At 32.3% G+C, this 115,343-nt stretch carries 109 protein-coding genes, 2 tRNA genes and 1 pseudogene (2 of these 112 only partly in view); 47 read left to right on the forward strand and 65 right to left on the reverse strand.

Features of this window, described 5'->3' with window-relative positions; translation table 11 throughout:
- The 7 genes from M9B42_03900 to M9B42_03930 form a co-directional block, all read right to left on the reverse strand.
- On the reverse strand, positions 1-131 hold the start of the coding sequence (locus M9B42_03900; GenBank protein URQ63921.1) for a cytochrome c-type biogenesis protein CcmH. The gene continues 253 nt to the left of window position 1, outside the view; only the first 131 of its 384 coding nucleotides appear in the window; it begins with the start codon at positions 129-131; the stop codon falls past the left edge of the window.
- A complete protein-coding gene (locus M9B42_03905; protein URQ63922.1) occupies positions 115-624 on the reverse strand; it encodes a DsbE family thiol:disulfide interchange protein in 510 nt (169 codons plus the stop codon). Before M9B42_03905 ends, M9B42_03900 begins: the two co-directional genes overlap by 17 nt.
- Entirely contained in the window at positions 617-2,449 is a 1,833-nt protein-coding gene (gene ccsA / locus M9B42_03910; protein URQ63923.1) for a cytochrome c biogenesis protein CcsA, read from the reverse strand. Before ccsA ends, M9B42_03905 begins: the two co-directional genes overlap by 8 nt.
- Positions 2,442-2,855, reverse strand: coding sequence for a cytochrome c maturation protein CcmE (ccmE, locus tag M9B42_03915; protein ID URQ63924.1), 414 nt, complete (start codon positions 2,853-2,855; stop codon positions 2,442-2,444). Before ccmE ends, ccsA begins: the two co-directional genes overlap by 8 nt.
- A 113-nt stretch (positions 2,856-2,968) precedes the next feature.
- The gene (ccmC, locus tag M9B42_03920) at positions 2,969-3,700 is read right to left on the reverse strand and encodes a heme ABC transporter permease CcmC (protein ID URQ63925.1); all 732 of its coding nucleotides are present in this window, start codon (positions 3,698-3,700) and stop codon (positions 2,969-2,971) included.
- Positions 3,700-4,341: a heme exporter protein CcmB gene (locus M9B42_03925; protein ID URQ63926.1), complete on the reverse strand. Its 642-nt coding sequence runs from the start codon at positions 4,339-4,341 to the stop codon at positions 3,700-3,702. Before M9B42_03925 ends, ccmC begins: the two co-directional genes overlap by 1 nt.
- The gene (locus tag M9B42_03930) at positions 4,325-4,897 is read right to left on the reverse strand and encodes an ATP-binding cassette domain-containing protein (GenBank protein ID URQ63927.1); all 573 of its coding nucleotides are present in this window, start codon (positions 4,895-4,897) and stop codon (positions 4,325-4,327) included. Before M9B42_03930 ends, M9B42_03925 begins: the two co-directional genes overlap by 17 nt.
- Positions 4,898-5,051: 154 nt before the next feature.
- Here M9B42_03930 and M9B42_03935 point away from each other — a divergent pair, with 154 nt between their 5' ends.
- Together M9B42_03935 and M9B42_03940 are read left to right on the forward strand one after the other, a co-directional pair.
- Positions 5,052-6,248, forward strand: a complete 1,197-nt coding sequence (locus tag M9B42_03935) for a beta-lactamase family protein (protein ID URQ63928.1) — start codon at positions 5,052-5,054, stop codon at positions 6,246-6,248.
- The gene (locus M9B42_03940; protein URQ63929.1) at positions 6,235-7,401 is read left to right on the forward strand and encodes a beta-lactamase family protein; all 1,167 of its coding nucleotides are present in this window, start codon (positions 6,235-6,237) and stop codon (positions 7,399-7,401) included. Before M9B42_03935 ends, M9B42_03940 begins: the two co-directional genes overlap by 14 nt.
- Here the strand turns inward: M9B42_03940 and tdh are convergent.
- Entirely contained in the window at positions 7,388-8,413 is a 1,026-nt protein-coding gene (gene tdh / locus M9B42_03945) for an L-threonine 3-dehydrogenase (protein ID URQ63930.1), read from the reverse strand. The genes M9B42_03940 and tdh overlap by 14 nt on opposite strands.
- Positions 8,410-9,603, reverse strand: coding sequence for a glycine C-acetyltransferase (locus M9B42_03950; GenBank protein ID URQ63931.1), 1,194 nt, complete (start codon positions 9,601-9,603; stop codon positions 8,410-8,412). The genes tdh and M9B42_03950 overlap by 4 nt, the downstream gene beginning before the upstream one ends.
- A 35-nt stretch (positions 9,604-9,638) precedes the next feature.
- Here M9B42_03950 and pyk point away from each other — a divergent pair, with 35 nt between their 5' ends.
- Together pyk and M9B42_03960 are read left to right on the forward strand one after the other, a co-directional pair.
- On the forward strand, positions 9,639-11,036 hold the full coding sequence (gene pyk / locus M9B42_03955) for a pyruvate kinase (GenBank protein ID URQ63932.1): 1,398 nt from the start codon (positions 9,639-9,641) through the stop codon (positions 11,034-11,036).
- The gene (locus tag M9B42_03960) at positions 11,036-11,638 is read left to right on the forward strand and encodes a pyridoxal 5'-phosphate synthase (GenBank protein ID URQ63933.1); all 603 of its coding nucleotides are present in this window, start codon (positions 11,036-11,038) and stop codon (positions 11,636-11,638) included. The genes pyk and M9B42_03960 overlap by 1 nt, the downstream gene beginning before the upstream one ends.
- 15 nt (positions 11,639-11,653) lie before the next feature.
- On the opposite strand, the gene M9B42_03965 is transcribed toward M9B42_03960, so the two are convergent.
- The 4 genes from M9B42_03965 to M9B42_03980 all read right to left on the reverse strand — a co-directional run bounded on the left by M9B42_03965 (position 11,654) and on the right by M9B42_03980 (position 16,588).
- A tRNA-Ser gene (locus M9B42_03965) sits at positions 11,654-11,742 on the reverse strand.
- Between the two features lie 30 nt (positions 11,743-11,772).
- Complete coding sequence (locus M9B42_03970; protein ID URQ63934.1) at positions 11,773-13,521, reverse strand: carboxylesterase family protein; 1,749 nt, start codon at positions 13,519-13,521, stop codon at positions 11,773-11,775.
- A 6-nt stretch (positions 13,522-13,527) separates the two neighbouring features.
- On the reverse strand, positions 13,528-16,074 hold the full coding sequence (gene alaS / locus M9B42_03975) for an alanine--tRNA ligase (protein ID URQ63935.1): 2,547 nt from the start codon (positions 16,072-16,074) through the stop codon (positions 13,528-13,530).
- Positions 16,064-16,588, reverse strand: coding sequence for a gamma carbonic anhydrase family protein (locus tag M9B42_03980; GenBank protein ID URQ63936.1), 525 nt, complete (start codon positions 16,586-16,588; stop codon positions 16,064-16,066). The genes alaS and M9B42_03980 overlap by 11 nt, the downstream gene beginning before the upstream one ends.
- Positions 16,589-16,617: 29 nt before the next feature.
- Here M9B42_03980 and M9B42_03985 point away from each other — a divergent pair, with 29 nt between their 5' ends.
- Positions 16,618-17,145 (forward strand): NUDIX hydrolase, encoded by a 528-nt coding sequence (locus M9B42_03985; protein URQ63937.1) that lies wholly within the window; start codon positions 16,618-16,620, stop codon positions 17,143-17,145.
- On the opposite strand, the gene purL is transcribed toward M9B42_03985, so the two are convergent.
- The gene (purL, locus tag M9B42_03990) at positions 17,142-20,915 is read right to left on the reverse strand and encodes a phosphoribosylformylglycinamidine synthase (GenBank protein URQ63938.1); all 3,774 of its coding nucleotides are present in this window, start codon (positions 20,913-20,915) and stop codon (positions 17,142-17,144) included. The two genes, M9B42_03985 and purL, sit on opposite strands and share 4 nt — an antisense overlap.
- Position 20,916: 1 nt before the next feature.
- Positions 20,917-22,920, reverse strand: a complete 2,004-nt coding sequence (gene uvrB / locus M9B42_03995; protein ID URQ63939.1) for an excinuclease ABC subunit UvrB — start codon at positions 22,918-22,920, stop codon at positions 20,917-20,919.
- A 42-nt stretch (positions 22,921-22,962) separates the two neighbouring features.
- On the opposite strand from uvrB, the gene M9B42_04000 reads away from it, so the two are divergent.
- The 5 genes from M9B42_04000 (at position 22,963) to umuC (ending at position 27,102) form a co-directional block, all read left to right on the forward strand.
- A tRNA-Asn gene (locus tag M9B42_04000) sits at positions 22,963-23,038 on the forward strand.
- Positions 23,039-23,117: 79 nt separating this feature from the next.
- A complete protein-coding gene (locus M9B42_04005) occupies positions 23,118-24,650 on the forward strand; it encodes a hypothetical protein (GenBank protein ID URQ63940.1) in 1,533 nt (510 codons plus the stop codon).
- A gap of 42 nt (positions 24,651-24,692) precedes the next feature.
- Entirely contained in the window at positions 24,693-25,397 is a 705-nt protein-coding gene (locus tag M9B42_04010; GenBank protein ID URQ63941.1) for a UDP-2,3-diacylglucosamine diphosphatase, read from the forward strand.
- A 41-nt stretch (positions 25,398-25,438) separates the two neighbouring features.
- A complete protein-coding gene (locus M9B42_04015; GenBank protein URQ63942.1) occupies positions 25,439-25,840 on the forward strand; it encodes a DNA polymerase V subunit UmuD in 402 nt (133 codons plus the stop codon).
- Positions 25,840-27,102 carry a translesion error-prone DNA polymerase V subunit UmuC gene (gene umuC / locus M9B42_04020; protein URQ63943.1) on the forward strand — a complete coding sequence of 421 codons (1,263 nt, stop codon included), beginning with the start codon at positions 25,840-25,842 and terminating at the stop codon, positions 27,100-27,102. Before M9B42_04015 ends, umuC begins: the two co-directional genes overlap by 1 nt.
- Position 27,103: 1 nt before the next feature.
- On the opposite strand, the gene M9B42_04025 is transcribed toward umuC, so the two are convergent.
- Positions 27,104-27,550, reverse strand: coding sequence for a DUF1289 domain-containing protein (locus M9B42_04025; GenBank protein ID URQ63944.1), 447 nt, complete (start codon positions 27,548-27,550; stop codon positions 27,104-27,106).
- A gap of 67 nt (positions 27,551-27,617) precedes the next feature.
- On the opposite strand from M9B42_04025, the gene M9B42_04030 reads away from it, so the two are divergent.
- Positions 27,618-30,194, forward strand: coding sequence for a bifunctional aconitate hydratase 2/2-methylisocitrate dehydratase (locus M9B42_04030; protein ID URQ63945.1), 2,577 nt, complete (start codon positions 27,618-27,620; stop codon positions 30,192-30,194).
- On the opposite strand, the gene purF is transcribed toward M9B42_04030, so the two are convergent.
- Genes purF through M9B42_04090 form a run of 12 tightly spaced genes read right to left on the reverse strand, consistent with a single transcriptional unit; the run spans position 30,184 to position 40,567 of the window.
- The gene (gene purF, locus M9B42_04035) at positions 30,184-31,641 is read right to left on the reverse strand and encodes an amidophosphoribosyltransferase (protein URQ63946.1); all 1,458 of its coding nucleotides are present in this window, start codon (positions 31,639-31,641) and stop codon (positions 30,184-30,186) included. The two genes, M9B42_04030 and purF, sit on opposite strands and share 11 nt — an antisense overlap.
- Complete coding sequence (locus tag M9B42_04040) at positions 31,641-32,105, reverse strand: hypothetical protein (GenBank protein ID URQ63947.1); 465 nt, start codon at positions 32,103-32,105, stop codon at positions 31,641-31,643. The genes purF and M9B42_04040 overlap by 1 nt, the downstream gene beginning before the upstream one ends.
- A complete protein-coding gene (locus tag M9B42_04045) occupies positions 32,099-32,551 on the reverse strand; it encodes a hypothetical protein (protein ID URQ63948.1) in 453 nt (150 codons plus the stop codon). Before M9B42_04045 ends, M9B42_04040 begins: the two co-directional genes overlap by 7 nt.
- Positions 32,548-33,414, reverse strand: coding sequence for an acetyl-CoA carboxylase, carboxyltransferase subunit beta (accD, locus tag M9B42_04050; protein ID URQ63949.1), 867 nt, complete (start codon positions 33,412-33,414; stop codon positions 32,548-32,550). The genes M9B42_04045 and accD overlap by 4 nt, the downstream gene beginning before the upstream one ends.
- Positions 33,401-34,186 carry a tRNA pseudouridine(38-40) synthase TruA gene (truA, locus tag M9B42_04055; protein URQ63950.1) on the reverse strand — a complete coding sequence of 262 codons (786 nt, stop codon included), beginning with the start codon at positions 34,184-34,186 and terminating at the stop codon, positions 33,401-33,403. Before truA ends, accD begins: the two co-directional genes overlap by 14 nt.
- A 2-nt stretch (positions 34,187-34,188) precedes the next feature.
- Entirely contained in the window at positions 34,189-34,650 is a 462-nt protein-coding gene (locus tag M9B42_04060; protein ID URQ63951.1) for a hypothetical protein, read from the reverse strand.
- Between the two features lie 10 nt (positions 34,651-34,660).
- The gene (gene aroC / locus M9B42_04065) at positions 34,661-35,734 is read right to left on the reverse strand and encodes a chorismate synthase (protein ID URQ63952.1); all 1,074 of its coding nucleotides are present in this window, start codon (positions 35,732-35,734) and stop codon (positions 34,661-34,663) included.
- A 1-nt stretch (position 35,735) separates the two neighbouring features.
- A complete protein-coding gene (gene prpD / locus M9B42_04070; protein URQ63953.1) occupies positions 35,736-37,124 on the reverse strand; it encodes a 2-methylcitrate dehydratase in 1,389 nt (462 codons plus the stop codon).
- Entirely contained in the window at positions 37,124-38,242 is a 1,119-nt protein-coding gene (locus tag M9B42_04075; GenBank protein ID URQ63954.1) for a 2-methylcitrate synthase, read from the reverse strand. Before M9B42_04075 ends, prpD begins: the two co-directional genes overlap by 1 nt.
- Positions 38,239-38,904 (reverse strand): epoxyqueuosine reductase QueH, encoded by a 666-nt coding sequence (locus tag M9B42_04080; GenBank protein ID URQ63955.1) that lies wholly within the window; start codon positions 38,902-38,904, stop codon positions 38,239-38,241. The genes M9B42_04075 and M9B42_04080 overlap by 4 nt, the downstream gene beginning before the upstream one ends.
- Positions 38,901-39,692, reverse strand: a complete 792-nt coding sequence (gene thrH, locus M9B42_04085) for a bifunctional phosphoserine phosphatase/homoserine phosphotransferase ThrH (protein ID URQ63956.1) — start codon at positions 39,690-39,692, stop codon at positions 38,901-38,903. The genes M9B42_04080 and thrH overlap by 4 nt, the downstream gene beginning before the upstream one ends.
- Complete coding sequence (locus tag M9B42_04090) at positions 39,689-40,567, reverse strand: 5'-nucleotidase (protein URQ63957.1); 879 nt, start codon at positions 40,565-40,567, stop codon at positions 39,689-39,691. Before M9B42_04090 ends, thrH begins: the two co-directional genes overlap by 4 nt.
- 41 nt (positions 40,568-40,608) lie before the next feature.
- Here M9B42_04090 and lexA point away from each other — a divergent pair, with 41 nt between their 5' ends.
- Positions 40,609-41,202: a transcriptional repressor LexA gene (lexA, locus tag M9B42_04095; protein ID URQ63958.1), complete on the forward strand. Its 594-nt coding sequence runs from the start codon at positions 40,609-40,611 to the stop codon at positions 41,200-41,202.
- Positions 41,203-41,205: 3 nt separating this feature from the next.
- Here lexA and M9B42_04100 read toward each other — a convergent pair whose 3' ends face one another.
- From M9B42_04100 to M9B42_04120, 5 genes are read right to left on the reverse strand one after another with little or no spacing between them, the layout of a single operon-like run.
- The gene (locus M9B42_04100; protein ID URQ63959.1) at positions 41,206-41,469 is read right to left on the reverse strand and encodes a hypothetical protein; all 264 of its coding nucleotides are present in this window, start codon (positions 41,467-41,469) and stop codon (positions 41,206-41,208) included.
- Positions 41,470-41,512: 43 nt separating this feature from the next.
- Positions 41,513-43,999 (reverse strand): type I DNA topoisomerase, encoded by a 2,487-nt coding sequence (gene topA, locus M9B42_04105; protein ID URQ63960.1) that lies wholly within the window; start codon positions 43,997-43,999, stop codon positions 41,513-41,515.
- A complete protein-coding gene (locus tag M9B42_04110; protein URQ64793.1) occupies positions 43,989-44,918 on the reverse strand; it encodes a quinone-dependent dihydroorotate dehydrogenase in 930 nt (309 codons plus the stop codon). Before M9B42_04110 ends, topA begins: the two co-directional genes overlap by 11 nt.
- Before the next feature lie 49 nt (positions 44,919-44,967).
- The gene (gene galU / locus M9B42_04115) at positions 44,968-45,837 is read right to left on the reverse strand and encodes a UTP--glucose-1-phosphate uridylyltransferase GalU (protein URQ63961.1); all 870 of its coding nucleotides are present in this window, start codon (positions 45,835-45,837) and stop codon (positions 44,968-44,970) included.
- A gap of 29 nt (positions 45,838-45,866) precedes the next feature.
- Positions 45,867-46,703 (reverse strand): NAD(+)/NADH kinase, encoded by an 837-nt coding sequence (locus M9B42_04120; protein ID URQ63962.1) that lies wholly within the window; start codon positions 46,701-46,703, stop codon positions 45,867-45,869.
- On the opposite strand from M9B42_04120, the gene M9B42_04125 reads away from it, so the two are divergent.
- From M9B42_04125 to xthA, 5 genes are read left to right on the forward strand one after another with little or no spacing between them, the layout of a single operon-like run.
- Complete coding sequence (locus tag M9B42_04125) at positions 46,703-47,446, forward strand: NAD-dependent deacetylase (GenBank protein ID URQ63963.1); 744 nt, start codon at positions 46,703-46,705, stop codon at positions 47,444-47,446. The genes M9B42_04120 and M9B42_04125 overlap by 1 nt on opposite strands.
- A complete protein-coding gene (gene mazG, locus M9B42_04130) occupies positions 47,430-48,209 on the forward strand; it encodes a nucleoside triphosphate pyrophosphohydrolase (protein URQ63964.1) in 780 nt (259 codons plus the stop codon). The genes M9B42_04125 and mazG overlap by 17 nt, the downstream gene beginning before the upstream one ends.
- Complete coding sequence (locus tag M9B42_04135) at positions 48,206-49,102, forward strand: acetyltransferase (protein ID URQ63965.1); 897 nt, start codon at positions 48,206-48,208, stop codon at positions 49,100-49,102. The genes mazG and M9B42_04135 overlap by 4 nt, the downstream gene beginning before the upstream one ends.
- A complete protein-coding gene (locus tag M9B42_04140) occupies positions 49,086-51,032 on the forward strand; it encodes a S41 family peptidase (GenBank protein URQ63966.1) in 1,947 nt (648 codons plus the stop codon). Before M9B42_04135 ends, M9B42_04140 begins: the two co-directional genes overlap by 17 nt.
- The gene (gene xthA / locus M9B42_04145) at positions 51,032-51,832 is read left to right on the forward strand and encodes an exodeoxyribonuclease III (GenBank protein ID URQ63967.1); all 801 of its coding nucleotides are present in this window, start codon (positions 51,032-51,034) and stop codon (positions 51,830-51,832) included. Before M9B42_04140 ends, xthA begins: the two co-directional genes overlap by 1 nt.
- 6 nt (positions 51,833-51,838) lie before the next feature.
- On the opposite strand, the gene M9B42_04150 is transcribed toward xthA, so the two are convergent.
- Positions 51,839-52,147, reverse strand: coding sequence for a DUF962 domain-containing protein (locus M9B42_04150; GenBank protein URQ64794.1), 309 nt, complete (start codon positions 52,145-52,147; stop codon positions 51,839-51,841).
- Positions 52,148-52,210: 63 nt separating this feature from the next.
- On the opposite strand from M9B42_04150, the gene M9B42_04155 reads away from it, so the two are divergent.
- Entirely contained in the window at positions 52,211-54,355 is a 2,145-nt protein-coding gene (locus M9B42_04155; protein URQ63968.1) for a DUF305 domain-containing protein, read from the forward strand.
- A 38-nt stretch (positions 54,356-54,393) separates the two neighbouring features.
- Positions 54,394-54,708: a hypothetical protein gene (locus M9B42_04160; protein ID URQ63969.1), complete on the forward strand. Its 315-nt coding sequence runs from the start codon at positions 54,394-54,396 to the stop codon at positions 54,706-54,708.
- 3 nt (positions 54,709-54,711) lie between these two features.
- Here M9B42_04160 and M9B42_04165 read toward each other — a convergent pair whose 3' ends face one another.
- Positions 54,712-55,581, reverse strand: coding sequence for a hypothetical protein (locus tag M9B42_04165; GenBank protein URQ63970.1), 870 nt, complete (start codon positions 55,579-55,581; stop codon positions 54,712-54,714).
- 96 nt (positions 55,582-55,677) lie between these two features.
- Here M9B42_04165 and M9B42_04170 point away from each other — a divergent pair, with 96 nt between their 5' ends.
- The gene (locus M9B42_04170; GenBank protein URQ63971.1) at positions 55,678-56,127 is read left to right on the forward strand and encodes a hypothetical protein; all 450 of its coding nucleotides are present in this window, start codon (positions 55,678-55,680) and stop codon (positions 56,125-56,127) included.
- An 8-nt stretch (positions 56,128-56,135) separates the two neighbouring features.
- Here M9B42_04170 and guaA read toward each other — a convergent pair whose 3' ends face one another.
- Positions 56,136-57,659 (reverse strand): glutamine-hydrolyzing GMP synthase, encoded by a 1,524-nt coding sequence (guaA, locus tag M9B42_04175; protein ID URQ63972.1) that lies wholly within the window; start codon positions 57,657-57,659, stop codon positions 56,136-56,138.
- Complete coding sequence (guaB, locus tag M9B42_04180) at positions 57,659-59,122, reverse strand: IMP dehydrogenase (protein URQ64795.1); 1,464 nt, start codon at positions 59,120-59,122, stop codon at positions 57,659-57,661. The genes guaA and guaB overlap by 1 nt, the downstream gene beginning before the upstream one ends.
- Before the next feature lie 32 nt (positions 59,123-59,154).
- On the opposite strand from guaB, the gene M9B42_04185 reads away from it, so the two are divergent.
- On the forward strand, positions 59,155-59,892 hold the full coding sequence (locus M9B42_04185; GenBank protein URQ63973.1) for a prepilin peptidase: 738 nt from the start codon (positions 59,155-59,157) through the stop codon (positions 59,890-59,892).
- Here the strand turns inward: M9B42_04185 and queE are convergent.
- Genes queE through M9B42_04205 form a run of 4 tightly spaced genes read right to left on the reverse strand, consistent with a single transcriptional unit; the run spans position 59,843 to position 62,832 of the window.
- Positions 59,843-60,472, reverse strand: coding sequence for a 7-carboxy-7-deazaguanine synthase (queE, locus tag M9B42_04190; protein URQ63974.1), 630 nt, complete (start codon positions 60,470-60,472; stop codon positions 59,843-59,845). The genes M9B42_04185 and queE overlap by 50 nt on opposite strands.
- Complete coding sequence (gene queC / locus M9B42_04195; GenBank protein ID URQ63975.1) at positions 60,469-61,110, reverse strand: 7-cyano-7-deazaguanine synthase QueC; 642 nt, start codon at positions 61,108-61,110, stop codon at positions 60,469-60,471. The genes queE and queC overlap by 4 nt, the downstream gene beginning before the upstream one ends.
- Complete coding sequence (locus M9B42_04200; protein ID URQ63976.1) at positions 61,107-61,433, reverse strand: 4a-hydroxytetrahydrobiopterin dehydratase; 327 nt, start codon at positions 61,431-61,433, stop codon at positions 61,107-61,109. The genes queC and M9B42_04200 overlap by 4 nt, the downstream gene beginning before the upstream one ends.
- 1 nt (position 61,434) lies before the next feature.
- Entirely contained in the window at positions 61,435-62,832 is a 1,398-nt protein-coding gene (locus tag M9B42_04205; GenBank protein URQ63977.1) for a class II fumarate hydratase, read from the reverse strand.
- Positions 62,833-62,867: 35 nt separating this feature from the next.
- On the opposite strand from M9B42_04205, the gene M9B42_04210 reads away from it, so the two are divergent.
- Positions 62,868-63,704, forward strand: a complete 837-nt coding sequence (locus M9B42_04210; GenBank protein ID URQ63978.1) for a class II aldolase/adducin family protein — start codon at positions 62,868-62,870, stop codon at positions 63,702-63,704.
- Here M9B42_04210 and M9B42_04215 read toward each other — a convergent pair.
- From M9B42_04215 to M9B42_04255, 9 genes are all read right to left on the reverse strand, one after another.
- Entirely contained in the window at positions 63,701-65,119 is a 1,419-nt protein-coding gene (locus M9B42_04215) for an aldehyde dehydrogenase family protein (protein ID URQ63979.1), read from the reverse strand. The genes M9B42_04210 and M9B42_04215 overlap by 4 nt on opposite strands.
- A 54-nt stretch (positions 65,120-65,173) precedes the next feature.
- Positions 65,174-66,580, reverse strand: coding sequence for a deoxyribodipyrimidine photo-lyase (locus tag M9B42_04220; GenBank protein ID URQ63980.1), 1,407 nt, complete (start codon positions 66,578-66,580; stop codon positions 65,174-65,176).
- Positions 66,577-67,524 (reverse strand): mitochondrial fission ELM1 family protein, encoded by a 948-nt coding sequence (locus M9B42_04225; protein URQ63981.1) that lies wholly within the window; start codon positions 67,522-67,524, stop codon positions 66,577-66,579. The genes M9B42_04220 and M9B42_04225 overlap by 4 nt, the downstream gene beginning before the upstream one ends.
- A complete protein-coding gene (locus M9B42_04230) occupies positions 67,521-68,246 on the reverse strand; it encodes an inositol monophosphatase (protein ID URQ64796.1) in 726 nt (241 codons plus the stop codon). Before M9B42_04230 ends, M9B42_04225 begins: the two co-directional genes overlap by 4 nt.
- Positions 68,224-69,240, reverse strand: a complete 1,017-nt coding sequence (galE, locus tag M9B42_04235) for a UDP-glucose 4-epimerase GalE (GenBank protein ID URQ63982.1) — start codon at positions 69,238-69,240, stop codon at positions 68,224-68,226. The genes M9B42_04230 and galE overlap by 23 nt, the downstream gene beginning before the upstream one ends.
- The gene (locus M9B42_04240) at positions 69,237-70,274 is read right to left on the reverse strand and encodes an undecaprenyl/decaprenyl-phosphate alpha-N-acetylglucosaminyl 1-phosphate transferase (protein ID URQ63983.1); all 1,038 of its coding nucleotides are present in this window, start codon (positions 70,272-70,274) and stop codon (positions 69,237-69,239) included. Before M9B42_04240 ends, galE begins: the two co-directional genes overlap by 4 nt.
- A 362-nt stretch (positions 70,275-70,636) precedes the next feature.
- A complete protein-coding gene (locus M9B42_04245) occupies positions 70,637-71,275 on the reverse strand; it encodes a hypothetical protein (GenBank protein ID URQ63984.1) in 639 nt (212 codons plus the stop codon).
- A 239-nt stretch (positions 71,276-71,514) separates the two neighbouring features.
- Positions 71,515-73,611: a YjbH domain-containing protein gene (locus M9B42_04250; GenBank protein ID URQ63985.1), complete on the reverse strand. Its 2,097-nt coding sequence runs from the start codon at positions 73,609-73,611 to the stop codon at positions 71,515-71,517.
- Between the two features lie 18 nt (positions 73,612-73,629).
- Positions 73,630-76,242: an SLBB domain-containing protein gene (locus M9B42_04255; GenBank protein ID URQ63986.1), complete on the reverse strand. Its 2,613-nt coding sequence runs from the start codon at positions 76,240-76,242 to the stop codon at positions 73,630-73,632.
- A gap of 150 nt (positions 76,243-76,392) precedes the next feature.
- Here M9B42_04255 and M9B42_04260 point away from each other — a divergent pair, with 150 nt between their 5' ends.
- Genes M9B42_04260 through M9B42_04305 form a run of 10 tightly spaced genes read left to right on the forward strand, consistent with a single transcriptional unit; the run spans position 76,393 to position 85,670 of the window.
- Entirely contained in the window at positions 76,393-77,406 is a 1,014-nt protein-coding gene (locus tag M9B42_04260) for an NAD-dependent epimerase/dehydratase family protein (GenBank protein ID URQ63987.1), read from the forward strand.
- Positions 77,403-78,371 (forward strand): SDR family NAD(P)-dependent oxidoreductase, encoded by a 969-nt coding sequence (locus M9B42_04265; protein ID URQ63988.1) that lies wholly within the window; start codon positions 77,403-77,405, stop codon positions 78,369-78,371. Before M9B42_04260 ends, M9B42_04265 begins: the two co-directional genes overlap by 4 nt.
- Positions 78,364-79,512: a LegC family aminotransferase gene (locus M9B42_04270; protein ID URQ63989.1), complete on the forward strand. Its 1,149-nt coding sequence runs from the start codon at positions 78,364-78,366 to the stop codon at positions 79,510-79,512. The genes M9B42_04265 and M9B42_04270 overlap by 8 nt, the downstream gene beginning before the upstream one ends.
- Positions 79,505-80,122 carry a NeuD/PglB/VioB family sugar acetyltransferase gene (locus tag M9B42_04275; protein ID URQ63990.1) on the forward strand — a complete coding sequence of 206 codons (618 nt, stop codon included), beginning with the start codon at positions 79,505-79,507 and terminating at the stop codon, positions 80,120-80,122. The genes M9B42_04270 and M9B42_04275 overlap by 8 nt, the downstream gene beginning before the upstream one ends.
- Complete coding sequence (neuB, locus tag M9B42_04280) at positions 80,119-81,144, forward strand: N-acetylneuraminate synthase (protein URQ63991.1); 1,026 nt, start codon at positions 80,119-80,121, stop codon at positions 81,142-81,144. The genes M9B42_04275 and neuB overlap by 4 nt, the downstream gene beginning before the upstream one ends.
- The gene (gene neuC, locus M9B42_04285) at positions 81,134-82,276 is read left to right on the forward strand and encodes a UDP-N-acetylglucosamine 2-epimerase (GenBank protein ID URQ63992.1); all 1,143 of its coding nucleotides are present in this window, start codon (positions 81,134-81,136) and stop codon (positions 82,274-82,276) included. The genes neuB and neuC overlap by 11 nt, the downstream gene beginning before the upstream one ends.
- 2 nt (positions 82,277-82,278) lie before the next feature.
- A complete protein-coding gene (locus M9B42_04290) occupies positions 82,279-83,319 on the forward strand; it encodes a nucleotidyltransferase family protein (GenBank protein URQ63993.1) in 1,041 nt (346 codons plus the stop codon).
- Positions 83,316-84,230, forward strand: a complete 915-nt coding sequence (locus tag M9B42_04295; GenBank protein URQ63994.1) for a Gfo/Idh/MocA family oxidoreductase — start codon at positions 83,316-83,318, stop codon at positions 84,228-84,230. The genes M9B42_04290 and M9B42_04295 overlap by 4 nt, the downstream gene beginning before the upstream one ends.
- Positions 84,223-84,909: an acylneuraminate cytidylyltransferase family protein gene (locus M9B42_04300; GenBank protein ID URQ63995.1), complete on the forward strand. Its 687-nt coding sequence runs from the start codon at positions 84,223-84,225 to the stop codon at positions 84,907-84,909. Before M9B42_04295 ends, M9B42_04300 begins: the two co-directional genes overlap by 8 nt.
- Positions 84,909-85,670: an SDR family oxidoreductase gene (locus M9B42_04305; GenBank protein ID URQ63996.1), complete on the forward strand. Its 762-nt coding sequence runs from the start codon at positions 84,909-84,911 to the stop codon at positions 85,668-85,670. Before M9B42_04300 ends, M9B42_04305 begins: the two co-directional genes overlap by 1 nt.
- On the opposite strand, the gene M9B42_04310 is transcribed toward M9B42_04305, so the two are convergent.
- A complete protein-coding gene (locus M9B42_04310) occupies positions 85,667-86,674 on the reverse strand; it encodes a class I SAM-dependent methyltransferase (GenBank protein URQ63997.1) in 1,008 nt (335 codons plus the stop codon). The genes M9B42_04305 and M9B42_04310 overlap by 4 nt on opposite strands.
- Positions 86,675-86,775: 101 nt before the next feature.
- Here M9B42_04310 and M9B42_04315 point away from each other — a divergent pair, with 101 nt between their 5' ends.
- From M9B42_04315 to M9B42_04360, 10 genes are read left to right on the forward strand one after another with little or no spacing between them, the layout of a single operon-like run.
- Positions 86,776-87,885 carry an N-acetyl sugar amidotransferase gene (locus tag M9B42_04315; GenBank protein ID URQ63998.1) on the forward strand — a complete coding sequence of 370 codons (1,110 nt, stop codon included), beginning with the start codon at positions 86,776-86,778 and terminating at the stop codon, positions 87,883-87,885.
- The gene (gene hisH / locus M9B42_04320) at positions 87,882-88,499 is read left to right on the forward strand and encodes an imidazole glycerol phosphate synthase subunit HisH (GenBank protein ID URQ63999.1); all 618 of its coding nucleotides are present in this window, start codon (positions 87,882-87,884) and stop codon (positions 88,497-88,499) included. Before M9B42_04315 ends, hisH begins: the two co-directional genes overlap by 4 nt.
- On the forward strand, positions 88,493-89,263 hold the full coding sequence (locus tag M9B42_04325) for a HisA/HisF-related TIM barrel protein (GenBank protein URQ64000.1): 771 nt from the start codon (positions 88,493-88,495) through the stop codon (positions 89,261-89,263). The genes hisH and M9B42_04325 overlap by 7 nt, the downstream gene beginning before the upstream one ends.
- On the forward strand, positions 89,264-90,613 hold the full coding sequence (locus tag M9B42_04330; GenBank protein ID URQ64001.1) for a hypothetical protein: 1,350 nt from the start codon (positions 89,264-89,266) through the stop codon (positions 90,611-90,613). It abuts the gene before it with no gap.
- Complete coding sequence (locus M9B42_04335; protein ID URQ64002.1) at positions 90,606-91,556, forward strand: hypothetical protein; 951 nt, start codon at positions 90,606-90,608, stop codon at positions 91,554-91,556. The genes M9B42_04330 and M9B42_04335 overlap by 8 nt, the downstream gene beginning before the upstream one ends.
- Complete coding sequence (locus tag M9B42_04340; GenBank protein ID URQ64003.1) at positions 91,537-92,190, forward strand: 6-phosphogluconolactonase; 654 nt, start codon at positions 91,537-91,539, stop codon at positions 92,188-92,190. The genes M9B42_04335 and M9B42_04340 overlap by 20 nt, the downstream gene beginning before the upstream one ends.
- Positions 92,183-93,109 (forward strand): lactate dehydrogenase, encoded by a 927-nt coding sequence (locus M9B42_04345; protein ID URQ64004.1) that lies wholly within the window; start codon positions 92,183-92,185, stop codon positions 93,107-93,109. Before M9B42_04340 ends, M9B42_04345 begins: the two co-directional genes overlap by 8 nt.
- The gene (locus tag M9B42_04350; GenBank protein URQ64005.1) at positions 93,102-93,734 is read left to right on the forward strand and encodes an HAD hydrolase-like protein; all 633 of its coding nucleotides are present in this window, start codon (positions 93,102-93,104) and stop codon (positions 93,732-93,734) included. The genes M9B42_04345 and M9B42_04350 overlap by 8 nt, the downstream gene beginning before the upstream one ends.
- 39 nt (positions 93,735-93,773) lie before the next feature.
- Complete coding sequence (locus M9B42_04355; protein URQ64006.1) at positions 93,774-94,523, forward strand: 3-deoxy-manno-octulosonate cytidylyltransferase; 750 nt, start codon at positions 93,774-93,776, stop codon at positions 94,521-94,523.
- Between the two features lies 1 nt (position 94,524).
- Complete coding sequence (locus tag M9B42_04360; GenBank protein ID URQ64007.1) at positions 94,525-95,403, forward strand: NAD-dependent epimerase/dehydratase family protein; 879 nt, start codon at positions 94,525-94,527, stop codon at positions 95,401-95,403.
- Here the strand turns inward: M9B42_04360 and M9B42_04365 are convergent.
- The 3 genes and pseudogenes from M9B42_04365 to M9B42_04375 all read right to left on the reverse strand — a co-directional run bounded on the left by M9B42_04365 (position 95,393) and on the right by M9B42_04375 (position 97,164).
- Positions 95,393-95,857 carry a hypothetical protein gene (locus tag M9B42_04365; GenBank protein ID URQ64008.1) on the reverse strand — a complete coding sequence of 155 codons (465 nt, stop codon included), beginning with the start codon at positions 95,855-95,857 and terminating at the stop codon, positions 95,393-95,395. The two genes, M9B42_04360 and M9B42_04365, sit on opposite strands and share 11 nt — an antisense overlap.
- On the reverse strand, positions 95,854-96,594 hold the full coding sequence (locus M9B42_04370) for a glycosyltransferase family 2 protein (protein ID URQ64797.1): 741 nt from the start codon (positions 96,592-96,594) through the stop codon (positions 95,854-95,856). Before M9B42_04370 ends, M9B42_04365 begins: the two co-directional genes overlap by 4 nt.
- A 126-nt stretch (positions 96,595-96,720) precedes the next feature.
- A pseudogene (locus tag M9B42_04375) lies at positions 96,721-97,164 on the reverse strand (HAD family phosphatase).
- 134 nt (positions 97,165-97,298) lie between these two features.
- Between M9B42_04375 and M9B42_04380 the strand changes: the two are divergent.
- The 4 genes from M9B42_04380 to M9B42_04395 all read left to right on the forward strand — a co-directional run bounded on the left by M9B42_04380 (position 97,299) and on the right by M9B42_04395 (position 101,990).
- Positions 97,299-98,267, forward strand: coding sequence for a hypothetical protein (locus M9B42_04380; protein ID URQ64009.1), 969 nt, complete (start codon positions 97,299-97,301; stop codon positions 98,265-98,267).
- Positions 98,264-100,009, forward strand: a complete 1,746-nt coding sequence (locus M9B42_04385; GenBank protein ID URQ64010.1) for an ABC transporter ATP-binding protein/permease — start codon at positions 98,264-98,266, stop codon at positions 100,007-100,009. Before M9B42_04380 ends, M9B42_04385 begins: the two co-directional genes overlap by 4 nt.
- Positions 100,009-100,878 carry a glycosyltransferase family 52 gene (locus M9B42_04390; protein URQ64011.1) on the forward strand — a complete coding sequence of 290 codons (870 nt, stop codon included), beginning with the start codon at positions 100,009-100,011 and terminating at the stop codon, positions 100,876-100,878. The genes M9B42_04385 and M9B42_04390 overlap by 1 nt, the downstream gene beginning before the upstream one ends.
- A 233-nt stretch (positions 100,879-101,111) precedes the next feature.
- Positions 101,112-101,990 (forward strand): 2OG-Fe(II) oxygenase, encoded by an 879-nt coding sequence (locus M9B42_04395; protein ID URQ64012.1) that lies wholly within the window; start codon positions 101,112-101,114, stop codon positions 101,988-101,990.
- Here M9B42_04395 and M9B42_04400 read toward each other — a convergent pair.
- Genes M9B42_04400 through M9B42_04420 form a run of 5 tightly spaced genes read right to left on the reverse strand, consistent with a single transcriptional unit; the run spans position 101,977 to position 106,788 of the window.
- Complete coding sequence (locus M9B42_04400) at positions 101,977-102,807, reverse strand: hypothetical protein (protein ID URQ64013.1); 831 nt, start codon at positions 102,805-102,807, stop codon at positions 101,977-101,979. The genes M9B42_04395 and M9B42_04400 overlap by 14 nt on opposite strands.
- 2 nt (positions 102,808-102,809) lie before the next feature.
- A complete protein-coding gene (locus M9B42_04405) occupies positions 102,810-103,685 on the reverse strand; it encodes a 3-deoxy-7-phosphoheptulonate synthase (protein ID URQ64014.1) in 876 nt (291 codons plus the stop codon).
- The gene (locus tag M9B42_04410) at positions 103,678-104,739 is read right to left on the reverse strand and encodes a Gfo/Idh/MocA family oxidoreductase (GenBank protein URQ64015.1); all 1,062 of its coding nucleotides are present in this window, start codon (positions 104,737-104,739) and stop codon (positions 103,678-103,680) included. The genes M9B42_04405 and M9B42_04410 overlap by 8 nt, the downstream gene beginning before the upstream one ends.
- Positions 104,732-106,057 carry a glycosyltransferase gene (locus tag M9B42_04415; protein ID URQ64016.1) on the reverse strand — a complete coding sequence of 442 codons (1,326 nt, stop codon included), beginning with the start codon at positions 106,055-106,057 and terminating at the stop codon, positions 104,732-104,734. The genes M9B42_04410 and M9B42_04415 overlap by 8 nt, the downstream gene beginning before the upstream one ends.
- On the reverse strand, positions 106,054-106,788 hold the full coding sequence (locus tag M9B42_04420; GenBank protein URQ64017.1) for an acylneuraminate cytidylyltransferase family protein: 735 nt from the start codon (positions 106,786-106,788) through the stop codon (positions 106,054-106,056). The genes M9B42_04415 and M9B42_04420 overlap by 4 nt, the downstream gene beginning before the upstream one ends.
- Positions 106,789-106,804: 16 nt before the next feature.
- Here M9B42_04420 and M9B42_04425 point away from each other — a divergent pair, with 16 nt between their 5' ends.
- Positions 106,805-107,971, forward strand: coding sequence for a glycosyltransferase (locus tag M9B42_04425; protein ID URQ64018.1), 1,167 nt, complete (start codon positions 106,805-106,807; stop codon positions 107,969-107,971).
- On the opposite strand, the gene M9B42_04430 is transcribed toward M9B42_04425, so the two are convergent.
- The 6 genes in view from M9B42_04430 to M9B42_04455 are tightly spaced (each overlapping or abutting the next) and all read right to left on the reverse strand, a layout consistent with a single transcriptional unit that may run on beyond the window.
- A complete protein-coding gene (locus tag M9B42_04430) occupies positions 107,964-108,686 on the reverse strand; it encodes an NTP transferase domain-containing protein (GenBank protein URQ64019.1) in 723 nt (240 codons plus the stop codon). The genes M9B42_04425 and M9B42_04430 overlap by 8 nt on opposite strands.
- On the reverse strand, positions 108,683-110,875 hold the full coding sequence (locus M9B42_04435) for a glycosyltransferase (GenBank protein ID URQ64020.1): 2,193 nt from the start codon (positions 110,873-110,875) through the stop codon (positions 108,683-108,685). Before M9B42_04435 ends, M9B42_04430 begins: the two co-directional genes overlap by 4 nt.
- A complete protein-coding gene (locus M9B42_04440; protein ID URQ64021.1) occupies positions 110,872-112,068 on the reverse strand; it encodes a glycosyltransferase in 1,197 nt (398 codons plus the stop codon). Before M9B42_04440 ends, M9B42_04435 begins: the two co-directional genes overlap by 4 nt.
- A complete protein-coding gene (gene asnB / locus M9B42_04445; GenBank protein ID URQ64022.1) occupies positions 112,049-114,007 on the reverse strand; it encodes an asparagine synthase (glutamine-hydrolyzing) in 1,959 nt (652 codons plus the stop codon). Before asnB ends, M9B42_04440 begins: the two co-directional genes overlap by 20 nt.
- Positions 114,007-115,104 carry a glycosyltransferase family 4 protein gene (locus M9B42_04450; GenBank protein ID URQ64023.1) on the reverse strand — a complete coding sequence of 366 codons (1,098 nt, stop codon included), beginning with the start codon at positions 115,102-115,104 and terminating at the stop codon, positions 114,007-114,009. The genes asnB and M9B42_04450 overlap by 1 nt, the downstream gene beginning before the upstream one ends.
- Positions 115,088-115,343, reverse strand: the 3' portion of a protein-coding gene (locus M9B42_04455) for a hypothetical protein (protein ID URQ64024.1). Its footprint extends 914 nt past the window's final position; only the last 256 of its 1,170 coding nucleotides appear in the window; the start codon falls outside the window, past its right edge; its stop codon occupies positions 115,088-115,090. The genes M9B42_04450 and M9B42_04455 overlap by 17 nt, the downstream gene beginning before the upstream one ends.

A 115,343-nucleotide genomic window follows, 5' to 3' on the forward strand; every position in this document is an offset into this window, starting at 1 on the left:
CATTTAGGACATCTTATGTTTTCCGAAATTGTATCAAGACGTAAAATTTCTTCTTCTGTTAAATTGGAATAAAGTTTTTCAGCAAAAATAAGACTTGAACTAAGAAGAATTAAACTAAAAAAAACTTTCAAAGTCCCTCTCCCAAATTTTTCTATTCAGTTCTCCAACCCTATGACTTACAATTTTCCCATCGATTACTAAAAATGTTTCTGGTGCGCCAATTACGCCTAGTTTTAGCGAGTAATCACCACCTAAGTCAAAGATTGAATTATCGTAAGGATCTCCATTATCTTCCAAATATGAAATTGCATCACTGAGTTGGTCTTTGTAGTTAATACCAACAATTTTTAGATTGTTTTCTTCTGAGATTTTTTTTAAAAAAGGATGTTCTACTTTGCATGTAATACACCAACTAGCCCACACATTTAATAAAACTTTCCCTTTAAGCAACTCTTCTTGATCAAAAATTTCTTGATTTAAGTCGACTAGATTTTCAAATTCAGGCAAGTCCTTTCCAGTTTGATTATTAATCCTTGAGATTTCTGGTTTAGACAATGAATAAGAAAATAAATAAATCATGCCAATGATTAAAAAACTTACAAAAACAATAAAAATTCTATTCATTTGATCTTTTAATAATTCCATAAAGCATGGATAACATCAACAGGACAGAGGATAGCCAAATTGTCATAATTCCATACTTTATAGAAAAGGATAGTGTCCAGGAGCCATCAGAATATCTATCGCCTAAGACTATTAAATAATCCTTTAAAAAGCTTGGACTTATACCTGTTTCCGAAGTTATTTGTCCGCCTATCCTGTAAATTCTTCTTTCACTTTGTATCAAAGATTCATTTCCTTGATAATCAACCAAAAAATTAGCTTTAATTGAGTCAAAATTATCCTGATTCTCTAGCTCAATAGATTCAAATGAAACTGTTCTATCAAAAACTTGTATCCTCTCATTTGGTGCCAGTTTAAGATCAACATTTTTCGAATAAAAATGATTACAAAGAACACTAAAGGTTAATAATATTACTGAAAAGTGTCCTAATATTTTATGTGTTTCTCTATTACTCTTATCAAAAACAATTTTGTATCCGCCCCTTAAAATAAAAACTACGAGTATTAATCCTGTGAAGAGAATGCCAATATTTTTTACAAAACCATATATAAAAAATAATAATGGAACAATTAAAAATAATGAGACTAGAATCAAGCCTTTATTTCTCACCCCAAGAAAAATTTCGAATGAGAATATACTAATTAAAGCAATTACAAGAGGTGTAATTAAGTCTGAGAAATATTTGGGACCAACGCTCAGAGGTTGTTGATAAATTGATTCATAAAATAATGGATATAAAGTTCCAATAAATACAATTAAAAGAATTGTCATCATTATTAAATTATTCAAAAGAATTAAATATGTTCTTGAAAAAAGATTAGGCCATTTGCTGCTCAAATTATTTGTTTTAGCAAAGAAAGCTACAAAAGATATAAATGAAAACAATGAAAAGATACTTAATAAATAAATGCCACGTGTTGGATCGGCTGCAAATGTATGAACACTGTTAAGTACGCCTGATCTCACTATGAAAGAGCCCAAAATTGAAAGTAGAAAAGTCAAAATTCCTAAAAAAACCATCCAAGATAATAAAATTTTATTTCTGCTAAATATCAAAGAGTGGCTGAATGCTGTTCCAGCAAGCCATGGCATTAATGCAACGTTCTCAACAGGGTCCCAAAACCAATATCCGCCCCAACCCAGTTCGTAATAAGCCCATATAGAGCCTAGAAGTATGCCCAATGTAAGAGTAAACCATGAAATGCCGCCCCAAACTTTTAAGACATTAAAGAGTTTATTGTCAAATTTGGTAAACATCCCAGAAATAACAAGACTAAAGGTGATTGCGTATAAAACGTAACCAGTAAATAAGATAGGAGGATGAATAATTAGCAATGGATCTTGTAAAAGTGGATTTAAGTCAACCCCATTTGGTGGAGGATTTGCAATCTTGAGGAATGGGTTTGATGTAAAAATCACAAAAAGTAGATATAAAAAAATTATCCCAGCAACAATTTGGTTAGAAATATTAATAAAAGGTTTGCCAATATTTGTTAGGTTATTTATGAACATTGCCAAAGATAAAATCAAAGTCATTAATAAAAATGAACCCTCGTGAGCAGACCAGGAAGCAGAAAACTTATAGAAAGTTGGAAGAAAGATATTTGAATTACTGGCTACATATAAAAATGCAAAATTATCAATTAAAAATTGTGTGATCAAATAGATAAATGATGTAAACAGAGCAAATAAATTAAATGAAATTAAATTATTATTAAAATTAACAATTCTTTTAAAAATAGATGAAAGAAGTACAAGAAAAATAGAAAAACAAGCTAGAGAAAGCAAAATATTTCCCAATAAATCAAAACTTATATTAATCATTATTATTTAGTTCGACTGGAGAATAGTTTTCATCATGTTTGGCTAAAATTTCTTTTGCTACAAATATTTCTTCGTTAGTATCAAAATAACCTAAAGCAACTACTCCACTGTTTTCTTTAAACAAATTTGGAAGAACGCCTCTAAATGTTACTAGTGTCTCATTGTCATAATCAGTTACGTAAAATTTTGTGTTCAAACCCTCTTTTTGAACACTATTCACTTTTACCATTCCACCTAATTTAAATGTATTTAAATTTTCATATCCCTTTTCAATTGCTTGTGTTGGTGTCAGATAGAAATTAATATTTGATTGAAGCGCCTTTAAAACAAAGAATGTAATCATTCCCAAAGCGCTTAATGTTACTAGTATTACCCCAAGCCTATTTAATCTGTTTTGTCTAATCATCTGAACGTTCAATAAAATATTTTTTTTGTTTAGCATATTTGTCATGTGCCAACCAATAACTTAAAAGTATAAAAAATAAAAAAACTAAGTAGGAAATGTAAACCAACATTAAATTATCCATTGATCTCTCCTTGTAACCGCTTTGATTGCCTTGTTCTAAGCAATATTTCAGACTGAATATTTCTTGCAAAAATAGCATACGATAAAAACAATAATGAAATCACCATTAAAATTAGAATTGTAAGAAATTCTCCAGCAATAGTACTGCCTGATGAAGTTATGCTGGGTCCTTGATGTAAAGTATTCCACCAATTAACTGAGAATTTAATTATTGGGATATTAATTGCCCCTATTATTGCAAAGATACTAATCACAGTATCTGAAGTCGATATAGAATTAAAAGATGTTCTAAGGACGTACAATCCTATATATTGAAGCAAAAGTATAAAAGTTGACGTAATTCTTGCGTCCCAAACCCAATAAGTTCCCCATGTTGGCTTTCCCCACAATGAGCCTGTAATTAAAACTAACAATGTTACAGCAATTCCTATAGGCACAGCAGAATTCAGATAGATTGTAGAAATTTTTGTTTTCCAAACAAGAAAAATCAAACCGCAATTTGCCAGAAAAAGATAAATTAGCTCAGAAAGTATTGCAGAAGGAACATGTATATAAATGATCCTATAAACCTCATCTTGCTGTACATCAGCTGAGGCAATAAATAGAGCTTGAAATGCGCCAAAAGCAAATAGCACTAAACCGATTAATAACGATGGAAAAGACGTAACTTCACAAAATTTATACACCTTTTCAAGCATTAAATATTTGGCAACATATTTATACATTATCTTGATTGAATCCTTAGTACTTTCAGAGTAATTAGATTGCAGAATACGTCTGAAAAAATGAAATACGCAATCATTAGATAGATGCTTGAGCCCCAATTATAGTTTGTAAGTAAAACGTCATTAGAGATTATGAAATAAGGTATAAGTAAGGGCATTATCACAAGGGCATTTAGAGCATTATTTCTTTTAAGAGAAACAGCGCTTCCAAGATAAAAAAAGTTTTTAAGTGTTATCAAAAAAAGCAGATATGAAAAAACAAACTTTTCAATACTGATTTCTTCAAATACTTCACTATTTACACCTATGTAAAGCATTGAAATTAAAACCATTGGTAAAAAGACCAATATTATTTGAGTTAAACTTTTTCCTATTAAATAAAATTCAAGATCATTTGTTTCACAAATTTTTTTCTCAATAAAACCACTTTTGTAATCATCAAGATATGTGCTCTCCGACATTAAGAAAACTGTAAAAAGACTTGCTATAAAAACATTTGAAAACCCTAACAAGTAGTTTGAATCTATGATCGTAAAAATTACAAAAATAATACTAAAAATTGAGATTGGCATATAAATATTTTTTGGAATACCCCAAAAAATTAAAAATTCTCTTCTTACGTTTTTAACTAGTCTTTTCATCTAAATTTACTTTTTTAGTATCAGGTATTTCAGTCTGATGATTGGTCAAAAGAATGGTTCCACCACTACGTATATGTTGTTTAAAAGCTTTCACTAAAAAATCATAGGAAACAGCATCTAAGCCAGCAAAAGGTTCATCCAATACCCATATTTTCTTTTTTGCTTGAAGTAATTTAGCAATAGCAAACTTTCTTTTTTCACCAAAGGAAAGATTGGCACACAGCTCGTCATATAGTTCTTTAATCTCAAAATTTTTTGCAATATCGCTATCAAGGGCAAGATCTTCAAGTTCAAAATTTCGTCTGATTGAAAGTTCTTCAACTAAAGAATTTTTATGGCCTAGATAATCTATATGTTCTTTAAAATTATCTCTATATTCACAAGCTTTTGAAGGAATTAATTTACAAAATATCTTTAGTAAAGTAGATTTACCCGAGCCATTTGAACCTCTAATTTCAATGAAATCATTTTTTTCAATTTCCATTGAAAAGTTATTTAGAATTACATTCCCATCTATTGCATAGGACAAGTTTTTAATTGAACAAATTGTTGTCATTTTATAAATATTGATGATGCAGAAATTCTATGCATAAAGCTTGTAATAAGCTTTATGGGGCTTTTATTAATGAAATCAATTACTTTAATAACTTGCCACCAAATTGAATTTAATTTTCATATAATAGTATTTTATCAATGCTTAGGAAAATGTTATGAGATTATTAATAATTTTATTTTGCTCGAATTTTATATTTTCAGACTCGTACTTCCCAAATGAAACTTGGGAAAAGAAAAGCGCATCTGAATTAGGTTTAAGTGAAGAAAAAGTTAACTTACTAATTGAAAAGTCCTTTGAGGATAAGGCCACAATGGGTGCAGTGATTATAAAGGATGGATATATTGTTTCTGAAAAATATGCCAGAGGCTTTAATGAAAATTCATATGGAACTTCTTGGTCTACTGCCAAAAGTTTCTATGCTGCACTGATCGGAATCTCTTTAGATAAAGGAGAGATAAAAAGCCTAGATGAGCCAGTTGCAAATTATGTTGATTCATATAACAGTCAATCAAAAAAAGATATCACAATAAGAGAAATTCTGAATATGACTAGTGGACTTGAATTCCCAAGTCATGAACACGAGATGATGTTTTTTGAAGAGGATCATCTTAAGTATGCATTAGAAGTTGAGGTTGAAAACCCTCCTGGAGAAAAGTTTCAATATAACAATGTTAATTCAATGCTTATTGGAGAAATATTAAAGGGAGCAACTGGGAAAACAGCCAAACAATTAATTGAAGAAAGAATATTTAGCAAAATTGGTATAAAAAATTACACAGCTTGGGAAGATGCTGCGGGAAATACTATGACTTATTGTTGCTTAGATATGTCAGCGAGAGATTATTCTAAGTTTGGCTTGCTTTTTTCTAGAGATGGAAACTGGGATGGAGAGCAAGTTGTCTCAAAAAGTTATGTTGATGAATCTCTGCAATTGTATTGGGGCAAGACACCGAGCATGGGATGGACCCATAGCGATACAAGAGGATATAGTTTGCAATGGTGGATCTCTAAATATGATGATGAAGCACAAATCTACAACACCAGTGGTAAATTTGGTCAATTTGTCTTTATCGATAAAGAAAGAGATATCATTTTCACAAGAATTACGAAGTATTACCCAAGTGGTGGAGAAGTACAAAAATTTGGTCCTTTAACTTATCTTAAGTTTCTTGGCAGTGTAAACGCAGCATTAAATGTATCAAGATTTCTTTATGACATTGGTTTAATAAATTTTGAGGACGGTAATGTTCAAACACCTTACACCCTAGCAGAAGGTGAATCAAAAGAATTCTATGAAAATTATGTAGATATCGTAGATCTCATGGCAGACCTTGAAAATGTTGAAAAATAAATTTCTTTATTTATTAATTTTTTCCACAACCTTATTAGGGCAAGAAATTAATAAAGAAACTTTATCTCAACTAGAAGAGATGATAATGAGTGATCCTGCAACTCAAGCTCTTATTGTTTCTCATAAAGGCGAAATAGTTCTGGAAAGCTATGGAGAAGAAGATTCAAGGGAAGATTTTGTTACCTCCCAATCAATTGCAAAGGCATTCTATGCATCTTTGTTTGGTGTGGCAATTAAAAAGGGGTTAATTGAAAGTCTAGATGAGCCCATTAAAAATTATTTATCTGAATGGGAAAATGATGAAAGAGGCAATATAACTATTAGAAACCTTCTAGAAATGAAATCTGGACTTTACCGAACAGAGTCTTGGAATGAAGAAATGTTTCTTTCCAGGGACAACTTAGCATTTGCATTAGAAGTTGAGCTAGAAGACAAGCCCGGAGATATATACAAATACAATAACGTAAATACTGCTCTTCTTGGGCCTGTTATAGAGGAAATATTTGATGCAGCGCCTCATGATGTTTTAGTAAATGAGATCTTAAATCCCTTAGGTATTAGTGAATACGGCTTGTGGAAAGACCATGCTTTAAGAGACGTTACTTTTCATGGGATTGATATGACTCCAAGAGATTTTATTAAGTTTGGTGAATTAATAGCTCAAGATGGAAGCTGGGACGATAAACAACTTATTGATAAAAATTATGTTATCAATTCGACGCAGCCTATATCTAAGGGGGATGGCGAGTATTATGGTATGCACTGGGCTGTGAGAAAAATTGCTGATGATAAGAAATTATTATGCATGGAAGGATTTAATGGCCAATATCTCTTTGTAATTCCTGAGCATGATTTAGTTGTAGTTAAATTCACTAAATATTCGCACAACAGAGATAATGGATATGTTATTAGCTTTGGCCCCCTAGATTATCTTTTATGGCTTCCCTTTTCATGGTTAAAAGCTATTGGAGAAGCATTTGCTGGCGAAGAAGAAGAAACTTCTACAGAGAGTGATGATGGTGGTATTAATATGCCAGCGACAATGTCACAAAAAGATAAATTCAATTGTCCAAATACTTCAACTGATAAGTGTCCACCAGTTCAAAGAATTCAAAATTTAGTTTTTGGTTTAACTGAGGCTAATCCCAACTAAGAATTACTTTCCCAGCTTTTCCTTCATTTAAGAGATCGAAAGCTTTTTTATAATCTTCAAATTTAAATCTATGAGTAATTATTTCTTCGATTTTTAGACCAGAGTCAATCAAAGCTAAACCCTTATACCAGGTTTCATATATTTCTCTCCCATAGATAGCTTTTAAATTTAAAGCTTTAAATATTATTTTGTTGAGATCAATTTTTATCTCCTTGCTTGGTATGCCAAGAAGAGCAACTTTTCCACCCATAATCATATTGTCTACCATATCTCTTAATGCAAATTCAGATCCTGACATTTCAAGACCTATATCAAAACCCTCCTTTAACCCCATATCCTTCATCTTTTCTGAGATTGATGAGTTTGTTGGATTCAATAACTCAGCTGAGCAAACTTTTTTTGCTAATTCCAATCTATGATCGTTTACGTCAGTAAGCAGAATTCTTCTTGCACCTACATGTTCAGCAATAGCTGCAGACATTATTCCAATTGGGCCTGCACCAGTGATAAGCACATCTTCACCAACAAGATCAAACGATAAAGTAGCATGAACAGCATTTCCAAAAGGATCTAAGATTGCTCCTACTTCATCACTGACAGAATCAGGAAGTGGAACAACATTTGATTCAGGAACTTTGACATACTCAGCAAAAGCACCGTCAGTATCTACTCCTAAATTTACTGTATCTGGATCAAGATGAAGTTTTCCTGCACGAGCATTTCGACTTTTTGTACCAGTTATGTGCGATTCAACAGAAACCCTGTCTCCTATTTTAAAATTTTTTATTTTTTTACCAACTTCCTCAATCACACCCATAAACTCATGGCCAACTGTCATTGGGGGTTTGATTTTTTCTTGAGCCCAACTATCCCAATTCCAAATGTGTAAATCGGTGCCGCATATTGCTGCTTTTTTTACCTTAATTAGGATTTCGTTATCTTTAGGACTTGGTTTTTCTTTCTCTTTAAGAGTGAGTCCAACTGCTGGCTCATTTTTTACTAAACACTTCATAATAAATTAAGCTCCTCGCCCACTTTTTTAAATGTGTCTATTACTTTATCCAATTCTTCTTTTGTGTGCTCACTATTAATTTGAAGTCTTATTCTTGCTTTATTTTTTGGTACTACAGGATAGAAAAATCCGACTGCATAAATGCCATTTTCTAAAAGTTTTTTTGACATGTGTTGAGCAACTTTTGCGTCACCAAGCATTACAGGCACAATTGGATGATCAGTGCCTAGTATTTCAAAACCTAGTTTTTTCATTTCTCCTCTGAAATATTTAGAATTTTCATAGATGCGTTGCCTTCTATCTGGTTCGCCTTCTACAATTTCTAGAGCTTTCATTGTTGCTGAGACAATTGACGGTGATAAGGCATTTGAAAAAAGATAAGGTCTCGATTTCTGTTTTAGCAGTTCAACCACACTTTTATTTGCACAAACAAAACCACCAGAAGCACCACCTAATGCCTTTCCAAGTGTTCCAGTGAGAATATCGACTCCATCTTTTATACCGAAATGTTCGGATGTCCCTCTGCCATTGCTGCCAACAAAACCTGTTGCATGACAGTCATCAATCATGACAAGTGCTTCGTATTCATTTGCCAAAGAACATATTTCATCAAGTTTTGCGTAAGTTCCGTCCATAGAAAAAACACCATCACTCACAATAATTTTATGTCTTGCCCCCTGCTCTTTTGCCTCCTCTAAACACCGCTTCAGATCAGGCATATTACTGTGTTCGTATCTAAAACGTTTTGCTTTGCACAACCTTATCCCATCAATTATTGAAGCATGATTCAAGGCGTCACTAATAATGGCATCATTTTCATCAAAAAGTGGCTCAAATAAACCTCCATTTGCGTCAAAACATGCCACATATAGTATGCAATCCTCATACCCAAGAAAGCTGCTTAGCTTTTCTTCTAGCTGTCTATGTTTATCATTCGTACCGCAAATAAAACGCACAGAAGCCATGCCAAAACCATCTTTTTCTACGGATTCACTTGCAGCTCTCTTTACGTCTAAATTATTAGCTAGTCCCAGGTAGTCATTGGCACAAAAGTTAAGAACACTACTTCCATTTGCAAGTTCGACTCTTGTTTTTTGGGGAGAGGCAATAAATCTTTCCTCTTTGAAAAGACCTTCTTCTCTAATCTTTTCTAATTCATTTTCTAATGAAGCATAAAAACTTTTTTTCACAAAGAGATTATAATAAAAAAACTAAAAATCTGTTTATGGAAAGAAGAACAAAAATAATCTCAACAGTTGGACCAAAAACAAATACAGAATCCTTTATTTCAAAATTATGTGTGGCGGGAACTAATGTCATCAGAATTAACATGTCTCATGCCAGTCATGCCGAATTAGAAAAAATTATTACAATTGTAAAAAGAATCAATAAATCCAAAATCTGCTCTGTTGGCATAATGATTGATACCCAAGGTCCTGAAATAAGAACAGCTCCTATTACGAAGAGCATTCAACTTATAAAGGGTGAAGTTGTTCACTTGACTCCAAAAGCACTTAAAGGGGCTAAGTACATTATTGTTGATAACTTGAAACAAGTTAAAGGGCTGAAAAAAGGAGGTAAAGTCTCCTTAGATAACGGAGCTATTGATCTAAAAATTAGAAATATAGATAAAGATAAAAATGTGAAATGTGAAGTTTTAGATTCTGGTGAAATAGGAAGCAGAAAGCACGTAAATTTTCCTGGAGCGAAAGTAACTCTTCCATCTCTTACAGATAAAGATAAAAAAGATATTAAATATGCAATTTCTAAAGGGGTTGATTTTATTGCCTTATCTTTTTGTAGATCAAAGAAAGATTTAAATGAATTAAAGAAATTTTTGGGGAAGAAAGTTTCTGATGTAGAAATTTTTGTCAAAATAGAGGACCAAGAAGGCCTTTCAAATCTTGAAGAAGTGATTGAAAACTCAGATGGTGTCATGGTGGCAAGGGGAGATTTAGGCATTGAAACAGACATTACAAACTTGCCTTATATCCAAAGAAATATTATTAAAATTGCCTCTTCGAAAGGTAAAAAATCAATTGTTGCAACTCAATTACTAGAATCAATGATTGATAGCCCTCATCCTTCAAGAGCAGAGGTCTCAGATGTGGCAAATGCTGTTTATGAGGGCACAGATGCATTAATGCTTTCAGGAGAAACAAGTATTGGCAAATATCCAGTAGAGTGTGTGAAATACATTGATCAGGTTGCAAGGAATGCTGAACGTTCAGAAACATTGCACTTTGAAAATAATTTCAAACAACAAACCGATTGGCATAAACTGGCGGCAACCTCTGTAAAATTAGCAAGTAAAATTGATGCGGATGCAATTGTTGTTTTAACAAGAAGTGGCTTTACAGCAAATTTAATCTCTCGAGCCAAACCAACTGTACCTGTTTTTGCCTTTAGTAATCGTCTTGAAACTCAATCAAAACTTTCAATATCATCTTCTACTCAAAATTTGTTTCTAAAATTTACTAAAGACCATGAAAAAACTATCAATTCAGCTTTTGAAGTCCTAAAAAAACATTACAAAATGAGGGGAAGAAAAAAGTTTGTGGTAATTTCAGGTGTATTTTCTGATATATATGCTGATGCTATACAAATACGTTCATTTGGATAATGTTATTTAAAAATTTAAACGCTGCTCCACCGTTTCAGTTATTTGAAAGCTATTACGTCAAAGCTGAAGAAAATGGGCAACCACATGTTGAGGCAGGATGTGTGAGTTCCGTTGATGCTAATGGGCAACCACATGCGCGATACGTAAATTTTAAATATTTTTTTGAAGATCATTTAATTTTCTTTTCAAACTATAAAAGTGATAAAGCCAAGCAATTTGAAAATAATGCTTTGGTGGCAATCAATTTCTGGTGGCCTAATACTGATACTCAAATAAGAATTGAAGGCGAAATATCAAAATGCTCAGAAAAATTTTCAGATCAACATTTTCAAGAAAGAGAAATAGGTAAAAATATTTCGGCAATCGCCTCAAACCAATCTGAAGAGATTGAATCCTATGAAATTCTGAGGGAAAAATATGATGCAATAAAAGCTAAAGTTGATGCTGGAGAGATTCAAGAAAATAGACCTTCAGACTGGGGTGGTTTCCAGGTCAAAATAAATTACTTTGAATTCTGGGAAGCATTTGAAGATAGATTAAATTACAGAGAATGTTATAAAAAAGAATCTGATTCTTGGCGAAAATTTTTCTTGCAATCTTAGGCTGCTGTAAAAGACTGGCGGAGAGAGAGGGATTCGAACCCTCGATACGGAAACCGTATAACACCTTAGCAGGGTGCCGCTTTCGACCACTCAGCCACCTCTCCGGACCTCTAATAATACAAATTATTTGGTATTTAGTCTCTGCCTTCGGTTAGCCTTCTTAATTTAAGAAGATCTACGCTTGTGTACTCACTGCAAAAATCGAAGGGAGGATCTCCTCTCATCTCCTCCACAAAGTTCATTTCTGCAATCCAACCGATTAAGCATCTTTCTTTTAACTCAAGTGTTGAATCAGACTCTAAGGTTTTGAGCATTACATCTGCATCGACTGGATCGTAAACCATTTGTATGTATTCAGGACTATCAAGCCTCAAATAATTTTGGTTTTGTATTCTAAATTTATTCCACCTATGGTCCTGCACAAATGTATTAGGATCACCATACTTAGCAATATTTGCCCAATACTGCATCATTAAGTTGCTTAAATACTCTCGACCCTCTTTAGATTCATTTGGGAAAACTAAAGGTCTTGCGTAAGCTGGCACTAAAGAATAGTCACCAGAAATAAATGGTATCTCCAAGCCATGTGCTGCGCCTAAAAAGAGTGGGTAATCACCTAATATAGTCGAAGCCTCTTCATCCCAATCAAATCTGAAAGAATATAAGTTCTGATTTGATTTAGACATTCTTCTTAGAGGTTCTTCTGCTCCTGTGAAACGCCAAATATTACTTCGATACTTAATCCAACTTTTAAGGTTTTCTTCACTTCTCTTAAGATTACGTCCTAAATTTAGGGCTGTTTGATAAAAATATTTCGATCTCAAATACCAAAGATTTAATTCATCTTTATTTGTACCTGCAACAACTACTACTGAAGGATCGACATCCTCAAGTGCTTTATAAATCCCCTCTTTTGGTATAACAATATCATCTCTTATACTGATTGGAGATATCGAATAAAGATGACTTTCATCTGCTTGCTTGTATCTTTGAAAAACCTCTTTGATTGGCATATCTCTAAGATAATCGGCAATTTGCTGGTCTTCAGTTAAAAATCTTATATCGTCCTGGAAAACCTTTGCTGATGAAAGTTCAGATTCTTCCGAGGCAAACTGTTCAGAAAAAGATGATACATAGCCAGACTGCGAAATTGCTTTATGAAATAAGCCCCTAGCTTTTTTAGCTGCCAATAAGACTAATACATTATGTCCACCGGCAGACTCTCCAAAAATAGTAACGTTTGTAGGGTCACCACCAAAACTATTACCATTTTCTTGCACCCATTCTAGTGCTGCAATAATATCCAGATGGCCAAAATTTGATGACTGGTCATCTCCCTCTGAGGTGTTTCTTAAATGACTTGAAGAAAACCAGCCCATTGGACCTAGTCGATAGTTAATTGTAATGACAACAACTTTCTGACTCTCGGCTAGTTTGGAAAAGTCATAAGAGTTTCCTGTTCCCCAAATATTTGAGCCTCCATGAATCCAAAACATTATTGGATAATTATTTTTCGAAATATCAACATTGCCTTTAGGAACAAAGATATTTAAATATAGACAATCCTCACCACCCTCTGTTACTCCTCGATCTAAAATAAATTCATTTTCTTTAGGTTGAGTGCACTTTGATTTATGGCTAAATGCTTTAATGGTCTCAGAAACTGGAGCTAGCTTCCGTGGCGCTTTCCATCTAAGCTCACCAACAGGAGGTTGAGCAAAAGGGATCCCTTTAAATAAATACACATCTTCTTCGATCAGTCCCTCTATCTCTCCTATAGCTGCGTTTACCTTAACGGTTTTAATTTCTTCTTTTTTTGTAGGTGCTGAAGAACATGCAATTAGTATGAAAATAGTAATTGTGCTTAAAAAAAGTTTTCTCATGTTTTGTTAACCTTTAAAAAGTCCCTTTAGTTTTGTGACCATTTCATCAACACTTTCTTTTTGTGAGCTTCCGCCTTGAGCAAAATCTGCTCGGCCACCACCACTGCCATCAAAAGCATCGTTCACTGATTTAATAATTTCAGATGCTGGTGCTTCATCAGAATTATTAGAAGAGACTATATAAATTAATTTATCCTCAGTAGTGCTTAGACAAATAGCAAAAACGATTTTTTTATCAGATTTTAATTTGTCTGACTCTTTCCTAAGAATTTCAAGAGAGGCATTTTCAAAAATTTTAATTACTCCAGAAGAACCTGAAAAATTACACTGCTCATCTCTTAATTCTTTTGCTTGAATGACTGGATTATTTTTTTTTGAATTTTTTAAGCTCTCTAACAACTCATCAACTCTATCTGCAATTTTTTCTTGAGGAACATTCAACTTAACACTCAATAGCTCAAGAGTTTTCAAAGCATTTTGTGATTCTTTGTAATATTTTTCTCCGCTTATTGCCTCTATCCTCCTGACCCCAGACGAAACCGATGTTTCATTTGTAACAGCAAAGCCACCAATTTCCGAGGTATTTTTAACATGTGTTCCTCCACAAAATTCTACAGAAAAATCTCCATTTATGTATACAACTCTTACTTTTTCACCATATTTATCTCCAAAAAAGGCTAAAGCTCCAGTTTTAAGGGCATCTTCGTATGGCAATACTTCTGTTTTGGTATCAATAGCTTCCTCAATTTTTAAATTTACAATATCTTCAATTTCCATTATTTGATCATCTGTAACTTTATTAGAGTGTGAAAAATCAAATCGAAGTTTTTCTTCATTGACTAATGAACCTCTTTGCTCAACATTTTCTCCCAAAACTTTTCTAAGAGCAGAATGCAAAAGATGAGTTGCCGAATGATTTGAAACAATTTTTTCTCTTCGCTCAGAATCAATTATTAGTTCAACATCAGCATTTAATTCCAGTGATCCTTCTGCAATTGTTACTTCATGAAGATGGAAATCTCCTACTTTCTTACAGTTTAGAATCTCTCCTTTGAGGTTTGTGCTCTTAAAAATACCAGTATCTGCAACCTGCCCTCCTGATTCGGCATAAAACGGCGTTTTAGAAAAGATTGCAAAACCCTCTCCTGATAAAGAAGTGACTGAATTTCCCTCCTCATCGAATAAAGCAACGCAACTTCCTTCGGCAGTTTGTTCTTGATAGCCAACAAACTCACTGTTAATTTTTGGATCAATAGTAATATCTAAAACTTTAAACATTGAAGAAGACTTTGAGCCCTCTCTTTGTTTTTTCATAAGTTTATCAAAGCCCTTTTGATCAACTTTTAAGCCTCTTTCTTGAGCCATTGCCATAGTCAAGTCGACTGGAAATCCATAAGTATCATGCAGTTTAAATGCAATTGCTCCGTCTAATTGCTTGCCATCTGTGTCATTGATACTTGCTTCAAAAATTTCAATGCCTGTTTTTAGAGTCTTAAAAAATAATTGCTCTTCAGTTAGTAAATCTTTTTGTATTTTTTCAAACTTTAAAAAATCATCTCCGAAATCTTCTTTAAAGTCATTTTTAAGATGAGTTAGAAACTGAGATAAAAATGGATCTCTTGAACCCATCTTATAACCATGTCTGACAGCTCTCCTTATTAGCCTTCTTAATACATATCCCCTTCCCTCATTTGAAGGAATTATATTTTCTGCCATTAAGAAAAAAATTGCTCTCAGATGATCGGCTAAAACATTTAAAGATTGATCGTTAGGTTCTGTGAAATGTTTAGACATTAAATTTTTTAGGGATTTAAAAATATCTATGTCGAAATTAGATCCAACTTCCTGCATGACTGAACACATTCTCTCCAGTCCCATGCCGGTATCAACACATTTAACAGGTAATGAAGAAAGCTTGCCGTTTGAATCTCTATTGAATTCCATAAAAACTAAATTCCAGATTTCGATGTATCTTTCTCCTGTATCTCCTTCTCCTGGTGCTTTTCCATCAAAGTTTTTTCCGTTGTCAAAAAATATTTCAGAACATGGTCCACACGGACCTGTATCTCCCATTGACCAGAAATTGTCATCATCACCAAGTTTTGCAAGTCTTGTTGAAGACACCCCAATTTTTTTAAGCCAGATTTCTTCAGACTCTTTATCATCCTTATGGACAGTAACCCAAAGTCGATCCTCAGGTAGTTTTAGTTCTTCAGTTAAGAATTCCCATGCATATTCAATAGCCTTCTCCTTAAAATATTCTCCAAAACTAAAGTTTCCAAGCATTTCAAAGAAAGTTTGATGTCTCGTTGTGAAGCCGACATTTTCAAGATCATTATGTTTACCACCAACTCGTAAACATTTTTGTGAGGTAGTGGCAGAATAATCTCTATTATCTAAACCAAGAAAAGTATCTTTAAACTGAACCATTCCAGCATTTGTGAACAATAAGCTATCGTCACCTTTTGGAACTAAACCACTGGACGGCAAAATTTTATGGTTCTTATTCTTAAAATAATTTAAAAATGATTGCCTAACTTGATTAAGTTTCAACTTTTAATTCCTTAGCAAAGTGTTTTGATTTTTCAATGTAATGCTTTGAGCTGTAAGCAAGTAATTTTACTTCATCATCACTTAATTCTCTAACCACTTTTGCTGGAGAACCCATTATAAGTGAATTATCAGGAAATGATTTATTTTCTGTGACTAGTGAATTGGCCCCCAAAATAGAGTTTTTTCCTATTTTTGCGTGGTTCATAACAATGCTGCCCATGCCGACAATAGAATTTTCACCTATCTGAGCTCCATGAATGATTACTTTATGGCCTACAGTTACATTTTTTCCAATTTCAACCACTATCCCCTCATCTGTATGAATAACCGTATTATCTTGAATATTAGTTCCCTCTTTAATGATTATTGTTTCATTATCGCCACGAATTGTTACGTTAAACCAAACTGATACATCTGGCTCTAAAATTACATCTCCAATTAAATCTGCAGATTCAGCAATCCAAACCTTCGCAGGATTGAAGTTTGGTTTTTTTGTTCCTAGGTTATAAATCATTACTCTATTATAATTGGAAGATTGAATTTATGAATTTTTGTTCCAAATGTTCTTCCGCACAAATTGAGAAGAAAGTCCCAGATGGTGATACTCATGAAAGACTAGTGTGTACACAATGTAATGAAATCTTTTATTCAAACCCGAATATAGTTACTGGCGTACTACCATTTAATTCGAATAATGAAATTCTTTTATGTAAAAGAAATATTGAGCCAAGGTCTGGGTTTTGGACATTACCAGCAGGTTTTCTTGAAAATGGTGAGAGTATTGAGGAAGGTGCAGTTAGAGAAACTTATGAGGAAGCGCTATTGAAAGTAGAAAATGTAAATTTGTTTACAATCTTAAGTGTTCCTCATATTAATCAAATATATACTTTTTTTACTGGTGAAATTAATGGCTCTAGTTTTGGGCCAACTCCTGAAAGTAGTGAAGTAAAATTATTCAAAATAGATGAAATTCCTTGGGATGAGTTGGCTTTTCCAACTGTTAAGAGAACTCTACAATTATTTCTTGAAGAAGACAGAAATAATGTTTTCAATGAAGTTCTTAAATATTAATTCTTAGAAAATTTATAGGCATTATCAAACATCTTGAACCAAGGTGAATGCTCGTCCCAGTCATTAGGTGCCCATGAAAACTGTTTTGTCATAAAAGTTCTTTCTGGATGAGGCATCATAATGGTAATTCTTCCATCTTCATTACAAACACCAGCTATTCCATTTTTAGATCCATTTGGATTCAAAGGATACTTTTCTGCTATGTTGTGAGACGAATCTACATAGTTTCCAATTACATTTTCATTTACATTCACGCCAACACGACCCTCGCCATGTGAAACCATTATTGGAATCACACTGTTTTGCATATCTTTAAAGAATATTGATCTGCTCTCAGCAATTTTTATCTGCACAAGCCTACATTCGTATTGATTGGAAAGATTTTTTTCAAATTTTGGCCAATTACTTGCGCCAGGAATAATATCTTTTAAGCCAGATAAAAACTGACATCCATTGCATACTCCTAAGACAAATTTATTTTCATTTTCAAAAAAATTCTTAAAAATTTTCTTCAATTTTGCATTGTGCATAATTGTATTGGACATTCCTGAACCTGCCCCAAGAACATCGCCATATGAAAAACCTCCAGGAACCACTAAACCTGAACAGTCATCAAAGTTTTTCACTTTGGTCCCTAACTCACTCATATGAACATCACGCACCTCAAAGCCTGAAGCCATTAAAGCTGCAGCCATATCATAATGGCCATTAATTCCTTGTTCTCTAAGCAGTGCAACTTTAGGTCTTGAAGAAAAAATTCTGGAACTTACTTTAGGGACGTCGAAATTTATTTGTGGATTTAAAAAGATGTCTTCTTTCTTATAAGTTGCTATTTGCTCACTTGTAGTAACTGGGTTATCTCTTATTGCTTTAATTGAGTTACTCATTTCACTCCACAGCTCAAATAGGTTTTCAATCTTATCTGAAAAAATCTCATCGTTGAAATTAGTGATATTTATTTCTTTTTTCTCATTCTTCTTTGCAACTTCATTAAAGTAGAGATCTTTTTTTGCTAAATATTCTTTTACATCTTTTAGGTCTTCGCTTTTAACTTCTATTACGACACCAACTTCCTCAGCAAAAAGCCTCGGTACTAATAAATCTTTATCAGATTCATTTAGCGATATATCTAGGCCCTTATTACTACAAAATGCCATCTCCAATAAGGTGACAATCAAACCGCCATCGGAAACATCATGAGTGGCTAGAATTTGTTTTTTTCCAAGTAGCTTTTGAATAGAATTAAATAGTCTTTCTAATCTTTTGGTGTTATCCACATCAGGGGTTACGCCACCATACAGACCATAAGACTGATAAAGTGCACTACCACCCATTCTATTTGAAGTTTCGTTTATCCATACATGCAAAAGGTGTGAATCTTCTTCTGAAAGCTCAGGGGTTACACTTTCTCTGACATCAGGAACGTTAGAAAATGCGCTTAAATTTAATGTCATGGGAGAAGTAATACTTTTTTCTTCACCATTCTCCTGCCAGTTTACATTCATTGAGAGTGAATCTTTTCCCACCGGAATCGATACTCCTAATTCATTTGCCAAATTTGAAATAGCCTGGACTCCTCTTAAAAGATCTCCTCTTTCATCAGAAGTTTTTGAAGAGCTCATCCAGTTAGCTGAAAAAACTATATTTTTAAGAGAGTCGTGTTTTACTCCAATAATATTTGTCAGAGCTTCTGCCATACACATTCTCACCGATGCTTCAGGATTTTCTATGGAAATATTTGGTTTCTCTCCAATTGCAAAAACTTGGCCCGAGTAAGCATGATAATCATCTAAAGTAATAGCATAATCACTTACAGGAACTTGTCTGTTACCAATTAATTGATCTCTATATACCAAGCCATTTACTGTTCTATCACCAATCGTGATTAAGAAGTCTTTAGATGCAACCGCAGGGTACTTAAGCACATTTGCAATGAGCTTTCCGATATTATTTTCAGGTAGTTCTTCTTGTTCTGTTGTTCTGTCATAATCTTGTGCAATTAGCTTAGGTAGTGGTATCTCTCCAAATAAATCATCTATATCTAACAAAACAACTTGTTCATTTTCCCATTTCACATCTATTGTTTTTTGTTCTGTCATTTTGCCTGCAACAGAATAAGGACATCTCTCTCTTTTGCATATATCTTCTAAAACTTTTAGTTTCTTTTCTGGAATTGAAAAGACGTATCTTTCTTGGGACTCGTTACTCCAAATCTCCATCGGAGATAGAGTGTCATCCTCAGAAAAAATGTTCTTTAGTTGAATTGCCACTCCTAGATTAGTGTCTTTTGCAAGTTCTGGAATTGCATTAGAAATTCCACCAGCTCCTACATCATGTATAAAGCTAATAGGATTTTTGGCATTTCTTGCATTGAATCTATCTAAAACTTGTTGAGCTCTTCTTTGCATTTCAGGATTAGATCTCTGTACTGATGCAAAGTCTAAATCACTGCTCGAGGATCCACCTTTTACAGAACTTGCTGAGCCACCACCAAGACCAATAAGCATACTAGGGCCCCCTAAAACAATAACTAAATCATCTGGCTCAGGCTGGCCTTTTTCTATGTGTATTTCTTTTATAGAGCCCACTCCACCAGCTAACATAATCGGTTTATGGAAACCAAGTTTTTCATGCTCAAGAGTTCTAAAATAGCCATATATAGCAGGTCTCCCGAACTCATTGTTATAAGCTGCAGCTCCAATTGGGGCATCAAGAATGATATCTTTTGGAGAACTTAAATAAGATGGCTTATCCAGTGGGCTTTCCCATTCTTCAAGTTCATTCCCTAACCTAAGATGAGATAAAGTTAACCCAATAAATCCTGCCTTTGGTCTTGCCACTCGCCCTGTTGCACTACAATCTCTTATCTCACCACCTGAGCCTGTAGCAGAACCTTCAAAAGGAGAAATACCAGTAGGGTGATTATGAGTTTCAACTTTAATTGTAGTATGTACATCTTGTTTGAAAAATTTGTACTTTAGGTCTCCTCCAACTTCTAAAAAAGATTTTGAATTTGATTTGATTACTGCAGAATTATCATGATACGCAGACAACACATGTTCCATAGAGTCTTTAGTAGTTGATTTAATCCCATCGAATAATGAATCATAGGAAAAGGGCAAATCTGTTTGCCAGGTTGATCTGAAAATTTTATGTCGGCAATGTTCTGAATTTATTTGAGAAAACATCATGAGTTCCGCATCTGTGATGCCTCTATCTAATTTCTTAAATAAGCCCATGAGATAATCTATCTCAAAAGAATTTAATGCTAAGGATAATTCGTTATTAAGATTTTCGAGAAGCTGAGGATCTGTATGAATATTGAAAATTTGAAGTTTTTTTCTTGGTGTTATCGAAAAAATCTCTTTTACAGATTCAAAATCTTCAAAAGCAGATTCTGTCATTCTATCGAAGATATTTTCTTTTGCAGATTTTAAATCATTTTCATTTCCTGCAAATACCTTGAGTCTTTCGATTCTATCAATACTTTTTAAACCAATATTTCTAAAAATATCCTCACATTTGCTTGACCATGAACTTTTTGTTCCTAATCGAGGAGAGAAGATTAGTGAGGGTGAAATATTAAGATCAGTTGCGTTAAGAATATTTTTTATCTGTTCTAGTTGATTCTCTGTATACTGCTCATTAACTTTGAGAATAAAAGCATATTGAGTATGCACAGAGGAGGAACTTGTTTCGAAATATCTTTTTTTATCAAGCTCATTAAAAATTTCTTGTCCTGATAAAAAAAGTATTTTTGGTTTGGGCATTCTAAGCTCTCTTTATTAAAACTTTCTCCTTTAACTCTTTGATCAAATCTCGATAAAAAGCTGCTTTTTCGAAATCTAAATCTGTAGCTGAACTTCTCATTAGTTTTTCGAGTTTTTTAATCTCTTTGCCAATGTTATGGTAGTCTACTTTTGAAGTATCATAAAATTCAGCATCTTTTTTATCATCCTTCTTTTGCTTTTGCTTGATCCTTGCTCCTTCCATGACATCTTTAATCTTTGAGCTGACTGTTCTTGGGATAATTTTATTCTTATCATTATATTTTTTTTGAATATCTCTTCTTCTTGCTGTTTCCTCTATTGCTCTTTGAATGGAGCCTGTCTCTTTATCGGCATACAGAATTGCCTTCCCCTCTATATTTCTAGCAGCTCTACCTATTGTTTGAATTAAAGATCCCTCTGACCTTAGAAAGCCTTCTTTATCAGCATCTAAAACAGCTACCAAGCCAACTTCAGGTAAATCTAAGCCTTCTCTAAGAAGATTTATACCAATTAACACATCAAAAGCACCTAATCTTAAATCTCTTAAAATCTCGACTCTTTCAACTGAATCTATATCTGAATGCATATAGCGAACCCTAATATTTTTTTCATACATGAAATCAGTTAAGTCTTCAGCCATTTTTTTGGTTAATGTTGTAATGAGTGTTCTGAAACCTTTCTTTGTAGTTTTATTCACTTCCTCTAATACATCTTCTACCTGAAACTTTGCTGGCTTTACTTCAATTTCTGGATCAACCAAACCAGTTGGCCTTACCAATAATTCAACTTTTGCATCTAAATGCTCATTTTCCCATTTCCCTGGAGTAGCGGAAATAAAGACTCTTTGTGGTGCCAAGTTATCCCATTCTTCAAATCTTAATGGACGATTATCTAATGCACTAGGCAATCTAAAGCCATACTCAACAAGTGTTTCTTTTCTTGAACGGTCGCCACGAAACATTCCTCCTATTTGAGGAACAGATACATGAGATTCATCAACAAAAACAATTGCATTCTCTGGTATGTAATCAAAAAGACAGGGTGGAGCTTCGCCAGCCTTCCTTCCAGAGAGATATCTTGAATAGTTTTCAACACCATTACAAAAGCCTAATTCTGCCATCATTTCTAAATCATAATTTGTTCTTTCTTCAAGCCTTTGAGCCTCAAGAAGTTTATTGTTTTTCTTGAGCTCCTCGAGCCTGCCGCCTAGCTCAACACGAATGTCTTTAATAGCTAAATCTATTTTTTCTTGTGGCGTTACATAATGAGTCTTTGGAAAAATAGTTACTCTTGGAACTTCGGAAATTATTGCGCCTGTCAAAGGATCAAAAATGGATATTTCTGAAATTTTGTCGAATTCAAGCTCTACTCTAATTGCATCTTTTTCTGCTTCTGCAGGGAAGATGTCAATTACGTTTCCTCTGACCCTAAAGTTTGCACGCTGGAAATCTAGATCATTTCTAGAGTACTGCATGGTTGAAAGCTGTCTAAGAATATCTCTTTGATTAACAATTTCTCCTCGACTTATATTCATTACCATTTTTAGATAAGATTTTGGATCCCCAAGACCATATATTGCTGAAACAGAAGCAACTACTATTGTGTCATTAGATTCTATAAGAGCCTTTGTAGCAGAAAGTCGCATCTGCTCAATATGTTCATTTATATTGGCGTCCTTTGCTATATAAGTATCAGACGAGGGAACATATGCTTCAGGTTGATAGTAATCGTAATAGGATATGAAATACTCAACTCTATTATCAGGAAAAAAATCTTTAAATTCTCCATATAATTGAGCAGCTAAAGTTTTATTTGGAGCCATTATTATTGCTGGTCTTTGTGTCTCTTCAATAACCTTAGCAACCGTATAAGTTTTTCCAGAACCTGTAACTCCTAGCAATACTTGATTTAGTAATCCACTCTTAAGATTGTCAGAAATTGTTTTAATTGCTTTGGGTTGATCGCCTGCTGGATTAAAATCTGCAGATACTTTAAAGATAGACATAGTTTTTTATTTAAAAATAGTTGTATATAATCTCAAGTTCGTTCCCCGATAGCTCAGTTGGTAGAGCAACTGACTGTTAATCAGTGGGTCACTGGTTCGAGCCCAGTTCGGGGAGCCACTCTCAAGTTATTACAGTGTAATAATAGTATTTCCTGCAGTCGTCATAAAGTGTCATTAGCATAATTATCATTTAATTTATGCAAACAAAAGCACACAAAACTTTTTTGGTAAATTTTAAAAAATATCTAAGGATAGATGATAGTTTTGAAAACTTTGAAAAGATTTTAGAGCTAGAAAATTATTTCAGAGAAAACATTATTGAAGTTGCCACAAAACAAAGCAAAGATCAGATACTTAAATTGTTTAAAGCTGATAATGATCCCAGTCCTCTAAATAGATATTATTTTTCAAGTGATTATAAAGAGCCTTGTCTTGATAAATTCATCTTGGCATATTTAGTTCTTGCAAATAATATTAAAGTAAGTAAAAAAGATACCTCACATCTTATAAGTTGTCTTTTTCATATACCAGAGTCTTTTTATTCAAGAAAGAATTGGCGAATAATCGAATCAAAATTAAAAAAATACATGATTGGCAAAAAAAAGACATACCTAGATTTTCCTGATTATCCAGTAAATAAAATTGCAAAGTGGAAATCACTTATTGATATAGGATGTCAAAATGGAGTTAATATCAATGTCTCATATCGTGATGCCAAAAGCAAAAAATGTGACATTGAATATTGCGCTCCATTGTACGTTGATGGAGGAAGAAGAAAGGGCATAGCATTAAGTAAATTACTTAGTTATTGTCTAGAAAAAAATTACAAAATTGCTTTAAATTCACAAGTTAACTATCTGAATATTAGGGATGTTAAATTACCACAAGGCTGGGAGATAGCTGATTTAAAGAAATTTACAGAATTATCATTGGATCACAAAATGGGGTCATTCAGATTAGAGCTATTAAAACATAGTTGGTACTCAAATCATGTCCTTGATCTTATAACTAAAAATGATCTGAAAATTCTTGAAAAATGGTGGTGCAAAAATGGGCATGAAGATATTACATATGCAAATTTAAAAAAAGGTGATAGATCAATAAATAATTTTATTACTGGTTTTCTTCATCACATCAAAATTAAAGGGGTTCGAACATTAACTATTGCTGAACCAAATGTTCCATATTTAATTTTTTATAGCTTTTTTGCAAAGGCGAAAGAAGCTGGTGTGAAAAAAATAAACCTTGTTAGTTCCAATATGCATGACGATAACCGCATCTCTATAGATAGCTTAGAGAAAAAATCACTGAGAGATTTAAATAGAGAATTAAATTCTTTCCCAGAAGTTAGAAAATTTGTGGAAGATTTGTTACCCGATCAAAGATATGACATAACGTCATATAGGTCCTACCATGACCAAAACTTTAAATTAATTAAGTTAATAAAAAACTTCAGATTAAGATTATTTTTAATTTTAAAACTTTTGCTTAAGGCATCCCAGGATGATGCAAGAATCTTAGAGCCTTCATACGAGAGTGATGATGATAAATTTATTAAAAAATTTTTATCAGAAGAGAAGCTGTTATCAAAAATTGAGAGGGACTTAGAATTTTTTAAAAAATTTCCTATTAACTCTAAAAAAATATTGTTTTCTTTTTTATTAAAATATGAAAAAAATGTTTTTAAAAAAGCTGTCATTAACGATTTAAAACAAAAAACTCTTGCCTAAATATTCTTTCTGAAATTTTTTAAAAAAGTTATCATCACTAAGATGTTTGGTTTTATTTCAGATATACACTTAGATTCTAATTCTCCAAAAAAAACACAAATGTTTTTTGATTTTTTAGATCAGGCAAAAAACAAATATTCCAAACTTTTCATTCTTGGTGATCTTTTTGAATATTGGATTGGAGACGATGACCAAAGCCAAGATAGTCTTGAAGTTATTAAGCAGCTCAAAAAACTCTCAGATTCAATAGAAGTTTTCTTTATTGCTGGAAACAGAGATTTTTTAATTGCTAAAGAATTTGAAAATAAATCGGGAATTAAAATTCTCGAAGATATGTATATTTTTTCTTCTGGCAATAAGAATATTATGATCTCCCATGGAGACTCTTTCTGTATTGATGATAAACAGTATCAGTCACTGAAAAATGAAATAAGATCTAGTCAGTGGATCAATGATTTTCTTTCTAAGCCACTTGAAGAGAGAGTTCAAATTGCTAATGAAATGAGAGCGGAGAGCGCAGAGAAAAGCAGCAATAAGCCAGAAAACATTATGGATGTTAACCAAGAATATATTTCAGAAATCGTCAAAAAAAATAATATTGATATTTTAATCCATGGTCATACTCACAGACCTTTTATTCATCACGTTGATAGCAATTCTATCAGAGCTGTTCTTGGCAGTTGGGAGGATAAAGGTTGGGTAATCGAATATGAGCAAGAATTAACTCTTAGATCTTTCCCAATATAAATATTTAATATAAAATACTGTATATATATACAGTACTTTTTATGTTTCATAATCAAAAAAATAGGGATGCTTTTTCCCATAAAAAACTAAAGCACTCTGGATTTCCCAGTCCAGCTAATGATTATGTAGAGAACCCTATCAATATTAATGATCTCTTAATAAAAAGACCAAGCTCAACATTTTTAATGAGATTCAGAGGTAACGATATGTTATTTTCTGGAATAAAAAATAATGCCATACTCATTATAGATAGGAGTCTCAAGCCTAATAGTGGAGATATAATTGTTGCTTCTGCAAATGGTGAGTTTATATGTAGAAAAATAATTATAGATACAAAAAAAATTCTTATGACAAACTGCAAGAATAATAAAATCTTAAATATAGAAAATATGCCAGATTTTGAATTCTTGGGTGTAGTGACCTCCTCTATCAACGTTTACTAATGTTTGCATTAGTTGATTGCAATAGCTTCTATGCTTCCTGTGAAAAAATTTTTAGACCTGACTTAACAAAAAAACCAGTAATTGTTTTAAGTAATAATGATGGCTGTGTTATCGCTAGATCTCCAGAAGCCAAAAAAATGGGAGTGGCAATGGGACAGCCTTGGTTTCAAGTTAAGAACCAGTACTTAAAGAGTGATGGCATAGTCTTTTCTTCAAACTATGAGCTCTATGCTGATATTTCTAATAGAGTTATGAATATTCTTGGCGAGATCTGTCCTGAGATTGATATTTACAGCATCGATGAAGCTTTTCTTGATTTAAGAACGTTTGAAAAAAATATCGACTTAGTAAATTTTGCCTTTCAGTGTAAGAACAGGATAAAGGATTGGGTAGGGATTCCAGTAAGTATAGGAATAGCCCCTACCAAAACTTTAGCAAAGATTGCGAATAGAATTGCCAAGGAAGATTCAAGATTTCAGGGGGTCGTCATACTACAAAATAAGAGAGCAATAAATCATTATTTGAAAGCCACTCCAGTAGAAAAAATTTGGGGTGTTGGAAAAAGATTAAGTTTAAAACTTAAAGATTTAGGAGTTGATAATGCCTTTAATTTGACTCAAGTAAGATCAAGGTTGATTGGCGATAGGTTTAATGTTGTTTTGGAAAGAACAGTTAGAGAATTGAAAAGCCAAAAGTGTCTAGATTCAAATAACATTATGGAGCCAAAGAAACAAATAATGGTAAGCAGAAGTTTCGGCAAATCAATTAGGGATAAAAGAGTTTTAAAAGAGGCAATAAGCTTCCATGCAAGTAGAGCTGCGGAGAAATTAAGATATGAAAATCAAAAATGCAGAATTATCACAGTATTTATAAGATCAAATCGTTATAACAAAAAAATAAGCCAAATATATGCTTCGGAATATCAACAATTAGCTCATCCTACAAATGATTCCAGAATAATAATCAAAATAGCTAATAATTTAATGGAAAAAATTTACGCGGAAGGATATTTATATTCGAAGGCTGGCATATTGCTCAGTGATTTTACTGATAGTTATGGATATCAAACTGACTTATTTAATGATAACTATGACAGCAAGGAATCAGAAATATTAATGAGTGTCATAGATTTTATAAATCTAAGAGAGATAGCAAAAATAGGTTTTGGCAATCAAGGGTATGAAAATACATGGAGAATGAAAAGAGAGATGAAATCAAGAAGATATACAACGAAAATAGAGGAAATACCTATAGCCAAATAAATTAAAGCTCTATATACCTATCGTAATGAGCTTCAGAGAAATCAAGAAACTCTTTATTAACTAGATCGCTAATTTGAGTAATTGAGTAATTCTGATAGGCACTTTTAAGTTCAAGGCCAAATTCACTAAGAATAATCTCAGTTAAAGTTTTTGTACGTAAAAGATCGATAATCCAACAAATAGGATCCAACTCTTTGTTATGACGAATTCCTTTTTCTTTAAGGCTAAGCTCAAATTTTTGTTGATCGACAATAGAGAACTTATCATTGAGAATTAAAGCTTTAAATTTTTCCAGTCTTCTATTAACGATATTTTTCTCCACATCTGAATATTTAGTCCATGAACTGACTTCATGTCTAAATCTTTTACACCCCTTGCAAATATCGTCTCCATACGTGGTAGAGCAAACTCCAATACATGGATTTCTTTTTATTAACTTCTCTTTCATTTCAAATATTACTTCACTTTCTATTAAGATAACTTAGATGTAGAATTGTGAACAAATTTTTACAAATATGCTGACCTCATATTATAAACAAAAAGCTGAAAGGGAAGAAAATGGACTCCCTCCTCTGCCTTTAAATCTCGAGGAGATTCAAGAATTAGTAAAAATTATAGAATCGAATAAAGGGGGTGAGGAATTAATTTCACTCTTAGAAAATGAAGTTTCTCCCGGAGTTGATGAAACTGCATATGTAAAAGCAGGATTCTTAAAAGATATTGCACTTGAGAAAATAAATATTTCTTTAATTACACCTGAAAGGGCTATATCAATTCTTGGAACAATGTTAGGAGGTTATTCAGTCGAGGCATTAGTTGAGATTTTAAAAGCAGAAAAGTTTGGAGATGAAGTTGCTGATGCACTCAAAAATACAATTTTAGTTTATGACTCATTCAATGATATTTTTGAAATGAGAGATAAAAACGATTCAGCTCTAAAAATAATTAATTCTTGGAGCGAAGCAGAATGGTTTACATCAAAAAAAGATCTTCCAGATGAAATTCCACTTAAAGTTTACAAAGTTGACGGTGAAACAAATACAGATGACTTTTCTCCTGCTAAGGAGGCTTGGTCAAGGCCTGATATTCCATTGCATGCAGAAGCATTTCTAAAATTTTCAGACAATATTGAAAAACCTCTTGAAGCACTTGATGAATTCAAGGCAGATGGATCGAAACTTGTTTTTGTTGGAGATGTAGTTGGAACTGGTTCTTCAAGAAAATCAGCAGTAAATTCTATGTTATGGCATATGGGTGAAGACATACCTTACGTACCTGCCAAAAAAACTGGTGGTTTCTGTTTAGGAGGGAAAATTGCACCAATTTTTTATAACACACTTCAAGATTCTGGTGCTTTTCCACTAGAGCTTGACGTTTCATCTCTTGAGCACGGACAAAAAATTGTTATTGAGCCATATAACGGATTAATTAAAGACGAGTCTGGTAAAGAGTTAATTAAATTTGAAATAAAAAATGACGTAATTTTTGATGAAGTTAAAGCTGGAGGAAGAATAAATTTAATTATAGGCAGACAGCTAACAGATAAAACAAGAGAAAAACTCAACCTCCCTCCATCAGATGTCTTTAGAAGATATGGCTCTGAAAATGAAAAAAATAGTGGCTTTACTCTAGCTCAAAAAATGGTTGGTAAAGCTTGTGGTATGCCTGGTGTTAGAGCAGGAGAATATTGTGAGCCACGAATGACTACTGTGGGATCTCAAGATACTACTGGTCCAATGACTAGAGATGAATTGAAAGAGCTTGCTTGTTTAGGATTCTCTTCAGATCTCGTAATGCAGTCATTTTGTCATACAGCAGCTTATCCAAAACCAGTTGATCTAGACACTCACAGAACACTACCAGATTTTTTTATAAACAGAGGTGGTGTCTCACTTAGGCCTGGAGATGGGATTATACATTCATGGTTAAACAGAATGCTGCTACCTGATACTGTGGGAACTGGAGGAGATAGCCATACTAGATTTCCTATAGGTATAAGTTTTCCTGCAGGTTCTGGAATGGTAGCTTTTGCTGCAACTCTTGGAGTTATGCCATTGGAAATGCCAGAAAGTGTTTTGGTTAAATTTTCTGGTGAGCTGCAACCTGGTATAACCATCAGAGATTTAGTTCATGCCATACCTTACTATGCATTAAAAAACGGCTTGCTCACTTTAGACAAAAAAACCAAAAAGAATATCTTTTCTGGTAGGTGTTTAGAAATAGAAGGTTTACCTAATTTAAAAATTGAACAGGCTTTTGAGCTTAGTGACGCATCTGCAGAAAGATCGTCCTCTGGTTGTACTGTTAAACTTGATGAAGAACCGATTATCGAATACTTAAAATCAAATATTACACTTCTGAGGTGGATGATTTCAGAGGGTTATAGTGATGCAAAAACCCTTGAAAGAAGAGCTAGAGCAATGGAAAAGTGGATTGAAAATCCTGTATTAATGTCTGCAGATAAGGGTGCGGAATATGCAGCAGTTATAGATATACCTCTTGAGGAAATTGATGAGCCATTATTATGTTGTCCAAATGATCCTGATGATGTCAAAAAACTAAGTGAAGTTGCAGGCGATAAAGTTGACGAAGGGTTTATTGGCTCATGCATGACAAATATTGGCCACTTTAGAGCTGCAGGCAAGCTTTTAGAAAGACATGGTAAAGCTAAATCAAAACTTTGGATAGTTCCTCCAACAAGAATGGATGAGCATCAATTAACTGCTGAAGGATATTATGATATTTTCAAAGATTCACAAGCTCAAGTTGAAATTCCTGGATGTTCTTTATGTATGGGAAATCAGGCAAGAGCAGCTGACGGAGCGACAATGGTTTCTACATCTACAAGAAACTTCCCAAATAGGATGGGAGATGGATGTAATGTATACCTTGCCTCTTCTGAAGTAACAGCCATTTCTTCTCTTCTTGGAAAAATACCTACTAGAGAAGAATATGTCGAATACATGCAAGAACTCAATACCATGTCGTCAGAGGTTTTCCGATACATGAATTTTAATGAAATTGAAGATTATCTAAAAAAAGTAAGAAACCTAGATATAGCCCACTTAGATATTGAAGAGATTAAATCTTAGAACCTCTTCTCTTCGCCAGAACTTCTAAATACTCTTGAGTTATATTTGTAGGATATTTACCATCAAAGATAGATTTCTCCACATCAATAATCTTGTCGCTCAGAGATGTTACAGAATCAACAAGCTCGTTTAAATCTTGATAAATTAGATGATCGCAGCCAATGAATTTTTTTATCTCCGCAATATCTCTAGTACTCGCTATTAATTCACCCCTGGCTGCCATATCAATGCCATAGACATTAGGATGTTTTACAGGAGCTGCAGCTGAGGCAACAGAAACTAACTTAGCTCCAGCGGAATAGCACATCTTAACAATTTCTTTCATAGTTGTTCCTCTCACTATTGAATCATCAACTAAAAGGATTTTTTTATCTTTAAATTCACTGTAGATTGGACTAAGTTTTCTTTTGACAGAAGTTTTTCTTAAATTTTGCTCAGGCATTATAAAGGTTCTTCCGACATACCTATTTTTTACAAAGCCGTAGGCAATTTGCTTATCAAGTGACTCGGCTACTTTTGTCCCACTGACTATTGAACTCTCAGGTATTGGCATGACAACATCAATATCATCAAGAGGAATTTCAGCTTTAATTTTTTTTGCCAATCTTTCTCCCATATTTTGTCTAGCTTCATAAACGCTAACTCCATCGATAATGGAATCTGGTCTAGCAAAATATACAAATTCGAACAAACAAGGGGTGAGTTTTGATTCGTCTTCACATTGATTTGAAAAAAGCTGTCCATCGAAAGTGATAAATACTGCCTCTCCCGGAGCAATGTCTCTTTTGATCTTGAAACCATTTGAGTGGAAGGCTGCACTCTCAGAAGCAACCATATAGTCTAAACCTCCAGATTCATTTTCTCTTGAACCAAGAATTAAAGGCCTTATTCCTAACTTATCTCTAAAGGCAAGTAGCCCATAATCAGTAATAATTGAAACAACACTTATACTCCCTTCGCATCTTTGAAAAGTATTTGAAATTGCTTCAAAGAATATCTCCGGACTTGGATCTTTTTCTTTATGTTTAGAAATTTCATGAGCGAGAATGTTAAGCAAAACTTCTGAATCTGAGTCAGTCGAAATATGTCTTAAATCGCTGTGAAATAGCTCTTTAGCTAAATCAGGAGTATTAGATAAATTTCCATTGTGAGCCAAGGAAATACCATATGGCGAATTAACATACATTGGCTGAGCATATTCTTTTGTATTGCCTCCTGCTGTGGGGTATCTAACATGACCAATCCCATAGTTTCCTTTTAATCTCTCGTAATGATTTTGATTAAAAACTTCACGCACAAGACCCTTTGATTTTCTCGAATTTAGGTGGTCACCATTACATATCGTGATCCCCGCTGCATCTTGTCCTCTGTGCTGAAGCATTATCAGGGCATCGTAGAGCTCAGTAAAACAATCTTTATCCTGAACAACTCCAACAATTCCACACATTAGCTAAGAAGATAAATATAAATATTTTCCACGTAAGACAACATCACATTAATAACAAACGAATTTGCAAATAAAGATATATCGTATAGGTTTGGAAATAAAGTTAAAACTAAATAAATTAATAATAAATATCTAAACAAAGCTATTAAGCATCCAATTGAAAGATTAGCAATGCCACTTAGTTTTGGAATGTAAAAGGAAATGAAAAAATTAATAAAAGGTAAACCAGCTGTGGCAAATATCGCAATAAAGACGTTGTAAATCGCATCTGCATAATCAAATCCCTGCTCTAAAAAATAATCATGTACTGCCTTCATATTATTTAAAACGACATATGAATATAAAAAAAGAATAGAAATGTAGACCAATTCTCGCAATGATCCATTTTTTCTCACTCTAAAAAATAACAGAATAACTCCTGTTAAAAGCAAAATATCTAATACACTAAAGCTCAAATCTACCATTCTTCAATTATTAAATTATCTAAAGCTGTATTGCTATTTAAATACTCTAGAACAATTTCAAGTCTAGATTTATCAACATAAGGTCCAACAATCACAAATTCATTATTTATTAAAGTTTGGAAACCCTCATTAAATAGCTGTTCTCGAAAAGTTTCTTCACTTATTGCTATATCTTTTATGTTAATTTTTATCACCCAACTTACTGGTGTTCCATCAAAATTGAGTTTTATATCCTCTAGTGAAGATTTTATATCATTTTTGTTAAATTCATTTCTTAGACTATCTAAATCTCTTTCTTTTTGAAAAATTTCTTGCTCGTAATCACTTACTTTTATGCGGCTCTCCTCAGAATTTAAAAAATCAGTTACGCTGTAAATTAAATAGAGTGTATAGATAATTGTTAGGAAGATGAGCAAACCTAATAAATTTTTGAATAAATCTCTCAAGTCTGGCCCAAAATTTTAAATATTTTTGATAAAAATTCTCTCAAATTTTTTCTGTCTATAATTTTATCGATAAATCCCTTTTCTAATAACTTTTCTGCAGTTTGAAAATCTTTAGGCAAGTCCTCTTTGACTGTATCTTTTATTACCCTTTTGCCAGCAAAACCTATTCGAGCTTTTGGCTCAGAAATTACTAAGTCACCAAGCATTGCCAAACTCGCAGAAACTCCTCCATAGCAAGGGTCTACCAAAATAGAAATAAAAGGAATTTTTGAATTTTTAAGTCGTTTGACTGCTGCTGAAGTTTTTCCCATTTGAAATAAGGAAATCATAGATTCTTGCATTCTTGCACCTCCGCTAGTTGAAAAACAAACTAATGGAATTTTTTTCTTAAGGCTAAGATCAACAATATCAGCAAAACGTTTTCCGACGACTGCTCCCATTGAGCCTCCTAAAAAATCAAATTCAAATATTGCTGTCGTTACCTGAATACCGTTTATTTCTCCAATTCCTATTGAAAGAGCCTCATCACAGTTTGATTTTTTTGATGCCTCTTGAAATCTATCTTTATATTTCTTTGTATCTCTAAAATTTAGAAAATCTCTGAACTTTTCCTCTTCATTTAAACTTTGATAGCTATCTTTATCAAAAGTAATTTCAATTCTTTGTTGGGTATTTATTTTTAGATGATATGAGCACTTAGAGCAAACAAAAGAATTTTTCTTTAATTCAGGAATATATAAAATAGAGCCGCAATTATCACACGATTGCCACAAGCCCTCTGGAACTTTACTATCTTTTTCACTCCCAAAAGTCTGAGATATGTTTTTTTTAATGTTGGGTATGAAATCTTTAATCCAATTCATTTACAAAAACCTTATTCACCTTATAGTCCAAATTATTATACTCTGGACCAACAAAATATAACCCCTTTGCTTCAATAGTTCTACCAGCTAGTTTTCTATCCCTTTTTTTTATAATGTTTTCAAAGTCTTCTGGGGTAATTTCGTTTTTCCCTACTTTTATAAGTGTGCCAACAATAATTCTTATCATATTTAATAAAAAAGCATTAGCAGTTACTTCAAAAATCAGATAATGTCCCTTTCTAGTTACATTAGCTTTATAAATTCGTCTAATTACTGATTTTGATTGACAGCCTGAAGCCCTAAATGAAGAAAAATCTTGCTCTCCTAATAATTTTTTTGCAGCTTTATTCATTTGCTTCTCATTCAATCTTGATCTGATCCATAGAAAGTTATCGAACTCTATACCTAAAGGAACTTCAGAATTTTTTATTATGTAAATGTATGTTCTTTTTTTGGCATCAAAACGTGCATGAAAATCATCGCTTGTTTTGCCTATATTTACCAAAGATATGTCATTTGGAAGATATCTGTTTGTTCCAGATATCCAAGATTTTTTTTCTCTTTTTGATTTTGAATCAAAATGAACTATTTGATTTGTAGCATGAACTCCAGCATCTGTTCTTCCTGCACACACTACGCTTATCTTTTCGTTTGCAACTTTGCTCAAAGCAAATTCAATCTTTTGTTGAATTGTTTGTTTTGAGTTTTTTTGTTTTTGAAAACCCTTATAATTAGTTCCTTTGTACTCAACCTGAGCAAAATAACGATTCATGATTACAGGTTTTTATTAAGATCTTTAATTAATTTTTTTTCTACAGCTGATAAGTTGAATTTTTTAAGTTGATTTATTGTTGTTCTAGCATTTTTTTTCTCGCCCATCTCTATGTAGGCAACAGCAAGATCAATTTTTTGCTTTACCTCATCGGCACTGATTTCATTGCTTTTCCTTTTTATCGATTTTTTCTTGTGTTTAATTTTCTTGGCCTCTTTTATAGACTTTTCCTTAATCTGAGGCTTTAGAGTATGTAATATTTTTTGTGGTTTTTTATTTGGCTTTTCTAGTGCTAAAAAAATGAAGAAAATTACCAAAACAATAAGAATGAAAATAGTATCAGCATCAAAGTTTGAAAAATTAAGATTTTCTAGAAAATTAATTTTTGTTTCACTGCCACTTTTAAAAACCTTTTCGCCAAAATCTTGGAGAATCTTATAATCTATTTGATAAAGATAATTCATTTAAAGATAATTAGGTTTTACGCTCCACATCAAAACATTGTGCTTTATCAATTAATATTTGGTCAATAATCGTAAGTGCTCCCATTGCTTCAAGTATTGGAACTGCTCTTAGACCTACACAAGGGTCATGTCTTCCCTTCACTTCAAGATCTACTTTTTGATTATCTATATTTGTAGTTGTAGTTTTTTGAGAAATGCTTGATGTTGGCTTAAGTGAGGTAAATATGTTTATATCGTCTCCATTTGAAATGCCTCCTAAGATACCTCCTGAATTATTAGTTTCAAAGCCATCTACTGAAATGATATCTCTATTTTCTGAACCTCTCATTGTGACACTATCCACACCTGTTCCAATTTCAATTGCTTTGACAGCATTTACACTCATTAATGATTTAGCTAACTCAGCATCAAGTTTTGAAAATACCGGAGAACCGACACCGGGCTGGAGTCCACTAATATTCACTATAATCTTTGCACCAATTGAATCTTGATCCTTGATAAGTTCTTTAAAAAAGTTTTCGAGAGCTTTAACCTTTGATTTATCAACAAAGTTAAAGTCATTTTTACTTACGTCACTAAAGTTGAATGAATTAGCCACTATATCGCCAATTTGCATCACTCCTGCTCTAACTATTACTCCCTTTTTTTCTAAAACTTTCTTCGCAATAGCTCCTCCAGCTACCCGCATAACTGTTTCTCTTGCACTAGCTCTACCACCTCCTCTAAAATCTCTTATTCCATACTTTTGTTGATAAGTAAAATCTGCGTGGCCTGGCCTGAATTTGTCTTTGATATTTTCGTAATCTTTAGACTTCTGATCAGTATTTCTGACTATCAAACCTATAGGAGTACCTGTCGTCTTGCCTTCAAATACTCCTGAGAGTATTTCAACTTTGTCTGATTCTTTTCTTTGAGTAACATATTTTGATTGTCCTGGCTTTCTTCTATCTAGTTCTTTCTGAATATCTAACTCATTTATCTCAATATTTGGAGGACAACCATCTATTACACCTCCCAAAGCAATACCATGACTTTCACCAAATGTGGTCAATTTAAAAATTTTACCAAACGTATTTCCAGACATATTATTTGTATATTTTGTCTAAGATATTGGAAATATCAATATCATCTAAATTATTGCTTTCATAAACTTTCATTAAATATTCAGTATCTATGCCAAATTTTTCCATCGCAATCTTAAATTTTTCCTTAAGGAAAGGTTTTGATTCTTCTCTTCTTTGTTTGTGCCCTAATGGATACTTAACTTCTTCATGAAAGACAATTCCATTTTTAAGTTTAACGGAAACTTTATTTCCAATAGCTCTATCATTTAAATCATAGTAGCTTTTGGTGTAATTTTTATCCTCTTTGGTGACAGTGCAATTTCTGACAGATTCAATTTGAGGATCTTTTGAGGACGCATCACTGTATGAATCTGAATTTAAGCTTCCATTAATTAAACACCACGCAACTATATATTCGATACAATGATCTCTGTCCGCATAATTTTTCAAAGGTCCCTTTTTCGAAATAATTCTTACTCCTGGCTCTTGAGTCAGAATCTCAACCTGCTCAATGTCTTCTATCTTAAATTTATTTGATTTTTTTAGGTTTATAGCAGCTTCAGCAGCAGTTTGAGCGTGAAACTCTGCAGGAAAGTTAACTTTATAAAGAATATTGTCCATTACATATGAGTCCAATTCTCTTTGTAGCTTTAGAGAATCTTTCTTCATAATCACATCATTAAAGCCCCAAGTTTTAGCTGATAAGGCTGACGGATATATTTCTTCACTTACTTCTGAAATAAAGGCCTGCTTTATCCCTCTAGCAGATGCATCGCCTGCAGCCCAACTCTTTCTAGTGCCTGTATTTGGAAAATGACGATAAGTTCTGAGGCTTTGCCCATCAATGAAAGAGTTGCTAATAGTTGAATTCATTTTCTGCTGACCTTGCCCAAGCATTTTTGAAGCAATTGCTGCAGAGGCAACCTTCACAAATGCAACATGATCTACTCCAACTTCATTTAAGCTATTTTCGATTGCCAAACATCCTTGCACTTCATGGGCAATTACCATTAGATTTAACAAATCTTTGAATGAAAAATTTTTATTTCTTTCAACTTTTAAATAATCATACATTGATAAAATAGCTGCAAGATTATCTGAAGGATGACCCCATTCTTTTGCTAGCCAAGTGTCATTGAAATCTAGCCATCTTATTAATGCACCATTTAAAAATGCAGCTTCAACAGGATTTGATTTGATGTCAGTACCAATAACTCTTGAAGAACCTGTAGAATTTTTTATGTATTCAATTGAACAAAATTTTTGAACTTGATCATATTTCAAGGCAAGAAATGAGCAGGCAAGACTATCAAAAAAGCAGTTTTTCGCCTCTAGTAGGCTGTTTTCTTTTGCCTCAAAAGATTGAACATAATCAGTAATCTTTTCAATTATAGGATCGAAATTTGGCATTACCTTGATTTAATATCAATCCATTCTCTATCTTCAGGACCAATATAATCTGCACTAGGTCTTATGATTCTATTGTTGCCTCTTTGTTCAAACGCATGTGCAGACCAACCTACTATTCTTGCAATTGCAAAAAGTGGAGTAAAAAGTTTGGTTGGTATTCCAATGTAGTGGTATGCGGGAGCATGAAAAAAATCTGTATTTGGAAACAGTTTCTTTAGTTCCCACATATAGGTTTCCATTTCCTCAGCAATATCATGAAGCAATTTATCTGCATGATCTTGACTCAATTTCTGGGAAAAATCTTTTATGATGTCGCTTCTTGGATCTCTAACAGAATAGACAGCATGACCAAATCCCATTATCTTTTCTTTGTTTTCAAGCTTTTGGTCAACATAATTTTTCACACTCTCAACAGATTGCACTTCTTGAAGCATAACCATCGCCTCTTCGTTAGCACCACCGTGAAGTGGCCCTCTCAAACTGCCAACTGCAGCTGTAAGACAGGAGTGCAAATCAGATAAAGTTGACGCACAAACCCTGCCAGTGAATGTTGATGCATTAAATTCATGCTCGGCATATAAAGTAAGCGATACATCTAAAGTTTTTTGATGAAGTGCAGGTATTTCCTCTTGTCTCAATAACTTTAGAAAATGACCTGCTAGGGACTTTTCACCTGTTTCTTGATCTATCTTTTTATTTTTGTGGGAAAACTTATACCAATAAACTATTGCTGAAGTAGTTACACCTAAAAGTCTTTTAGCTATGTGAAGCTGATCTTCGAAAGATTCTTCAGGTTCAATAACTCCCATGTAAGAAATGATAGTTCTAATAACCTCCATTGGGTGTGCTGATGAAGGAATTGATTCAAGTACACTCACCAAAGAAGCTGGCATTGTTCTGAGTTCAAAAAGCTCATTTTCAAAATTATGAAGCTGACTTGAATTAGGTAATTGCCCAAGAAGTAGCAGGTATGCGACTTCTTCAAAAGAAGCATTTTTTGCTAAATCCTCGATGCTGTATCCAAGATATCTGAGTGAGCCCTCTTGCTCAACAGTTGACAAAGAAGTCTGCCCTGCTGATTGGCCTCTTAGACCCGCTCCCTCTAATTTTTTTGTCATTTTATTTCGTAAAAATTTATTCCTCTTTTGATAATGTCTCGATTATTAGATTTTCTCCATCTATTAGTGTCTCTAAGACTGTAAACACATCCGCAGTATTCTTGCTTATAAAATTTTTCTTTTTTTGAAATTTCTAGCATTCTAGACGAGCCACCTTGCTTTCTCCAATCAAAATCCCAAAAAGCTAAATCATTATAACGGTTTGCAGCTTTTAAACCAGAATTATTAATTTGATTTAAATCTTTCCATCTTGATATTCCAAGAGTTGTAGCAAATACATCATACTTATTCTCATATGCATACAGTGCTGTTCTCTCAAAACGCATATCAAAACAAACCGTGCATCTTTCTCCTCGTTCTGGTTCGTTCTCAAAACCCTTGACTCTATCAAACCAATTATCTTTATCATAATCAGCATCAATAAAATCAAAACCAAGCTTTTTAGCAAAGCGAATATTCTCATCCTTTCTAATTTCATATTCCTCTTTAGGATGTATGTTTGGATTATAGAAAAAAATTGAGGTATCAATATCAGATGCTGCAACTGCTTCCATTATTTCGCCTGCACAAGGCGCACAACAACTATGCAATAACAGCTTCTTTCTACCATGAGGCATTTGAAGTATAGGTCGAGAATAGTTTTCTAGGCTATATTTATTCATTTTAAAAGATGATTTTGTAAATCTTTATAATTATCGAAAGAAATTATATCAGGTCGTGATTTTTTTATTTCATCTGGTGCAAAAATAAATGCTCCTTTAGCCTCATCAATCATTTGAATATCATTATATGAGTCTCCAATACAAAAACATTCAAAATTCATCTTTGAAAAACCTTGTATAACAGACTTTTTTGGGTTGTCCTGCCTTTTTTCATATCCAGAGATGTAATCATCCTCAATTTCAAGATGGTGGCACAAAATTGGATAGTTTCCGAGTTTTTCTACTACTGGAAGACCCAATTCATAGAATGTATCTGAAACGATTACAACCTGATATTTGTTTTTTAATGCACTCAAAAATTTTTTTGCGCCCTCAAATGGCTCAATGGATGCTAAAAATTTTTTAATTTCTGAAAATTTTATTTCATTTGTCTTAAGAGTTTCCATTCTTTGTCTCATCAAATCCTCAAAATTTGGAATATCTCTTGTAGTTAGATTAAGTTCGGGAATATTTAAATGCTCACCAAGCTCTTGCCAAATTTCTGGAGCTAATGTTCCTTCGAGATCTGTGCAAAGTATTTTCATTTCAATGGATGCTAAAAATTTTTTAATTTCTGAAAATTTTATTTCATTTGTCTTAAGAGTTTCCATTCTTTGTCTCATCAAATCCTCAAAATTTGGAATATCTCTTGTAGTTAGATTAAGTTCGGGAATATTTAAATGCTCACCAAGCTCTTGCCAAATTTCTGGAGCTAATGTTCCTTCGAGATCTGTGCAAAGTATTTTCATTTAGGATTATTTATCCCGTATGGTACATGACCAGTTGAAACATGACTAGTTGCTTCAATGCAATTTTCAGTAAGGTCATCAAAAAATATATCTGCTGAAAATCCTTCTAAAAATTTACCTTTAGGCAATCCTCCCAAAAAAAATGTTTCATCAATTCTAATATTCTCTTTTCTTAGTGTATTTATAACTCTTTTATGCGCAGGCGCAGCCCTAGCAGTTACTAAAGCTATTCTAATTGGACAATTTTTTACAGAAAATTTTGATTGGATTATATTCAATTTTTTTAAAAACCCGTTAAATGGTCCTGGATTCATCAGTTTTTTTGATCTCCCTTCTTCCTTTAAATATTTTTTTAACCCCTTTTGTTTGTATGTTCTTTCAGCTTCATCAGAGAATATCACGGCGTCTGCATCGAAACCAATTCTTAACTCATTGCTAGTTGATGGTTTATAGTTGTCGGTAAAGATATGAGCAGCGGCAATATTATTTTCTACAGCAACTTTCACATCATTCACATCAGCAGATAAGAATAAATCTATATCTAATGCATCTACATATGGAAATGGGCTTTCTCCTCCAGAAAAAACTGCTCTTGTTATATCAAGATTATTTTTTTCAATTGAATTAAAAATCCTTAAACCTGTATCTGAACTATTACGAGAAAGCAAAATTACCTCTACTATCTTTTTTTTAGGTTTATTCATTCTTAGAAGCTTTTCGACCAAAGCAAAGGCAACACCTTTTTTTAGTGCATTATCCTCATTCTTTCTTTGGTATTTAGCATATTCTTCGATTCCTTTTTCTTTAAAAATCTTATGGCTATCTTTTAAATCAAAGAGAGCTCTTGAACTGATACCAATTTTCAAAATAGACATAAATTTGTTAAATAAAAATTAACTGTATATAATTACAGTATATGTTAAACCTTACTGAACAACAGTTCAAAATTTTCGATGTAATTAAAGGACATGTCAATGATTACGGCTATCCGCCAACAAGAGCAGAAATAGCAAAAATAATGGGTTTTAAATCGGTTAATGCTGCAGAATCACATATAAAGGCTCTTGTTAAGAAAGGTGTTTTATTAAAGGTTCCTGATTCATCAAGAGGGCTTAAATTAGTCGAAGAATATTCAGGCATTCCAATTGTGGGTAGAGTGGCGGCAGGTTCACCTATATCTGCAGTTGAAAATATTGAAAAATATATTCCTACAAATCCAATTTCGTCTCCAGTGGATTTTTTCTTGAGAGTTAAAGGCGACAGCATGAAAGATATTGGAATTATTGAAAACGATCTTGTAGGTGTAAAAAAAGCATCAACCGCAGAAAATGGCTCGGTTGTTGTTGCTAGGCTAGAGGATGAAGTTACGCTTAAAAGATTTGTACAAGAAAATGGCAAAATTAAACTTGTAGCTGAAAATAAAAATTATGATGACATTCTTATTGATCAGAATTCAGGTTTTTATCTAGAGGGAATAGCTGTAGGAGTTGTTAGAGAAGACGTCTTCTAAATTTTAGTGCAAAACTCTGTCCTGAGTCTCTTGCTTAAAAATATTTTCAAATAAGTCTTCATCCAGATTATCTAAGTTGATGTCGGCATTTAAACTCTCAATTCCAGATTTAATCATCTCTTTTGCTACATCAAACTCCATACCGTTAAGGAGTTTTTTTACCTCTTCTGAAAATTCGATTTTTACTAGAGGTGAGTTTTTGTTATCAGATCTCCTTAGAACAATTACACCTTCAGATACTTCGACTAATTCTAAATATTTAGACATATTTTAATAGTATGCTCTTTTAGAAATATTTAAAGTCTTTTTGCTAATCTCTTGGTTTTTGTTCCCAACTTGTTCCATTAAAGAAATAGAAATACTTTTTTTTCTTCCCTTTGAGTTCTGCTGATAAAAGGTGATCTCCGCTTTTTTTATTAAATCTAACGACCAGATCATCTCCATCATCATCGATTTCTGGTGCCTTAGCAAAGTGACTATATTTCTCTGGCAGTTTGTCTGTTACTGGTTTTAATTCATTAACTGTAATTGCTCTTGTTTCACGATTTTTTGGAAATTGTGAAGCTGCAAGAAATAAACCTTTTAAGCTGTCGCGAAGTAAATAAAAATCATCGCACTTTTCGCATCGCAAACTCTCAAGTTTTATTGGATCCATGAATACAGGTTTAAGTTCGCCATTTTTCATTAATTGACGAGTAGCAGTACAAGAATCACTTTGACAAGCAAAGTATTTGCCAAATCTTCCAAGCTTTAATTCCATTTTGTTATCACATTTATGGCAGTCGATAAATTCTTCGTCTTCATTTTTTGGTTTAATAAATTCGCCTTCAACTAATTTAGTGCCGCTACATATTGGAGAATTTGAACAAATCTCTAACTTTCTATTATTGTCAATTATGTAACCATCCATTGCCGAATTGCAGACGTCACACTTAGTTTTCTTAAATATACTTTCAGCTTCTTTATCGTCACTATCAGAAAAAAGATCTTCATCAAGGAGCGATAAAGTTTTCTTGCACTGCTCTTCTCCCTCTAAAACAAATGCTTCACACCCAAGAAACTGACCACTTTGATTAGTTCTAAGCTGCATTTTTTTATTATTTCCACAATCGCAAACCACCTGTGTATCAATAGGTTTATTTCTTTCCATGAGGTCTTCGGCTTGTTCTTTTGCTTGCTCAAATTCTTCTGAAAATTTTTCAAGCAAATTTCTCCAAACCAAGTTCCCTGATGCTATTTCGTCTAAATTTCTTTCCATATCGGCAGTAAATCCATAGTCCATAATTTGTGAAAATCCTTTGTTTAATCGATCTGAAATTAAATTTGCAATTTTTGTAGCAAATAGTCTCTTACTTACACTTTTAACATAGCCCCTATCTTGAATATTTGTAATAATTTCTTGATAAGTGGAAGGTCTTCCTATACCTCTCTTTTCAAGCTCCTTTACGAGGCTAGCTTCGGAATATCTAGATGGAGGTTTAGTAAAATGTTGTGACTTTTCAACCTCATCTATTTTCTTTGAAAGACCAATGCTTAAAGAGGATAAATCGTAATCGACATATGATGATTTTGGAGGAGGCATTACTTTATAAAAGCCATCAAATGTAACCGAACTAAGAGAAGTTTCAAAAACTAAATCATCACATTTAGCCTTGATAGCGTTGGTTTCTATCTCTGGTTGAGGCATCTGAGAAGCAGCAAAACGCTGCCAAATTAACTTATACAATTTAACGTGATCAGCGCTCATTGTAATTTGGTCTGCCTCTAAATTAATATCTGTTGGTCTTATTGCTTCATGAGCTTCTTGGGAATTAGAGGTTTTAGCAGAAAAGTTTCTAGGCTCTGAGTAAGTGTCGCCAAATTTTTCTAAAAGATATTGTTTGCAATTGTTTTGCGAGAGAATGCTTAGATTTGGAGAGTCTGTTCTCATATATGAAATGTAACCAGCAGCATATAAATCTTGTGACAACTTCATAGTCTTTGAGAGGCTGAAACCTAACATGGAACTTGAAGTTTGTTGAAGTGTCGAAGTAATAAAGGGCGGCTTTACAGGAATTTTACGTTTAGTTTTATCATTGTCAGTAATTTCAATTTCATTATTAAGTAATTTTTCAGATATTTGTTTTGCTTCATCAATATTCGAAAGTTTTAGGTCTGATTTCTTTACATTTAATTTAAAAGTAATGTTTCTTTCTTCATGTTTTACTTTTACTTCAATTTCCCAATATTCTTCTGGAGAAAAGGCTTTAATTTCCCTCTCCTTTTCAACTACAAGCTTCACTGCAACAGATTGAACTCTCCCAGCAGAAAGCTTTCCATAACTTCCAATTTTTTTCCAAAGAAAACTGGATAGGTCATATCCTACGATTCTATCTAAAATTCTTCTTGTCTTTTGTGCGTCAATAAGACCTTCATTTAAATCTGTTGGATCTTCAAAAGCTTTTTTGATTGCAGACTTTGTAATTTCATTAAATCTAACTCTTTTATAATTGTGGTTCTTGCCAAGAATTTCTTTTAAGTGCCATGCAATTGCTTCTCCCTCTCTATCCAAGTCAGTAGCCAAAAACACTTCATCTATTCCTTTAGCAGATTTTTTTAAATCTTGAACGACTTTTGTTTTCTTTGGATCAATTTCGTATGAAACAGACCAGTCTTTTGGATCAATAGCTTTTTTTCCGCTTGTTAATCTTCGAACATGGCCAACGCTGGATTTAACCAAATATTCAGAGCCAAGGTATTTTCCTATTGTTTTTGCTTTTGAAGGTGATTCAACAATTACTAAAGATTTATTTGCCATTATTTAAAATTCTTTTAACGATATTAGGGCCTTCATAGATAAGTCCAGTGTAAAGTTGAACTAAATCTGCGCCCAGTTCAATTTTTTCGTTATAAGAATCTACATCAAAAACACCACCAACTGCAACAATAATTTTTTTTGGTTCAATTTTGCTCTTAACTAACTTAAGTAATTCATTAGATTTATTTTTTAATGGTTTGCCAGATATACCTCCTGGCTTTTGTGATACTCCTAAGGCGGATTTTAATTGGTTATCATCGGATGTATTTGAAGCAATTACTCCATCAATATCCATTGAATTTACCAAATTAATTACTGCTTCTGTTTTAGATATTTTTTCATCTGGAGATAGTTTTAAAAATATTTTTCCTGAGTAATTTATGTTTTCTTTTTCTATTAAAATGCATTCAATAATTTCTTTTAAATTTTCAATGTTATGTAAATCTCTTAGATCTGGTGTATTTGGAGAAGAAATATTTAATACTATGTAATCTACATAATCTGCGAGCTCATTGAAACAATAAGAGTAATCTTCTTTTCTTTTGTTTGATTCAGTATTCTTATTCGGACCAATATTTGCACCAATAACAATATCTTTCCTTTTTAATGCTTGAAGTTTCTTTTTAACATAGGTTGCACCTTCATTATTAAAACCCAAGCTGTTTAAAAGAGATTCTTCTTTTTCGATTCTAAATAATCTTGGTTTTTTATTTCCAAATTGTTTTTTTGGAGTAACTGTTCCAATCTCAATAAAGCCAAATCCCAAATTAGACATTTCTTCTATAAGCTCGCCATTTTTATCAAGGCCTGCAGCTAGGCCTAGTCTATTCCTTACCTCTAATCCTTTAATATTCTTTTTTGGTTCGTTGCTTCTTTCTTTGTAAGCCCAAGAAAAGAGTTTTAGATAAATATGGGAAATTTTTTGCGCAAATTCTGGTGGAAATAAAAATATTATTTTTCTAAGATTCTTATAAATTTTTCTTACCTTTTAAATATTCACTAAATTCATCTTTCAGAGTGTTATCTTTAAGACCAAATTCTAAATTAGCTTTTAAGTATCCAATCTTACTTCCACAGTCGAATCTTTTACCATCAAATTCATAACCTACAAAATTCTCTATGTCTTTTTGGATAGCATCAGTTATTTGAATTTCATTATTTTTTCCTGGATTTTCGTTGTCAATGAATTTAAAAATTGAGTCTTTAAAAATGTATCTTCCAACTACCGCTAAATTTGAAGGAGCATCATTATAGTTTGGTTTTTCAACAATATCGCTTAAAAAATTGACTTTTTCTTCGCTTTTCTCGACTGCAACTACTCCAAATTTGGAAATATCCTCACCATCAATTTTTTCTAGACCAATTACCTGTTTATCGTACTTTTCATTAACACTTATCATTTGTTGCATCACGTTTTCCCCTTCAACCATCATTAAATCATCTGCAAGAATTACCGCAAAATGCTCTCCCTTTTGAATGATGTGTTGTGCGCATCCAATTGCATGCCCCAAGCCTTTTGGTTCATCTTGTCTTATATACGTAAATTTTGTTTCTGTACCACCTATTTTTTCAATAGATTTAGCTAGTTCTAACTTTTTATCGTTGATTAATTTTTCATGCAACTCTTTATTTTGGTCGAAATGATCTTCTATAGCTCTTTTAGCATGATGTGTTATAAATATGAATTCTCTTATTCCGGCTTCATAAGCTTCCTCAACTGCATATTGAACAATTGGTTTATCGACTATTGGAAGCATTTCTTTTGGTGTGGCTTTGGTGGCTGGCAAAAATCTTGTCCCAAACCCCGCTACTGGAAAAACTGCTTTTTTAACACTCATTATTCTGTGAATTATACAAGATAAAGGGACTATTTCCCCTCTTGGGAAATGCTCCAGTTTAATTTTCCTCTACATGCTTCAAAAAAGTCATGTTCTTTCGGATGTATTAATTTAAATTGGCTTTGAGATTTGTGGGCATAGAAAATTCTACTATCTCCTTTTAATGGTATTTCCTCATTTCCATCTAAAATAATAAAACATTCTGTATCTTCAGGATTCTCAACTACTTCTACAGAAATTTTTGAATCGCTAGGAATTATAAGTGGCCTTGCTGAAAGAGATAAGGGATTTAGAGATGTTATTACGAATGCCTCTAATAAAGGAGTAAGTATTGGACCCCCTGCTGAAAGAGAATACGCAGTTGATCCTGTTGCAGTAGAGATAATTAAACCGTCAGCTCTTTTGTTATAAACAAAATTCTGATCTATTTTCACTTCAAATTCGATGAGTTTATAACTTTTTTGAGTGTGAAGAACTATTTCATTGAAAGCACTAAAGCTTTTACCTTCATATTCACATTCTAAAAATTCTCTTTGCTCTATTTGACACTCCCCCTTAAGAACCTCTATTAAAGCACTATCTACATCTCCATATTCTAGATCAGCCATAAATCCAACTTTGCCAAGGTTGATTCCTAGGAAAGGTATTTGCAGATTGTTGAAGCTCTTTGCAGCTGAGAGCATAGAACCATCACCACCAACTACCAAAATAAGATCAAAACTTTTTTCATCTTTAAGTTTGCTTCCAGGTAAAAAAGTTTCAAAACTTACATCATTCTTCGAGAGAATGGTTTGTATTTTTGTTAGTGCTTCTTTTGATTTATTTATATCATAAGCAGCAATTAAAACTTTTTTATATTTGTACATTGAAACAAGATTTTACTGAATTAAAAAAAATACTACAAAAAAATAGCAAATTTACTTTCCTTTCTGGCGCTGGGCTCAGCACTTCATCTGGTCTACCTGACTTTAGATCTGATCCTGATGGTTTCTGGAAAAAAAATACTCCAGTAACTTTTCAAGAATTCCAGAAAAGTGAAATGAGTAGAATTAAGTCTTGGACAAATAACTTTGAAATACTCAATAAAATAAGAAGTAGCTCTCCTTCTAATATGCATAATTTCATTAATAAAATACTCAGCAGAAGACCTGAGAACATACATATTGCTCAAAATATAGATGGACTTCATAGATCTCACAAATTTAAAGATCAAATAGTTGAAATACATGGTTCTGTTCACACTTCTTCATGCCTTTCCTGTAATAAGCAATATGAAACGCTGAAATTTTATGAGGAAAATATCTTAAAACAGCAAAACTCTAACTGTAATAGCTGTAAAGACGGCCTCGTTAAAGTGGATACAATATCTTTCGGACAAGCCTTATCTCAAATATCTTTAAAAAAAGCTCAAGAAGCTTCAGAAAACTGTGATTTTTTCATTGCTATAGGAACTTCACTGAAAGTATCTCCAGCAAATCAGTTTCCCAATATAGCATTACAAAATAATGCAAAACTTATTATTCTTAACAAGGAGGAAACTTCATTTGATAGAAGAGCTCTACTAGTAATTAATGAAGATTTAGAGGAAATTCATGAGCAAATTAACTGAGGAGATAAATAATTTATTGCAAACCTTTAAGAAGTTGAGAGACCCATCACAGGGCTGTCCTTGGGATAAGGAACAAGATTTTAAATCAATAGCTAATTGTTCTATTGAGGAGGCATATGAAGTTGCCGATGCTATTGAAAGAGAGGATTTTAATGATTTAAAAGAAGAATTAGGTGATTTATTTTTTCAAATTATTTTTCATTCGGGCATGGCTGAAGAAAAGAAACTTTTTAATTTTGAAGAAGTTGTTAAAGAATTAAATGATAAATTAATCAGAAGACATCCCCATGTTTTTGACAAGAAGCAAGAAATGAGTGCATCTGAAAGTTTGGAAATTTGGGAGAAAGAAAAAAAGAAGGAAAGAGAGAAAAAAAACTTAATTTCACTGATGGATGATATACCAAAAAATCTTCCAAGCTTAACAAGAGCAAAGAAAATTCAAAAAAGAGCAAAATCTGTTGGTTTTGACTGGCAAAATGAAAGTGATGTTATAAGAAAAATTGATGAAGAGATTGATGAACTAAAAAGAGCAAAGGTTTCTCAAAAAAAAGAGGATATTTCTGAAGAAATTGGTGATCTTTTCTTTACTCTCGTAAATTTATCAAGGCACTATAATCTCGAACCAGAAGATATTATAAGAAAAGCTAATTTGAAGTTTGAAAAAAGATTTAGAAAAATGGAAGATGAAGCAAACAAAACTAAGGTTAACTTAGAAGATCTTGAAATTAATGAGTTAGAAGCATTATGGCAAAAAATTAAATGAAAAGATTTTTCATAGGATCAATTACTTTTGTTTTAGTTTTATTTAATGCTATTTGGATAATATTAGCAGTAACTCCTATAGGACTTTTAAGATTTCTCCCCTCAAGGAGAATAAAAATTGGCGTTCTTAAATTTAATGAAAGACTTGGGGAGTATTATTTAAATGGTAATAAATTTATTCAAGATTTGATGCATAAACCAAAATATCGGGTTGAGGGAATGGAGCACTGCAAAATGGATGTATGGCAATTTACTACAATTAATCACCTAAGTTGGGCTGACATTTTTTTATTTCTTTACTTCACTAATTTTAAAGCTACCTGTCCAAGAATATTTATGAAAGCTGAACTTTGGTGGTTGCCAATAACTTGGGCTGCAAATATTGGTTTAGGTATGCCTTTTGTTAAGCGTAGGAAAAAGGAGGATATTATTAAAAATCCTCAACTTGCTCTCCATGATAAAAACGCAACTATTAAAGCTTGTGAAATTTATAAGCTATTTCCTACAAATGTATGCGGTTTTATTGAAGGCACTAGAATTGATAAAGAAAAATATGATAATTCAAAAAGTAAGTTTAAAAATCTAATGCCTCCAAAAATTGGTGGCATGGGCTATACCCTTGAGGTAATGCCTTACATTGATACTTTGACTGATATTACTTTGATTTATAAATCCTCAAAAAGAACATTTTGGAATTTCTTATGTGGTGATATGAATGAAGCAACTGTGTTGATTAATTCATTTGATATCCCAAATCATTTAAGAGGGAAAGATTATTCCGTTGATAATGAAGGTAGAGAAGAATTTAGAAATTTCCTTGAAGAGATTTGGCAAAAGAAGGATGAAGCAATTGAAAGAGAGAAAAAGAAGTTTGGGATTGAAAAAGTTTTTTAAGTTATCTCTATTAACAATACTAGTAAGTTGTGCAGCAGAAAATAAGCCTGAGGTTAATTATGCTGAGGAATTTAAATCGATTTTAGCAGCCTTTGAAAGTTCTTCTATATTAGATTTAGAGAACTCTTATTTTGAAAAAGAGGATTTTTTAGAGGCTTATCTTGATCAGCTTGATTCACAAAAAAACTATTTTTCCCAAAATGATGTGAGTTTAATTAAAGATTTCAACGAAGAAAATAAAGATATCTTTTTAACATTAAATTTAGCTACTAACTCTTTTTACAATATTTATGAGGAATCGCTTAGAGTCAGGAAAAGTTTGCTCAATAAACATAAGTTTGATTTTGAAAAAATTGAATATGTTGGATTAGAAAATAGAGTTGACTACTTCATTAATGAAGATGAAAGGAAAGATTTTTACAGAAAAATCGTGAAGAACGAATTACTAAATCTTCTTATCGAAGATGAAAATTTCAATGAAGCAAAAAATGTTTTAAATAAAAGATATTCAGACAGAATTTCCTACATTAAGAAAACAAGATCAGAAGATAAATTTTCAGTTTTAGCAAATAATTTCCTTTCACTAATAGATCCTCACGCAACTTATTTCTCAGATAGAGATCTAGATGATTGGAATTTAAGGATGAACTTGTCTTTTGAAGGGATTGGCGCAGTCTTAAGTTATAAAAATGAAACTGCAAGAATTGAAGAGTTAATGTCTGGAGGGCCAGCTCTGAAATCAAAAGAGATAAATGTTGGTGACAAGGTGCTTGCTGTTGGGCAAGGAAAAAAAGGGAAACTTACTAATGTAATTGGATGGAGATTAGATGATATTGTTGAAATTATCAGGGGTGAGGAAGGTAGTTTCGTAAGACTGAAAATCGAAAATGAAAATGAGAAAAAAATAGTTACTCTCGAAAGAGGACAAATTATTTTAGAAGAAAGTGATGTCTCCTCAGAAATTATAAATTATGGTGGAAAAAATCTTGGTTATATAAAAGTTCCGTCTTTTTATAGTGATATTGAATGTTTCAGAAATCAGGGATTCTCATGTAAAAGTGTTTCTTATGATGTAAGAGACTCTTTATTAGAATTTAACAGAAAAGATATCAATGGAATAGTTATAGACCTTCGAAATAATTCTGGTGGATATCTGCATGAAGCCGATCAATTAACAAGACTTTTCATTGATTACGGGCCAACTGTCCAAGTTAAAGGGACTGAAGATGATGTCGATGTTTATACAGCCTGGAGATCAATTAAAACTTGGAATAAGCCAATGATTGTTTTAGTAAATAAATTTTCTGCATCTGCATCTGAAATTTTTGCTGGAGCAATACAAGATTACAACAGGGGTTTAATTATTGGTCAAAATACTTTTGGAAAAGGAAGTGTTCAAGGATTTAAAAAAACAAATCTAGGTCAAATCAAACTTACTGAGTCACTTTATTATCGTGTGACTGGCAAGCCAACTCAGATTTTTGGAGTACAGCCAAATCTTGAAATACCAACTTTACTAGATGTTGAAGAATTTGGAGAAAGCAAATATTCTGCAGCCATTAAACCAACAACAATATCTGAAGCTGCTTTTTTTAAAAAGACAGCAATAAATGAAAGCAAATACAAAAAAATTCTTGATCAAAATATTGCTGAATCTTCATACTATCAATCACTTAGTGATATTAAAAAATCTAGAGGAGTACAAAAGACTAAACTTTCTTTAAATCTTGAGGAAAGAAAGCAGATTTATAAAGACAATAGAGCGAATTCACTAGAATTAGTAAATCAAAGAAGAAGCTTATCTAACCTCGAGCCATTTTCATCATATGAGGACTTTGAGAATTTTATTGATGATGAAGACTTTGAAATCGATGCTGAAATTGATCAATCAGCTAAAATTCTATATGAGATAATTGAGACAAAAATCTAATGAAAATAATATCTTTTAATATCAACGGTATGAGGGCTAGACCACATCAGCTTGAGGAAATAAAGAAAAAATATGATCCAGATGTAATAGCTTTACAAGAAATTAAAGTAAGTGATGAGGATTTTCCTCCTGAAATTCCTGAGAGCTTAGGCTTCAAGTATTTTAATTATGGGCAAAAATCTTTTCATGGTGTTGCGATTTTTTCTAAAGAGGAACCGATTAAAGTAGTCAAGGGCTTAGATGGCGGTAAAGACGAAGAACAAAAAAGATTTATTCAATGTGATTACGAAACTGAAATAGGCACAATTTCAATATGTAATTCCTACTTTCCTCAAGGTGAAAACCGTAAACATCCATTAAAATTTCCCTATAAAGATAGATATTACAAAAGAATTACTGAGTACTTATCAGGGTTAGATAATCATATTGTCCTAACAGGAGATTTTAATATTGCACCAAACCGTAATGACATTGGGATGAATGAGGATGGGATTAAGAGATGGTTACGTGAGGGTCATACTGCCTTTTTACCTGAAGAGCTGGAATGGTATGAAAAACTCACAAATATCGGTCTTAAAGATGTCTGGAGAGAGAAAAATAGTGAATCTCTGAAATGTACCTGGTTTGATTACAGATCTAGAGGCTTCGATCAAAATCCCAAAAGAGGTTTAAGAATTGACCATTTCTTACTTTCTGAAGGACTTCAAGATAAGTATGTTTCATCAGAAATAGATCACGAGATAAGGGCGATGGAAAAGCCATCAGATCACTGTCCTGTCTCTTTAGAAATAAAAGTTTAGCGCAGCCTAAAAAATCTTGTGCTTGCCTTTCAGGATTTCCCAAAACATCATATAGTCGCTAAGCAAGCTGTAAAAGGGATAGGTAAATGTTGCTGGTTTATTTTTTTCAACAAAAAAATGACTTACCCATGCAAATCCATAACCAGAAAGTAAGGCGAAAACAAAATTTATAGGCTCAAGCGTGATGACTAATCTGATAATAAAAAAAATTGAAAGCGCTGTTCCAATAAAATGAAATAGCTTTGTTGTTTTATCTGAATGTTCAGTTAGATAATACGGATAAAATTCTTTTAAAGTTTTATATTTTTTCACAATTAAATTATAACAATCCTTTATTGTATTTTAGTAAAAAAGTTATAGATAAACTAAAATACAAGAATGAAAAATCATCTTATTATAGTCTCAGTCTTATCTCTTCTAAGTGGCTTAATTTTAGCTCAAGAAGATGTTCAAATTATTAAACCAGGTGCGCCTGGACAAAGTAGTGAAATCATTGGAGAAGAACAAGCTATCCAAATTGCTGACTCCTCATACATTAAAGCTGATGTTGACTTTCTGCAGGGTATGATAATGCATCATGAGCAAGCAGTATTAATGTCTTCCTACGTGCAGTCCAGAACAAATTCAAAAAATATTAATGATTTAGCAGGCAGAATTGACGCTTCACAAAAAGATGAAATTGATTTTATGCAATCCTGGTTAAGTGATAGAGATGAAAAAACAATGGGCATGATGAAAATGATGAAAGGTATGGCAACTGATTATCAATTAGAACAATTGAGAGGTTCAGTAGGAGTTGAGTTTGATCGTCAATTTTTACAACTAATGATTAATCACCATGATGGTGCGGTAGAGATGGTTAAAGACCTAAGAGACTATCGTGGTTCGGCCTACGATCCAGTCTTAAATCAATTTGTCTCAGATCTTGTTAATGATCAGGGAGTTGAAATAGAGAGAATGAATCTTCTTCTTACAGGCCTTTCAACTGATCCAAGAGCAGGTTTATCAGCGGGTTTATACACAGCTGAAGAAGCCATTTTAAATTTAGAATTAGTTGCCACATTGAAAAAGCCAACTGGTTTTTATGATCCTAAGAACCCTGAAATGAAAGGTTCAGAAGATGCTGACTCAAAAGATGATGATGAAGTATTAACTATTGAGGAGGCTTCAAGAAAACTAAGATCTCCAATGCTTTCCTTTTCAAATACTGATATGGCATTTAAAGATAATCTTTTGGTAGCTGGTAGTTACCATGGATTTAATATTTATGAACTTCAAGATAATGGCATACCAAACCTCATTACATCAGTAGTTTGTCCAGGAGGACAAGGCGATGTTTCAGTTGTAGAGAATATTTTAATTATGTCTGTTGAAGAAACTAGAGGTCGTGTAGATTGCGGCCTTGATGGAGTTGGACCAGATGCAAGTCCAGAGCGCTTCAGGGGTATTAGAATTTTTGATATCTCAAATATTAAGAAGCCTAAACAAGTAGGTGCCGTCCAAACATGTAGAGGGTCACATACTCACTCTGTGGTTGCTGGACCGACTGCAGATAACAAAATTATTGTTTATAACTCTGGAACAGGGAGAGTTAGAGAAGAGGATGAACTGGATGGATGCATTGGTAATATTGCTGGTGACACTCGCACAGCCTACTTCAGTATTGATGTTATAGAAATCCCTATAAATGATCCTGCGAGCTCAAGAATAGTAAGCAGTCCAAGAGTTTTTGCTGATAATGATAAGGGGATTATTGCTGGCCTGTGGAGAGGCGGTGACCATGGAGACGGAACCCAAGATACAAGACCTACGAATCAATGTCACGATATAACAGTATTTCCTTCTGCAGGAATTGCAGCAGGAGCATGCTCAGGAAATGGAATTTTATTTGATATTTCTGATCCTTATAAACCCACAAGAATAGATGCAGTAACAGATCCAGGTTTTGCTTACTGGCATTCAGCAACATTCAATAATGACGGTACTAAAGTTGTATTTACAGATGAATGGGGTGGCGGTGGTCGAGCAAGATGCCGAGCTTGGGATCCACTTACATGGGGTGCAGATGCAATCTACGATATTGTTGATGGCAAACTAATATTTAAAAGTCATTATAAGATGCCAGCTCCACAATCAGAATCAGAAAATTGTGTTGCACATAATGGCTCAATCATTCCAATTCCTAACAGAGATATATTTGTTCAAGCTTGGTATCAAGGCGGGATGTCAATAATGGACTTTACTGACTCATCTAACCCAGTGGAAATAGCTTATTTTGATAGAGGTCCAATTTTTAAAGATACTCTTACGACTGGTGGATATTGGTCAACATATTTCTATGAAGGGTTCATTTACGGAACTGAAATAACAAGAGGTTTAGATGTTTTTAAACTAAAGCCTAGTGAATTTTTAAGTAAGGAAGAGATAGCAGCAGCAGCTAAAGCTCGACCAGTACTTGGTCCAGATAGAGTGTTTAATCCACAACAACAAGTTCCACTGACTTGGCCTGCAGGCTTGCAATAATTTTTCATTTCTTATAATTTTTTTATATAAGGAAAATTATGAAAAAACTTTTTTTTACATTACTTGTTATTGCAACATCTATGATTTCTTTTGCTGATGATCATAAAGAAAAAAAAGATGTTGATATGAAAAAAATAAAGAGTGAATTAGGTTACTGGGAAGCTAAAGATTGCAAGGCAGTCAGTGATGCTGCTGGCTTAATGCTTTACCTTTCTTATCAAAGTTTAGAAGATTCTGATAAGTTTAAAAAAGAGGGTAATAAAAGAAAGGCAGATGAGCTTGCAAGTGAAGGTGTTGTCTTGGCTCAGCTTGCAGCTGATTATGCAACTACTTTTAGTGCTTTTTGCAAATAAAAATTAAAGACGAATTGTTAAACCAACTCTGAAGTTCCAAAAATCATCATCGCCACTAATGCTGGTTGGTCTTTGAGCATCTAAAGGGGTAAATGAACTCGCAACTCCTATGTTCCAATTTTCACTAATGTCATAGTGAAAACCAAAACTAAAAGTTTGTGTTGTGCCACTTGAATAAATAGTTACCATTTCTCTTCCTATTTCAAGAGGTGCGTCTATTTCAACAAAGTTATCCAGGTTACTAGTTGCAAAAGATATCCAAGGATGAATTTCAGATGAGCTATTAAAGGATAGAAAAAGCTCTGCTCCCTCATGATCCATTTGTAATTTATCATCTGACAGACCTACACATCCAGAGTTATTCTGAGGAGTATAAGGAGCGTATTTAATTTTATCTTCGTCGCATGTGACACTTGCTACTGCCCCTCCTCTTAGTAAAAATAAACGTAATCCCAAAGCAACTTTTTCATTATTTATCAATGGCCTTGATAATGCAGCACCCCATAACCCAACTGGCTTAGCGCCATCAATTTCAAGGGGTGGCGTCCATGACATTTCGGCGTTTAAATTCCAAGGTAATCCAAAATTTGCTCTTAATCTTCCAAAGGCAGGAGATTTATTTAAATCTTCATCTTTCAAACCGCCGAAGCCAATTTTTTGCTGCTCTTCAGTAAGATGAGGTATAGAGCTAAGCTCTGCTGAAATTGAAATATCACCAAAATCTACTGAGTGAGGTGGCATTTGCCCCAGATTTTGTGCTGAAGTTGTCATGAAAGCCATGCCCCATCCTTCTGGGCTATCAATATCAACCTCCTGATTGCTAAATAGAAAATTCGAAAATAATACTGCAAAAATTAATTTAAATTTTTTCATATGAATGCTTAATAAAAATTGGATTATATTTGTTACCTATTTTTGAATATTTTGTCACAATAAATTTAGATAATAAAATTAATCATAGGAGAAAGTATGACAAAATTTTTAATACAGTTTTCTTTAATTTTTTGTATTTCTATTTTGGCGGATGATCATATAGATGCAAATGCAAAATTTTCTGAGTGTAAGGGTAAGGTGGCGAACTACTATTTATCAAATTTGATAGATGGTGGTAGTGTTGAAGGATGGCTCAAAGCAGCCGCAATGCATGAAAAATACTATAACGATCGTAACTTTAAGGTTGAGGTACTTACCGAAATGCAATATTCAGTTGATGAAGATGGTAATGTTTCCGATAAATTTGTATCTCTCGATACTTTAGTTGTTTGGAATAGTCTTAGTGCTAGAAATGAATTTCAAAAATATTTGGATAATAGAAGTTCTGAGCAAATAGAGAAGGATGAAAAAGAATTTTCTGCTTTTGTAAATCTTTATGAAAAGAATACAAAAGTTACTGAAAGAAAAAGACTCTGCATGTTATAGGCAAATTTTTATTCCCACTCAATAGTTGCTGGTGGTTTGGAAGTTACATCGTACACTACCCTACTTATACCACCTACTTCGTTAACTATTCGTGTTGAGACGTGTTGAATGAATTCATTTGGTAGATTAGAGACATTTGCTGTCATAAAATCTGTTGTTTCTACAGATCTCAAACCAATCACATCTGCGTAAATTCTATTATCTCCCACCACCCCAACGGATTTTATTGGCAAATAGAAAGCATACGCTTGGCTAGCTTGATCATAAAGGTCATGCTTTTTAAGCTCAGATAAAAAGATATGATCTGCTTCTCTTAACTTCTCACATCTCTCCTCAGTTATTTCACCGATTATTCTTATGCCTAAACCAGGTCCAGGAAATGGATGTCTGCCTATTATTTCATTAGGTAGATCAATTGCCTTGCCAATTTTTCTAACCTCATCTTTAAACAACATCCTAAATGGTTCCAGCAATTTAAGATTCATCCTCTCTGGCAAACCCCCAACATTATGATGGGACTTTATTACTTTAGCTTTTGATTTTGAATTACCGGCAGACTCTATGACATCAGGATAAATTGTACCTTGTGCAAGCCAAACAATATCCTCATAGTTCTTTGCTTGCTCCTCAAAGACTTCGATAAAGGTTTTGCCAATTATTTTTCGTTTTTCTTCTGGATCTTTAATGCCTTTAAGGGCGCTAAGAAATCTATCCTGTGCATTAACTAGATTAACTTCAAGGCCAATCTTTTCTGCTAGATTCTGGACGACATTTTGAGCCTCATTTTTTCTTAAAAGGCCATGATCAACCATTACACAAATGAGTCTTTCACCTAAACTTTTGTAAAGCACACTAGCCAACACAGTAGAATCAACACCACCACTTAAAGCTAATAAAACTTTGCCATCTTGTACTTTTGTATCTACTTCATCAGCAATAGTTTTTAAAATATCCTCTTCAGTCCATCTTCTCTCTACATCACATTCTTTAATAAAGTTATCTATAATTTCTAATCCTTTTTTTGTATGTGTTACTTCAGGATGGAACTGAAGTCCGAAATATTTTTTTTCACTGTTTTCAAATGCTGCTATTGGTGAATTATCAGATACCGCCACTGTCTCGTAACCATCTGGTAAAGAAGTCACTTTGTCGCCATGAGACATCCAAACATCTAAATTCTTATCTAAATTAGAAAATAAAGATGATTTATTTTGAAGAGAGACCTGTGCATAACCAAATTCTTTCTTCCCTTCATTCTCAACACTCCCCCCTTCCTGAAAAGCTAGAACCTGCATCCCATAACAGATTCCTAAGACTGGTTTATTCGAATTAAAAATAGATTCATTAATAGTTGGATTTCCCTCTATATTTGATGTTTCCGGGCCTCCAGATAAGATGAAACCTTGTACTTCATCTAGTGCAGGAAGCTCATCCCAAGGGCAGACTTCTGAGTAAACTTTTAATTCTCTAAGTCTGCGTGCGATGAGTTGAGTGTATTGAGAGCCAAAATCAACAACTAAGATTTTTTCCATTAATCTGCTCTATAATTTGGTGCCTCTTTGGTAATGCTGACGTCATGAACATGACTCTCTAAAACACCAGATCTAGTAATTTTTTGGAATTGTACTTTCTTCTTTAATTCTTCAATATTTTTTGATCCTGTATAGCCCATGCCCTGTCTTAGACCGCCCTCTAACTGATACACAACATCTTTTAACCAACCTCTAAAAGGCACCCTACCCTCTATTCCTTCAGGAACTAGTTTATCTGTATCGATATCTTCACCTTGCATATATCTATTTGCATCTGTTCTTTTTGACATAGCGCCGATTGAACCCATGCCTCTATAAGTTTTAAAACTTCTGCCCTGATATAACTCAACCTCTCCTGGCGCTTCCTCTGTTCCAGCCAGTGCACTGCCTAACATTACTGAATCTGCTCCAGCTCCAATAGCTTTTACAATATCTCCAGAAAATCTTACTCCACCATCAGATATAACTGGAATATCTTTAGCTGCTTGCACAACATTTAACACAGCTGATAGTTGCGGGACTCCAACTCCAGCAATTATTCTAGTAGTACAGATTGATCCCGGACCAACACCTACCTTCACTGCATCTACTCCCGCATCAATTAGTGCTTTTGCACCTTCTGCAGTAGCAACATTACCACCAATAATTTCAATCTTTGGAAATTTCTTTTTTACTTCCTTTACAGCATTTATAACTCCTTCAGAGTCACCGTGGGCACTATCTAGAACAAATACATCTACACCTGCTGCTGAGAGCTTTTCTGCTCTTTCCATTAAATCACTACTTACTCCAAGTGCAGCACCAACAATGAGTCTTCCTTCAGAGTCTCTTGAAGCCAAAGGATAATCGATAGATTTTTCAATATCTTTCATTGTTATCATTCCCGAGAGTTTATTGTGATCATCTAAAATAAGGACTTTCTCAATTCTATTTTTGTACATAAGTGATTTAACAACATCCTGACTTTCTCCTTCTTTTACAGTTATAAGTTTTTCTTTGGGAGTCATAATTTCTGCAACTGTCTGTTCCATATCTCTCGCATATCTAAAATCTCTGCCAGTCACAATTCCCTTTAATTCATCCTCATCGACTACCGGCATACCTGATATATTTAACTCAGAAGTAAGCTGTTTAAGTTCCTCTATGGTATTGCTACTTTTAATTGTTATAGGATCTTTCACTATTCCACTCTCAAACTTCTTAACTTTTTTAACTTCTAATGCCTGCTCATCAGGAGAGTTATTTTTATGAATTATTCCTATACCGCCAAGAGAAGCTAGTGCAATTGCCATTTTGGATTCTGTAACCGTATCCATAGCAGCGGAACAAAAGGGAAGATTTAAAGAAATGTTTTTTGTAAATCTAGATTTGAGTAAAACTTGTTTAGGTAGGACATCAGAGTGCATTGGTAAAACCAATACGTCGTCAAAAGTTAATGCTTCTGCAAGTACCTTTTCCATAATATAGTATATAACAAATGGTATTTTGATTCCATATGGCCTTTAAGTTAGCGGTATTTTTAATGTTGGGAAGTATTCTCGCAAGCTGGGGAACTTATATTTATGATAATTATAGATTTCTTACTACAACAAGTTACAAAAAGATACTTACTGCTAGATCAAAGTGCGATCACTGTGAAAAACAACTTAAATTAATCAATTTAATTCCTTTTTTCTCTTATATTTTTCAACGAGGTAAATCATCTTGCTGCAACAAACCAATCAGCAGGAAATATTTCTACATAGAAAGTTTGGGAATTTTAGTTGGTGCGATAATGGCCTTTTTTGATCAAATAAGCGTTGGCCTTCTCATAAGTTTATTAATATTTTTAATCTTCTTGGATGAAAGGTATAAAGAAATTCCGATTACACTCAACTTGCTAATTATTATATTGGTGACTATTAGCATTCCTAATATTTCTCTAAATAATTTTGTTGCTCCTTTAATTGTTATGGCCTTTCTTTTATTGATTTACTTTGGGTTTTTGTTAATAAAAAAGAAAGAGGGAGTGGGCTTAGGAGACATCATACTTATTTTCAGCATCTCTCTTTTCATTGGCTTCCCTAATATTCTTTATTTAATAACCATTGCCTCATCATTACTACTTTTAAAAATAATATTCACCCAAAAGTATAAAGAGCAGCATGCATTTGGCTCATGGCTAGCTGGAGTATTTTTGACTTTTATTTTATTCCAAGAATTTTATGTGTTTGAAGGCTCAGTGACCATCTAGGATTTTGCATACAAAAATCTAAAGAGGCTTTTAAATTTTTCGAATAACTCTTTGAATCCATTGGTTGAATATAAAAATCATCAAAATCAAAACTCATAAAATCATTGGGATCATAATTTTCTTGGGGATGAATAACTTTTATTTCGTTTCCTGATTTAAGCTTTATATTTGTATTGGCTTTTGGACTCATACAAATCCAATCTATACCTTTAGGAGCTGGAAGAGTGCCATTCGTTTCGATAGCAATATAAAAACCTTCCTCTTTAAACGCAGAAATTAAATCACTATCAAGTTGAAGTAAAGGCTCACCGCCCGTACATAAAACTCTTATTTGTTTTGATGTGCTTAACCATAGCAATTTAACTCTTTTTATAAGTTCTTTTGCAGAGTAAACGCCTCCATTAATACCATCTGTCCCATAAAAATCTGTATCACAGAACTTACAAATTGCTGAAGCTCTATTTTTTTCTTTGCCACTCCACAAGTTACAGCCAGAAAACCTTACAAAGACAAAGTCTTTTCCAGTATTAGTTCCCTCTCCTTGTTGTGTGAAGAAAATTTCTTTAATTTTATAGGTCATAATGGATCTTCGATATTATTGATTTTAAATGCATTTTGCCTCTCTAGACATGCGCTACACTTACCGCAAGGATTCTCTTTTCCCTCATAGCAAGTCCAGGCTTTAGAATAATCTAAATCCATATTTAGACCCTCTTTTATAATTTCACCTTTAGTCATTCCCTTAAAGGGAGCTTCAAAAATAATTTCATGGTAATCACAAATTTTTAATACTTCTCCTAGTTTTGAAATAAATTCTGGTCGACAGTCTGGATAAATTTCATGATCGCCAGCATGTGCTGCATACCATAGATATTGAAGTTTATTCTTTATAGCTAGTGATGCAGCAATCGAAATCATTATCATATTTCTGTTTGGCACAATGGTTTGTTTCATTTTTTCTTTATCATAGTTCCCTTCAGGGATTTTTGAATCACCTACTAAGGCAGAGTTTGAAAGTAAATCAGCAATATCAAGTTTTACTACTTTGTGATTTATACCTAATTCAAGACAATTATTCTTTGCGTAATCAATTTCTTTTTTATGCTTTTGACCATAATCAAAAGTGATAGCCTCGACCTTTTTGAAATTTTGAAGTGCTTTATTTAAAAGAGTATATGAATCCAGTCCACCTGAATAAACTACTAATGCACTACTCATGCAAGGGAATCTGTTTTGGCAGCACAAATAAAATCATTTTTATGTAGCCCTTCTATTTTATGGCTCCACCAATACACGGTAACTTTACCCCACTCAAGAATGATTTTAGGATGATGATCTTCTTCATCTGCCATTTCTGCAACTTTTTTAGTAAAGTCAACAGCCTCCATATATGATGAGAATTTAAAATCTTTAACAAGTTTTTCTACTCCGTCATCCAAAATATTCCAATCTGGCAATTCTTTTAAAAAAGTCTTTTTTTCGTCATCAGTAACCTTTGGGGCTCCAATTCTGCAAGCTTCACACTTATTATTCTCAAGCATCTTAAAAATATGGTTTAGTTAGATTTTTTGGATCTAACAGAGTTTCAAGTTCACTTCTTTCAATCGTTGTCATTTCTTCTGCCACGTCTATTATTGAGCGCTTTTCTTTATAGGCCTTTTTTGCAATTTCTGCAGCTTTTTTATAACCAATGACCCTATTAAGAGCTGTTACAAGTATTGGATTTCTATTTAAATTTTCTGAAACATTCTTTTCGTTTACTTTGAAAGTTTTTATACATTTTTTTGCCAGTAATGGCATTGCATTACCAAGTAAATTTATGCTTTTAAGAAGGTTGTAGGCAATAACAGGAAGCATTACATTCAGTTGGAAATTTCCACTTTGGGCAGCAATTGATATTGTTAAATCATTCCCGATTACATCTGCACTTGCCATAGCAACAGCCTCTGGAATGACAGGATTAACCTTTCCTGGCATTATGCTGCTACCAGGCTGCAATGCTTCAAGCTCTATGTCTGATAAACCAGTTAAAGGGCCGCTATTCATCCATCTCAAATCATTAGAAATCTTCATCAGAGCAAGTGCTAAATTTTTAAGAGCACTTGATGCTTCTGCTGCAACATCTTGTGCCGCTAAATGCTGATAAAAATTGCTTGCTGGTTTCACGCTTATACCAATTGTTTTTTTCACTTCTTGGCAAAAAACTTTTGGAAAGTCTTTATGTGAATTTATACCGGTTCCAATTGCTGTACCTCCTTGAGGCAGCTCAGAAAGTCTTTTAAAGGAGGAATTAAGTGAATTTTTACAACCTCTAAGCTGAGCAGACCAGGCAGAAAGTTCTTGAGAAAATTCTATTGGCATTGCATCCATAAGATGTGTTCTGCCAGTTTTTACTACTCCTTTTAACTTTACCTCCTTCTTATCAATTTCCTTAATCAAAACATCCAGTCCAGGTAGTAATAATTCTTTCATATCTAACAATGCGCTAATGCATATAGCTGTAGGGATAGTGTCATTGCTGCTTTGACTCATATTCACCTCATCATTAGGGCTAATTTGATCCCTTAATTTTGCAGAGGCTAAATTAGCTATAACTTCATTTGCATTCATATTTGTGCTCGTTCCAGAACCTGTTTGAAAAATATCAATAGGAAAATGATCATCAACATCTCCATTTATTACTTTTTTTGCTGCTGATTTTATTGCTTCGCTTTTTTTGTTATTTAGAATTCCTAGATCATTGTTTGCAATAGCTGCAGAATATTTAATTACACCTAAAGCTTTTAAAAAGGAGCGACCAAAAGGAAATTTAAATTTAATTCCACTTATGGGGAAATTCTCAATAGCACGTTGTGTTTGTGCTCCCCATAACGCATCTTTTGGGACTTTAATCTCACCAAGACTGTCAGTCTCGACTCTAGTTTTTAGATTTTTACTCATGATTTCTTATGAATTATAATTTATTATAAATCCATATGGCTACTGCAGATAATTTAGATACACCTATTGCTAAGAAAATTGATCTTTCCAAGGGTAAACTACCTTTTAAAGGTAAGGGTCTTTCTGGTTGCGTAGACATAAATTCAAAATCAATTGAAGAGCAAAGAAGATATGGTGTGGAGCGTCTTGCAGCTGCATACAGAATATTTTCAAGTCACGGATTTGACCTTGGTTTAGTAGGCCATATCTCTTTCAGAGATCCAGAATTTAAAGATTGCTTTTGGATAAACCCACTCGGATATCATTTTTCACAAATGAAGGTTTCTGACCTTTGTTTAATGAATCAAAATGGTGAATTAGTTTATGGAAAAGAAAGAACAGGAGATGCTGCACAATCGATTCACTCTAATATCTATAAGAGTAGACCTGATATAAATGCGGTAGCACATGCTCACCCAATGTATGGCAAAACATTTTCTACACTTAACAAAGAACTGAAACCAATCACTCAAGACTCATGCGCATTTTATAAGAGAACTGCAACATTCACAGATTATGATGGAGTGGCAAATGGACCTGACGAGGGAATTAATATCGCGAAAGCTCTAGCTGACAAAGATTTTCTTATCTTGCAGAATCATGGAATATTGACAACTGGAACTATGGTTGAGACAACGCTTTGGTATTTTCTTAACATGGAAGAGGCATGCAAATCTCAACTGCTAGCTGAAGCGGTTGGAGAGCCGATTGTTATTCCTGATAAAGTTGCAATTCACACTAGAGACTACGTTGCAAATGACTTATCTGCTTTTGCAAGTATCCAGCCTCTTCTAGATGTTCTTTGGGAAAAAGAGCCAGAATTTTTAGATTAAGTAATTACAGCTTGAACTTCTAAATATTCCTCTAGTCCAAAAGTGCCGTGCTCCCTTCCATTACCGGACATTTTAAATCCTCCAAATGGTGCAGGATAATCCCCACGCGAAATCCGATTGACTATTACTTGTCCGGCTCGAATTCTTTTAGCTATTTCATGTCCTTTGTCTATATCGGAGCAAGAAACCATACTCGATAATCCATACGGAGTATCATTGGCAATTTCGACTGCCTCATCTATGTCTTTATATGGAATTAGGCAAATAACTGGACCAAATATTTCTTCCTGAGCTATTTGCATTTCATTTTTAACATTTGTGAAAATTGTAGGCTTAACATAAAAACCCTTGTCTAATCCATCTGGCCTGTCAACTCCACCTAAGGCTAATTCAGCTCCTTCATCTATACCTTTCTGAATTAGTGCTTGCACCTTCTCAAATTGTGTTTTATTTGAGATAGGGCCTAAAAAAGTTTCTTCATTATTAGGATCTCCAGTTTTCATTTTCTGTGTTGCAATGCATGCATATTCTGTTGCCTCTTTGATCAAATTTTCAGGTATGAGCATTCTTGTAGGTGATGAGCATGACTGGCCAGTGTTGAAAAAGCATTGCTTGATTCCCATTTCAACAGCTTTTTCTAAATCTGCATCTTCAAGGATTATATTTGGAGATTTTCCCCCTAATTCTAATGAGACCCTTTTGATATTGTCTGCAGCATGTTTTTGTATATCAATACCAGCTCGAGTTGAACCGGTGAAAGATATCATCTCTAAATCATCGTGTTGGCTCATTGCTCTACCAACAATATCTCCTCTACCATGTATAAGATTAAAAATTCCTTTTGGTAAAGAAGTCTTATCAACAACTTCAGCAAGAAGATGAGCTGCACCAGGTGTTATTTCACTAGGCTTAATTACAAATGATGTCCCTGCAGCAATTGCCGAAGCAACTTTAGTACACATTTGATTTAGTGGCCAATTCCATGGAGTTATCATTCCAACTGGACCAATTGGTAATTTATTTAAAGTAATATTGTCATGCTTTTCATCAAAATCGAAGGTCTCTAAAACTGTTAAAGTATTTTTGAAATGGATTGTTCCACTACCAAATTGAGCTCCATAAGATATTTTTTTTGGTGCACCCATTTCTTTTGATATTGCATCAGCAAATTCTTGTCTTCTTGATTCCATTCCCTCAATGATTTCACTAAGAATTTTCTTTCTTTCCTCAATAGATAGTTTTGAGGCAATTTCAAAGCTGTTCTTCGCAGAAGCAACTGCGGCATCTACATCCTTTTTGCTTCCGGAAATTACATATCCAATAATCTCCTCAGTTGATGGGTTTATTAAATCAATTTTTTCATCGCCATCAGGAGTGATGAATTCACCATTGATGTAAAACTTATCTATATCCATGTGTCTATTTTAACTTATATAAGGAAACATAATGCTATATCAACATTCATAAAATTATAAATTCTTTAAGTCTTGAAATGCCTCTATTGCCTTTTGCCTCGATATTTTTAAGTCAACTAGAGGTTTAAAATATCCATATTTCTCTGGCTCAGATGGCATATGAATTTCGCTTATTGGGCAATCTTTTAATTCTGGTATCCAAAACTTTATATAGTCACCTTTAGGATCAAATCTTAAGGACTGAGTTTCAGGATTCATTATCCTAAAATATGGGGCTGCATCTGTGCCTGTTGAAGCACTCCATTGCCAGCCTCCATTATTAGATGCTATGTCACCATCAACTAAATTTTCCATAAAATACTTTTCACCCTCTTGCCAATTGATAAGAAGATTTTTACTCAAAAACATTGCTGTTATCATTCTCAAACGATTATGCATCCAACCTGTTTCATTCATTTCTCTCATACCTGCATCAACAATAGGTATTCCTGTTTCCCCTTTTTTCCATCTATTCAGTGCACTTTCATCAATATTCCATTTAATATTGGAAGTATTTGATATGAATGGTTTTCCCATCGAAACTTTAGGGAAGTTATAAATTATATGTTTATAAAACTCTCTCCAAAGAATCTCTGATACCCAATGTACGATACCTTTATCGCCCTCATCTAAGAAACCATTATTATTTTCCATTGCCTTAACAAGACACCATTTTGATGAAACTATTCCAGAATTTATGTAGGGTGATAGTTTTGATGTTGCCTCTATACTTGGAAAATTTCTATCCTCTTTATACTTTGAGCCTTTAGTTGAAAGAAAACTTTTAATTTTTTCTTGAATAAATTCTTCACCAGTTTCCCAGTAATGAGAATTAGAAGTATCACTTTGAGAAATATATTCAGTAATGTCTGTACTTTTTAGATCTGAAGCTTCTTTTTTTTCAGGTATTGGCAAGAGCTTAAGTTGCTCATCTTTAAGTTCAGCAAACCACTTCCTCTTAAAAGGACTGTAGACACTAAAGTTTGTATCGCTTTGTGTTTTTAAAGTTCCAGGAGCATGTATTACTTGATCATGATAATTAAAAACCCCTATACCTTTTTCTTTAAGTTTAGAAAAAACTTTTCTATCTCTTCTTAGCTCATTAATTGGATATTCATTATTAAAATAGAGATTATCTACTTTATTATCCTGAGAAAATTTCAAAATTTTTTCTGCTATATTCTCATAATCTTTAGTTTCTAAGATAACTAACGGGATGTTAAGTTTCTCTAAGCTATCTCTGAGTTTTAATAATGACCTAAACCAAAAATTAATTTTTACTTTTGCATCATCGTGCTCTTTCCATTGAGATTGAGTAACAATAAAAATTCCAATGACTGATTTTGATGTAAGACAAGCATTATAGAGAGCAGGATTATCCTCAACTCTAAGGTCGTTTCTAAACCAACAAACTGATCTCATACTAATTTTATTAACTGTTCTCTAAGCTTTTGTCTATATTCAGTAACAAAACTATGAACACCGCCCTCATACTTATCTTTTGAATGATGAAGTTCATTCAATCTCAAGATTTTCAATATCCCTTTTTTTTCGAAACCTTCGATTATGTCGTGGTGATGTTCTCTTTTTAAAGGGCCTCTAAGCTCAATGACATTTACGAAATATCCCCTTGAGATAATTTCTAAAATCATGCTGGTACTATCAGCAGTTACGAATATGTTGGAATGCGAATCTATGGCATTTTGTAAAATTTCAAATGAAGTATCTTTTAGATCTAGGAATTCGTGTTTTTTTCCAGCATTCTCCTTAAGATTTGCCCATGCAAATTTTGGAGTTCTTCGTGAATTTAAAAAAGTAGTATTGATATTTTTAAATTCATAAGAGAGTCTATACCAATCTTTTTCACCATAGTCGTAGCCACTACCATCACCACCAAGCATTACTAAACTCTGTTTTTTAGGTTCGATTTTTTTTGAATAAGGTTTAAATTTTGTAGGTGGAATTACAGTTGAAATAACTTTAAAAGCAGAACTGATGTCTTCTTTTGTTGAAATTATTCCATTAAATTTTTTCATCACCCTAAATTTAGGAGTACCAATGTAGACAATTTTTGCCTTCGTTTTAATAGATACAAGATATGCAGGCATCACAGTTCTGGAACCAGAGCATATAACTAGATCATACTTTTTGTCACCAATGCTTGGATTTAGCAATCTAAGAATAAATAAATAAAAATTTTCTTTAAAAAAAGTAAAAAGCTTCTCTAGAAACCCAGGCAAAGAGATAAAATCTTTTCCCAAAAATAGGACATCTTTTTCATGATCATAATCTTGAATCACATCTCTTAAGCCTAGACACTGTGTTAAATGACCTGACTTTTTATCAGCAACTACAGCAATCTTCATATTTTTCCATTAGAAAAGCTAACAGAATACCTGCTCTCTGAAATCTCTTCAAAATTTACTGAACCTCCTGCTTCTTCGATTAAAGAAATCCCTGCAGCAAAGTCCCATATATACACTCCTTTTTCAGTATAAAAATCGCATTTTCCAGAAGCGATGTATGCGCAAGATAAGGCTGCGCTTCCAAACATTCTTACCTTCTTAAATTCCTTTAGCAAAGATATAAATTCTTCGTTAACTTTCATTTCCTTAGAAGAAGGGAAGCCTGTTGTCAGATATCCCTTCTCTCTTTTATCTACATCTGAGACCTTGATTTTTTGACCATTTAAAAATGCCCCCATTCCTTTTGCTGACTCAAACATTTCATCGGTATTGAAATTATAAATGACTCCAATTAACCCTTCTGTACCTTTGAGAAGTGCAATTGACACACAACATTGATCAAGTCCTCTGAAATAATTTGAAGTGCCATCTAGAGGATCTATTACCCATAAATAAGAATTTTCTGAAATTGAATTTCCTCCAAACTCTTCTCCAAGCACTGGAATTCCAGTATCTTTAAGTGATTTTTTAATTCTTGTTTCTGTAGCTCTATCAATTTCAAGCTTTATATCTCTGCCCTCTTCAGAAAAAATTTGTTTTGTCTTATTTTTATTATCAAGAAGGAAATTTCCTGCTTCACGAGCTATTTCTTTTGCAATACTAAGATTTTCCTTTAAATTCATCACTATTTTGAAAGGGCCTCCAAGAGTCTTCGCACATTTCTTTTAGACCAAACTTTGATTTCCAACTTATCATTTTATTTGATTTAGTTGGATCTGCATAACATACAGGAACATCACCTGCTCTTCTTGAGGAAAATTCTATAGGCACCTCTTTTCTACTAGCAGCCATGAAGGTTTTCAGTAAATCTAATACTGAAACTTTTTTTCCTGTCCCTAAATTAAGCTCAATAAATCCTTTACTATGCAAAATAAACTTTACAGCATCTAAGTGTCCAGAAATTAAATCTTCGATATGTATATAATCCCTTTCAGCAGTGCCATCATTTGTTTCATAATCATTGCCAAATACAGTAAATTTTTTATCTACACCAAGAGCAACTCTAATAATTTTCGGCATTATATTGCTCTGATTATCCGAGATACTTTCAACGATCAAGCCATCTTTGTGAGAGCCAATAGGATTAAAGTATCTTAGACTGGCAACGTTAATGAGGCTTTTTTCTGCAAGGTCTTTGAGGATGAACTCAATTGCCAGCTTAGTTTTACCATAAGTTGATTCAGGAATAAGATTTGTGTCCTCGGTCAGTGGTTGTATTTTTGATTGTCCATAAACTGATGCAGACGAAGAAAAAACTAAAGCCTTTAATCCCTCATCCTCCATTGCTTTAAGAACATTAAAAGTTGAGTCAAGATTATTTCTCCAGTATTCATTAGGAATTTTTTCAGATTCTTCAACAGATTTTAATGAGGCAAAATGAATAACACATTCAATTTGTTTATTAGAAATAAAATTTTTAACTTTTTCTAGTTCAGTAGATAAGTCAATTTTTTCAAATATGAAATCATTTGGGAACTTGCTCTCTAGTATCTTTATATTTGTTTCATCGGAATTAATAAAATTATCACAACCATAAACCCTAAAGCCTTTTTTTAATGCCTCATAGGAAAATGATGCTCCGATGTAGCCTGCCGCACCCGTAACTAACAAATTCATGTTTTAGAGAAAAAATCCTTGGGCGCCAATAAAAAATAAATAAAAAGATAAAACATAAAGAATATCAAACAAAGGATTTGAAGCATCGAGGTATCTTGAGAAAAATAGTTAGCGCCTAGCAAAAAGGGAAAGTACAGCACAAAAGTTAGCAAAGTGACTAAACTGTGATTCAGGTTCTCAGATGAGAAACTCATTTTTTTTACCCTTCTATAAATAAGATGATGTAGGTGTTTATTGTCTGGTTCAAGAGCAGAGTATTTAGAAATAATTCTCCTTGCTATAGAAAATATCACATCAGTCAGTGGATAAATCAACATCAAAAGAACATACCAAGGTGATAAATCATTTGATTGATAGTACTTGATGAGGCCCACTGAGATTGCAGCACCCAAAAAATATGCGCCACCATCTCCAAGGAAAATTCTTCCTAAAGGGAAATTTAAAATAAATATCCCCAAAATTGATGAAAACAAAGCCACAAGATAGTAGTAAAACTCCAATGAAGTGGAGCTTTGAGGAAATACAATTATTGAAATACATGTTGAAAGGCAAAATAACAATAACAACCCATTTATTCCATCGAGCATATTGAATGCATTAATCATTCCAGATAAGGCAATGCAAATGAATATAATTACAAAAATTTCATATTGAAAAAGTAGATCTATAAATGGAATTTCTAAACTTTCAGCTTTAGTTCCTAGAAAGTAATAACACAATAATGAAGATGGGATGATTAACATCAATCTAACAAAGGGTGGAATAGAGATTTTCATATCATCAATAAATCCCACCAGGAATACTGGAGATGTGCAAAGAAGTAAATTTCGTAAAAACTCGTATTCACTTTCATCTGATATATTTGAAGCTATTAGAAGGGATAAAAATATAGCAATGCCGCCAAATCTTGAGACAGATTGTTTGTGTAAGGTTTGAGGAGACTCTCTCAGGTTTTTAATGCCAGCACGCACCAGAAACATGTCAAGAAATATTAGAGAGCTTGCTACAAATAATGATATTAGAAAAACAGTCATTTGATTTTAATCCAAATTATTCTCTTTCATTACATAAATGAAAAATCGAAAACATTATAATTCATATACTTTCCCAAGGAAAAATAATTGTCTGGAACATAAGTAGTTATTAATTTCAAGATGATTCTTTTAATTCAATAAAAATTTCACATAAATGTAATTTAGTTTTTACTGGCATTTTGCTTGCAATATTGTTGTTAATGTCTAATATAAACAGATATCGTCTTGTTAGGGGGCTAGAGGATAGTTGACTTAAAACCCAAATGTAGATGCTAAATTATTTACATTTTCGTTTTTTCAACTTATTATTTGCGATTCTAACTATAAGGATATAAACTGTTGTTTAGGAGAAACACGGTAGCTTAGGAGACTGACAATATGAAAGATATTTTAAGAATAATTTTGGCAATAGCATTTTTGCCATACGCACAGCTAGTAGCTGACGAGGAAGCATCAACAGCCGCAACGAATAATGATGAAGCAGTTGTTGAGGATGAAGTAGAAGTAGATGAAGATTCATCTGAAGACGGTGGATTACTTGATAATCTATCTGTAGGGCAAATTGCAGGTGCTCTAGCGGGATTAGTTGCAGCATCACAACTTGCTGACGATGATGATCCAGAACCTACACCGGCTCCTACACCAGCGCCAACACCGGCTCCGACACCAGCGCCAACACCGGCTCCGACACCCGCGCCTACACCAGCGCCTACACCGGCTCCGACACCAGCGCCTACACCGGCTCCGACACCAGCGCCAACACCGGCTCCGACACCAGCGCCTACACCAGCGCCAACACCGGCTCCTACACCAGCGCCAACACCGGCACCGGAAGTGGTTAGCACAACTACAACTACTACAACTACAAGTACCACATCAACAGGTACAAGTACTGCGACTGATACTGATACAACAGCGCAACTGTAGTAAGTTAATAAATATTGAAAAGAGCATCTTAGGATGCTCTTTTTTTTTGGATATAGTTTTAATATTTTGATCATTACCTCAAGGGAAACTGTATAAATCTAATAAGCAGACATCTCTATAAGAAGAGATTTAATGATATGTGTGGCTCTAAAAGTAGCTTTTTTAAGAGCTAAAAAAATATTCACCTTTTGATGAGGAAGTTCATTTAAATTTAGGATCACTACGAATAATGAATATTCATTGGTGAATGTTTATTTCAAGATTTCAGGGGTGCAGACAACTAAAATGAAAAAGGAAAATAAGTAGAAAGTTTTTAGTCGAAGATTGATGATTGTTCAACCATGAAATACAGTTCACGGTTCATAGCAATTTTTGCGCCGCCATCTCTAGTTAGAGGCCTATAACCTGTTCCAACAACACCGGCAGCTCTATAGTTTTTAGACCTAAAAAGAGTGAAAAAATCTACAGGTATCATGACGTAAATACCTTTATCAAAACTTCCCTCTCCAAAATCCTCAAAACTAACATCTGTTCTTGTAAAGAAGGCGCCCATTCTAGAACCATTATCAAATGACCTTGATAGATCTACCGTATAACCAACATCCTTAGCTAAGTACTTACCATAGGATAACTTTAAATTTAATTTAAAAAATGGCTCTCTTGCATAAAAATTAATATTTGAAGTTGTTGTTTCATATTCTCTAAAACCTGATAATGACTTATCAAATGCTCTTTGCCTCACTCTTGCGGTATCAAAGCCTATAGCAAATTTACTGTTATATGGTTTATATAAATACTCTAATCTTAGTCCTCCAAACATAAGCTCAAAATGTCCGGCTGAAGCAAAAACGTAATGACCATTTTTAAAGCCTCTAACATAATCCAATTGTGCAAACTCAAAACCCTCTTTTCCTTGTTTTAGATATTGCTGTATTAAAACCCTAACAGGTTCTAACCTCGTAGTCTCAGGAAAGTAATTTAATTTCTTGTAATCATCAGTTAAAGGGTACGTATAAAGCGTATTAAATTCGAGGTGCCTATTAAAAAGAGCAACAAAATTTACATTCAATGATAACTCTCTAAATGCAAATTTATTGACCGAACCAACATGAGTTTTAAACCCTGGTCTGAAACCATATGTGAAGACTGGATATTTTATAATTGGTTTAAAATCTTGAATTTTATTATTAGCAATGTATCCATCTTCAAACTTTTTATCCCAATCAAAAGTTACATCGGTGTTTTGTGCTAAAAGTACGTAAGGACCAAATTGCGGGACAGTAACTACGTTTTTAATGAAGCTGTATTTTCCTCTAACGTAATCTTCAACTACAAGTCTGGCATCATCTTCATTGTTATAAAGGCTTTGAGCATAATTTATGTATAGTGTTTTTTCCTTTTCATCGTAATGCGCTTTTTGTACTAAAATTCCATTTGAGTTTAGATCTTCTAATAATGATAAGTAAACTTTGTACTCAAAATCTGAATAATCACCTTGGGTATTTAGAAGTACTGGATCTTTCTTTTTTGCAAAATTAAAACCAGCCTGCCATCTAAAAGCAAGTTGAGACATATTTTCATAATAAAGACCGAAGTTTAAATTCTTGTTTACTATCACCTCATATCCAAGACTTATTGGTGAGTCTAAAGATTCGAACCTATCTCCTTCACATTCCCTACAAAAATCAGCTAATTCATGATCAATGCTGTCATATTCTAATTTGATCTTAGAATTCACAGGATAAAATCTAGCTTTTGGAATTACATATTCAACGCCACCAAATACTGAAGTAGTGCCTCTAAACCATGTTGATACTCCTGGAACACCTCCCATAAGTCCCAAACTGTAACCACTACCCCTTTGATCAAACTTATCAGTTAATATTGAAAGAGGATTTCCACCAATGTTGTCAGTACTGCCAAGAGCTCCCCAACCTAGACCTGCAGTAAGATCAAACCTTCCAAATGATTTACTTGCAACTACATATTCAGATGCTGTTAATGATGTGCCAGCAAAATCTACTAGTCCAACTGCTACATTAGGCAAATACTCACAGAATGCGTAATCTAGGCCATAACATTCACCCTCTTTAAAAAGCCTTGCTTTCAAACTAAAGCCTTTATCTTTTTGAGATTGCATGCCTCCAGGTCCTCTTTCGAAGTCTGGATAACCTAATGAATTGATATCTGTATAGAATAAAGCACCTTCAAACCAGTCATATGGAGAAAATTGAAAAACATACTTTCCATAAGGATCGTATCTTGAGTAATTAAATGATACCTTGCCCTCATTATTAAACCTTGCATTAGGCATTTTAATAAGCCCAGAATAATCAACTAGAGAGCCTGTTAAAAATTCATTTGAATTTAAATTAAACGCAACTGCAAAAAGTAGAATAAGCTTTTTCATGAAGTATTATATTTTACTTTAATCACTTATAGCATTTAAAGATGCTGCAGCAAAAGCAATGTCTGAAACTGATCTTGTAATGACCTGTACTAATGGTAATCCTGAAATTCCCCCCAGCTTCTTCGGCACTACAATAGTATCGCCTGGCGCCAGTCTATAGAAGTCTGAAGAGAAGTAATTTCCACTAACTGGTCTAGCTGTTCCATCAGAGGAAATTACGTATACCTCTCTTTTATTGGCATATTTAGTAAATCCTCCAGTTGATTCTATGTAAAAATTAAGGTCTTTATTGTCTTGGAAAACAAGTGTTGAACTGGAGTTCACTTCACCTATAACACTTATAATTTGTGGTTTATTAAAAACATATATCTCATCATCTTGCTCTAGAATCAATTCTTTTGCAGTTTTGCTCTCAGGTGATAGATCTCCAACAACTCTGCCAATAGGTTCAGTTTGATCAGCTAAATTGAATATGGAAACAAGTTCTCCGACTGAACCACCTGTTTGTGCTGAATTTGCGTTTGTAAGATTGTAAAAGATTCCATCCAATAACTTTTTCTTTGAGTTTTCTAAAGCTTCTTTTTCTGCTCTTTTAACTGATGCTCTTGAAAGGAAAATAGATTTGCTTGATGCAGTACTTTTTAATCCACCTGATCGTCTGTAAAGCTCTTCGAGTGTAGTGCCCGGAAGCAATGTATATTCTCCAGGATTATTTACTTCTCCCATAACCTTAACTCTTACATATTTAGAGCTTATTGAAGGAACAGTGAGTGAAGCATTTATAGGATTTTTAACCAAATATCTTTTATCTGGTGATAAAACAGAGATATTGTTTGATAAGTCGATATATTCGACCATACTTTTCTCTGCCATTGGGGTATAACCGCCAATAAAATCTATAATTTTATTTATCTCAACCGATCCAAAAACTGGATACAGTCCATTTCTTGTAAACTCTCCCTCAACTGTAATTGCATGTGATTTCAAAAGTTTAAATATTTCTGGATTTGTAAGTAAAAATTCATACTTAAGGAGTTTAGAGCTTGCATCAGCCATCTTTCTTTGTTCTAGCTCTCTTTGATTTTTATAGTCTTCAAGAGCATCTTCGCCGACAATCTGAGATTCAAATCTAGATTGAACTGAATCCTCAATAAAGTTTTCATTAAATCTCTTTTCTATTTCCCTTTTTAACGCATTGGATGTTTGTGGCTGTGGAGCAGACAGATCAGATTCTTCTACGGATTCAACTGCCACAACTTCAAAAAAGCTCTTAAGCAATCTATTCTCAAGTTTATCCAAGTCCTCCGCTGATTCCTGAAGAAGATCGTTAAATACTTTAATATCTTCATTAGCAAAAAATCTTATGACTGAATTAGGCTTCACTTCAATATCTCTGTAGGTATCTGCATCAGATAAGCTAAATGGAGAAAGCTTAAAATTTCCAACATCATTCATTACCACTCCAAAGAAAGGATAGACATTGTCAGCAAACTCAAGATTTTTTATAAGCTCATTTAATTTAATATTTTCTGAATAAATGAAATCATTTTGCTTTACGGGGCCCACTACAACTGGGTTTAGGTTTGTTTCCAAACCTTTGCCTCTTATATCCATTGATAAAATTTTTGTTACATCTTCAAATTGATCTGAAGCAGATATTTGTTTGTTTGTAATCTGATCTTGATCAACATAATTAATTACCAATCTATCCATATCAGCATCAAAAAGCGCTTCTTGTGCAAATGTAAGAATGTCACTAATAGTATCTGTTTTCTTTATTTCATAAGTTAAAGGTCTATTGACTTTTCCTTTAACTTCAACAAAGTTGATAGCAGGTGGAATGAATACTGTATCACCTGGTCTTAAAGTCTTATCACCTGATCTGTCTCCAAAAATTAACTGTTTATAAAAATCAAATGGATATGTTTCTTCCCCTCTTTTAATTTGCATGTTTCTTAATGAGCCATAATCCTCTACCCCGCCGGATAGAATTAATAAATTTGATGCAGTTGTTAGGGGATTTACGGTGTATGCTCCAGGATTTTTTGCAGCTCCTAATACAAAAACTTGAAATGGCTGTAAATCTTGCATAGAAATTATTACTTCAGTTCCAAGAGAAGTTTTTGAATATATTTCGTTAACCTTGATGTTTACTTGTTCAAGAGTTAATCCTGCAATTTGTACATCACCTATTACAGGCATTTGAAGAACACCATTTAGACCTACTCTCAACTGCCTTTTAAGTTGATCTGCTCCTACAGTTATTACCTCTAAAATATCGCCTGGATTGATTTGATAAGTATTAGGTATTGGTAAATCTATAAGAGGAGCATAAGAACTTGGAGTTTTTGTAAAAAAGTCGTATCCAAATTTTCTCTTTGAACCAAGCAATGTTGATGCATAAGTGTTCTCAGTTTTATCAAATAATGAACTAGCGACAGGAGGCATTGTAGCCATCATTCCCATGCCCAACATCCCTGCTCCAGCATCTCCAGCAGTTAATTGTCCTATAACCTGTGCTCTAGCCTCAGGTGGCAGCATATTCAAATAATTTAAATTTTCTTGTGAAAGGTTTTGTGAGCCCATTTTTAGTGATAAAAAAGAGGCAATTAAAATAAGTATAAGTCGCATAGTATGTGGATTTTATACCTTAAACATTAAAGTCTCAATGAAATGAGCCTCTAAAACGGCTTTATGTAAGAGAAATTAGCATATTTATCCCAATTTTCTGCATTTTTAGTGATTATCATGTGATAATTCCCTTTCATAAAAAAAGAATAGATGAAAAAAGTTATTATTACAGGTTCTGCAGGCTTTATTGGCTTTCATACTGCACTAAGATTTCTCAAAGAAGGGTTTGAAGTATATGGAATAGATGATCTTAATGATTATTACGACCCAAATCTTAAAGAGGATAGAAATAAAATATTAGAACAAGATAAAAATTTTAATTTCATTAAAGCTGATATATCAAAAGTTGAAATTAAAAATAAATATAATGAGATAAATCCAGAATTGTTTATAAACCTTGCTGCGCAAGCAGGAGTCCGACACTCAATTACAAATCCAGAGGATTATATAAAAGCTAATATCGACTCTTTTTTGCACATAATGGAATTTGCAAAAGATAGCAAAAACTTAGTTCGAACATTATATGCATCTACAAGCTCTGTTTATGGTGGAAATATTAGACAACCTTTTCAAGAATCACATGGAGTTGATCACCCTCTTCAATTTTATGCCGTATCTAAAAGAACAAATGAATTAATGGCGCATGCTTATTCAAATCTTTATGGAACAGAATGCATTGGATTAAGATTCTTTACTGTTTATGGTCCATGGGGCAGACCTGATATGGCATTGTTTAAATTTACAAAAAATATACTTGAAGATAAAGAAATTGATGTTTACAACAACGGCAATCACAGCAGAGATTTTACATATGTCGATGATATTGTTGAGGGAATCTATTTATCATCTATTTCAAAAAAAGAATTGATCGATTCAAATTTCGATTCGAAGGATCCTTCTAGATCTTTCTGTAAAAGCATTATATTTAATCTTGGAAGAGGAAAACCAGAAAATCTTGAAGATTTTATTGATGAGATTGAGAGTAATCTTGGAAAAAGAGCAAAAAGAAATTTAATGCCCCTTCAGCCTGGAGATGTGCCAGATACTAGTGCAGATATTTCTGGTTTGAAAGATTTTTCTGGTTATGAACCTAAAACATCCATTAAAATTGGAGTGAAAAACTTTATTGACTGGTACAAAGAATATTACAAGGTAAATTTATGAAAAAAATTCTAATAACGGGAGCTGCGGGATTTATAGGTTCCCACTTAACTGAAAGATGTGTTGAAGAGGGATTCGAGGTTATAGCTTTTGATAGATATAACTCAGAAAATCATTGGGGATGGCTTGAGAATTCAAAACATAAAGGTAATTTTGAAATGGTTCTTGGTGATATAAGAGATTTTGATAGTGTAAGTAATTCAATGCAAAATGTGGATTGTATATTTCACCTAGCTGCATTAATTGGGATTCCATATTCATACAACTCACCTCTTGCATATATCAAAACAAATATTGAGGGGACATATAATGTGCTTCAATCGGCTAGAGAAAAAAGTGTTGAAAATATCCTTATAACAAGTACCAGTGAGACTTATGGAACTGCTCAAAAAATTCCAATGGATGAGGATCATCCAAAGGTAGGGCAATCACCCTACTCTGCAACAAAAATAGCAGCTGATCAATTAGCAATTAGCTTTCATAAATCTTTTGATCTTCCCATAAAGATAGTTAGACCTTTCAATACTTATGGTCCAAGACAATCCTCAAGGGCAATTATACCTAATATTACTTCACAACTTATCGTTGGTAACGAAGTTAACTTAGGAAATATTGAACCTACAAGGGACTTTACTTATGTAGAGGACACCTGTTCTGGTTTTCTTCAGATAATGGAGTCAGCAAAGCTAATTGGAGAAGAGGTTAATATTGGAATGAATGAAGAAATTTCTATTAAGGAATTGGTTTCAAAAATTGCTGGAATATTAGGAAAGGAATACAAAATTGTTGGTCAGGACGAAAGAAAAAGGCCAGAAAATAGTGAAGTTGAGAGACTTAATTGTGATAACTCAAAAATAATGGCTGCTACAGAATGGCAACCAAAATTTGATTTAGACTCAGGTTTAGAGGAAACAATTAAATGGTTAAAAGATAATTCATCTGAAAAAATGGGTGAATATAATGTCTAAAAGGATACCTCTTTCAGAACCTTTTTTCTTTGGTAAAGAAAAAGACTATGTCCGGGATGCAATAGAATCTACTTGGATTAGTGGTAGTGGCAAATATCTAGAAAAATTTGAAAGCTCAATTGGAGAAATAACTGACTCTCCTTATGTTGTCGCATGCATGAATGGAACATCTGCTCTTCATTTAGCTTTAACAGCTGCAGGTGTTAAAAGTGGTGATGAAGTGCTAGCACCAACACTAACATTCATCTCATCAATAAATTCAATTCTTTATTCAAAAGCTTCTCCTGTATTTTTTGATAGCGATGAATTTTTCAATATTGACCAAAATAAGGTGATTAATTTTTTAGAAAATAATTGTGAACAAAAAAATAGTGAAACTTTTAATAAAAGAACTGGAAAAAGAGTTGCTGCCATAATTGTGGTGCATGTTTGGGGTAATGCTTGTAATTTTGAAAAACTGATAAAAATTTGTAAGGAAAGAAATATTTTAATAATTGAAGATGCAGCTGAAAGCCTTGGTACCACATATACATCAGGAGATTTTAAAGGGAAGCATACAGGCACAATCGGTGATTTTGGCTGTATTTCATTCAATGGAAATAAAATCGTCACTGCGGGAGTTGGTGGAGCTGTTCTCACTGCTTCAGAACATTCTTTTAAAAAAGTTGATTACTTATCTAAACAAGCAAAAGATGATTCTTTTAATTATGTTCATAATGAAATGGGGTTTAATTATCGATTAAGCAATATTAATGCAGCTTTAGGGCTTGCACAGGCAGAAAATTTAAAAGCTATTTTAGAAAAGAAAAATGATATTCATAACTTATATAAAAAATACTTCAAAGAGAATGAGAAATTTGAAATCATGGATACTCCTGATTACGCCAGAAATAATAATTGGTTAAATATTTTAAAAGTTTTAAACGGGAATAAAGATGGGATCTTAAATAGACTTAACGACAATGGTATCGAAGCAAGACCAATTTGGAAATTATGTCACGAGCAAGAATATTTAAAACATTTTGAAGAGATTGATATTACAAATGCAATTGAACAAGCAAATAACTGTATTTGCTTGCCTTCTTCTGTTGGTCTTAATGAAGAAGATATAAAATATATTTCAGGAGTCATAAATGAGTAAAGTCCTTATTTTTGGATGTGGAGGTCATGCAGTCTCTTGTTTCGAAGTTCTAAAATGTGAGGGTCATGAAATAGCAGGTTTTGTTAAAAAATCTGACGAGGCTCTAGAAAAAAATATAATCAAATTTAATTCATCGCCAGAAATCCAAATCTTTTCAGAAACAGATGATCTTATGAAAATTAGTTCAAAAGCAGTTATTGGGATTGGCCAAATAAAAACTTGTGAGCCAAGAAAAAATCTTTTTAAAAAATTAAGTTTAGATGGATTTGACCTAATAAATGTAATTTCTTCTCAAGCAAATTTGAGCAAATACACTTCTTTAGGAAAGGGTGTCTTTATTTTTAAGGAAGCAATAATTAACGCTAATGTAAGTATAGGAAATAATTGCATAATAAATACTGGCTCAATAATTGAACATGATTGTAATATCTCTAACGATTGCCATGTATCAGTTGGTTCGATTATTAATGGAAATGTTGATGTAGGAGCAGGAACATTTATTGGGAGTGGTGCAGTTATAAAAAATGGTATATCAATAGGTGATAGCTGTGTAATTTCTGCAGGAAAATATGTTTCTGAAAATGTGCCATCTGGAACAGTATTGAAATGAGTACAATAATAATTGCAGAAGCAGGAGTAAACCATAACGGAGATGTTTTAATTGCCAAAGAACTTATAAATGTAGCCAAAGATTCAGGTGCTGATTACGTAAAGTTTCAAATTTTTAAAAGTGAACTTCTTTCAACTGCCGAAGCTAAAAAAGCAGAATATCAAAAAAAAGATGATAAAAACGAATCTCAAAAAGAGATGTTAGAAAATCTTGAATTCGATTTTAATGTATTTAAAGATCTAAAAAATTATGCTGACGAAATAGGAATTGGTTTTTTGGCATCTGCATTTGATAATGAATCCTTAGAATTTCTGATCGATTTAAAACTTGATTTTATCAAAATTCCATCAGGAGAAATTAATAATGTGCCTTATCTTGAGAGGATTTCAAAAGAAAAGGTTGAATTGATTCTATCAACTGGTATGTCCACTATAGATGAAATATCCAGGGCATTGGAAATTCTACTAAAAGGCAAAAAAATAACTAAAGATAAAATAATTATCCTCCATTGCAATACAGATTATCCAACTAAAATTGAAGATGTAAATTTAAGAGCAATAGAAGAAATTAAGAAAAATTTTGGATGTAGGATTGGATATTCAGATCACACACTAGGAAATAATGTATCAATGGGTGCAGTTTGTATGGGGGCAAAAGTTATCGAAAAACATATTACAACAAACAAAAATCTTTCTGGACCCGATCATAAAGCAAGTATGGATCCCGATGAGTTTACGAAATTTGTTAAGGATATTAGAGATACTGAAATTTTTCTTGGAAAAAATAGAAAAGTACCATCTAAAAGTGAATTAAGAAACATTAAACATGCTAGAAGATACATTGTTGCTCTTAAAAATATTAAAAAAGGTGAACAATTTTCTAAAGAAAATATTACTTCAAAAAGGACGAGCTCTGGTATATCAATTGAAAACTGGAATGATGTTATTGGAAAAGAGGCAGAACAAGACTTTTCTAAAGATTCAATTATAAAAATTCCAAATGGAGGTTTTTATGAAGACTAGTATATGTTTTGTATCCTCTACTAGAGCTGATTACAGCCTCCTATTACCTTCAATTAAAGAGTGTCTATCAAGAAAAAGTAAGGGTGTGAAAACAAGTGTCATTGTTACTGGCTCACATACGATTAAATCTCAAGGTGAAACAATTAATCATTTCAAAAAAGATAAAATTCCAATAAGTTATAGTTTCAAAATTCTTGATAAGACAGATTCAAAAGGTGTAAAAGATAATTTTAAAAAATCCTTTGATGGCTTCTTTGCAGCATATGAAAAAATCAAACCTGATGTGGTTGTGCTGTTGGGAGATAGATATGAAATTTTTTGTGCTGCTGTTACTGCACATATGAAAGGTATAAAAGTTGTTCATCTGCATGGTGGAGAATTAACACTTGGTGCATATGATGATGCCTATCGACATAGCATAACTAAATTTTCATACCTTCATTTCACAGCAAGTAAAAATTACAGAAAAAGAGTTATTCAATTAGGTGAGAACCCAAGAAAAGTATTTAATGTCGGGCCGCTTGCAAGGGAGTCAATCAGTCATGTTAAGTTCCTTAAAAAGTCAGAACTTGAAAAAAGATTGAAGTTAAAACTCAAACAAAATGTAATTCTTGCTACATTTCATCCTGAAATTGGAAGTGAAGAAAAGAATAAACAAAATCTGATGAACTTTATTAATGTTTTGGGCGAATTAGAAAATGTATCAGTTTTATTTACGTCTCCAAATTTAGATTTCTTAGGCAATGAAGTAAAAAAACTTCTGAAAGAAAAAATTAAAGACTTTGAAAATATTGCATATTTTGAATCTCTAGGCTTTGAACTTTATTACAGTTTAATGAGATTTACTAAATGTGTTGTAGGGAATTCTTCCAGTGGCATCATTGAAGCTCCAATAATGGGAGTAAGTTCTATTAATATTGGCAAACGACAGGAAGGAAGAGATCAAGAAAAAACCACTGTAAATAGCTCATTTAATAAAAGTGAATTGAAAAATAAGATAGAAAAAGTTTTACAACAAAAGAAGCAAAGCAAAAAAAATATTAAAAATGTTTCTAAACCATCTAAAATAATTGTTAACAAAATTATCGAGATGTGTAAAAAAGATATTTCAAAGAAATTTTACGATTTATAAAAATGGAAATTAATAAAAAACAATCGCTTAAGGATGCTTTAAAAAAAATGTCTATTGAAGGCAAAAAGTGTCTGATTGTAATTGATGATAAGAAAAAATTCTTAGGCACTTTAAGTGATGGTGATATCAGAAAGGCATTGCTAAAGGGAAAAAATCTAAAAACACTTATCAAAGATTTTTTTAATTCAAAATCTACCTTCTTTACAGAATCAAATTTTAAAGAATCCGATGCTAAAGAGCTGTTTCAAAAAGAAAGATTTGAGGTTATTCCGGTTATAAAAAAGAATGGAGAAATCTTGAAAATTCTTGAATGGACTGATTATTTTGGACCAAAACAAAGGGATAATGATTTAAAAGGAGTACCAGTAGTAATAATGGCAGGTGGTAAAGGCACAAGGCTTAAACCTTTTACGCAAATTTTGCCAAAACCTTTAATACCCATTAATAATAAAACGGTTTTAGAGAGAATAATTGAGCCATTCCATTTCTCTGGCGCTAATAATTTTTTTCTTACTGTAAATTATAAGGCTCGAATTTTAAAAGCTTTTTTTGAGGAACTTGAACCTGATTTTAAGGTAAATTTCATTGAAGAAAAAAAACCTCTTGGCACAGCTGGATCTATAAAGAATATTCCAAAAAAAATTAAGTCATCATTTTTTGTTACTAATTGTGATGTAATTTTTAAAGTTGATAGTAAAGAGATAATGAATTTCCATAATACAAACAATTTTGATATCACTTTGGTTGCATCAACAAAAGAGATAACCATACCTTATGGTGTTTGCAATACTTTTAAAAATGGACAACTAAATAATATTGAAGAAAAGCCAACCTTTGACTATCTTGTGAACACGGGGCTATATATTCTTAAACCAGAGTTATTAAAACTTATACCTAAAAATAAATATTTCGATATGACTGATCTTATTAATGCCGCGAAGAAAAGGAAGAAGAAAATTGGTGTATTCCCAATTGATGAAAATGAATGGGTCGATGTTGGTCAATGGGAAGAATATGAAAAGGCTAAATCAAGATTAGAGTGATAAAAAAAAAGGTTAGTCTATTAGGCTTTGGCTCAATTGGAAAAAAGCATTTTTCAAGTCTTAAAAAATTTATTCCTGAAAAAAATATTCAAATTATCTCGTCTCAAGATTTAGAAATTGAAAATATATCCAAAAATATTCAAGATCTTGATAAGTTTGATCCTGATATAATTATAGACTGCACTCCGACACACCAACATCTTAAAAACTGCAACTACATTGAGAAATCTTTAAAAAATAAATACATACTTGTAGAAAAACCTATCTTCGTAAAAAACGAACAATTCTCAAGTGAAAATAATACGTATTTTTGTGCTTATAACCTGAGATTTCACCCTTTTATCGAAATTATAAAAGAGAATATTTCTCAAAATAATATAGAAAAAATAATATTTAACTGTCTCTCTTACCTTCCAAACTGGAGGAAAAAAGACTACACAGAAAGTTATAGCTCAGATGCAGAAACTGGCGGAGGTGTAGCATTGGAGCTTAGTCATGAAATAGATCTTGCCCTTTCTATTTTTGGTTCCCTTCAAATAAAAAAATGTATTTATAAAAAGCAATCAGATTTAGATATACAGGCAAATGATTTTTTATTTTTGGATTTGGAAACTAAAAATAAAATTAAATGTGAAATCACATTAGATATCGCAAATAACGACGAACAAAGAGATATAACTCTATTTTCTGATAAGGTAAAAATTAATTTAGATTTTCTTACATCAGAAATTAAATATATTTCTCCTAAAACAAATGCAATCCTCGATACAAAAAAAACAAATTTCTTTATTCAAAATACTTATGATGAACAAATTAAATCTTTACTTGATAATGATGTAAAAAAACTATGTACTTTAGAAGAAGCTTTAAAAGTTTTAGAGTTTATTGAGGGACTACAAGATAATGAATAATTTATGTACGATTTGTGCACGTTCTGGTTCAAAAGGTGTGCCAAATAAAAATATTAAGAAAATTGCAGGAAAACCACTGATTCAACACACCATAGAACAAGCAAAAAAAAGCAAAATTTTCTCAGATATCATTGTTTCATCTGATTGTAAAAAAATTTTAAAAATAGCTGAAAAACTTGGAGTTCATACCTTAAAAAGAACTAATCAATTATCAAAAGACTTTGTTGGCAAAGTTGATGTAATTAGAGATGCAGCTATAAAAGCCCAAAAAATGTTGGACAAAAAATTTGATAATGTAATCGATTTGGATGTAACCTCGCCATTGCGTCAAGTTAGTGACATTCATAATTCTTTTAAAAAATTTCAAAATGGAAATTATCAAAATTTAATTACTGGCTGCGTGGCTAGAAAAAATCCATACTTTAATATGATTGAAATTAAAAAAAATGTATTGAGCATTTCAAAAAGAACAAATAAAAAAATATATTCTCGACAAAAATCACCTCAGGTTTTTGAAATGAATGCATCAATATATATCTGGAAGAATAAAGCCTTGATGAATAAAAGTAATTTAGTAACATCAAAGACTGCCTTTTATGAAATGCCTGAGGAAAGGTCAATTGATATCGATACGATGCTAGATTGGAAAATAGTTTCTTTCCTCATGGAGAAAAAATAGTGTCTATTAAAAATAAAAAAATTTACGTTTTAGGTGGTAGTGGAACAATAGGTTTACCTGTTGCAAAATTTCTTAAAGATAATGGGGCTAAAGTCATAAACCTAGATATTAATAATTCAAATAATGATTTTATTTTCGAAAAAATTGATGTCGCTGAATTAGAGGATATTGAAAAAAAATTATTAGAAATAACTGAAAAACATGGAGATCCTGACGTTTTCATAAATTGCTCTTACCCTAAAACTGATGAATGGGCAGATCTAACATTTAAAACCTCAAATTTAACTAATTTTAAAACAAATCTAGATCTTCATCTCTTAAGTTATATTTGGATTTCTAATTTATTTGCGCAGCAAATGGTAAGAAAAAATACCAATGGAAGTATTATTTTAACAAGCTCAATATATGCAACTATTCCGCAAAAGCAAAATCTGTATGAAGGAACAAATTTAAGTGAAAATATTGCCTACCCAGTAATTAAGGCAGGAATTAATCAACATTGTAAGCAAATGGCATCTTTCTACGGAAAAAATAATATTAGAGTGAATACTGTTAGTCCAGGTGGTTTAGAGGGGAAAATTGCAGGAAAAGAATTGCAACAAGATGAAGCTTTCAAAGAAAAGTATATTTCTAGAACGCCGATGAAAAGAATGTGTAAGCCATCAGACCTTGTTCAAACATATCTGTTCCTATCTTCAAATGATTCCAGTTATATAACTGGTCAAGACTTTATAGTTGATGGTGGATTTTCTTTAAATTAATCCTTTATAAACTTAAAAGTGCAACCGAAAGGCTTTTCTCCCCATTTGGAAATCTTTTTTGACTCATTCTCCATAACTTTATGTACAGAAAAACCATTTTGACTGGCTTTTTCAACTATAAACTTTCTTGAAAGCAGCTGCACATGACTAGAGCAAAAAATTATTTCATCCTTCGATGAAAAGAAGCCATTTTTTTTGGAATTAGCATAATTTTCTGCAAGCTCTGCTAAGGGTGTTGAAAGATAAAGTGCTCCATTTTGCATTAAGTGATAATTTGCAGACTCAAAAAATGAAGAACAATCATTAAAATGCTCTATGCTATGGAAACTATAAATCAATGAAAAAGATTCTTTCTTAAATAAACTTTTTTCATAAAATTCATTTTCAATGTCTAAATCTAAAAATTTCTTTGAAGCCTTATATTGCCCAACTGATGGCTCAACGCCTTTTACATCGAAACCTTTCTTTTTAATTAAATCAAGAATTTCTCCAGTTCCTGAACCTACATCAAGGATTTTTTCATTTGGAAAATTATTTTTTGAGGACTCTTTGATTATAAAATCAGAAAATCTAGAAATATATTGATTGTGTTTTTCATTCGAATCTTTGATTTTTGAGAAATAGTGAATATCGTCGTCCCCTACTCTATTTGATCTATTATTTTTTAATATAAGATTTAGACTTCCACATTTTTGACACTTTTTATATTTCAATAAGTCGTTTTTACTGGTAATAAAATATTTATATTTTAAAAAACTTTGCCTAAGCCAAGGCCAAAAAAATAGAAACCTTAATCTATAAAATACTGATCCCAAGAAACTTGAATCTAATAAAGATACATAGCCAGCTAAATCAATTTTTGCTATTTGTTTGGCATCCAAACTGCCTGAACAAATATTGCAGTGATTCTGATCAGACTCAAATCTGTTTCGAAATTTTGCAAAATACCAAAAAAGACTGCAAAAAACTTTGAAATAAATAAAAGCTAGAACTTTAAAAATCATATAAAAATTATATTCCAAAGGTTTTTTTTTAAAAACTTCAAATAAGGGCTCTATTATTTCTTATGTTTAACTTAACAAAGTGTTAGAATGTGGCATTTATTATGGCTAAAGAAGTTTTTTGGTGCAGTTCCTGTCTAAATATGTCTACAAGACCTCGAATTACTTTCGATCAAGAGGGTAGATGTAATGCATGCCAATGGTCTGATGAGAAAAAGACATTTAATTGGAAAGAAAGAGAAGAAGAGCTTAAGAAAAATCTAAAAAAATATACTAATGCCTCAGATAATTACAAAGTCATAGTTCCAGTAAGTGGTGGCAAAGATGGCTCATACATTGCTCACAAACTCAAAAGCGACTATGGCGTTGAGCCATTGTGTGTAACTGTAAGACCACCCTTAGAAACAAAAATAGGACAAGAGAATGTTTATAACTTTGTAAGTTCAGGTTTTTCACATGTACATGTAAGTCCCGATGAAGAGGCAATGGCTGCTCTGAATAAATATGGTTTTATCGAAAAAGGCTTCCCTTATTATGGATGGTTAATTTGTATTCATACTGCAGTTCTACAAATAGCTAAAAGGTTTAATATTGGACTTATTTTTTATGCTGAAGACGGAGAAATTGAATATGGCGGATCAACAGAAAAGAAATTTCAGGCTACTTATGATGTCAGTTATCAACGAAAGGTTTACCTTGAGGGAGGATATGAGAAAGTACTTGAAAAAGCTAGGCTTGATGAATCAAAGTTATTCTGGTTTAAATTTCCAAGTGAGGAAGATTGCAAAAAAATTACGCTTACGCATTGGTCTTATTATGAGGCTTGGGATTCATACAGGAATTATCTTGTTGCAAAAGAGCATTGTGGTCTGAAAGAAACTGAAGATACAAATACTGGAACCTTTACTAATTTTGCCCAGAATGACCAGGCACTTTATGCTTTACATGCTTATTTAATGTATCTGAAATTTGGATTTGGAAGAGCAACTCAAGATGCTGGAATTGAAATAAGAAGAGGTGCAATGACGAGAGATCAAGCAATCAGTCTCGTGAATTTATATGATAATAATTATCCAGAGAATTTCTTAGATCTATATCTCGATTATTATGAAATGACCGAAGACGATTTCAATAAAGTCATTGATAAATGGGTAAATAAGGATTTATTTGATAAAGTAAATGGAAGATGGCAACCAACATTTACCATTAAATGACAACATCTTCTACTGCAATAATTGATTATAAAATGGGGAACATTTGGTCTCTAAAAAATGCTCTTGATAATTTAAAAATAAAATATCAACTTGTATCAGATCCAGAAAAAATAAATGATTTTTCTCATATAATTCTTCCAGGGGTAGGCTCTGCTAGAGAAGCTTATAACAGATTAGAAAAAAGTGGTTTTGTAGAGAGTATTAAAGAAGCTGTACTTGAGAAAGAAAGAAAAATTCTTGGTATCTGTGTTGGTATGCAATTAATGGGTTCGTCAACAGAAGAGGATGGTGGATCAAAAGGCATTGGCTTCTTTAAAAATAAGGTGTTAAAACTAAAAGAAAACGGTGGTATTAAGCTACCACATGTAGGTTTTAATAATGTTCAAACAAATGAAAGTGTACTTTTTGATGGATTAAAGCAAAAAGACTTTTATTTTGTCCATTCGTATGCGATGGAGTCTACAAGTGGTGACTATGAAGCAGGTACTACAGACTACAAACAAAAATTTGTATCCGTAGTTGAAAGAGAAAATATTTTTGGTACGCAATTTCACCCAGAAATTAGTCAGAAAAATGGCTTAATTCTACTAGATAATTTTTTTAAAAAATGCTGAAAAAAAGAATTATATTTACTCTACATTATGATAAGGGCTTCTTTAACTTAAGTAGAAATTTCAGACTACAAAAGATTGGTGACCTCAATTGGTTATTAAAAAACTACAATTTCTTAAAAATTGCCGAGTCAATAGATGAATTAATCATAATTGATGTTTCTAGAGATAATAGAGAGCACGATAAATTTTTGGAGAATGTATCAGAAATTACTAAAAATATTTTTGTTCCAGTATGTTTAGGGGGAGGCATAAGAACACTTGAATATGCCAAGAAACTTTTTGAGTCTGGTGCAGATAAAATTAACTTAAATACCTCACTGTTTCATGACCCATCTTTAGTTGATGAAATAAGTAAAACTTATGGAGCCCAAGCAATAATTGGACATATTGATTTTAGAAAAAAAGAGAATGATTACTATGTTTATACGAACAATGGAGCTAAAGAATTTTCAAAAATAGATATAGCTTTTATGGAAAAAATTCTTGAACTTAATTTTGGAGAGCTCCTTCTTCATTCTATGGACAAAGATGGTACTGGGATGAATTTTGATTATGAAATTATGAAACATCTTCCCCAAAATAATAAAAAACCATTAATATTTAGCGGTGGTGCTGGGAACTATCACCACCTCAAAGAGGGTCTAGCACATAAAGACATAGATGCAGTATCAACAGCAAATTTATTAAATTTTGTTGGAGATGGTTTAATAAATGCAAGAAAAATAATGTTAGATGAAAAATATCCTCTAGCTAAATGGGAATAAATGAAAAGAGTACTATTTATTGTTGATCACAAACATAGAGATCTCGCTGCTTCAGCTCTTATAGGATTTTATCTTAAAAAAGATGGTTATGAAGTCGCATATTGTGCACCATGGCACGAAGATAAAATTGTTAAAGAATTCTCTCCAAACATAATAGTTTTACCAAAACCGATATATAAAAATCATATTTTCGCTAGTTGGAAAATTAATGATATTAAGGTAGCTGTCAACGATGTAGAGGGAAATTTACAACAGAAAGAGTTCGGATTTTTAAAGCCAAAAATTTTTCCAGATCAATATTTTTACTGGAACGAAATTTTTTATGAAAGGCAAGGAGAATTCTTTGAAAAAGAACAAAATGGGTTTACTGGTAAAGCTCCAGAAAGAATACTTATAGGTTGTCCAAGGATTGATTTTTTACACCCAAAGTTTGATTCAGTTAATAAAACCAAGAAAGAGCTATTAAATGAATTCATAATACCTTCAGATAAAAAAATTATCACAATAGCAACTGCTGGTTCAAGTGCTGATTTATCAGATGAAGACCTTCATAAAGTTCAAGAGAATGTAAATACGAGAAATTCAAACCCTCCTGACGTCTTTCTTGAGGCCTCAATATACAGAGAGTTAAGAGAAATGACAGTAAAAATTATCGAAGAAGTTGCTGCAAATTTTCCACAATATCATGTTGTTTTAAAGCCACATCCTAATGAAGTTCCAAAATTTTGGGTCGAACTTGTTGAAGAAAAGAATCTCAAAAATATCACTATAATGAAATCAGGAACAATAAATGATTTATTGAACTTGGCTGATATACATATGGCTCATAACGTATGCACATCAACTTTTGAAGCAATGATTAAAAGAGTTCCATCAATAGAAATGCAAACTGAAAGAAGTAAGATCTTGTTTTCTGAGAAAGATTTAAAATTACCATTATTTCCAGTGAAAAATGCTGATGAAGCACTCAGATCTATAATTAAGATCGAAGATGATAGAAATAAATGTACTGATAAAGGCTTTTTGTTGGCTAATGAATTTTGTGAAAAATGGTACGGAAAGTTTGATGGGAAAAGATGCTTGGAATATGCTGAAAATATCAAAAAGCTAAGCAATAAAAAGATTTTGCTTTCAAAACTATCGAAGACCAAGATGTATTTTAGATTTATTATTGGAAACGAAATTTCAAAGCTGATAGGGAAATTTCAAAGACTAAGCATGAAAAAGATTTTAGAAAAGGTTAAGGGGATTAAACAAAAGGATTGGACTGATGAAAGGCATGATAAAACTATACAACCTGGTGATGAAAAATTTTGGTTTGAGAAATTTGAAAAAATAATAAATGAGTGAACTTCATAGAAAAAATACATATCAAAATAAAACTATATTTATTGATGGTATGTGGAGATGTGGAAAATCGTTGCTTACTCCTCTTGTAGGTGCTCTAGATAATGTAGATAAAGTAAAATTTGACTACCACTCTGAATGGGTATCTGTTCTGCATTTTCTTGGGAAGGTGGATTTAAATACAACAAAAATTCTTCTAAATATGTATTCAGATCTTACAACTTATAATAATTTTCTTGGTAGAGAGATTAATATCAGACCAAAAGATGACTCTGGGATTTTTAAAAATCCAAAATCACTCAACTATTTATTAAGAATATTTAAAGATGATACCTCTGATATATCAAAAGAAATTGAAATTAAAAAACCTATACAGCTTATTAATACTCATAATGTCTTTCAAATTAGTGAGCCACTAGTAGAAAGTTTTAATGAAAGGCTCCTTTTTCTAAGGTGTGTAAGAAATCCTGTTTATAATATCCTCGATTGGGCTGAATACTTCGAAAAAGTAGGCGAGGATCCAAGAGAAATGAATTTTTATTTGAGTAAGAAACAGATTCCATGGTTTGTTTCTCAAGATAATCAAGATTTATTTGCCAGCGTCTCTTTAATAGAAAAGGCTGCAATTATGTATATTGAACTTGAGTCACTCTCAGAAAAAATTGAGAGCAAAAAAATCTTTAATGAGAAAAATTTACTTGTAATTCCCTTTGAAAAATTAACTAAAGATCCAAACTTTTTTATGTCTGAAATTTGCAAAAGACTAGATATTGCAAATGACAAAAGTTACCAAAAACTTTATAAAAAATTAAAACTACCAAGACCTTCTAACTCAATTGATGAAAATAAAGCTCTTAAAGATAAGATAATTCAAAAAATTGAAAATCACTCTATAAAAAATAATTTAGAGAACCTTATTAGTATTTATGAATCAAAATATTCATAAGTTTGATACCTTAGAAACCTGGCAGCATGCTATTTGCAAACATCTTAGTCGTTTTAGCTCAGATGCTAATCTAATAGTTCCTGGAGGTTCAACGCCTATTTTTTTATTTAAAAAATTTTTTAATGAAAAAAGATTTAACCAATTGATTTTAAGCGACGAAAGAATTACGAGTGATAAGGAGAGAAGTAATTTTCTTACAATATCTTCTTTAACAAATTCCAATATTTTTAAGTTATGTGATTTTCCAATTAGTAACCATAAAAATATTTCATTAAACAAGATCTCCGATGCTTTGAATAAGATCAAACATCCTGATATTGCTTTACTTGGATTGGGTGATGATGGTCACTATGCATCAATATTTCCCTCAACCGAAGTTATTGAAAATGATGAAAGTAATAATTTGAAAATAATTTCTACAAAAATTGGTGGTAGTTTTGAATATAGAATTACACTTTCAGAAAAATATATTAAGAGGACTAATGAGATTCTTTTTATAGCTAAAGGTAAGAATAAATATGATCTTATAAATAAAATTGAAAACAAATCTGAAGAGGTTACTAATTTACCAATCGGCAAGCTTATAAATAGTTATAATGGGAAACTTAATATAATGTATTGTGTAAATGACTAGATTGAAAGTTCATATAACTACCCTTCCATTTAATAAAGACAACTTGGCTTTTCTCGAAAAATCATTTGATGTGACAATAAATCCTCTTGGAAGAAAAATTAAGAATGAAGAAGTTTATGAACAAGTTAACAAAGCAGATTATGTTATTGCTGGAACTGAAAAATATGATCAAGAATTACTAAGCAAGCTAGTAAATTTGAAAGGTATATCAAGAGTTGGCATTGGAATAGATAATATCGATTTAGATATTGCAGCAAAAAATAATATAAAAATTTTTAATACTCCTGAAGAGCCAGCAATAGGAGTTGCTGAACTTACACTAACATTTATATTAAATTTGTTGAGGGAAATTTCTTCGCATCAACATAATTTAAATCAAGGCAATTGGAAGAGAACATTAGGTAAATCCCTTAATGAAGCAACTATCTCATTAATTGGAGGTGGAAGAGTTGCAAAAAATGTTAGTAAATTTTTACTATCTGCAGGAGTCAAAAAAATAAAAGTTTTTGACATACTTGATTTAAGTACTGACCCAGACTGGAGACATGAAAGTATATCTATTTGTGGATTTGAAGAGTGTCTTAGCAATTCTGATATTGTTTCCCTGCATGTGCCTATGAATGAGGAAAATAAAAATATGATTTCTAAAAAAGAACTCTTAGTTATGGGTAAAAACTCATATTTGATAAATGTTAGTAGAGGTGGATTGGTTAACGAGGAAGATTTATACGAAGCTTTAAATTCCAATCTTATTAAAGGTGCAGCTTTAGACGTATTTGCAACTGAACCTTATGAGGGAAAGCTTTTAGAATGTAAAAATCTAATTGCAACACCACATGTAGCATCATCAACAGAATATGTTCGAGACCAAATGGAACGAAGGGCTTGCGAAAATTTAATCAATTTATTGGATGAGTGATATTAAAGAATTAATTTTTAGTTCAAAAATCATCTTTTGGGACTTTGATGGAGTAATTAAAAAATCAAATCAAGTAAAAAACGACGCTTTCTTCAATTTATTTGAAGATATTAAAAAAGAGCAAAAAGAGTATATTCTCAGCCATCATATTAACAATCAGGGGTTATCAAGATTTAAAAAAATTCCTTATTACATGGAGTATTTAGGTATAGAGATAAAAGAAAGTAATGTTCAAGCATATCTTAATAGATTTTCGGAATTAGTATTCGATGGTGTGATCAATTCAGATTGGGTTGAGGGGGTGCTTGAAATATTGAGTGAGTTAGATAAATCGATATTGATTACTGCTACACCACAGGATGAAATTGAAAGAATTATTGAAAAAATTGAAATAGGGAAATTCTTCAAAAAAGTTTATGGCTCACCAAAAACAAAAATTGAGTGTGTTGAAGATTTTATCGAATCAAAAGATATAAATTTAAATAGCTGCCTATTCATTGGTGATTCAAAATCAGATCTTCAATGTGCTAATCACTTTGATATGAAGTTTCTTTTTATCAAGAATGAATACAATAAACACGTGATTGTTGATGAGGATATTCCTCAAGTAGAGAATTTTTTATAGCTTAGGTATATTACAACTGGAGTATAATGTTCAGAATTTATGAATAATACAATCTGCATAATACCGGCTAGGATGGGCTCTTCAAGATTCCCTGGGAAAGCTTTAGAAAAGATTTGTGATATTGAAATGCTTCATCATTGCTTTATAAGGGCAAAGTTAGCAGAATGCTTTTCCGATATCTACATAGCTACTCCAGATCAGGAAATTCATGATTTTAGTAAATCTATTGGTTGCAAATCTATAGATACTAAAGATACTCATACAAGATGTACCGAAAGAATAGCTGAAGCAATTACAAAAATTGATGATTCTTTTGAAAATGTTGTACTTTATCAAGGAGATGAGCCTTTATTTTCTCCTGAAATTTTGAAAATGCTTGCAAATTACATTTCGAATAATGCTGACAGAACAGTTACTCTTATGGATGAGATCTCAGAAGAACAAGCCGAAGATTTAAATAATCCAAAAGTAGTAGTTGATCTAAATAATTATGCTGCATTCTTTTCTAGAGCTGCAATACCAGGATCTCTTAAAGGTCATAGTGAAAAGTTCTTTAAACATATAGGAGTTGTAGCTTTTAAGAAGTCTCTTCTTTATGAATATGCCAATATGGCTGAGGGTCCTTTAGAACGTGCAGAAAGTATCGATATGTTAAGATTCACTGAACATAGTGTTCCAATTAAAATGCTTTTATGTGAATCTAAAACAATAGGTGTTGATACGCCTAAAGATTTGGAAGATGTAGAAAAGCTTATGGTCAATGATAGTTATTATTTAAGGTATAAATAAAATGGCAAAAAAGGTATTAGTTGTAGGTGGCTCAGGTTTCTTAGGAAGCCATGTTGCAGATGAACTTACTGAGAAAGGTTATGAAGTAACTATATTCGATCAGAAAAAATCAACTTGGATAAATGACAATCAGAAATTTATAGAAAGCGACTTACTTGACAGAGAACATGTAATTAAAAGTCTAGAAGGATTTAACTTTGTCATTCATTTTGCTGGTATCGCAGATATTGGAGAGTCAAAAGAAAAACCGCTTGAAACTATCGAAACAAATATTATTGGGACAGCAAATCTTCTTGAAGGATGTAGAAAAAATAAAATTGAAAAATTTATTTTTGCTTCATCTGTCTATGTATTCAGCAAATATGGTTCCTTTTATGGAAAATCAAAACAGGCCTGTGAATTACTGATTGAGGAGTATCAAAATGAGTTTAACCTCGACTATATTCATGTTAGGTATGGCTCTTTATATGGTCCTAGAGCGCAAGAATGGAACGGTTTAAAAAAATACATATCAGAAATTATAAAAAATAAACAAATAGATTTTTCAGGAAATGGTGAGGAAAAGAGAGAGTACATTCATGTTAAAGATGCTGCAATTATGACGGCAAGTCTTTTAGAGAGCGATGAAAAAAATATTGCTGTGAATATTACAGGCCATCAAGTAATAAGCACCTTGGATTTATTTAAATTAATCTTTGAGGTACTGCAACTTGAAGAAAAGATTAATTTATCAAAAGAATCAAATGTTGTTTCTCATTACAAAATTAGCCCATATAGCTTTCAACCTAAAGAATCAAAGAAACTTGTTCCTAAAAAATTTATAGATATTGGCCAAGGAGTATTAGAAATAATTCACGAAATAGAGGATTCTAAGAATTAGATTCTCTTAATTCCAAAACATAATCACTACAAACACCAAAAATTTCTTTATCTAATTTTATTTTTGAAACTTCCATATCCCATTCAGGCATCACCAAAATCGAGTTTTTCAGAAGTTTTTTTCCAGGATAAACCCATACAAAATTCTTAGAAGTTAGGGTGTAGTCATCTTCTTGATGCCAGAAATAATTTGCATCTTGAAATAAGTTGATATGGTTTAGCGCCTCTAAATCTTTGCAATGAATCCAAAACCTATCAATGCTATCAAGTAAAAAGTCTTTTGATATTGGATATTGATTATAATCGTGTCCCAAGAAAAGGTTATTACTCTCATCACATCTTAGATCAATTTCAACATCGAAACCTTTTTCTAAAGCCTCACAGATTTGATCAGGATTATTTTCTTTATCTTTGTCAGGTCCTTGAAATAGACCCCGATGAGCTATGAATTTCAATTTTTAAAGTGATTATGATAAAAATCTAAATCTTCAGGTGTACCTAAGCCCCACATTTCTTCAACATCATAAATTTTTATCTTTTTCTTATCTTCAATAGCTTGATTAAAGACAGGGCAAACATAGAATTCGTTATTTACACGTATGTCTTTTTGTATCATATCTTCAGCATATTTCACATAATCAGATCCTTTGCTCCAATAATAGACCCCAACAGTTGCATCTTCAGAAATCACTTGCTTTTCTGCAACTTCAGTTACAAATCCATCGTCACCTGATTTTGCATAAGACCATTTTGGATGAGTTGCCTTAAAGGTTAAGATTCCTCCGTCTACTTTGCTTTCAGACATGTTGTACATGGTGTTTGAAGCATTCCATTTAATGTATTGATCAGAATTAGCTATAACTAATGGATTGTCATTGTTTATAAATTCTTTAGCTAATAGTGTTGTGCAAGCTGCACCCTCAGTAACTCCGCTTATTTCAATTACCTCACAATTAGGTCTTATGGCTTTCAAAAATGATTTCATATTATATTTTTCATTATGTTCTTTCTGAATAATGAATATGAATCTACCCTCTATAGCTAACGACTCAACAACAACCTGTATCATTGGTTTGCCAAAAACTTCTATTAACGGTTTAGGAAACGTATATCCTGCTTGTGCAAACCTTGAGCCTGCTCCAGCGCATGGAATAAGAACATTTATATTAGGATCAGTCCAAATTTGGTTCATGCTGCTATTATCAAACTTTTTAAGATAATTTGGTAGATTCTTCTCGACGAGATCTCTAGGATTTTTAACGGCAAATAGATTAGCTCCAGAATCTAGCGCTCCTTTTCTTCCAACAAAGGAATCCTCTATTATTACTGTTTGTTTGGGTGTAACTCCTGCTTTTAGCATGCACTGCCAATACATCTCAGGATAAGGTTTAGGAAATTTTACATCATCATTACTCACAAAATAGTCAACATCATTTATTACATCAATTTTCTGGAGCATTTTTTCTACTGTTGATCGAATGCTATTACTTGCGACCATTACCATATAATCCTTCGAAACTTCTTTAACGAGCTCTGTAATACCCTCAATTCTAATATCAATCTCATCAAGTACTTCAATGGTTCTTGTTTGCTTCTCTTCCCATATTTCTTTAAAAAACTTTTTATCTAAACCTTTTTCTTCATTAAGAATCTCAAGCTTTCTTTTAGTTGGTAGTCCATCATATTTTTCAAGATGCTCCTCGTAAGTGATAGATATATTAAATTTAGCTAATGATTTATTAAGTGCTTCGAAATGAAGCATTTTAGACTCCATTAGAACGCCATCAAGGTCGAAAATAACTAATATATCTTGGTTTTTCATAGAATTTGGTAATTATATTGAACTTTCTGATTAATACAATTTAATTAGAACTTAACATATAATATTCGACTATCGTGAAATTTGGTCTAATTATCCAAGGCCCTCTATTATCAATAGGTAGAGGTGTAAGTTCGTACAAAAAAAAGGCAGAAACGAGCGAAAATGAAATCATTAAACACCAATGTGATGAAACAATAATTTCTAATATTGAAAACTATGGAAATTTGTTCGAGAAAATAATTATTTCTACTTGGAAAGATGAAAAGATCTCAAAAAAATTATCAGAATATATAAAGTCTAAAAATAATGTTGAAATCTATCAATTTTCCAAAAGTGATGTTCCAGAACTGCCAAAATTAAAAGTGCCATCTTCTTGGAGCAAAGAGATGAGCTCTATTATGAATGTAAACAATAATTTAAATCAGTACACAGGATGCAAGTTGGGGTTGGTGAAATTAAAGGATGTTGATTTTGTTATAAGAGTAAGGACTGATCAAGAAATTAATATACAAAAATTAAAGGAATTTATATTAGAAAACCCAAAAAAGATCGTAGTTCCTGGAATATTTTTTGAAAATTATATATATCAAATTGCGGACTTTTATTTTGGTGGCAGTTATAAAAATATTCTTAATTTTTTTGAAGCATGTTCAAAAAATATTTTTGATTTTTCCCCACATATTAATCCGATATCTTGTCTAGCAAATAGTAAATACCTTGATGAATTAAATATGAATTCTGAGGTACTTTATTATTCAAAGGAGTCTTTTCAGTACAAAATTATGCAAAATTTCGTAATTAGTAAGGCATTGTTACCAAGTCCCAGCAGCATTTATCAAAAAATTTCTTGGCGAGGAGAAAAGGCTGGAACAGAGTGGAAAAATCAAAATAAAAACATATATTTCTATGAAAATTTCTCAGATATTAAACAATTGGTATTGCCTGAGTCTAATAGAATAATAGATTCAAAACTTTATAGCTCTAAATCAAACTTTTTTACTAAAGTACTAAGAAGATTAATTAAATTAGAATTATTCAAATGAAAGAATATTTAATACGTATTTACTCATTACTTTATGAAGATAAAAAAAGACTTCCATTACTGCTTGTACTGTTTTTACTTACTTCATTTTTTGATGCGTTAAGCCTAGCGATTTTATTTCCATTTATACAAATACTTGTGAATTTTCAGGATTTTCAATCTAGTTATGGATGGTTTTTTGAGAGCATAAACCTTACTTCGAAATCGGAAATTATTACATTCTTAGGCATTACACTTGTTTCACTATTCATTATTAAAGCTCTTGCTTCAATCTTGGTAAACTGGGCCATTTTAAGAATAACCTACAATAGACAAGCAAAGATTAAAACATCTCTACTACATAAATACCTTAATATGCATTACAGAAAGTATATAGAAGGAAATAGTGCCAGATACATTCAGATGATTCAAACAATGAGTATGCAATTCATTAAAGTTTTGCAAGGATTTTTAAGGCTTCTTTCAGATGGTCTTATTTTTCTTTCGATAGTAATTGTTTTAGCTATTGTTGAAGGCCCACTTTTAATTTATGTCGGCGGCATGATGATAGTTCTTCTTTTAATATATGACATTTTTTTCAAAAAACTTTTAGATAGCCAAAGTAGAGCTATTACTGACTCTAGTGTACAAGTCACAAAAACAGTAAATGAATCAATCCAAGGTCTTAAAGAAATTAAGATTCTTGGAAAACAAAACTTTTTTGAAGATATTCTTAAGGAAAATGTAGACATTTATGCAAAAAATAATATTTATGCTGATCTAATAAGAACGCAGCCAAAACACATTATTGAGTTGATATTTGTAATTGCTTTTACTTTGGCAGTTGTGTTCTTTACTCCATTACAAAACGATTTTCAGAGCTTAATACCCACGCTTGGAGTATTTCTCTTTGCTGCAATTAGGTTAATGCCTACCCTTAATCAAATGCTTGCTTCTGTAAATGTTCTTAGAATAGGCTACTATCCCACTACCCTTCTTTTTGAGGACATGACAACAAAACAAGACCTTGAAGAAGATGATTATAAAGCAAATGTCTTAAAAGATGGCTTCACCTCCATGCTTTTGAAAAATGTATTTTTCTCATATAAAAATGATAAAGAACATCAATTAAATGGTATTTCATTACAGGTTGATAAAAATAAATCGATAGGTCTTTTTGGACAATCTGGATCAGGAAAAACAACTCTTGTCGACGTGATGTTAGGTCTACTAGAGCCAAGTAAAGGCGAGATTCATTTAAATAACAAAATTGTAAAAAATAATAAAGAATTTAGAAATTTAGTGGCATATATTCCACAAGATATTTTCATAATTAACGACTCAGTAAAAAACAATATAACTTTAACTGGGAGGGATGAAGTTATTGATGATGTTTTATTAGAAGATGTAGTGTTGAGATCAAGACTTAAAGAGGTTATCAATAATCTCCCTGAGGGAATTAATACAAATATTGGAGAAAGAGGAGTAAAGCTTTCTGGAGGTCAAAAACAAAGAATTGCTATAGCTCGAGCACTCTATAACAAAAGAGAAGTTCTTATTATGGATGAGGCAACTAGTGCTTTGGATAATAATACGGAAAAAGAAATAATTGATGAAATAAGAAAGCTAAAAGGTAAAGTTACTATGGTAGTAATAGCGCATAGGCTTACAACACTGCAGCACTGTGATGAAATTTATGAAATTAGTAATGGAAGAATTAGTGAAAAATATAACTATGAAGACATAAGTAAAAGTAAAAAATAATGAGAGCCTTCTGTTACATTCAAAAAAAATACTATAAGTGGAAGATTGATCTAATAGCAGATGATTTATTTAAAGGCGAAAAGAAAAATTGTGAAATTGAAATAGTTTATCCAGAAAATTTTTCATTAAATACTCTTTCCAAAAAGAAGAAATATGATTTTCTAGTTGGCTGCAATGTTGATGATTTTAAATTCCAGCTACTGTATAAATTTTTAGATTTCGATAAATTTATTACCTTTGATGAGGGTCAAAGAAATATAAATGAAAATGATAAATATTATTCCAAGAATTTTTCTTTTGAAAATCAAAAAAAGTTTTATTTTTTGAATAAAATTTGTGGCTTTCCATTACCTTTTGGAAAGCTCCTGGAGAAAAGTGATAAACACTATTCGTTTTTTGACCCAAAAATTTTTAATCATCCTATTAAATCGACCACGTTTCTTAAGAAGAAAAAAATTACAAAAAAGATTACAAAGATATTCTTTGGAGTAAGTAGCAATTGGGTTTTTAGTCATAGAGAAGATCTTTTGAATAAACCAAAAATCATAGAGAAGAAAATAAATGAAGCAGCTTTGAAAATAAATAAACTGTGTCCTGATCTATACATCCCCCACCCCAGAGAAGATGAGAGAATACTAGAATTACTTAATGAGAATATTACTGTTGTAAATTGTCCAAATGGAAGTGAGGATTTTGTTAATAAATTAGCTTTAAATAATGAAATTGAGGTATTTACAGAAAAATCAGGGATAGTTTTTGATCTTAACAAAAAAATAAAAATTTCTTTTATTGATTTATTTAATAGGTTTAGTAAATCTGAATACGACAAGTTTAAAAATCAATATAAAGAATTTAAGAAAAGCAATTAAATCGAAATGTTAGGTAAACTGTTGTAAATTGTCCAAATGGAAGTGAGGATTTTGTTAATAAATTAGCTTTAAATAATGAAATTGAGGTATTTACAGAAAAATCAGGGATAGTTTTTGATCTTAACAAAAAAATAAAAATTTCTTTTATTGATTTATTTAATAGGTTTAGTAAATCTGAATACGACAAGTTTAAAAATCAATATAAAGAATTTAAGAAAAGCAATTAAATCGAAATGTTAGGTAAAGATAGTAAAAAAAATATTCAATTTCCCGTACAAAAACAAGGCACACCAAGTGTAGTAGTTTTAGAAGACTTTTTTAATGAAGAATTTATAAGAGAAGCTAATAATGATTTTGAAGAGTTTATAAAAAAATCATCTGAGGTCGATTTTCTTAGTTTTGGAGAAACACGAAAAAATCTATCTTCAAGAGGATCTAGATATGAGGAAATTGTCAAATCGTCAAAATCTATCAACAAAATTTGTGAATATATTAAGTCTGAGGAATTCTTTAAAAAATGTATTAAAAATTCGACTGAAGCATTCAATAAAAAAGGATTAAAAATAAAAATTCCAAAATTTAATCAAAATTCCTTTGACTCTCTTAGGTTTGCTAAAAAATTCTCTATCTTATGGGCACTTAATAAGCTTCGCTTTGTTTTGTTTCGAATTCCCTTTTTTGGAGACTTATTTGAGAGATTAAGTTTATCTATTTTTGGAAACGTAGCTCCTACTATTGATGTTGCACAATCTGCAATGGGTTATGAAGTTGGAATGCATACTGATAGCAGATTTAAACTCATGGCCGGAATTATTTATTTAAATACAACAAAAAATGATAGTGACGGGGAAACAGAGTTTTGGAGCTCCGAAGGTCTTTCAAACCTTGAAAATCAAAAAAGATATCCAGATAAGGAGGATATTAACAATTCCAAACTTTTAATGAGTGTTAAACCTAAGGCGGGAAGAACTGTTTTATTCATAAACTCAAATGATGCTTATCATAGTGTTAAGAAATTTAAAGGAGATAAAAGGAACATCATATATTTTTCCTTTTCTGTTCCTATTTTAGATAATATCTGGAAAACAGATTTTAAAGTTAAATCTCTTTAATTGCTTCAAGCATGTGTTGATGAACAACATCCTCTTTGCCTACCAGATCATTAGCTAAACAAAAGCCTATGACTGCCTGCATAAGATTCATTCGTGAGCCATCAATACAATTAAGAGAAAGAGAGCTTGCATCTCTTAATAGTTTTGAAGGACTGTTTATATAATTAACATCGAATAACAGAGCTTCTTTGTTAATTAAACTTAATTGACTAGTTGAAAGAATAGAATCTTCATTATTTCCATCTTTACCTATAGAGGTGCAATTTATAAGAACATCATAGCTTCCTATATCAAAATTAAGCGAACCATAATCTTTAAAATTCATTCCAAAATCGGTAAATAAACCAGAAATTTCCTGATTTCTTCCATAAACATCTACATCAAAATTTTTATTTTGATTAGAAAGTTGATAGCACAATGATTTTGAAACTCCTCCAGTTCCAAGAATGCATACCCTTTGAATATCTAAATCTTTTTTTACAGAACTAATTGATTCGAGTAAAGCTAAGGTATCAGTATTAGCTGCTGTAAACTTGCCTTCAGAATTAAAGAAACAATTTTTTGGCTCAATAAAACTACCATTATCATCTGCAAAATAATTAGCAACAACTTCTTTAAGTGGTGCTGCTACGGCTCCACCAATAAAATCAGGTTTTGTTGTTTCTGAATCTAAGAATTCTATTGCATCGCTTTCATGCTCTATATCTACAGTAGTCATTTCTGCATCAATATCGAGCGCATTAAAAGCAGCATTCCATAAAATAGGAGAACGAGCACCCTTTGAAACATCTTTCCCTATTATTACCGCCCTCTTCATCGTCAAATTACTTCTTTAGAAACTGCTTTTGCAACGTTATCCATTTTTTTCATGAGAGAATTAAACGTTTCAAAGTTGATTGGTTGCAAAGGATCAACAGCAGAATTTTCTGGATCTGGATGAACCTCTAACATTATTGAATCAGCTCCAGATGCAATTGATGCAAGTGTCATTGGTTCGACCCAATCACGCCAGAAGGTTGCATGGGATGGGTCTGTAGCAACTGGAATATTTGTTATTTCTTGTGTTGCTGGAACAACTTGTAAATCCAATGAAAATCTAGAAGTTGCCCTGTGAGTATGTGGAATTGACATTCCTCTCTCACATAAAATTAATTTTGTACAGCCCTCCTTAAGAGCGTACTCAGCTGCTCCCAACCAATCTCTTAATGAGGCACCATAATGTCGTTTAAGCATTATAGGGAAACCTGTCTTTGCTGATTCTACAATTAGAGGATAATTTTGCATGTTTCTAGATCCAATCTGAAGAATATCTGTAGCATCGCATACTGCATCTAAATGTTTTTCTTCCATAACTTCAGTTATGACAGGTATTTCAACCTCCTCTCTGGCTGATTTTAACCACTTTAGACCATCTAAGCCCGTTTCTGTATATTTCTCATTTCTATAAGGAAAACTTAAAGGTTTGAAAGCTCCACCTCTTAGAAAACTAGCACCTGAAGCTTTTACTGACTTCGCAGTTTCTATGATGAGTTCTTCTGACTCAACCATGTTTGGACCTGCCATAACAGGAATCTTTTTACCATTAAAAACAACACCTGCTATTTCGAAAGGTTCTTTTGAAAAATTAGCTACTAAAGGTATTTTGGACTTTATATCCTCTTCAGTTATATCTTTTCCGGGAAACTTGTTATACATCTTGCCCTAGTTTAGCTGATCTCACATCATCAGAAAATGAAATTATTGAATTATTCTCCACAGATGAATATAAAGCATGAATATATTTTATTGAATCTAAACTGGATTCTGCACTTGTAGGAAAAATAATTTTTCCTGAATCATTAAAATTTTTACTAATTTCTTTAAGCATATGATAATGACCGTTACCATAACCATTTTTTACAGTTTCTGAGTTCTCTTTAAGTTCATTTGATAGCTCCACTCCATCAAGCTTAACTCTTGTAAGCTCATTTAAAGCGATACCTCCAACTGAAATTTGATATTTATCAGTCACCACTTCTAATGATGCTGAAAAATCTTCAGGTCTCACAGCGGTCGTTGCTTCAATTGTAAAAAATCCACCCTTTAAAAGTGTTCCAGACGCAACAAAAGTATCCTCAGCCTCAAGTTTATTATTGATATTTCCAGAGAAACCAGATAAAAATTGCGGAGGGCCAAATAAATAAAATAGAGCATCAATATGGTGTATTGCTTGTTGGCTAATTACTCCACCATCTGTTTTCCATCTCCCGTGCCATTCATCATTGTAATAATCTTGAAACCTACACCACTGCAATTTAACACTTGCTGAAATGATTTTTCCAAAATCATTTTGTGAAAAGAGATTTTCAATATATTTAATAGGTTTATTCAGTCTGTTTTGAAATACACCTCCGTAAAGAACATTTTTTTCTTTAGCAAGTGCCATATTTGCAACAACATCCTCTACGTTAAGACCTATAGGTTTTTCACACAGAACATTAACTCCATTTTGTAAAAGTACCTTTGAGTTTTCAGCATGACTGCCTGATGGAGTAGTAATTATTGCAATATCAACATCATCTTTGCTTACCTCATCTATTGAAGCAAAGGTCTTACCTGAATTCTCTTTTTCCCATTTGCTCCTTGATTCTGCATACTGGTCTATGCCTACAGAAAAAATATATTCATCAGATAAATTTTCTTTAATAACTTCAGCATAATGTTGAGCTGCTCGCCCTAAACCTATGAAAGCTAGTTTTAATTTACTCAAATTTCACCTCAAACTTACTCATTTCTTCTTCAGTGCTTATTTCAATCATATCAGCTTGATTAAGTTGGGGGATAAGATTTACCCTTTTTTGTAAAAAGTTCCCATTCCTTAAATCTGATGCATTAAGTGTGCACCCAAAACCAAATGGACAAATCATCACTGATGATTCCTCCAATTCTCTTGGTAATAGCTGATTATTTATTGCTATTTCACTTTCCTCTCCTCTTGTAAAACATATTCTTTTTTCTTCATGGCTATAAAGTGTTGGTAGAAATGCTGATTCGTAAAAACTATCTACCAAATTTTTAAAACTACTCTGATCTCTAAAAGGGTAGTTAACAGAAGAAAGAGTAATAGAATTAGGTATATATTTTTGATTTTCAAAATCTAAAAGACAATCTTTTAATACATCATTTAAGGAGGTGTCATAGTCTTTTGTGCTTCTATCAAAAATATTGAGTCCAGATTCTTCTGCTTGCTTCAAAGCCTTTTTATCAATTCCACAAAATACTATGTCTTCAAAAACCGAACTTTTTTTTGCATCACTTATAACTTTTCGCAAAAGACCAAGACGAAAGTTGTCATATTTTTCTCTATCAAAAATAATAAGTATGTCTTTTGTTTTTCCTTTATATTCACAAAGATTTTCACTCTTAAATTCGTCTGCTTCCATTATTTGAACAATTTTTTTAGCTCTTTTTTTATCTGCTTCCTGATGTATGCCATGATGATGAAAAACTACTGCATCCGGCTCATATACAATCTTGAGTTTATTCTTTATAACTTCTTTTCCCCAAATTCTGTCCTCAATATTAGTCACTTCATCATCGAAACGAAATTTCTCCCAGGTTTTTCTTGTAAATGCTGAGTTGGCGTTGTGAAAAAAAGAATCCTTTTCCTGAACTCTCTTATCATTTCCAAATGTCAAAAATAAATCCCTTTTATCGAGATAATGTGATGAACTTGTGGGTACTTGCTTTCCATAAACACCCGCAATTTTTTCATCTTCTAAATCACTTACTAAATTTTTAAGCCAATCTTTCTCTTTGGGAATGCAGTGAGCAGACAAACATATCAGATAATCTCCTGAAGAGTTTTCAATTCCATAATTTATTGCGTTTCCTGGTTTAAATTCTTTGAGGGTAACTACTTTTACATTCCATTCTTTTGCTTTTTCAACAGTCTTGTCTGTGGAACAGTTATCTACAATAATTACCTCAAAATTTTTGTAATCCTGTTTGAAAATTGCATTTAAACAAATAGAAATCCATTTTTCTTCATTCTTTGTTCTAATTATTATGGAAGCTTTTTTCATCATATTTTCTCTGGTACCGGAGGTAAATTGTCAAAATCATTCTCTTTGATCCATTCGGCTGCCTTATTAGCTAAAAATAAATCAAAATTATTATGTATGTCTAACGCTGAAAAGCTTCTATTATCTGTTATCAGCTTAACATTGTCACCAATTCTACGCCCATTCCTCCAAAGGTTTGAACGAGATGCACAAGCTAACCCAGTATCTTCCCTGTATGATTTTCTTCTAACTTGTCTACTCTCATAAACACTCATCCATTCTTTTAGACGTATTGGATTATTATCAATTACCTCCCAAAAGTTTTTGTGAGTTTCATTAGCGACGAATACACTCTCTAATTCATTATTTTCTTCAAGTGCATCTATAGCATGATCTATCCATCCATCTCTTCTGAACAAATCAGTACATGTTAAAAAAACGCATATATCAAAGCTTTGTTTAAATATTTTTTCTGACTCCAATAAAGAATACTTTAATGTCTCCTCAGTGGTTGTTAAATCACCTGAAACATCACTAGTACGCAAAAACGGAACTTCTGCACCATATTTTAAAGCAACCTCCCTTATGTCTTTATCGTCTGTAGAAACAACTATTTTCGAAAGTTTCTTAGATCTTTTAGCTGCCTCGATTGGCCATGCAATTAAAGGATGACCCAAGAATTCTCTTAAATTCTTTTTCTCAAGCCCTTTAGAACCTCCCCTTGCAGGGATTATTGCTATACTATTACTCTGCATTAAAGGTAGATTTTACATGATAAGTATAGTAATTCCATCTAGAAATGATGACATTGAAGTTTTTCAAAAAACCATTAACGCAATAAAAAAACAAACTGTATTGCCAAAAGAAATTATTATTGTTGATTCAAGTACTGATAATTCAATAAAAAACTTTTTACAAAAGCAAAAATTAAAGCTAATTAATCTTATTTACAAAAAAATTGATGGGTCATTTGCAGGAAAAAGTACAAATATTGGAATGTCTCTTGCAACACAAAAGTTTATTGGTTTGCTTGATACCAAAACAATTCCAAATGATACATGGATAGAAAAATACATAAAACAATTGGAAAGAGATAACTCAGATTTGATTTTTGGAAATACAAAATTCTTCTCTAAAAATAGATTTCAAAAAATACTAAGAATTCTTTCATATGGTGACGCGTCACATGAAACAGTTCCTGGAACTATATTTAAGCGCAGTAAATTCGGCAAAAAAATGTTTTTCATTGAAAATGTCAGATCATCATATGATATTGAGTGGAGAGAGAGACAAAAAACTCTTTTGAAAACTTCTTTAGGTAATGAGATTGAAATAGAGTATGGAGAATTTCCAAATTCATTCTTGGATGCTGCAAAAAAATACTTTATTTATAGTTTTTATACTGCAATTGTAAATGTTCAAAAGGATGCGAAAGATCTATATTTATCAATTTTTATAATCTTATCCGCATTAGTCATACCAAGATGGAATTTTTTTCTTGAAGGCTGGGATGAAAATCCGCTCTATATTGCAGATGTAACAAAAAAATACTTTTTATCACTATTGGTAATTTTTTTGAGTTTTTTAATTGCATCAAGATTTTTTCCTAAACAAGTAGAAAATAGGCTTCCATTTATTACTCTTAAATACACAGTTTTTCTTTTTATCTTTCTTTCTGTTTTTAATTGGAATGCAGTAGTGGCTGACTGGGTAGAGGATACTGTTTTTTACATTCCACATATCACGAAAATTTTTGTGGTTTTAGTTTTGGTTTCCTCTGTATTGGTTAGAGGACTTTTTAAACCAGTAAGCAACAAAGTTAAATTAAATTATCTTCTTCCCTTTAGGTGGTTATTTATTGGCACTATTGGGCTAATACTGGATATTGTTAAAGCTCCTGGTTACATAATAGGTTCCTTGATTTCAAAATTTAGATAAAACTTTTTATATCAAGAAACTCTGATTCAATGTTGTAAGATTTAGAAATTCTTTTTGGGATTTTTAATGCTTTAATTTTTAAGCTCTTTGAAAATGAATTCATAAATCTTAAGAAATTAAGTGGACTCCCATTTAAGTCATTTTTATACTCTTGTAATTGTTGAATTATGTAATCTTTCACAATAAAAATACTCTGATCTGCTAACCCCTCGTCCCAATTTATTTCTATTTTGTTATCAATTGAGAGATGAATATCCTTAACAAAGTCAGAATTTTCTTTGAGCACATATTTCACATAAGGATTTTTATCAAATATTAAGGGTACAAAAATGTCAGCACCCTCAGAAATATTTAAATGCTTTTCAAATGCAGATGTTGAATCGATAATAAAAGTATCGCCCCAGCACACAAATATTAGACTACCATTTGCTTTAAAACTACGTAATCCATCTAAAACAGCTTGTCCATCCCCTGAACCAGACTCACTTTCAATGAATTTAATCTTAGATAAAAAATGATCCTCAATATTTTTGTTGAACAATTCTTTTGAAGATTTATCTTTAGGTATTGGTATTATTATTGTTTCAAAATACTTATTAACTTCCTCTAAAAGATAATTTATCGCTGCTCTACCATTAATTTTTAGTAGTTGCTTTGGTACTGATGATTTCATTCTTGATGATTTTCCAGCACATGGAATTATAATTTTTCTCAAGAATCTGATCTCCATTTCGAGCTATTTGCGCCCATTATTAATGATGAAATTTTTAAATTATCATGTTTGCCTGAATCAATAGATTCAAAATCTTCAGCGAGTATTTCTTTAAGATCTAATTGATATAATTCACTCATATTTAACCTTATGTATCTGGAATCTTGTTTTGATGGAGAATTTGAGATAATTACATCAAAAAGTTCAGGTACCTGAAAATTAAGTTTTCCCTTTTGATTTAAATAAAACCTTGCCTGTTTAATTTGATCTGCAGCTGTAAATTCTGGCGTTTCATTATCATGATCAATATTTGTTATAAAAAACTTTTGTGCTGAAGATTTTGAAATCTCTTCAGTTAATCCTTTTGTCCAATAAGTTGGATATAAACTGCTGTATTGAGTACCAGGACCATATATTATTATGTCAGCTTTTCGAACTGCTAAAGCAGTATCTTGGCTAAGGTCAGGGAATGGTGATGATATATTTTCAAGAAATTGTTTTTTCTTAATAAGCCCTGTTAAAGATTCAAATTGTTTCTCTTCTTCTTCTGATAGTGGGTATGTTTTATAAAAAATTTCAAAAATTGGTGTTTTTCCCTCATAACCTACAATTTCTGACTCGTCTTTCAGAAGCTTTCCATCCTCTGTAAGACCAAAAAGATAACCAGCTTCTGATGAATTAAGGAAAACCTCATTTGGCAAATTGAAGGCATCTCTCACCATAAGTTCAACTTTCTTTATATCCCCATATTTATGCTCTAGAGAACCATAAATAATATTAGACAAGGCAAAATCTTGGATTTCTAATGATTTATTTTGCTCTTCAGAAATTTTTTTAAAATGTGAAAGCGAATCACTAATTATCTCTTGCATCTGATAATTCATTTTTTGGTAATAAGGGAAAAACTCTGATTTATAATTTTGATTATCTAAAAGCTTAGAAATATCATTTTTAAAATCAAGAAAGTCACATGATGTACGGCTTTTAAAAAAATCGAGCCCCTCTCCTTCAGGATAATAAAATTCATATTGAGTTTCTTGGACTTTTCTTAAATCAGAAGGTCCTAAAATTTTGTAATCAAAAAAAGCTCTTATCGCGCCAGTTGAAAGGCCATCATCATAAGCATTAATAATATTTGTTAAATTTAAATTAACGTCATTTACTTTTGAAAACTCTCTAAGTCCATCACATAAGTTTATCGAGCCTCTTCCTCCTGAAAATACGACTACATTCAAACCATTTTGATTAATATCATAAAATCCTTTTTTTCCTTGAATACCATGAAGATATCCTTTGAAAAAATAGCGAAGATTTATTAGAAAATTGTGATAATTAGAATGAAAGAATAAAAAAAATAAGCCTGCAGTAAACTTTAAATTGTGAGCAAGCAAGTATAAAAACCACCCAACCGAGAATGATTTGAAGTTCTTTTTAAGAAATAATAATGATCCTCTTGTTGAGTAATATAACCATTGTTTATTTGCATATTTATTTTTGCTGCCTGTTTTAGTATCGTGATAACCAATAGCTTTCGGAGTAAAGCGATGAATATTTTTCGCTTTTATAGAACGGTACATCAGATCATGATCGTCGTAATAGAGAAAGTAATCTTTATCAAACCAACCAATTTCTTTTTCTATTTTTCTGGAAATTAATACCATACATCCATTTAGGGCATCAAGAGTTCTAGCTTCAGAGAATTTTTCGTGATTAGTCTCATTAACACCAATACCCTTTGCTATTGCATAGTAAGGTTTTAAGTCGGCACCAATAGCATGCAATGTATCCTTATTTTGAAAATAAAATACTTTTCCGCCAACAAAAGTATGTTTTTCTGATTTTTCTGCTTCATTAACTAGCTCAGCAACACAATCTTTATCAAGTACTACATCTTCGTCCATTTTTAGCATGTATTTCCAATCCTCACGAATAACCTTTAAGGCTTCAATATATGAACCTGATGAACCAGAATTTAATTTTAAATCTAGAAGTTTTATTTTTTTGTTATCTATTTCCCTAGAAAAGATTTTTTTAATTTCAGATACTGTTCCGTCATTAGAGTTATTGTCTACAACAATTACCTCAAATGAATCCTCTGGATAATTTTGTGAAAGAATGGATTGAATGCTTTCATTGATAATGTACTTTCTGTTATAACTTGCTACAACGATGCTAACAAAAGGTTTTTTCATTTTGAAAGTTCCTCATAAATTGAAGTATATAACTTTAATCCTGACTTTAATGAAAATTCTTTTTTGCCAATTTCAATACACTTTAAATTTAGTTTCTCTTTATTATTATTTGGATTTACAAATTTAAAAACTTTCTCTATATCGCCTTTAGCAAAATTTGTAATAATTCCACAGCCTTGCTTAGTTAAGTATTCAATATCATCGTTAAACCGATTGCATATAATTGGGACTCCGCACATAAGAACCTCTCCTATTTTTGTAGGCATAGAGGCTTTAACTGAAAAGTTTTCATTCAAATAAAATATACATGCATTAAAGTTATTAATTTGACTAACTAGTTCTTTCTTATCTCTAATAAATTTAATTGAAATCTTTTCAAGATCTTTGAATCCAGTTTCTCTAGCTATACTCATTATCTTAGATTCAGGGGTTGAAGAATATATGTCTAGGTAAGCATCTCTATGCTTTTGAGAAAACAAATTGAAAAAATTTAAAACTTTTTGAAAATTATATGCTGTATCAAGAGTTCCCAAATAACCGAATCTTATAGTTTGATCCTCATCTTTTTTTATTTTTTTAAATACATTTTCATCAGCACATGTTCTGATTGTTGTGATGACTTTTTGACTTACCTTATGCTCTTTTACTAAAAATTCTCGTGAATGATCTGTTAAGGTTATTATTTTATCTGCACTTTTCAAAAGTTTTTTTTCAATGGCTTTAAAGAAAATATACTTATATCCCGATCTGTTCCATCCAGCTCTATCAGCTTTTTCGTCAGCCCAAAAGCCCCTCATATCGAAAATTAATTTGAATTTAAAGAATTTTTTTAAAATTAATAATGGAATACCCAATAAGTAACCTCTTAAATGAATAATGCCAATTCTATTAAAAGATAGAATCAGAATTAGGTTGCTTAATAAAATAAACAAGTCATAAAGAGTTGCTAATGTAGTTGGACTTTTATGGTAAATACTTTTTATCCATTTAATTCCTGAATTTTTTATTATTTTTGAAACCGCTGATACTCTTTTAGTGTCTTTAAGATCATATGGTTTTTCAAATGAATAAAGAATAAAGTTATAACTTTTTGCAAGTCCTAAAACATAATTGAGAACTTGTGATGACCCTAAAGGCTCTAAAACACCGTCATAGGATAAATAAAGTATTTTTTTATTTGTATCTTTCAACATACCAAGAATTAAATTGAATTAAACTCCACAACTTGTGTTCATGATTTTTCTTACCCTCTAAATGCTCACTTAGAAATTTTTCTACAACCTGTTGATTAAAAAAACCATGGGTATCATTTATATCTTTTGACAACATTTCTTTAGTCCATTTATTTAAATCTGTTTGCATCCATTTTGAGATTGGCACTCCAAATCCTTGTTTAGGCCTCTCTATTAATTCTCTTGGAAGATAATTAGAAATTAGGTCTTTTAAAATAATTTTAGAATTATTACCTTTTATTTTGAATTTTTCTGGAATTGAATACGCATATTCAATTACATCTTTATCTAAAAAAGGTACTCTTGTTTCTAAACTGTGAAACATTGCTGCTCTATCAACTTTGCATAAAATATCATCAACCATATATGTTTTAAAATCGGTGTACATCATTTTCTCAATGAAACCTTTAGTGCTAAATTCGTTGAAAATGTCTTCATAATGACAGTCAGGTTGATTATTAACTAAAATTTCATCATCACTTTTCCATTCTCTTATCATTGAACTGTAATAGTTATATTGAGAATCAATATGTTTTATTTTTTCATATGCTTTATCAGCTCTTTGTGAAAGATTACCTGAGAAAAAGCCTTTTAGAATGGTTGAGAAAACAAGTTCAAAAAGTTGTTTACCGCCGCTACCCAGTATACTTAATAAAACTTTTCTAATTGCATAAGGAAGCAAGTAAAAGATTTTTAAATACCTACTAGCAATTATATATCTGTTGTAACCACCAAAAAGTTCATCTCCACAATCTCCTGTAAGTACAACTTTTACATCCTGACTAGCAATTTTTGAAATCATCATTGTTGGAATTTGTGAGCTATCAGCAAAAGGCTCAGTATAGGCTTTACTTAATGATTTGATTATTTCTTGCGTCTCTTTTGTAGAGCAAATTACTGTTTTGTGGTCAGTTTTAAGATATTTAGCAATCTTTTCAGCATGAATAGACTCGTCATATTCACTAAATTCGAAACCTATAGTAAATGTTTTTGTGTCTTTGTTAGCTTTTGACATTAGTGATGCAATTAGGGTTGAATCTATGCCTCCGGATAGAAAACATCCTAATGGCACATCAGACAATTGCTGTAGTTTTATCGCATTAGAGAGCTTTTGATTTAAGGTTTGTTTAACATCTGAGTATTTAATGCCTACATCTAACGTTTTTGCTTCATGTAAAGTCCAAAACTCTTTTAAAGAAACAGAATCTTGTTCACAAAAATCTCTAAAAGTATCAAAATTCTTTAATTTTAATTGGTCCAGTTTTATGCTGATTGAAGTTGCAGGAGGTACTTTAAAAATATTTTTAAATATTGTTTTAGGTGCAGGTACATACCCAAAATTTAAATATTCCATTAATGCTTTTTCACAAATTATTTTTTGAAATGAACTAATATCCTCAAAAGTAATAAGATCTGAAGAGGCAGCAAATACTCCTTCAAAACAGCATATGTACAGCGGCTTTTCACCAGCCCTATCTCTAGCTAAATGAATTTCATTATTCAATTTGTCGTAAATTGAAAAACTAAACATTCCGTTAAGATTTTTAAGGGTTTCATCTAACCCAAATTTATCAATCATGCAGATAAGGGTTTCAGTATCAGAGGTAGTTTTAAAACTAAAATCTTTTAAAAAATTTTTCCTGAGATCCAGATGATTGTAGATCTCACCATTATAAGTTAATGCATATCTTTCTGAATGAAATGGTTGATTAGATCTCTCATTTAAATCTAAGATTGAAAGTCTTCTATGTCCTAAAGCAACAAATGCATCTTCAAGAGGAAAAACACTTACTCCAGAAGCATCTGGTCCTCTGTGTTTTATTTTTTGCATTGAAAGATTTACTTCTTGCTCAGATTGAGGAAATCTTCTATCTGAATAAGAGAAATAAATTCCACACATTACAGAATTCCCTCATAATTGTTGAAAATTTTTTGGTCACTGAATTTTTTTCTTATTAAATTAACTGATTCCTCTCCCATTTTTTTTATAATTTCAGGTTTTTCAATGAATTTATTTATTGCTTTTTCAATAGATTCACTAGACTTCGATTCTATTAAAAATCCATTTACTCCATTAATCAAACATTCTCTGCAACCAGGTACGTCTGATAAGATCAAAGGCAATCCAGCACACATTGCCTCTAAAGCTGACCTAGGCAGCCCTTCTCTATATGAGGGCAAAATAAAAACATCTGATTTTGAGTAAATATTTTTAATTTCTTCATGGCTTACTTTATTTATTAGCTGTACAGAATCCATATTTTTTAAATTTTCAAAAGCATTTCCTTTGATAGAAGCTATATTCTCTTTATCATCAGGTGAAATGATTGTAAATTCTGCTTTATTTCCAACTGATTGAATTGCAGCACATAATTCATTTATGCCCTTATCTTTTAGAAGCCTACCTACGAAAATAAACTTCAATTTATCTCTAAAATTATTATCTTTTCGCATCTTAAAATCGTTTTGATCTATTCCGTTTCCATAGATAATTTCAATATTTTTTTCTTGAATAAAACCTGATTTATTAATCAATTTTTTATCATCAGGATTTTGAAAAATAAACTTTGAGTCAAGAATTGAAAAAATTCTTAGAGCAATATTTATTGCAATCCTTGCAATCCTTGCTTTAAATGAATTATTGATAAAAGAATATCCCAAGCCAGAAAAAATTAAATATTTCTTTGCCTTGCTAAACAAAGAAGGAATAACCCCCAAAGCAATTGGCTTAAACGAAATAAAAAAAATGTGAGTTGGATCAATTCTCTTTACTAATGAGTTAAGTTCAAGAGAAGCCTTCAGATTCTTAAAAATATTCATACTTTTTCTGCCTATATCTAAGTGATGAATATTTTTTGAATCAATTTTAAATCCATTTGTATTTGTTATCAGATGAATATCATTTTCCTGTGCTAGATGTTTTAAAAGATTAAATCTATGAGTTAAATAAAATTCATAATTATTTATAACAAATATAATCTTATTTTGATTTTTCATTCTCTTGGCTAAATTGTTGATTTTGAATGTAAAGAAAGGCAAAAAGAAATGGATAGATTGTTGTGAATCTATATCTGCTTAATGTTCCAAGATTGGAAATTGTATAGGCATAAAAACTCAGAGTTACCAAAAGGCCTAAAAGAAGAAAAATACCGGTTAAAACCTTCTTCTTATCCCCTTTAAAGATATCTTGAAATAATTTATAAACTATAAAAAGAATAAAAATATTTTCAAAGAAT

Source organism: SAR86 cluster bacterium, from assembly GCA_023703535.1.
Taxonomy (GTDB): Bacteria; Pseudomonadota; Gammaproteobacteria; order Magnimaribacterales; family TMED112; genus TMED112.

Bases quoted from the DNA above. Each gene is read 5' to 3' on its own strand.
- M9B42_04200 (URQ63976.1), bottom strand. From the start codon at position 61,433: ATGCTTGAGAATAATAAGTGTGAAGCTTGCAGAATTGGAGCCCCAAAG.
- M9B42_04060 (URQ63951.1), bottom strand. From the start codon at position 34,650: ATGAATTATCTTTATCAAATAGATTATAAGATTCTCCAAGATTTTGGC.
- ccmC (URQ63925.1), bottom strand. From the start codon at position 3,700: ATGTATAAATATGTTGCCAAATATTTAATGCTTGAAAAGGTGTATAAA.
- M9B42_04250 (URQ63985.1), bottom strand. From the start codon at position 73,611: ATGAAAAAGCTTATTCTACTTTTTGCAGTTGCGTTTAATTTAAATTCA.
- tdh (URQ63930.1), bottom strand. From the start codon at position 8,413: ATGAAGTGTTTAGTAAAAAATGAGCCAGCAGTTGGACTCACTCTTAAA.
- M9B42_04360 (URQ64007.1), top strand. From the start codon at position 94,525: ATGGCAAAAAAGGTATTAGTTGTAGGTGGCTCAGGTTTCTTAGGAAGC.
- M9B42_04260 (URQ63987.1), top strand. From the start codon at position 76,393: ATGAAAAAAGTTATTATTACAGGTTCTGCAGGCTTTATTGGCTTTCAT.
- M9B42_03935 (URQ63928.1), top strand. From the start codon at position 5,052: ATGAGATTATTAATAATTTTATTTTGCTCGAATTTTATATTTTCAGAC.
- thrH (URQ63956.1), bottom strand. From the start codon at position 39,692: ATGAAAATACTTTGCACAGATCTCGAAGGAACATTAGCTCCAGAAATT.
- M9B42_04335 (URQ64002.1), top strand. From the start codon at position 90,606: ATGAGTGAACTTCATAGAAAAAATACATATCAAAATAAAACTATATTT.
- M9B42_04405 (URQ64014.1), bottom strand. From the start codon at position 103,685: ATGTATAACAAGTTTCCCGGAAAAGATATAACTGAAGAGGATATAAAG.
- M9B42_04290 (URQ63993.1), top strand. From the start codon at position 82,279: ATGGAAATTAATAAAAAACAATCGCTTAAGGATGCTTTAAAAAAAATG.
- M9B42_04350 (URQ64005.1), top strand. From the start codon at position 93,102: ATGAGTGATATTAAAGAATTAATTTTTAGTTCAAAAATCATCTTTTGG.
- M9B42_04310 (URQ63997.1), bottom strand. From the start codon at position 86,674: ATGATTTTTAAAGTTCTAGCTTTTATTTATTTCAAAGTTTTTTGCAGT.
- M9B42_04345 (URQ64004.1), top strand. From the start codon at position 92,183: ATGACTAGATTGAAAGTTCATATAACTACCCTTCCATTTAATAAAGAC.
- M9B42_04205 (URQ63977.1), bottom strand. From the start codon at position 62,832: ATGAGTAAAAATCTAAAAACTAGAGTCGAGACTGACAGTCTTGGTGAG.
- M9B42_04030 (URQ63945.1), top strand. From the start codon at position 27,618: ATGCTGACCTCATATTATAAACAAAAAGCTGAAAGGGAAGAAAATGGA.
- M9B42_04210 (URQ63978.1), top strand. From the start codon at position 62,868: ATGGCTACTGCAGATAATTTAGATACACCTATTGCTAAGAAAATTGAT.
- M9B42_03985 (URQ63937.1), top strand. From the start codon at position 16,618: ATGAATTTTTGTTCCAAATGTTCTTCCGCACAAATTGAGAAGAAAGTC.
- M9B42_03960 (URQ63933.1), top strand. From the start codon at position 11,036: ATGTTATTTAAAAATTTAAACGCTGCTCCACCGTTTCAGTTATTTGAA.
- M9B42_04330 (URQ64001.1), top strand. From the start codon at position 89,264: ATGAAAAGAGTACTATTTATTGTTGATCACAAACATAGAGATCTCGCT.
- mazG (URQ63964.1), top strand. From the start codon at position 47,430: ATGAGCAAATTAACTGAGGAGATAAATAATTTATTGCAAACCTTTAAG.
- M9B42_04170 (URQ63971.1), top strand. From the start codon at position 55,678: ATGACAAAATTTTTAATACAGTTTTCTTTAATTTTTTGTATTTCTATT.
- M9B42_04370 (URQ64797.1), bottom strand. From the start codon at position 96,594: ATGAACCAAATTTGGACTGATCCTAATATAAATGTTCTTATTCCATGC.
- pyk (URQ63932.1), top strand. From the start codon at position 9,639: ATGGAAAGAAGAACAAAAATAATCTCAACAGTTGGACCAAAAACAAAT.
- M9B42_04325 (URQ64000.1), top strand. From the start codon at position 88,493: ATGCTGAAAAAAAGAATTATATTTACTCTACATTATGATAAGGGCTTC.
- M9B42_04240 (URQ63983.1), bottom strand. From the start codon at position 70,274: ATGACTGTTTTTCTAATATCATTATTTGTAGCAAGCTCTCTAATATTT.
- M9B42_04010 (URQ63941.1), top strand. From the start codon at position 24,693: ATGTTTGGTTTTATTTCAGATATACACTTAGATTCTAATTCTCCAAAA.
- queE (URQ63974.1), bottom strand. From the start codon at position 60,472: ATGACCTATAAAATTAAAGAAATTTTCTTCACACAACAAGGAGAGGGA.
- M9B42_04160 (URQ63969.1), top strand. From the start codon at position 54,394: ATGAAAAAACTTTTTTTTACATTACTTGTTATTGCAACATCTATGATT.
- M9B42_04245 (URQ63984.1), bottom strand. From the start codon at position 71,275: ATGATCAAAATATTAAAACTATATCCAAAAAAAAAGAGCATCCTAAGA.
- asnB (URQ64022.1), bottom strand. From the start codon at position 114,007: ATGTGTGGAATTTATTTCTCTTATTCAGATAGAAGATTTCCTCAATCT.
- M9B42_04220 (URQ63980.1), bottom strand. From the start codon at position 66,580: ATGAGATCAGTTTGTTGGTTTAGAAACGACCTTAGAGTTGAGGATAAT.
- M9B42_04300 (URQ63995.1), top strand. From the start codon at position 84,223: ATGAATAATTTATGTACGATTTGTGCACGTTCTGGTTCAAAAGGTGTG.
- neuC (URQ63992.1), top strand. From the start codon at position 81,134: ATGAAGACTAGTATATGTTTTGTATCCTCTACTAGAGCTGATTACAGC.
- M9B42_04075 (URQ63954.1), bottom strand. From the start codon at position 38,242: ATGACAAAAAAATTAGAGGGAGCGGGTCTAAGAGGCCAATCAGCAGGG.
- M9B42_04275 (URQ63990.1), top strand. From the start codon at position 79,505: ATGAGTAAAGTCCTTATTTTTGGATGTGGAGGTCATGCAGTCTCTTGT.
- M9B42_04355 (URQ64006.1), top strand. From the start codon at position 93,774: ATGAATAATACAATCTGCATAATACCGGCTAGGATGGGCTCTTCAAGA.
- purF (URQ63946.1), bottom strand. From the start codon at position 31,641: ATGTGTGGAATTGTTGGAGTTGTTCAGGATAAAGATTGTTTTACTGAG.
- ccsA (URQ63923.1), bottom strand. From the start codon at position 2,449: ATGATTAATATAAGTTTTGATTTATTGGGAAATATTTTGCTTTCTCTA.
- M9B42_04025 (URQ63944.1), bottom strand. From the start codon at position 27,550: ATGAAAGAGAAGTTAATAAAAAGAAATCCATGTATTGGAGTTTGCTCT.
- M9B42_04155 (URQ63968.1), top strand. From the start codon at position 52,211: ATGAAAAATCATCTTATTATAGTCTCAGTCTTATCTCTTCTAAGTGGC.
- M9B42_04435 (URQ64020.1), bottom strand. From the start codon at position 110,875: ATGAAAAAACCTTTTGTTAGCATCGTTGTAGCAAGTTATAACAGAAAG.
- prpD (URQ63953.1), bottom strand. From the start codon at position 37,124: ATGCCAAATTTCGATCCTATAATTGAAAAGATTACTGATTATGTTCAA.
- lexA (URQ63958.1), top strand. From the start codon at position 40,609: ATGTTAAACCTTACTGAACAACAGTTCAAAATTTTCGATGTAATTAAA.
- M9B42_03930 (URQ63927.1), bottom strand. From the start codon at position 4,897: ATGACAACAATTTGTTCAATTAAAAACTTGTCCTATGCAATAGATGGG.
- galE (URQ63982.1), bottom strand. From the start codon at position 69,240: ATGAATTTGTTAGTTACGGGTGCGGCAGGCTACATCGGAGCATCATTT.
- purL (URQ63938.1), bottom strand. From the start codon at position 20,915: ATGCCCAAACCAAAAATACTTTTTTTATCAGGACAAGAAATTTTTAAT.
- M9B42_04080 (URQ63955.1), bottom strand. From the start codon at position 38,904: ATGAATAAATATAGCCTAGAAAACTATTCTCGACCTATACTTCAAATG.
- accD (URQ63949.1), bottom strand. From the start codon at position 33,414: ATGAATTGGATTAAAGATTTCATACCCAACATTAAAAAAAACATATCT.
- M9B42_04120 (URQ63962.1), bottom strand. From the start codon at position 46,703: ATGTACAAATATAAAAAAGTTTTAATTGCTGCTTATGATATAAATAAA.
- M9B42_03905 (URQ63922.1), bottom strand. From the start codon at position 624: ATGAATAGAATTTTTATTGTTTTTGTAAGTTTTTTAATCATTGGCATG.
- M9B42_04270 (URQ63989.1), top strand. From the start codon at position 78,364: ATGTCTAAAAGGATACCTCTTTCAGAACCTTTTTTCTTTGGTAAAGAA.
- M9B42_04390 (URQ64011.1), top strand. From the start codon at position 100,009: ATGAGAGCCTTCTGTTACATTCAAAAAAAATACTATAAGTGGAAGATT.
- guaA (URQ63972.1), bottom strand. From the start codon at position 57,659: ATGGAAAAAATCTTAGTTGTTGATTTTGGCTCTCAATACACTCAACTC.
- uvrB (URQ63939.1), bottom strand. From the start codon at position 22,920: ATGTCTATCTTTAAAGTATCTGCAGATTTTAATCCAGCAGGCGATCAA.
- M9B42_04015 (URQ63942.1), top strand. From the start codon at position 25,439: ATGTTTCATAATCAAAAAAATAGGGATGCTTTTTCCCATAAAAAACTA.
- M9B42_04415 (URQ64016.1), bottom strand. From the start codon at position 106,057: ATGATGAAAAAAGCTTCCATAATAATTAGAACAAAGAATGAAGAAAAA.
- xthA (URQ63967.1), top strand. From the start codon at position 51,032: ATGAAAATAATATCTTTTAATATCAACGGTATGAGGGCTAGACCACAT.
- M9B42_04215 (URQ63979.1), bottom strand. From the start codon at position 65,119: ATGGATATAGATAAGTTTTACATCAATGGTGAATTCATCACTCCTGAT.
- M9B42_04185 (URQ63973.1), top strand. From the start codon at position 59,155: ATGGCCTTTAAGTTAGCGGTATTTTTAATGTTGGGAAGTATTCTCGCA.
- neuB (URQ63991.1), top strand. From the start codon at position 80,119: ATGAGTACAATAATAATTGCAGAAGCAGGAGTAAACCATAACGGAGAT.
- M9B42_04135 (URQ63965.1), top strand. From the start codon at position 48,206: ATGAAAAGATTTTTCATAGGATCAATTACTTTTGTTTTAGTTTTATTT.
- M9B42_04420 (URQ64017.1), bottom strand. From the start codon at position 106,788: ATGCAGAGTAATAGTATAGCAATAATCCCTGCAAGGGGAGGTTCTAAA.
- ccmE (URQ63924.1), bottom strand. From the start codon at position 2,855: ATGATTAGACAAAACAGATTAAATAGGCTTGGGGTAATACTAGTAACA.
- M9B42_04450 (URQ64023.1), bottom strand. From the start codon at position 115,104: ATGAAAAATCAAAATAAGATTATATTTGTTATAAATAATTATGAATTT.
- M9B42_03925 (URQ63926.1), bottom strand. From the start codon at position 4,341: ATGAAAAGACTAGTTAAAAACGTAAGAAGAGAATTTTTAATTTTTTGG.
- M9B42_04040 (URQ63947.1), bottom strand. From the start codon at position 32,105: ATGGTAGATTTGAGCTTTAGTGTATTAGATATTTTGCTTTTAACAGGA.
- truA (URQ63950.1), bottom strand. From the start codon at position 34,186: ATGAATCGTTATTTTGCTCAGGTTGAGTACAAAGGAACTAATTATAAG.
- M9B42_04005 (URQ63940.1), top strand. From the start codon at position 23,118: ATGCAAACAAAAGCACACAAAACTTTTTTGGTAAATTTTAAAAAATAT.
- M9B42_04425 (URQ64018.1), top strand. From the start codon at position 106,805: ATGATAAGTATAGTAATTCCATCTAGAAATGATGACATTGAAGTTTTT.
- M9B42_03940 (URQ63929.1), top strand. From the start codon at position 6,235: ATGTTGAAAAATAAATTTCTTTATTTATTAATTTTTTCCACAACCTTA.
- queC (URQ63975.1), bottom strand. From the start codon at position 61,110: ATGAGTAGTGCATTAGTAGTTTATTCAGGTGGACTGGATTCATATACT.
- M9B42_04395 (URQ64012.1), top strand. From the start codon at position 101,112: ATGTTAGGTAAAGATAGTAAAAAAAATATTCAATTTCCCGTACAAAAA.
- M9B42_04230 (URQ64796.1), bottom strand. From the start codon at position 68,246: ATGAATTTAAAGGAAAATCTTAGTATTGCAAAAGAAATAGCTCGTGAA.
- M9B42_03980 (URQ63936.1), bottom strand. From the start codon at position 16,588: ATGATTTATAACCTAGGAACAAAAAAACCAAACTTCAATCCTGCGAAG.
- M9B42_04100 (URQ63959.1), bottom strand. From the start codon at position 41,469: ATGTCTAAATATTTAGAATTAGTCGAAGTATCTGAAGGTGTAATTGTT.
- M9B42_04225 (URQ63981.1), bottom strand. From the start codon at position 67,524: ATGAAGATTGCTGTAGTTGCTGATAAAAAGTCAGGTCATTTAACACAG.
- M9B42_04165 (URQ63970.1), bottom strand. From the start codon at position 55,581: ATGAAAAAATTTAAATTAATTTTTGCAGTATTATTTTCGAATTTTCTA.
- M9B42_04385 (URQ64010.1), top strand. From the start codon at position 98,264: ATGAAAGAATATTTAATACGTATTTACTCATTACTTTATGAAGATAAA.
- M9B42_03970 (URQ63934.1), bottom strand. From the start codon at position 13,521: ATGAGAAAACTTTTTTTAAGCACAATTACTATTTTCATACTAATTGCA.
- galU (URQ63961.1), bottom strand. From the start codon at position 45,837: ATGAGTGTTAAAAAAGCAGTTTTTCCAGTAGCGGGGTTTGGGACAAGA.
- M9B42_04090 (URQ63957.1), bottom strand. From the start codon at position 40,567: ATGTCTATTTTGAAAATTGGTATCAGTTCAAGAGCTCTCTTTGATTTA.
- M9B42_04255 (URQ63986.1), bottom strand. From the start codon at position 76,242: ATGCGACTTATACTTATTTTAATTGCCTCTTTTTTATCACTAAAAATG.
- M9B42_04315 (URQ63998.1), top strand. From the start codon at position 86,776: ATGGCTAAAGAAGTTTTTTGGTGCAGTTCCTGTCTAAATATGTCTACA.
- hisH (URQ63999.1), top strand. From the start codon at position 87,882: ATGACAACATCTTCTACTGCAATAATTGATTATAAAATGGGGAACATT.
- M9B42_04440 (URQ64021.1), bottom strand. From the start codon at position 112,068: ATGTTGAAAGATACAAATAAAAAAATACTTTATTTATCCTATGACGGT.
- umuC (URQ63943.1), top strand. From the start codon at position 25,840: ATGTTTGCATTAGTTGATTGCAATAGCTTCTATGCTTCCTGTGAAAAA.
- topA (URQ63960.1), bottom strand. From the start codon at position 43,999: ATGGCAAATAAATCTTTAGTAATTGTTGAATCACCTTCAAAAGCAAAA.
- M9B42_04400 (URQ64013.1), bottom strand. From the start codon at position 102,807: ATGAAGAGGGCGGTAATAATAGGGAAAGATGTTTCAAAGGGTGCTCGT.
- M9B42_04265 (URQ63988.1), top strand. From the start codon at position 77,403: ATGAAAAAAATTCTAATAACGGGAGCTGCGGGATTTATAGGTTCCCAC.
- aroC (URQ63952.1), bottom strand. From the start codon at position 35,734: ATGTCTGGAAATACGTTTGGTAAAATTTTTAAATTGACCACATTTGGT.
- M9B42_04340 (URQ64003.1), top strand. From the start codon at position 91,537: ATGAATCAAAATATTCATAAGTTTGATACCTTAGAAACCTGGCAGCAT.